Here is a 110761-nt window from a genome sequence, read left to right on the forward strand (position 1 = left end):
CCTCAACGCCCGAGCCGGTGGCCAGGTGCGGGAGGTGTTTGTAAAGGAGGGTGAGTTGGTGGCGCGCGGCCAGGTGCTGATGCAGCTATACCTGCCTGTGCTGGAGCGCCAGCTCGACCAGCAGCGCGGCAACCTGCGCCAGCTGCAACGGGATAACGCCCAGCTCGATGGGCGAGATTCCTTGCGCTTACTCACTGAGAAGCGGGCTTTGGATACAGCCCTAGCCAAGTATTCCAACGATCGCCGCCGCTACGGCGAACTGCAATCGACCTACTCCAATAAATTGCGGAACTTGGATTGGCTGGCCAAGCGGGAGGTGGTGGCGCCCCTTTCCTCTGAGGTGGTGACGTCGGAGCAGGGGCTCACCACAACCAGCGTCAATCTCGACGACGTGAAAATCAACGAAAAGAATGTGGTGACGAACTACCAGCAGGTGAAGCTCACGATCGAAACCCAGGCCCTGCAGCGCCGCTATCAAATCGATGATCTCAAGCGACAGATCCAGGTAACCAAGGCCAAAATCAACTACGACGGCAAGGTACATGCCGACCGGAACGGCACAGTATTGGATCTGCAGGTGATCTCCGGCCAAACCGTGGGCACCGGTCAGCGGTTGGGCACGATTGGCCGCACTGAGCAAGCCAATGCAAAAACCCGCCCGCTTCGGGTGGTGGCCTACTTCGCGCCCGCCGATGCCCGCCGTCTGCCCGATGGGTTGCCCGTGGAGGTGGTGCCACAGTGGAATCAGCGCGGTCGCTTCGGCGGCATTGTGGGCAAGGTGACGCAGGTGCTCACCCTGCCCGCCACCCAAGACGACATCTCCACCACCACCGGCAACGCGCAGTTGGCCCAAGAACTCACCAAGAACGGCCCTGTGATGCGCAGTGAAATCGAGCTGGAGCGAGATCCCTCCAGCGTGGATGGTTACCGATGGACCCTCTCGGGGGGGAGTGGAGTGTTTCCGATCCGCGATGGTCTCACCGTGTCAACCCATGCCTATGTGGAGTGGCGCTCGCCGATCAGCTACGTGATTCCTGGCCTGCGTTCCATCACCGGTGGCTTCCGCACTCCCTGGATCGACCTGCGCTGGAACCGCCCTTCCCTGCGTCAACCCAACACCTTGCCATGAGTCGCCCTGAGAAGTTTTGGTCCCTGTCGCGGATCCGTAACCCTTTGCTGCGGCAGGAGTTTCCCTGGCTGGTGAGCGAGGTGGTGTTGCTGTTAATCCTGTTTAATGCCAACCCGCCGGAGTTGTGGTTTTGGCTGGTGGTGATGGTGGTGGTGCTGCTCTATCGGGTTGAGCGTTGGTGGTCTTCGCGGCCCAACGCCTAAGCACTCAGCCCAGGATGGCGCTCCACTGGCGTTCTGTGCTTGCGATGGTTTCGTCCATGCGGTTGAGCACCATCCATCGTGAGGCCACCCGCTGGAGTTGCTTGGGGTTGAGGAGCCGATAGGCAGCCAGGGATTCGGGCGACTGCAGGGCCTCCAGGGGAAGTGTTGATCGAGGGGAGCTCGGCGGCGGCTGCAGCTGCAATGAATCACTCAATTGCTCCTGCCAGGCCAGCAGTCGCTGGGCCACCCCCTGCACAAAGGAAATTCCAATGGAGTAGTCGCCCTGCAGACCCCAACCCTGCCAGTCGACATTGGGCAGGCGCCGCAGTTCATCGAGATCGAGGATCAGGGCTTCGCTGGCCTGGTCCAGCAATGTCCACATCTTTGCAACTGGATGCTGGCTAGCCAGGCTGCCCAGCTCCAGCAGGGCGCCCTGGCGTTGGTTGCGGAGGCTCAACAGCTCGATGCGCAGGCTGCGGACCTGTTGCCCCAGCTCAAGCCGGCGTTGCACCTGGGGTTGGGGCTGCACAGCCTGCTGCAGGCTTTGTCCCAGATCCACCAGCAGCTGCAGCAGTCCCTCCCGCTGCTGGATCCGGGCCCGTGTGGGCCAGAACAGGCGCAGGCTCAGCAGGGCCATCAGGATGCCGAACGCAGTCCAGAGCAAGCGCAGCGGGATCCAGCTGTCGAGCTGCTGGTCGTGGGTGAGCCAGCCCATCACCACCACGAAGCAGCACACCGTGTAGCCCACGGTGAGCCGAAACGAGCCGGCGATCAACCGGGCCAGCAGCAGCGCCAAAGGCAGCGCCACCACCAGCGGCAGATCCCCCCAGGCCCGGTAGCCGAAAAACACCACAACGGCTCCAACGGTGGTGCCAACCAGGCGCTGTCGGCCGAGTTCGAGGGTGTTGCCGTAGTTGCCCACGGTGACGCTCAGCACCGCCAGGGAGGCGTAAAGCGCAAAGGGCAGGCCGGTGAGGCTGGCGAAGCCGTTCACCACTGTCACGGTGGCGGCGAGGCGCACCGTGTCCCGCAGGGCTGGGCTGGTCATCGGCTCGATTCCAATCGCTGCAGCAGCAGGGCTCGGCTGTGCAGCAGCTGTTGCAGGTCTTGGCACTGTTGGCCGATGGCCAGCAGCAGGGGCTGGGGGGCGCCCAGGCGCCCGGCTTCCTCCAGCCAGAGCTCTGCCGGCCTCAAAGGAACCAGCACCGCATGGGCTTGCATGCGGGCAGCCAGATCGGCGAGCGAGCTGCGGAGCAGCGGCTGGGGATTTTCTGTTGGCAGTGGGGTGGCCAGCTGCCGCAGCAGCGGCTCCAGCAGCAGCCACTGGCGTAGCACTTGGCGCCAGAGGCTACCGGCCTGGGCCCAGCGGTTTAGCAGCTGTTTGCTGTGGGCGGGCATGGGAAGGCCCTGGTTTTGGTTGCGCAGCTGTTGCAATAGCTGAATGCTGGGGAGCAGATCCTGGGAACGCAGGGCTGCAGGGGGCGCACCGCCGTTGCCTAACCACTGCTGAATCGCCGTGATCTGCGCACCGAGCTGGCTGGCAATCTTGGCTTCCAGGGCGGGCAGCTGTTGCAGGGGCTGCCGAGGCCACAGCGCCCAAGTGGCGATCTGCGCCATCAGGATCCCCACCACCGCCGCAAGTGCCATGTTGAAGATCAGTGCCCAGTTGAACTGGTTGCCGCGGTGCATCAGTTCCAGGGCCCAGCAGCCCGTGTAACCCATGCTGAGGCCCTTGAGCAGCCCCAGGCTTCGCACCAGTACACCGGTGGTTAGCAGGGCAAGGCCCAGCACCACCCAGCTGGTGGAGATCTCATGCAACACCATGGCGGTGAGAATGCCTATCAAGGTACCGCCAACGATTTGGCCGATACTGCGAGCTGGGGTGAGGTCGTTCTCATTCACAAACATCACGGCCATCACCAGCGCCAGCCACAGCACATTGCTGCGGCCGGTCCAGAGCATGATTCCGATCGAGAGGCTGCTGGCCAGCCAGATCCGCAAACTGTTGCGCCAAAGAGGGCTCAGGGCGGGCAGGGCAAAGGCCATGGTGATGTTTCTCGGCTCAGGGTTGGCCCGGGGCGCTGCTGCTGAGCTGCGGCTGGGTGAGTTGCAATTGCGGCTGGATTGGCGCGTTGGAATCCCTGGGCATCGGCAGAAGCTCCTTCAACAGCTTGGCGTAGGTGATGTTCACGTTCACCGTGGCGTTGAGCCGTTGCACCAGGCTGTTGATTAAACGCTCCTGGGTATTAGAGAGATTGAGCTCGCTATCGAGGCCTGTGAGATAGCGCAGGCGCGCGTCGCGAAAGGCCTCAAGGGCTGCGGCCACGCCGCGGCGGGCTGAGCTGAGCTTGGCCAGGCTGGCTTCGTGGTTAAAGAAGGCCTGCTCGATCCGCAGGCGGATGTCGTTGCGCGTGGCGGCGTACTGCTGCGCAGCGGCCGCCTCCCGTTTGGCCAGGGCCCGCGCCTGGCCTGCGGTGTTGCCGGCATCAAACAGCAGCCAGGTGAAAGTGAGTCCCGCAGACCAGTCCCCACCGCTGGTGCTGGAGAGAGGCAGGGCGGTGGAGCCGCAGCAGCCCCCCCCAGCAAGGGCGAAGTTGCCCAGGCTGGTTTGGGAGCTGTTGCCACCGGCGCTGGCAAAAAGGGAAAGTTTCGGCAGCAAGCCTGCAGCGGTGGCCTGGCTTTGTTGGCTGAGGGCCGTGCGGGTGGCCAAGATCGCCTCCAGTTCGGGATTGCCCCGATAGGCCGCCAGCAGGCTGCTTTCCAGATCGAGCGGCCAGCGGGGCTGCACCACGATCGGGTCGCTGGGGCTGGGGATCACGCTGGCGGGCAGGTTGAGCAGCACCGCCAGCTGGCGGCGTGCCACCGCCCGGTCGGCCAGCGATTGGATCAGGGTTTCTTCATCGGAGGCCAGGATGGCGCGCCGCCGCAACACATTGAGCCTGGGCACTAGGCCGGCCTGTTTGAGGTCGAGGGTGTCCTGCAGGATCAATAGATCGTTGCGCAGGTTGGCGTCGTAAACGCGCACTAGTTGGTCGTTTTGCTGCAGCTGGTAGTAGGCCTCACTCACCTGCAGCTGCAGGCTGCGCAGCTGGTTGGCGTAGGTGTTGCGCTGCTGCTCCAGGCTGGCGCGCGCCGCGCGAACCGTTGGGGTGCGGGCGAAGTTGAGCAGGGCGTAGTTGAGCTGCAAGCCGCCTTCAATGCCCCATTCCCCGGAGGTGGCCGCCACGGAACCGCCGTTGGGCACATAGAAGGGGCCGGCGGTGGGGCTTCCGGTTTGGGCAGTGCTGGTGGATGGGGAGGTGGGGGTGAGCAGGCCGTTGCTATCAAACAGCTCGCCAAAGCCGAGGTTGTTGTTGGGTTTGTTGGAGGTGGTGCTGCTGCGGCTGCCCTCGTATCCACCATTGGCAAAGGCGCTGATCGTTGGCCAGTAGCTGCCCATGGCGGCCTGGAGGCTGGCCAAGGCGGCGGCCACCTGTTCCCGCTGGGCTTGCAGGCTTGGGCTGTTGGCAAAGGCGATCGCCAGGGCCTGCTCCAGGCTGAGGCTGGCGACGCCTTCGGCCTGGAGTTGCTGGGCAGTGGGCAGATCTAGGGGCGGAGCGGCCACGGCGTTGGCCGGTTGGATCGGGCCGTTGGCCGCTTGGTTGGCCTTAATTAGGTTGGCTGGCAACTGCGGCGTGGCGAGCACGTTGCCCACCGGGGGCTCGGGCTCAGTGGGGAGCAGCTGATCGAGCGCCCGCAGTTGCGCATCAAGCTTTTGCCAGCTGCGCTCTAGGAGCTGGGTGGTTTGGGATTGCAGCGGTTGGGCGGATAGCGGAGCCGGCAACACCTGAACCGGCAATAGCCCCGCCCACAACAGTGCCAGGGCGCGCTTACTGATTGCCACGGTGATGTTGATCAACGCCTTGGTAGCCGCAGCTTGATTGCTGCAGCCACTGAACTGGGCTGGGGGTGTTCGGCTGTAGAGGCGGCAGCAGGAAAATTAATTGGCGTTTTATTAGGCAAGGGCGATCCAATTGTTTTGGAAGCGTTCAATCGCTTGCAAAAGTTGATTGCAAACCATTGCCCTGCGCCCGCCACTACTTGCCAGCAGTGTATCCATCACCTTTGGGTTTTCGTATATCTGCTGTTCCGCTGTTTCAAGGGCAGAGCTCCATTGATGTGAATCTTGCTTAGTTAGGGGGTTTGGCCAGATATTTGCGTAACAGATCAATTGGTTTGCAATAAAACTGAGCACATCTAGTTCCACTTCAAGCAGATTTTGTAATTCAGGCCCATCCATTGGCAGCATCGGCAAGCGCAGCAGGGTGCGGTAGTAGCCAATCAGCTCAGTGAAAAATTGCTCTTCTAAATCCCAAAGGCGTAATAGCCTTTCGCCATTGCGATCGGCGCCAAGTTCCACTAATGCTGCAGGCCGTTGATTTTGCAACGCCATCAATTTACTTAAAAGCCCATCACGGCGCTGCCGTTTGATCTCTGCCTGCATATCTACGCCAATCTTTAAATGCTGAACTCTTTCCTGCAACGCCTCAGCAAAACCATTGAATAGGGCCTGGGAAAGCTTTTTATGTTCCGCTAAAGCGCGGCTTGGCCAAAAGGCATTGATTGCTATTAAAGACAACAAAACGCCGATCAAAGTAACTAGTAAGCGGATTGGAAGCCAACTATTAATTGAATTGGCATGCACGGTCCAGCCCATCACCACCACCAGCCCTGCCACCTTGTAGCCGGAGCGCAAACCCAATGAGCCACCAAATATTCTGGTGCAGGCAAGGCTTATGCCGATGCCAATCGGCATCGGCATCGAAGTTGCGATTGTGTTGTGGCCAATAAATAAAATTAAACTCCCCAAAATGGTGCCTTGAATTCTCTGTACTCCCAAGGTCCAGCTGTTGCCGAGGGTACCTGATAACACTGCTGCCACAGCCATTGGGGCATACATGGGATCAGGCAAGCCCAAGGTAATTGTTAGCCCGGCTGATAAACCTGCCGTGAGGGCAAGGCGCACTTCGCTCTGATTAAAAAGGCGATAATTAGGAACCATTAGGCTGATATTTCAGCGTTGCTCGCTAGTTGCAAGCTTTTGATGCTGCTAATTAGGCGGTGTAATTCATCTTCAACGGCAAGCAGCAGCAATGGGGGAATATTTGTTTGGCTTGCAACCTTGAGCAGCTGGCGGCGGTTTGTTGAATTTAGCTCAGTAACGTCAAGTTTTGTATTCAATGATTGGTGAAGTGTGTTTAGCCACGGGCCCTGTTCAAGGCCATCAAATGTTGCAGGAAGCCAGCTAATTAAGCGCAATAGCTGCATGCTGTGGTGATTAACCCGCTCCCAGAGAATGCACCTTTGGCGCCAATGCTTTCGCGTGGCTGCTCCATGGGGTCTACTGCGCAATTCATCGTTTACCAGTTGGCTGAGCTGGCCTATTAGCCTGGAGCCTTCTAGGGGCACTTGAGCTTCTGGGGCGGCTGCTGTTCCAAATAATAATTGTTGAATATTAAGCAGCCTTTTGCTAAGAAGCTGCCTTAATTTTAAATCAAGGCTATAAATTTCAGCTAGGCGATTAATTGGCCAGAGTAAATTACTAACTGCTATGGCCACCAGCACACCGATTAGGGTGTCGATGGTGCGATTGAGTATGTATAACCAATCTAGGGAGCTGTATTCAGCAACAAGGAATAACATTGAAAGCAAAACAACTCCAGTGGCAAGGCCCGCCTGCCAGCGGCACCAGCGCAAAATCGGCACCAGGATCAACAAGGAAACAGTTAGTGCTACCCAACCTTGGAGCACTGTGTGCACAACAAAACCCACTACGCCTGCGGCCACCGTGCCCAACATCCGACCGCGGGAGGCGGCAATCACCCTGGTTTCAGTTTCATCCATGCACATCACCACCGCCAAAAGCGGGTACCAAATGAAGCTCACTTGATCGGTGGCAAGAGCAATGCTGCCAGCGATGGCAGCAGCTACAAAATATTTAATTGCGTTTTTGAGAGCTTGCTGGTTCAGCTCAGCCGTCACCCCGCAACCCCCTACCGCGTAATTCCAAGTCCTCCTCCGGTTCCTGAAGGGTTTGGGTGTGATGGGTAGGTGCCGCTTCCACCTGGGCTTCCTTGCGTTTTGGCATGGCTTTCAATTTACGTTTTAAGGCCTCATCCATAGCAGCAACTGGTGTTTCATCATTGGAATTCTGGTGGGTATTAGGCATCAAAAATAGGGAGATACAAAAGCTTGATAATTCAATTATTAGGCCTTGGCTAGGCTTTGGTGCGTGTTGTTGTTCAAGCCATGGCCATTCCAGCCTCCCCCGCTTTAAGAATCGCCACGGCTGTTTTACTGCTGGTGGCTGGGGCCGCCTCAATTGTGTTCCCTTTCCTTTCAGCAGCGGCAGTTACCTTGGCCTTTGGGGCTGTGGCGGTGGCAGCTGGGGTTAGTCAACTACTGCGTTTGGGGGCAGCAGCTGATCTAAAAGCGCGCATTTTTCGTTTGGTGGCTTCACTGCTCTACGTGGTTGGCGGCCTATTTGTGTTGCTTTTCCCGGTTGATAGCACCTTCAGCATTACGCTTTTTCTAGGTGCTTTGCTAGTGGTGGAGGGGGTTATGGAATTAGCTGCCGCCGCCGCTGCAGCGGGGCCCGCCCGCAGTTTGGTGTTGCTAGATGGAATTATCACCTGCCTACTTGGTGGCATGGTGTTGGTGGAATGGCCCTCAGACACCCTTTGGGTGGTGGGCACACTTTTCGGTGTGGCGTTGTTGTTTTCCGCTTTCCGCCTATTTGTTAGTTCGGCGGAGGGGAGCCCACAAACCAATAGCTGATGTTGTTGCGGTAGCCAGCGGTGCCTGGCAGCCTTGATGGTATTAAAGGTTTGCCAGCAACAGCAGTGGCCAAACTTGCAAGTTCAATTGGATTTAGATCAGTTTTTAAATCCCCACCCAGCACTGAAATCAGCTGCGGTAATTGGGTGATCACCTGGGGTGATGCCAACTTTTTCAATAGGGCGCTAACCACTAATCTCTGCCGATCCATGCGGCCAAGATCGCCTTGTTCATCGTGGCGAAAGCGCAAAAATCCCTCCAGATCATTGCCCCTCAGGGTTTGCAGGCCAGGTTCAAGGGCAATAGCAAGGTTTTGGCGTGAGTCGTTGTAATACATCGTTTTAGGTACATTTATCTCCACCCCCCCAACGGCATCACCAAGCTTTCTGATTGCCTTTAAGTTGATTAAAATGTGGTGTTGTAAGGGGCGACCCAGAAGGTTTGAAACCTCTGTTTCCGCCTCTTGGATTCCACCTAAAGCAAATAATGCATTTGCTTTTATCTCACCATGAACGGCGGAATCGATAAAAGTATCGCGGGGAATTTGCATCAAATGCACCCCTTCCCGGGTGGGATGCAATGTGGCCATCACATCAGTTAACACCCCCGATTCATCTGTGCCAAGGATCAACACATCTTGGGGGGGCTGCAGCAGCAATTGTTGAATTGCAGCGCCAGGATCTAAACCCCTAAGCGCATTAAGGCTCGGCTCCAGCAGGAAGGCGCCAAAACCCAAGCCCCCTGCCATGGCAATGGCCAAGCTGAAAAAACCAAGTGATTTTTTTTGCGGCTGGGCAGCACCCCACTTAGGCACTTCTTAATCCTCTTTACCTTAATTTAAGCAAATTCAGCCCAACTTTTCCAGCCGGGCATAGGCCCTTGCCGCTGGCAATGCGGGTTCTAGTTGCATTGAGCTGAATGGTGGCAATGGTTTGCGCCTTAACCATGCCCCCCAGCGAAATTCATGGAAAGGGATCAGGGGTGCAGCTTCGATAATTCCTTCTTGCTTAAGCTTCCACACCAAGCTGCGGTAGGGATCATCCTCCAGCTCGGTGAGGTTTTTGGGCAGGGTGCTGGGGTGCTGAGGGCCCTGGCCTCTGCCGTTGTAGAGATACAGCCAACCTTTTTGCTGCAGTATTTGCAGCACCAGATCTGCCTCCACTTCTTGGAGCTCTAACACCACATAACCAAAGGCCGTAGCACTTGGATCAATCTCCAGCAGGCCGCGCAGCCGGTGATGGCGATCAAGCATCCAAAAGCCAGCTCCTGGGCTGTGCACCAAGGGAACGGGTTTGCCTTTTAGATATTTACGCCTTTCTTTAAGTGAATCAGTTGCAAAATCCTTGCGCCGATGTTGCACCTCCGCTAGGCCAACACACATTTGGGTTGGTTTTAAATCAGCAATTGCTATTTCTAGAAGTTTGCCTTCTTTTGGCGGTGGCGGCAGGGCATCAAAGGTTGGAAGCTGCAAGGTCATGGAGTTAGGGCAGGGATGGTGCTGTATTCCAAAGTGCAGCGGTAGCGCAGATCATCTCGCACTTGAAATGTTTCGCAGTTGCTGCTCGTGATAGTGGCTCCTGCGGGGATTTGAGCGCGGGCCCTTTCCTGGGCATTGCCTTGATCCCAGATTGATTCAGCGGTTACTGAATTAGCAAAGCAGGGATTACTAGTTGCCGCGAGGCAAACGCCTAGGGCAATAAAAAACCTGCGTGGCAAACGGATGGCCATGAACTTTCGTTGCGGCAGTTGGAAGCAAATCAGCACTACGGCGAATCAGCAAAAAATGCTGGCATTGTCAGCAAACTCAAACAAACCACTGGAGGTGGCGATGGCTTCGCGGGCTCCCCTGCCTTGGGTTCTCACCTGGGATGAAAATGGCGAACTGGAGATTCACGATCAGATGGATTTATTGCTGAGTGAACCGGTGTTGGAAAAAGCCTGCGACGTTCCCATTAACCATTTAAGCCTTAGCCCTTGGGCAAAATCCGAAAACGTCGGCTGGCTTCCAATTTGCAGCTTTCCCGAGCTGGATTCAAAGCTTCCCCATCTTGAAGCCGTTGAATCAAACAGCGGCAGGTAAAAACAGCCATGCCTTCAGGGGGCTGTTGGCCAGCCTGGGCAAAAGCGCTCTGGAAGCCAGCCATGCATAGGTTTTGGATGGCTGTTTCGGCCCGTAGGGCTTGGGGTAACCCAAGCCACAGGCTGATGCCTAAAACCAGCCTAAAAGCTGACATTACTGTGATGCTTTATACCAATTGATATAAAGCCATCCAAGCGCTTTTGTGTGCCTTTAGGGGGCAGGTGTTAATCAGCCCACTGCTAGGCGAGTTATCTGTAGTTCCTTTTGCATCACTTTCACCTGGCTAAGGGTACGCATTAACTCAGGCGGCATGCCTTTGGGTAGATCGATTGTGCTGTGGTCGTCGAAAATGTTGATGCGGCCAATCTTTTTGCCATCTAAGCCGGTTTCATTGGCAATGGCGCCAACAATATGGCCGGGTTTGATCCGATCACGCCAGCCCACCTCCACCCGGAAGCGTTCCATGTGGGATTCAGGGCTATCGCTGCCCCGGCCCCCTGGCCCCCGGCGTTCAGCCCGTTCGGGCCGTTCATTGCGACCCATACGCGTAACTGAATTTTGAACTTGGGGCACCACCAACAAGGGTTGATCGCCTTGGGAGAGCCTTAGGGCGGCAAGGGCTAGTTGCTCTGGGGTGGCTTCGGTTTCACGGCTGAGCCTTTGAATGATTTCAGCCATCAGTGCCACCTCCTGCTGGCGCTCGCTCGCTACGGGTTCAGTGAGCAGGCAGGTGAGTTTTTCCTGCAGTTGGTCTAGGCGCTGTTGATTGATTTCCGCATCGGAGGGCACCTCCATCGGTTCAATCGCACAACCAACGGCCCGCTCTAGCCCGTAGAGCAAACGGCGCTCCCTGGGGGAGAGAAACAGGATCGCGTCCCCTTCCCTGCCGGCGCGGCCGGTGCGACCAATGCGATGCACATAGGCTTCGCTGTCGAAGGGAACGTCGTAATTAACAACTAAACCAATGCGCTCCACATCAAGGCCCCGGGCTGCCACATCGGTGGCCACCAACACATCTACCTTGCCATCTTTTAAGCGTTCAATTGTGCGTTCCCGCAGGGATTGGGGAATATCGCCATTGAGTACAGCGCAGGCGGTGCCACTGGCTTCAAGGGCTTCAGCCACCACAACTGTTACCGCTTTTGTGCGGGCAAAAATAATTACACCACCGCGGCCGTGGGCCTCAAGCACCCTTTGCAGAGCAGGTAGTTTTTGATGATGGGGAACACTGATAAAACGTTGGCGAATGCGGCCGGCATCAGCTTGGCGGGTGCGAATGGTGATCTCAGCCGGTTGCTTTTGATGTTGTTGGCAAATCCGCCTGATTTCATTTGGCATGGTGGCAGAAAACAACACCACTTGCCGCTTAGTTGGTAATTGCTCCAGCACCCATTGCACATCGTCGATAAAACCCATGCGCAGCATTTCATCTGCTTCATCAAGCACCAGTGTTTCTAATTTGGAAACATCAAGGGTGCCCTGGCGCATGTGATCCATCACCCGGCCTGGGGTGCCAACTATTACCTGAACACCCCTACGCAACTTCTGGATTTGATCGCGAAAATCAGTGCCTCCGTAAAGAGCAAGCACATGAACCCCAGGGGTACATGAGGCATAGCGTTGAAAGGCTTCGCTTACTTGAATTGCAAGTTCACGGGTTGGCGCTAACACCAACACCTGAGGATGGCGCGCTTCGATATCTAGCCTGGCTAGCAGCGGTAGGGCAAAAGCAGCGGTTTTACCTGTGCCTGTTTGAGCTTGGCCCAGCAAATCCCTGCCGAGCATTAATTCGGGAATGGCAGCCGCCTGGATTGGTGATGGCTCCTGATAACCGCAGCGCTCTAGGGCCTCTAGAAGGTTTGCAGGCAAACCAAAACTGGCAAAACCAGAACTGGCAATAGCTGAATTTGATTCAGATGATTCGGAAGCTGGATCCTCAGGATTCAGTTCGCTAGGCAGGGGAAATTGAGGCGTAGTAGTCACGGTTGGATAGGGCGATTGTCGCCGTAGGTTGGCCTGAAATTCCTTGATTCAGGCCGGCAGAACCCACGTTTTGATCTGCCTTGCCCTATTCAGATGGACTTTCAACAACTGAAATATATCACCCGATGCTCCATGGCTGAGGCCCTACTTATCGGCCATAGTCATCGGCTAAACGTTCAATATCGGCTTCACTAAGAAGGTCCCCCCTTTGGATTTCAACAATCAACATCCCTTCAAACCCAGCTTCAGCTCGATGAATAGATCCACAGGGCACATCAAATGTGCTGCCAATTGGGGCTTCTAAATCTTGATCGTTAATGGTTACCGAGCCACCGCCAAGGGCCACATACCAATGCTCCTGGCGATGCTGATGACGTTGCAATGAAATGCGCTGATGTGGGGCAATCCACAATCTTTTTATTAGATAGCCCTCCCCCTCCGCCAAGGTTTCAAACCAGCCCCATGGGCGTTTAGTTATTGCCATTGCTTCAGCCATCGTCGTCGCCGATTGCCTGGCAAAAACGAGTGGCGATAGCTATTTGCTGGGCTGTGAGGCCAGGGGGATAGGGAAGTTGTTCATTCAGGGCGCCAGGGCCCAGCAGCCATTCATCAATGCCAAGCTGGGTGCGCATGCAATCGCGATACATCGCTGGTGGGGTTGGGGTTAGGGGAACGCCGATAAAAGGTGGTATTTCCAATGCATTAATTAGGGAATGCTCCAACACTGCTTCTAAAAGTGCAAATTCAGCAGTTTTGTTATGGAACTGAAAAAAGTAGATCGGCCCGATCTTGGGCGCGGGTTAGGGCTGTGTAGAGCAACCTGGGATCCAGCCCCTCGGCTTCATTGATCACAACTATCACCTGCTTAGCTTGGCTGCCTTGGCTTTTATGCACTGTGATCGCAAGGGCCGGTTCCACGCCAACAAGCAATTCCAAGGGGATGCGCTGGGCGCCATCACCGCTGGCGATAACCGCCACTTTTCGGCCCCTTTCATCGCTGCGAATTAAGCCCAAATCACCATTTGATAGGCCTTTTTCATTGTTATTGCGGTTGATTAAAACTGGGGTTCCCACGGGCCAAGCCAAGGGATTATTTCGATCTAAGCCAAGCCAGCGTTCATTTAATTGATCCACCCCATGGCGGCCCTTTCGCCGCGGCGCCAATAACATTAATTCCAGAAGCGTGTTGAGGGCTTCTTGATCTGAATAGTGCTTATTTTCAGCTGCTATTAATAGTTGCTTGCGGTGCAGATTTAAGCGTTCAGTTAATTCTATGGGCCAACCCAGATTTAAATTGTAGAAACCTAAATTGCCTGTTTCTGGCAGCTGCTGCAATTGTGTGGCCAAATCGATGGGCCCCTTGCGCAGCTGCTGAACAAATTCCCCAAGGGCAGTGGTTTGATTGAAGCGATGGGAGCCTTTTAATTCGATTAAGCATTGCGGTGCCTCTGCCGCCAGCTTTGCTTTCAAGGGAGCGAGCACACCGGCCCCGGATATCGGTGGCAGCTGGCCAGGATCCCCCAATAAAAACAGCTTCACCCCAGGGGGTAATGCCGCCAATAGGGCCTCCAGCAGCATTATTTCCACCATTGAAAATTCATCAACAACAACGCTGCTTAACTCCAGCAACCGTTGTGGTCCCCGGCGAAATCGGCCATCACCACTGGCCTCAAGCCAGCGGTGAATGGTGCCGCATTGCATCCCCTCGGGCATTGGCGCCATCGCCTCCCTCAAGCGGGCGGCTGCCTTGCCAGTGGGGGCCATTAGGGCCGTTGGCTGATTTATCTCCCCCAGTAGTTTTCGCACCAGGCTGGTTTTACCGCTGCCGGCCCCACCTGTTACCAAAAGTCCGTTGTGGGATTTGAGCAGATCAACAAGTTGCGCAAGCACCTTTTGTTGCTGTTTGAACCCCTTAGCCGTCCAGAGCTTTAACGGTTCATCTGGTTTTTTATCCAGCACCAGTGGCAGAGCTGCTAGGGCGCTGATCAGTTCATCTGGTAACTGGCTTTCAGCCAATTCAAGCGGTTCTTTACCTTGGCCAAGATTGCTAAAAAACAATTCCAGCAATGGCTTTAAGGCCTCTGCCTGGCTTTGCACGCTGGCTGGCGCAAGGGCCAATAGGCGGGTGGCACTCATGGATTAGTAAGCCAGGCGCTTTCACCATTGCGGGTGAACAACATCAAGGCGTGAACGGGGCAGGGTTCGGATTTGGTTAAACCAAGCCGCAGCCGCAGCCATTGCTCTATGGCGTGGCGATAGAGCTGGGCCTGCAGCCAATAATCCTTATCTGCCATCAGTTTTGCCACAGGTTGGCTGAGCCGATTTGTTTTCCAATCCAGCACCACCCATTGCAGATCTCCATTGGCAGCTGGTGCCCGGAACACCAAATCGATCACCCCATTTAAAAAACCGGCCCTGGCTTGGGGTAGGCGTTGTTTAAGCCGTTCTTTTGCATAGGAGCAAACCAATGGATTGGGGTGTTTTGCGAGTTGACTTAGGGCCTCACCCAATACATCTAGGGGCGGGCCGTTTTCAAAGCCACTCAGGGGTAAATCAAAGGGCAATTCCCGCAAACTGTTTTGGCGTTCAATTTGATTAAGGCGCAACTGGCCCAGGGGTCCCCCGAGGGACCTCTGCATGAGTTCTTGCAGGGCTGGCCTTAGCTCCGCGGCCAAGTGTGGTTCAAAGCCAGAACGGGCAACGGCATCAACAAGAATTTTTTGGACCTCTGGTGCAGCTAAATCAGCGCTGAAATCAAGCTGCTCCAGCACCCCATGCACAAGGGTGCCAAAGGCAGCACCAGCTGGAAGGCTGCTCCATAGGGGGCTTTCTGAGCTGCCGGCCCCATCACCTGCTGGGCTGTTATCTGGATCAAAGCCCTCTTCTTCCCTGCTGTAATCAGAGGCAACTTGGTTTTGTTCCACCAAGCGGCTGTAGCTCCACCTGCCCCAGGGGGCAAGGTTTGGCCGTGGCAGCGATGCTTTGACCTGGCTGGCAGGAGCCGGGGACAGCAGGCTTGGGATTGCAATGGTTGGCTGGCTTCCTTGGCTGGGCTGCGGCTCCACCAGTTCAAATTGGATGCCTAATTCAAGGCAGCGGCGTTGCACCTGTTGTTGCAATTGGGGGTTTTCCTTGATGGCTGTTGCTATGGCCTCCCATGGCTGCTGGGCCCTGGGCCTGCGCAGTTCGCGATGGAGTAACCATGCGGGCAAGCTGGTGGCGCTATCGCGCACCCGACCCCAATCAAGGCTCAGTTGATGGCAGGCGCGGGTAATACCCACATAGCCGAGGCGTAACCCCTCCTGCCAGGCCTCCAGTTCTGCCGTTTCGCGCCTTTCCAGCCTTGGGGAACTTCCATCACAACGGTTTAATTCCAAGATGCGTTTTTGGCTGGCTTGATCCCAGCCCCTAAATGGTTCCTCCGCCTTTGGCCCCCCGGAACCACGCCAAAGGGTGGGACACCAAACCAAAGGAAATTCCAAACCTTTGCTGGCATGAAGGGTGCTGATGCAAACCATCTCCCCAGCAGCCACCAACCGTTGCTGGCTGCTGTTGGAGCCTTCCGCACTGCAGCGTTTTTGCGCTAGCCAGAGGCCAAGGCGGGCGGGGGAGGGGCGTCCTTGGGTTTGCCAGTTTTCTTGCAGCAGTTCGCCAAGCTGAAGCAAATCGCTCACCCGTTGGGCACCACCAAGGCAAGCATTGAGGCGGGCTATGCCAGGGCCGGTGGCAATTAGCAGCTCCAGGGCCGGTAGGGGGCCAAGTTGCTGGTAGCGCTGCTCAGCTCTGCTGATTTTTTGCAGCCATGAACCATGTTCAAAGTCGTCCCAGGTTGAAACTTCCCCGGCGTTAAATCCCCCTAAAGGTGATAAGGCAAGGGCGAGGGCGGGCGGTTTGCGGCCATCTGCCGCAAGGGCGCTTAGGGCAAGGGCAACACTGCCAGCTTCCGCCGTAGCCCAGATATTGCCACCCCTGCCGATGCGAGCTGGTATGCCACGGCTGAGCAATTCCCGTTGAATTGCCAGCGCTTCTGTATTACGGCTCACCAAAACGGCCAGATCGCCTGGATTGATTGGCCGCCAGCTATTGCCCGACAGTTTTTCTAAACCTTGAGCAAGGCAATTTTGCAAGTCGCTGGCCACACTGGCTGCCAGGGTGCGGCTCAGGTTGGTTGTGGCTGTGGGCTTATCGCCGCTGGTGATCCAGCGCAACCGCACTGGAGGCACAGGGGCTTTGCTGTTGCCATATCGCAACCGAAAGGAGGGAGTGTTTGGGGGTGCCTGAACTGGGTGGTAAGGAATTTCGGCACTTCCAAATGCTTCGCCTTCGCTAAATAATCGGTTGAGCACATCAAGTAGTTGGGGATCACTGCGGCGATTGGTGTTGAGGCCCGCCCGCCTGCGGTTATTGCCACTGGTGGCAAGGCGATAGGTGCGGATGTCGCCACCACGAAAGCGGTAGATGGCTTGTTTGGGATCACCGATCAGGGTGATTGGTAAATTTCCTGCAAATAAAGAATCAAACAAACGCCATTGAATTGGATCCGTATCTTGAAATTCATCGATTAAGCAGCATTTATATTTACGCTGGGCCCAGGTTTTAAGAGCGATTAATTGATCTGGCTCTAGTTTTGCAGGATCAACCCGCTCGAGTAGATCGGAGAAACTGAGGACGTTTTGAGCCAACCTTTGGCCGCTGGCCTGCTCTTTTATTTGCAGGCAGAATTGCTGAAGTAGTTGTTCAATTGGTTGATAACAGAGTTGATCGGCCAGGTGATGGAGCCCCGCTGTTGGTGCCTGGCTGGGGTCGGCCAGCACCAAACGCAGGCGATTGGTGGCGAAGGCTTGGCATAGATGGCGATAGGTTTTTGCATTGTGAGGCGAGGGATTTAAAAAAAACTGCTGCCTTGCTATTTCCAGCCGACTTGGCAATTCAGTTAGCCTGGTTTTAGGAATTATTTTTACGGGAGTTTCGTTGCCTTTGCCTTTACATAGGGCAACCAACGCGGCTGCAGTTTCATCGCCTTGGCTTGCTAGGGCATTGTGAAAGCGCTGCTCTAGATCTGCCCACAGTTGCTCGGGATCAGTTGCATATTTGGGATTGGCTATTTGCATATCGCGGTCGTCGTCTATCAATTGGGCTAGCTTTAAAAGTTGATCTGCCCTTAGATCAGCGTGGCTATGCACCCATGCCTGCCAGGGGCTTGAACTTGGCGATAGCTTGCAGCGGCGCCAATGGGTAACAAGATTAAATAGCAATTCCTGGTTGTTTTCTTGTAATCCCACCATCGGATCAATGGCCAGCAAGGGCCCGTTGGCGCGAATAAGGGTTTTGATGAAGCCATGGATGGTGTGGATTGGGGCTAAATCCACTTGATCTAATGCTTTTAATAGCCTTAGCAGTGGTTCATAGGGATCGGAACTTGAATGCCAGCTAGCGATTAAAGGGGCAAGGGTTTCATCTAGGGCGGGGCTATTTTCCGCCTGTTGGCCGATGGCCATCGCCAATGCGGTGGCGGCCAAGTTCAAGCGATCACGAATCCGCCTGCGAATTTCTGCCGCCGCCGCCCTGGTGAAAGTAACCACCAGGATTGATTCAACAGGCAACCCTTGTTCTGCAATTAAGCGCAATACCCGGTGGCTGAGGGCATAGGTTTTACCCGTGCCGGCGCTGGCCTCAATCACCTCGGTGCCAGAGGGTAGAGCTCCATTTAAATCAAGGTTAGTCATGATATTTTGGAAGCTGCTAATGCTTCATCAAGCGGTATCAAAATCTGCTCAGCTAGGCTCAAACAATCAGCCTGATCCCACCAACTAAATAAATTTGGTGCCTCACCACCATTTAATTGAATGATTGAATCTGGCCATTGATAATTATCTAATTGATTCCAATTCGCTTCTGGATTTAGCCGGTAGTTAAGCAGCAACCAACTGGCTTCTGGTTCAAATGGCAAGGGCCGATTTAGGCCTTCTTGATGTAATTTAAGCAGTAGAGCTAGGTGTGTGTTGGCTGTTGCAGAATCGATGGGATCAAGGCATAGGCTGATTAGTTCTTCCTGTTCACCGCTTGCTTTTGGGCCAATTAAATAGGTGGGGCGTGGTTCAGTTTGATTGGCATCCAAATGGGCAATCCAAGCTTGCAGCTTGCGTTTTGCGTTTAAAACACCGCTGCTGATAATGCGTTGTGAGTTTGGCTGGCTTTGCTGCAGTTGCTGATCAATTTGCAGTAGGGCAAGGCTGCGCTGGCGAAGGTTGGCGCTAACCACCTGGGCGGCCGGGCCTGAGGGCAGTTTGCCCCGGCGCTCTAGGGCCCCCTGTTGCTGTTGCCAGGCAGCTGGGCTTAGCCCATCAACCCCTAGGGGCAGCATTTGTTCGCCTATTTGCCAGCGATGCAAACCATCTAGTTCTGTTTCCTCTGGATCCCAGGCTTGCTCTGGTTTGCGTTGCAGTTGGATGCCATGGGCCCGCAGGAATGCCCGGGCCGGATCGCGAAAAAATAGTTGTAGTTCGCTTAGATCGCTGCTGGCTGTTTCAGTGGCTGGCCAATCCAAATTGGCAGGCCATAGGGCTTCAAGCCCATTGATGGGGGCTACTGGCAGGGGCCGCAGCGGTGGGGCGCGGCGCACCAATAGATCTTTGATCGCTGTGCCATCACTGCAGCGGTATTGAGTTGTTAAGCAGCTGATTAAATCGGCCAGGGGACCCGCTGGGTTTTGTTCTTCCCCCGTGCGTGGATCAGTGCCCGTGTAGGTGGCAATCCAGTGGTGGCGGCAGGCCTGCAAGGTTTCGAGCAGGATTGCTCGATCCTCCTGGCGGCGGCTGCGATCGCCCCGCCAGGGGTTGCGCGCCATCAGGTTGTAGTTAGCGAAATTGTCTTGGCGGGGCAGCCGTTCTTCATCCATGCCCAGCAGCACCACCACCCGATGGGGAATGGAGCGCATCGGCTCAAGGGCGCTGAGGGTAACGGCACCACTTACATGGCCATAACGGCCTTGCTCTTGGGCTTCTGCCTCCTCCAGCAGTAAAACCACTGCCTCCCGCTCAAGCAGGGGCGCATTTGCGGGGGCAGTGCGCAATGGTTTGAGCAATTCATAAAGTTCAGGTGCCTGCCAGCCATTGAGGCCAGCGCTGTTGCTGAGCCCTTGCACGGCCTCGGCTAGGGCTTCTGCCCAGGCCCCTGGAGTAAGGGGTTTTTCGAGGCGCTGTAGGAAATCAAATAGGGTTTCGCAGGCCTTGATTAGTGCCTGCACTAAAGCGGCTGTTAAAAGCGGATCGCCGTGGGCAGCTATGCCTTGCCATTCGCCGAGGGCTGCAGCTTCAGCGGGAAATGGATCCTCTATTAGTAGGCCCAGCAGCAGGCGATCTAGGCCCCATTGCCAACTGTTTTCGCCGCCAGCGGGATAACCCCACTGCTGGCGATGGCTGCCATCTTTTCCCCAGGTGATTCCAACCGCTTGGATTAGGTGCAGCCATTGGTGATGTTCTAAATCGATAAGTTGCATTGCTTGCGCCACCGGTGGCAGCAGCAATAAATCCAGCACCGCTTCCCTTTCGTAGCGGCTGCCGGCAAGAGCTAGCAGTTGGAATAGGAGATTGATTTGGGGATTGCGTTGCCTGAGGGTGCGATCGGTAACGCGAATTGGCAGGTGGCGGGGGTTGCTGCTGCCGCCTGGTTGCTCAAAGGTGGCGAGCACTAAGGGGGCAAAACAGGCCACATCCGTTGTTAGCAGCAACACCTGGCGCGGTTGCAGGCTGGGGTCGCGGGCCATTAAGGCAAGCACTGCTTCGTGGGCTTCCTCCACCTGACGGCGATCGCCGTGGCAGTGGATTACCTGGAGGTTTAGCTGCTCTGCTTTTAGCTCTAGGGGATTGCCTTTTAAGCCGGTTGCTAGATCGTGTTTGAGTTGATCTAAGAGCGTTGCCCCCTCCTTAAGGGGTGGGCTTGGCAAGGAATGCCGTTGGAACTTTTCCTCAAGGTTGGTGGAAATAAGTTCCAGTTGCCAATCAAAATCCCGCAGGGTGCGCCCGAGGTTTGCCAGCAGGGGATGCCCTTTGTAAAGAAGCATTGTTTCCAGCTGTTCCACCGCACTGGTTTCGTTGTTGATCGGAGGGGGCATGGCACCCCAAGGGGCGTTGCAGGGGCTCAGCAGGTAGAGCACCACATCCCGCCGGCCGCTGGCGGCAATGGTTGCGAGCAATTGCCAAAAAGCGGGGGCCAGGCTGGAGAGGCCAAACACATGCAGCGGACCCTCTTGCTGCCATTGCTTAAACAGCTCTTCTGCCTTGGCTAAGCGTTGCGGCGCATGCAGTAGGCGTTCACTGGGGTGATCAAAGCCGAGGGCCTTGGCTTTGTTTTGCAAGTTGCGCAGCAGTTGCGCTTGCCAGAGTTCGCTTGCCTCGAGCGGTTTGGCATCGAAATCAAGGTTTTCCGCTGCTAGCCAGCGGCGAATTGCCGCTGGGCGATAGAGGCCGTATTGATCAAGGGTGTCGCTTAATTGCAACAGGAATTGCAATTGCTGCCGGTTTAGCTGTGAATTGTTTGGCCAGTGCTGGCTACCTGGGATCTGGGGGAGCATTTGGGCCAGGTGCCAGCGCAGCTGTTCTGGTTCCCACGGATCAGGGTTATCACTGGGCTGCGCTGCTAGTTGCCGCACCAGATTGCGCAGGTATCGGCCACCAAAATCAAAATCGATGCCAGCGCAAATTCCCAGCTGTTCACTTAAGGCAAGGGCCAGCCAACGCCCCATGGCATTGGTGCTAACCAACACCTTTTGCACGGCAAAGGGATCCTCGGGGGTATTTGCCAGCAGCTGTTCAGCCAGGGCAGCAGCCAGGGTTTCAATGCTGTTGCTTTGGATTAAACGGAACAAAACCGGGTGGCAAGGAAGCGATCTTCAGCTTTTTTCAAGGTATTTTCGCTTAAGAAAGCACCCATCCAAGTTGAATTCCTGACACAATTTTGCATTAACGAATCAATTTTCAACGCCGTGACCACCGATCTCCAATGGAGGGAGAACGGAGAGCTTCATCCCGATGAGCTTGAACGCCTCCAACAGCTGCTTTCAAACCAAATCCAGGGCCAAAGCCTGGAATTTCAAGCCCTTGATGGGGAGCTCAACCCTCACTTGCAAGGGGATCGGGAATTGCTTTGCTCGGCGCTTCAAACTCGCCCTTGAGCACGAATTCCAAGCGTAGTTTCATGAAATCAATGAAACTGCGATCGGTTGATATCACTGCAGCTGCTGGCCTTGGTACGGCAGCTGTTGTTTTTGTAAGTTCAGCTGCATTTAAAAAACTGGGCCTGCGCACCAGCCAGAAATCAATCTCTTTGGAATTTTCGGCGTAGTTGCGGCGCCGTTCTGTAAGCACCTCCGCCAGGGGTTCCTCTTCTGTAAGGAAATTTTCACTGGCTGCTACGTAGTAATAGGTGGCCATTAGCAAAAAGTGTTGTTCGGCCCTGGATTCTGCTCCAGGGGGCGGGGGTTAAGCACAAGCGCCTTCATTTGACGCACCGCCTGCTCGAGGCCCACGGCAAGGGCCCTTGCGATAATTGTGTGGCCGATATTTAGCTCCTCAATCCCTGGGATTGCAGCCACAGGCTCAACATTTTGGTAGGTGAGCCCGTGGCCCGCATTCACCCGTAAACCCATTTCACGGCAGTGCTGGGTGGCTTCAATCAATTTGGCTAATTCTTGGGCTTGTTTTGTGCCCCATGGGGCATCGGCGTAGGAACCGGTGTGCAGTTCCACCCAAAGGGCACCGCTGGCATGGCAGGCCTGCAATTGCTTGGCATCTGCATCCACAAACAAACTCACGGGGATGCCAGCCCCCTGGAGCCCACTAATGCATTGCTGCAGTTGGCTGCCCATGGCAACCACATCCAAGCCCCCCTCAGTTGTTACCTCCTCGCGCCGCTCCGGCACAAGGGTCACCATGGCTGGCTTGAGCCTTAGGGCGATCGCCTGCATTTCGGCGGTAGCGGCCATCTCCAAATTGAGGCGACTGCGCAGGGTGGCCCGCAACAGCTCCACGTCGGTGTCTTGAATGTGTCTGCGGTCTTCCCTTAGGTGCACGGTGATGCCATCGGCGCCACCAAGTTCCGCAAGCAAAGCAAGGGTTACGGGGTTTGGTTCCACCGTGCGGCGGGCTTGGCGCACGGTGGCGATGTGATCGATATTTACGCCGAGGCTGGCCATCGCAAATGCTGTCCAGGGATTGATCTTAGGAACCGCTTGGCTGGATATGGTTTGGCGATGGCCGATCCAATCCGCAGTGAAGTGGCCCCTTGGCTTGCGCCAGTGGCGATGTGGGCTACCCAAGACCTCGCTTTACGTTGTTATTTCAAATCCACCAAAGTGCTCGGCATTGAGCACTTACCCCGCAGGGGACCGGTGCTGCTTGCCCCCACCCATCGCTCCCGCTGGGATGCCTTGATGTTGCCGATGGCTGCAGGCCGCCGCATTCACGGCAGGGATTGTCGCTTCATGGTTACAACAACAGAGATGGAGGGTTTGCAGGGTTGGTTTTTAGAACGCTTGGGTTGTTTTGCCATCGACCAAAGCAAACCAGGCACCAGCAGCTTGAGGTTTGCCTTGGATCTATTAGGCCAGGGGGAACAGGTGGTGGTGTTCCCGGAGGGCACAATTCGCCGCGATCAAAGGGAATTGAACCTGGAGCCGGGGTTGCCACGCCTAGCCAGCTTGGCCCAGCTCAAAGGTTTACGGGTACCTGTGGTGCCAGTGGGTTTGGCCTATAGCCACCCCATTCCGCGCTGGTGGGATCGAGCTGCCCTTTGTTTTGGGGCGCCCCTGTTGCTTAATGGAACGGGTAAAACGGCTGCTGCGGAGTTGGAAGAGCGGCTTGCCAAGCAAATGCGTTCAGCTGAGGAAGCGGCCCGTGCCTGGGTGGGTAATTCCTAAATCAGCAAATACAGTTGTTTGATATCAAATCACCATAGGGTTTATGCGCCGATTGTTGCTGCTCTCAAGCCTTGCCATCGGCTTGGTGATTCCTTTTACACCAGTTGTTTGCTTTGCCCAAGCAAATGCGTCTCAAACAAACGACGGTTTCAACCTCAGCTCCGTTGATGCCCTGCTTGCTAAGGGCGATCGGGAAGCAGCGAGCGGCAACTTAACTGAAGCGGTGAAGTCTTACGACAAGGCCCGTAATGCTTCCCGGTCTTTGTTGTCTTTTTATCGGGATTTGGGCGGCGCCTTCCGCGGCCTTGATGCCCGCATACCAAGGGATATGGACCAAAAGGGTCGTGAATCGATTGAAAAGTTAGCCCAGGCCAACTTGCGTTTAGCGGCTGTTTATAGGCGTCAAAACCAATCGGAAGTGGCCGTACCCCTGCTGGTGGAAGTGGTGAAATTGATGACCCCCAGCACTGCTGATGGGCGTAAGGCCTATCAGCAACTGGTTGAGGTGGGTTTTGTTTCTACCCCCTACGCTGCACCTGCAGCAGCTGCTACCAACTGATCTAAATGGTTCAACCAAATGCTGTGGCAGCCGCTATCAGCCAGGTGCTGCCCGGTGCCCAAGTGGAAGTGGAAGACCTCACCGGTGGCGGCGACCACCTCCAGGTGAAGGTGTTATGGGAGGGCTTTAGGGATCTATCGCGGGTGAAACAACACCAGCTGGTTTATGGCGCCTTGCGCAGTGAACTGGCCAGCGAGGCGATCCATGCCCTTGCCTTAACAACTGCCTGCCCCTCCTAGGGTTCAACAAGATCGCTTATTTCTGCAATTCCCATGGATGCTTCACTCAAAAGCCGAATTGAAAGCTTGATTACAGCAAGCCCTGTGCTGCTGTTTATGAAGGGCAATAAATTGATGCCCCAATGCGGTTTCTCCAATAATGCCGTTCAAATTTTTAATGCCCTAGGGGTGCCATTTGATACGTTTGACGTATTAAGCGACCAGGAAATCCGCCAAGGGATCAAGGAATATTCGGAGTGGCCCACTATTCCCCAAATTTATGTAAAGGGTGAATTCCTAGGTGGATCAGACATCCTGATCGAGCTTTACAACTCCGGGGAGTTGAAAGAAAAGCTGGCGATCGCCCTTGCTTCCTAACGCCGTTCGGTTTCATACAAGCGGCTGGGGTCGCCATCGGGGCCCACAAAACTGGATGGATCGTGAATCCAACGATCCACCAGTTCTTCAAATCGCCTTTGGCTCAAGGGATCTAGCTGTTGTGTGCGCCTGAGGGCATGGCAATAACCATCGGCATAAAGCCGCAGTTCAGAGGGGCCGCTGTATCGCAACGCCATCTCTTGCATGGCATCACAGAGGCTTTGGAAATGACGAATGGCGTCGGGGTGTTGCAGCGCGGTCATGGGGGGACAGCTGGTAAGGCATCGCCTTTAGCCAGCAAAGCGGATCATCCCAGTTACGGTAGAGGGCCCAGCTAACTCATTGGTGGAACCCCCAGGCCAGTACCGCATCCTTGTGGTGGATCCACACCCCACCTTGCGGATGGTGCTTGCCCAGCGATTGCGCCAAGACGGCCACATGGCCGCTGCTGTGGGTAGTGCCACTGAGGCCCTTGAGGTTTGCATCCAAGAGCAACCTGAGCTGCTTGTGAGCGCTGAGCTGCTCGAAGAAACCACCGCTTTAAAACTGGCAGCCCAGCTGCGTTGTCCCGTGATGGTGCTCACGGCCCGCACGGGGGCAGAAGCGGTGGTGTCTTTGCTTGATGGCGGTGCGGAAGATGTGTTGCGTAAACCATTTGGCCTGGAGGAACTGGCCGCCCGCTGCCGCAAATTATTGGGCCGCAGCAGTGGCCTGCAGGAAAAAGTAAGTGTTGGCCCCCTAGCTGTGCATCTGTTGTTGCGGCAGGTAACCCTGCGGGATCAACCGGTGGAATTAAGCCCGCGGGAATTTGCCTTGCTCTGCGCTTTGATGATGCCCCCCGGCCATGTGCGTAGCCGCCAGGAGCTGCTCACCATGGCCTGGCCTCCCTTTAGCGGTGGCCCCCGCTCCGTAGACACACAAGTGCTCACCTTGCGGCGCAAGTTGGAGCAGGCTGGTTTAGGAGAAGGCGGTGGTATTGAAACCGTGAGGCAACAGGGCTACCGCTTTAGCTTGGATAATTTGCCCGATAAGGATTCAACCGTTGATGCCACCCCCCAAGACCAGCTGCCAACTCAAACCTTGGAACCAGGCACTGAGCAACTCAGCGGCAAGCAACAAAGCACTTAAAACAGCTAACAATTGATAGGTCCAGGGCGGTGTTAGCCGCTGCACGGAGCTGGTGTTTATACCAGTGGCCTGCTGCAAATTAGCCAGCAGTTCCGGAAAATTTGCCACCCGTTGTGGTAATAAAAAAGAAGCATCTTTTGTGCGTAGGTAATACACACGGCCCGCCTGGCTTGTGGCAACAGGTAGCAGGGCCTTGATATCAGCTAGTGGTAGCTGCCAGCCGCGGCGCATAAACCAACGGCACCAGCTGGGATAACTAACTTTTAAACTGTTGGAATCCAGCTGTACCTCTTCACTAACGAGGGCTAATACCAGCAAAAAGCCAAGCAGGGTACCTGCCAATAGCCAATATTTGATTGCGATTGGAGCAAGCACGGGTAGGGGTAACACCAGTGCTAAATACAAAATCAGCAATGTGTACTTAATCAGTGGAGCCATCGGATAGGTGCTCATTTATTTATGCAGGTAGGGCCCATGGATTGATGCCTAAATCAGCGCCGATGCGATGGGCACAGGCAAATCCACTAAAGGCCACGGCATTAAGCCCTTGGCCTGGAAAACAGGAATCTCCAACGCAATAGAGGCCATTGATGCCGGTGCGATTAAAGGGCATCGGTAACAAGCCGGGTAATCGCATGGCTGGAATTGGCCCGTAGCTGCCCTGGTGGCGGCCAAGGAAACGGCGATGGCTGCGGGGAGTGCCCACCTCTCGGTGGCTTATCCCATTTGTGAGGCCGGGCAGTAGTGCCTCTAGGCGTTTGATTAATTGATTGGCATCCGCTGCTTTTTTTGCTTTGTAAAGGGAGGGCGATAGGCCTTGCCAATGCTCCATGGAGCTGGGCGTAAAGCAGTGCAGGATATGTTTACCAGCCGGCGCCAAGTGGGGATCCAAAAGGGTTGGCATAGACACAAAAACAACACCCTGTTCCGCCTCAAGCTGTTGCCAATCTTCGAGTAATAAGTGGTGGCAATGGAAACCAGGCGGCACCACTGCAGCATCAATGCCTAAATGAAGCGAAAGGAAAGATGGCGATGGCTTATAGCGTTTTCGCCAAGTATTTTCTGCTTTTGGGCTGTGGGCTGAATCAATTAAATCACCAAAAGTATCCCAGCGGGTGGCATTACTTACCACTTTGCGGCTGCGGATTTGCTCCCCATTCGCTAGTTGCACGCCAACTGCTATGCCATCTTCTAGCAACACCTTCGTTACCCTGGTTTTGTAGCGAATTTGGCCGCCATGGCGTTCTAAGCCGCTAACTAATTTTTCTGCAATCACCCCAACACCACCTTTGGGATAGTTGATGCCACCGGCATGGCGATCAGAAAACACCATGCCTGCATTTATCATCGGCGTTCGATCTGCGGGCATCACACTCCAGCAGAAACATTCCATATCAATAAATTTGAGCAGCTCTGGATCATTGATATGTTTCCGCGCCACATCACCCACATTTATGGGCAGCCAGCGGGCAAGGCCAAGGCAGGCTAGTGGTGCCTTAAAAAACACCTTAGCTAGATAGGCGGGATCTTCAAGTGATAACAATGGCATTGCATCAAGGCAGTTAAATACCTGCCAGCAAGCATTATAAAATGCGCGTATTCCATTTTCTTCTTTAGGAAATTTAGCTATCAAAGTTGATATAAAGTTTTCATAGTTGCGATCAACTGCAACTGATAAGTTGTTTGGCAGATGATATTCAAGCTGGGCTGGATCGGCGATGGTTTCGCAATGTTCACCCACATCAGCAAGGGCGCGGGTGAGCAGGTTGGTGTGGCCTTTTTCACCAAAACCAAAAATCATCGAGGCACCCACGTCAAAGGTGTAGCCAGCCCGTTTGAAGCTGCCACCCGATCCACCGGGTATCAAATAACGCTCCAGCACAAGCACCTTGGCGCCTTTTGCCGCCAGTTGGCTAGCGGTTACGAGGCCGCCGATGCCGGCACCAACCACGATTACATCCCAATGGGGGCTGCTGCTGTTCACCTTGGCTGCGGAGCTATTAAAAGCGACCCTAGGGGGTTGGTGGCGCTTGTTAGATCAGCAAGAGCTCGATCGCGATAGGCGCCATAGCGTTCCCGTTTATCGCGAATGCGAGTATTTAATTCTGGCAAGAGGCCGAAATTAGGGGGCATCGGTTGAAATTTAGCTGTGGGTGCTTCTGCGATGAAATGGGTTAGTGCACCGATCATGCTGGTGGCTGGCAGTGAAATAGCTTCCATTCCTAGGGCTAGCCGTGCGGCATTTGTGCCTGCTAACCAACCGCCTGCCACCGCTGCTGCATAACCTTCAGTGCCAGTGATTTGGCCTGCCGCCAATAAATTTGGCCGTTGGCGAAATTGCAGGCTGGCTTCTAATAATTGGGGTGATTCAAGGAAGGTGTTGCGATGCATCACGCCAAATCGCACAAATTCGGCGTTCTCAAGCCCTGGGATTAAGCGCAATACCCGTTTCTGTTCCGGCCATTTGAGGTTGGTTTGGAAGCCAACTAAATTCCAGAGGCGGCCATCTTTATCTTCCTGACGCAGCTGCACCACCGCATAGGCCCGTTTTGCCCGGCGCACATCTTTATCGTTCACATCACCCCAACGGGGATCCCAAAGGCCGATTGGTTTTAGGGGGCCATAGCGCATGGTGTCTTCCCCGCGGCGCGCTAATTCCTCGATCGGTAGGCAGCCCTCAAAGTAGTTGGCACTTTCTTTCTCAAAATCCTTAAGTTCCGCCTGCTCTGCCTCAAGTAACGCCTGGCGGAAATGCAGGAATTGCTCTTTATCCATGGGGCAATTGATGTAATCAGCATCGCCTTTGTCGTAGCGGGAGGCGCGAAATGCCTTGTTTAGATCAATGCTTTCCCCTGCCACAATCGGGCTAGCGGCATCAAAGAAATGGCACTCATCCCTTCCGGTGAAGCTGCGTAGCGATTCAGCTAAGGGTTCACTTGTTAGCGGCCCGGTGGCGAGCACGGTGATTTGTTCGGGGCCCGGCAGGCTGGTTTGCTCTCGGCGTTCAATGGTTACCAGTGGATGTTGCTCTAGGGCGCTGGTGAGGGCGGCGCTATAGCGGCCGCGATCAACGGCTAGGGCACCACCAGCTGGCACCGCATGCTGATCAGCGGTGCTGATAACGAGAGAACCAAGTTGCCTTAATTCATGTTGCAACAGCCCTGCGGCCCGATCACTAGCTAGGGCGCCAAAGCTATTGCTGCAAACAAGTTCTGCAAATTCACTGCTGTGGTGGGCTGGTGAGCGCCGCAGCGGACGCATCTCCACCAAGGTAACCGGCACACCCGCGCGAGCCACCTGCCATGCAGCCTCAGTGCCAGCCAGGCCAGCACCGATCACAAGCACGTTTAGATGATCAACGTTCAAAAAATCAACGCTCAAATAATCAACCGCGGGATCGCTTCAGCAGTAGTTGCAGCTGACCAACGGCAGCGCGGCCGATATTGAAGCCAGCCCAGCCCACTGCCAAAAGGATCGGTGAGGCAACTAAAACAAGCCGAAGATCCATGGTGCAGGCGGGTACTTACAGCTACCGATCTTAATTGTTCGCGGCGTGTTTTTCTGCTAATTGGCGGTAATTGAGGGCATGGGCGCGTTGGGCGCTGATTTCACTGGGGCTTTGTTGCCTTTTCACCTGGGCTGGGGTGCCCATCACCACCGCTGCAGCCGGTACATCTTTCGTTACCACGGCTCCAGCCGCCACAAGGGCACCAGCGCCAACCGTTACGCCATTCAGCACAATTGCACCGATGCCGATCAAGCAGCCGTCTTCCAAGGTGGCGCCATGAACAACAGCGCGATGGCCAATGGTTACTTCCCTACCGATGCGCACCGCTGCATCTGGATCACCATGCACCACTGCCCCATCTTGGATATTGCTGTTGCTACCCACCTCGATCGAGCAGAGATCAGCCCGTAAAACGGCAGTAGGCCAAATGCTCACCCCGTCCCTTAGCCGCACATCGCCGATCAGCACTGCATCGGGTGATACCCAAGCAGCAGCACTGAGGTTTGGCTCAGGCCAAAAAAGTGAAACCATGGCTAGGGGGGGTTGTTGCGTGATACTTTCAACTCTGCCTAAACGGGCATTTGGGTCGCTAGCTCAGCGGTAGAGCATTCGGCTTTTAACCGATTGGTCCTGAGTTCGAATCTCAGGCGACCCATAATTTTTTCTTTGCTACAAGAGCAGGCGGGTTTAGAAGGCTGACTTGATGGTTGGTTGCTCTTGGAGGTTGCCGCTCACGTATTTGTGCAACACGCGGCTGATCAGGGTTTGATAGGGGACACCCTCCTGCAGGGCCCGCGTGCGGATTGCCTGGAGATCGCCGCTGGAGAGGCGGATGTTGATGCGCTGATCCTTTTGGCCCGTTGCCCGGGCCGCCTCACGCAGCGTTTGGATTACCCCAGGGGTTTAGCTGTTGCTCTTCAGGCTGTTGGCGCTCCATCACGAATTGGTCCTGAATTCGAATGAAAATTAGCTATAAATACTAAATAAAGCCCTTCCCAGTGATCCACTTCAACAAAGACGACGTTGAACGCCTGAGCCGTGGCAAATCCAGCCGTTCTAAAATTGGTAGTAGATCTACTCCACATCGGCTCACGCAAAAAGAACGAATACTGTTTGAAGCAGCACAACGGCAGGGATTTCTAAAAGTTCCTGCTTCTGGAATTCGCCCAAATGTATTAAATATCTATCGGCTTTGGTGTGAAGCTGAAGGTAGAGAATTTATTGTAAAAAATACTAATTAAGCTTAAATATGGCAGCTGAGCAGCCAACCGGTGCCGGGGCCTTCCACTTCCCAGCGGGGTAGCCAGTTTTTCCAGCTGTATTGCTGGCTGGCACCATTTTGATTTGCCGTGTAACCACCATTCAGTAGATCAGCTTCCCCATTGGGGTCGTGGTGGATTGAATGGCTATCGCTAAATCCAATCAAAACCGACCAATGGCCGCCGCCACTTGGTGCCTCCACAGGCCCTTGATGAAGCCAGCCCACCGCCACTGGCCTGCCGCCATTGATTTCAGCTTCAAGGGCGCTGCGATCACCATTTGTGGTGAGGTATGCAGTTAAGCCAAGGGAATGGAGGGTTGTTAATTGAACCTGGGCTGATGTTGTGTCGCCAAATTTTGCCCGAATCGCATTGTATTCATCATCATTTGCTACTTTTCCCCAATAACGGGCAAGCATGGCGCAACTACTGGAAAAACATTCGCGGTAGCCAGTGCCACTGGCATTGTCGTTTTGGTTTTCCCATGCCACAGCCAATGGGTTGCCAAAACTGGCAACAGCAGCGGCTGAAAAACATTGCCGCCAGGCTGCAGTTTCTGTGAGAATTTCTGGATCAGCAGCAATTATCGCCAGGCGCAATTGCTCGATGCCATCGAGTTGCTGCGGTTGCGCCTTCCAGAAGTCCCAGAATTGCCGCCAACGCTCCGCCGTAAAAGTGGTAGCTGGATTGCTGATGATAGGATTTTATAGAGCAAGTTTAATTTAGGGAGGGCAAGTGCTTTTGTCTAATAATCTGGATAAACTACCACTTGAGAAAATACCAGATTTTTGTCGGCGCTGGCAAGTGAACGAATTTTGTTTATTTGGTTCCGTTCTCAGCGATAATTTTGGTAGCAAAAGTGATGTTGATGTAATGGTGCAGTTTGATCCAGCGGCCTGCCCCACCTTTCTTCGGATTGAGGTTAGTCGTAATTATTTGCGTCGCAATCAAATACTTTCCTCTGCTAAAGTTGTATATGCAGCGTGATCTATACCTATGGCTATAGACTTGGAAGAAGCGCAGCAATTGCAAGAAAACTGGCTGGCTCGCTTAGCTTTTGGGCCTGATCGGGCCAGGGCCCGTTTGGTTCATCTGTGGAGTGGTATTTTTCCGGTTAGTTGGCGACAATTACGCAGCGCAAATCAATTACAGCAACACTTGCAAACAATTGAAGAACACTTGAATGCAGATTTTGGTTCATTATTAACTGCAATGCTCCTGGATCCAGCCCTGCAGATTTCCTTAAATGGCCTGGCGAATAAGCGCGGTAGGCCAAATGAAAATTTAGCCCGTGAATTATTAGAATTATTCAGCCTTGGTGAAGGTAATTATAAGGAATTTGATGTGCAAGAAACTGCCCGTGCCCTCACCGGTTACTACCTAACACCTGAGGCTAAATTAGGGCTTGATCCCCTTCGCCATGACAGCAGCCAAAAAAGTATTCTTGGTAAAACTGCTAATTTTAATGCCATCAGTTTAGCTGCCTGGTTAGCGCAACAACCTTCCACTGCCCTGCATATTAGTAGCCGCCTATGGCGTGGATTAGTTGGATCATTGCCGGCAAAGAAAAGATTATTATCTGTGGCAAAACAATGGCAAGATCAAAAACTTTCTTTAGCTTGGCTGCACAACACATTAATAAATTCTCCAGAGGCAATTGCTGCCCGCGGAAAAAAAGTAAGTGATCCAATTTTGATGATCAGCCGCAGCTTGGCTCTACTTGGCAGTAGAAACCAAGAGGCCTTACAAATCAGCCGATTGCAATTAGCGCGCATGGGTCAACCGCCATTGGATCCACCATCGGTGAAGGGATGGCCCATTAATGAACAATGGCTGAATTTACGTTGGCTGCAGGCCCGTCGCCAAGGTTTAACCACACTAGTTGCCAATGAAGAAGTTTGGAATTCAAGGAACCTGCCGCCTATGTTATTGAGCTCCTTAACGCCAATCCCACCTTTGGGTTTAACGCTGCCATCTGCTGCTAACCGCACCAACATTGCTAAGTTATTTAAAGATCCGGTGTGGCAACTTTCAGCATGAAAAAATGAAACGTAGATCACTATTCGGTTTATTTGCTACTGCAACTTTTGCACCGGCAGCCTTCACCGCAGCTGCTCTGGCAGTACCGAAATCCGGGCGTGTGTTGGTGCTATTGGAACTGCGGGGCGGCAATGATGGCCTTAATACAGTTGCGCCATACCGTGATCCCATTTATCGCCAAGCCAGGCCACGGCTTGCCTTAGAGCAACCACTACCCCTTAGTGATGGCCTTGGTTTACATCCATCCATGGCGGCAATTGAACCGTTGTGGCGCGAGGGCAGGCTCAGCTTTGCCCTTGGTTTGGGTTGGCCCATGCCAAATCGCAGTCATTTCAAAGCAATGGATCAATGGGCCACGGGTAAAGCATCAGCAGAGGGGCCCGGTTGGCTTGCCGCCGCCATGGACCAACGTCTTATGGCAGGGCCCTTAGTGGCATTAGGGCCAGCTGGTTCCAGCAGCACCGAAGGTGGAAAAGCGATGGCATTGCAGGTGGCAGCTGAAGCTTTAAAAAAGCAAAATTCCGCCCAATTAAATCCCCAATTAGCGGCAGCAAATCCTGTTCTAAGGCGCATGTTGGAATTGGAATTAGCAGGCGCCCGTGAATTGGAACGGTTGCGTGAGGGGTTACAACCATCCATAGCCGGCCTTTCAATACCAAAAACAGCCCTCGGCCAGCAGGTTGATATTGCTTTGCGTTTAATTGCTTCACCCAATTGCCCGCCCGTAATAACCCTTGCCCAAGGCGGTTACGACACCCACGCAAATCAAGCATCTGCCCATGCTAATCAATTAAAGCAATTAGCTGATGCCCTACAGGTTTTTGATCGGGGCCTTAAACAATTAACCAAAAGGCCCCAGGTAACCCTGCTTGCGGTTAGTGAATTTGGAAGGCGTTTACGTGAAAATTCATCAAATGGCACCGACCATGGCAGTGCATCCATCGGCTTGATCTATGGCGATTTTGTGGGCAGGAACTTGCCCCATCCTTTTATTGGTAAATATCCGAGCCTTGATCAGCTCGACCAACGCGGTGATTTAATCGCTAACCTAAGCCCTGATCAACTTTACAGGCAAGTTCTGAATAGTTTATGGGTTTAAATAAAACAGCCTGGAATGCTTCCGATTGCCCCGATCAAAGCGGCCGCGTTGCCTTAATTACAGGCGCAAATAGTGGCTTGGGTTTAGAAACAGCAAGGGTGCTTGCGGGCCGCGGAGCAACGGTTTTGATGGCCTGCCGCAGCCGTGAACGGGCCGAGCAGGCGCGCCAACAACTGCTGCCCATAGTTGATGGTGGTGCCATTGATTTAGTGGAACTAGATCTAGCTGATTTGGCATCGGTTCAAAGGGCCGTTAGGCAGGTGGAGGATTGCTATGGCCGTTTAGATCTATTAATCAATAATGCAGGTGTGATGGGTTTACCACGCACGCTTACCCGTGATGGTTTTGAATGTCAATTTGGCATCAATCATTTAGGTCATTTTGCTTTAACAAATGCCCTTTTGCCCTTAATGCAGGGCCGCCCTGATGCAAGGATTGTTAGCGTTAGCTCGGGAGCTCAATATTTTGGCCGCATCAACTTCAATGATCTCCAAGCTGAAAAAAACTATGATCGTTGGAAAGCCTACGGCCAAAGTAAGCTTGCAAATGTGATGTTTGCCGTTGAATTGCAACATAGGTTGAGTTTATCAAATTCCAATGTGCAATCTTTCGTTGCCCACCCAGGTGTGGCCCGCACCAATCTGCAACCAACTTCAGTGGCAGCTAGTGGTTCAAGGCTAGAACCCCTGGCCTATCAATTAATGGCACCCTTATTTCAATCTGCTGCCATGGGTGCTTTGCCACAGCTTTTTGCCGCCACTGCAAAAGAGGCAGTTCCCACTTCTCAATACGGCCCTAATCAATGGGGTGGCATGCGCGGTTGGCCAACGGCGGTGCCAATGGCACCCGCAGCAAAAGATTTAGAACAACGCAAAAAATTATGGGAAATCAGCGAAAAACTATGCGAGTTTAACAATTAAATATATTCAAATATTTTATTATTTAACCCGCCAATTGTTAATCTTTTTAATTAATTTTTGATGCCAGGGTGTTATGTCTGTTAAGGGTGTGGGCTCGATATTAATTGTTTGCTCCAGTTCTGATCGCAGCCTGCGCAATGTTGGTATTAATAGCAGTGCTAAAATTAAACTAAACAATAATATATAGGGTAATATAGTGATCAGCCATACCGTTGCGATGGCGGCACCAGCAATTTTAAGGCCATTTGCTAGCCAATTTGTTTTTGTTTTGCCGGGTAGTAATGGTGGCATAGCTGATCAGAGTTAATTAATCTACAAAACGCTTATAGAGCCAGCGCACGAAATTTCCCACCACTGGCACCGGTTCAAAGGTTGGGCCGATAAAATCAAAATAGTCGCGATGATCACAAATCTTAGCTTCTTGATTAAATATTAAGCGTGTTGTGCCTGGATAAATAAACTCAATTCCTTTGATCTTTAATCCCATCACCCATTCCACAAATGCCCGATCGCCATCAATTGCAATGGCACCCGGCAGCAAATAAATATCATCACAACGCTTGATTAAACCCTCCTGGGCCGCTATATAAGCCTTGATTCCATGCCGTTCCTGGGTGGGGTCGCTGAAATGCACATCTTCCGCATAGGCTTCAAGCCATTGGGCTTCACTGGGGAATGGAGCTCCATAGGGCTTGGTAAATAATGCTTTAAGAGCAGCAGCATCCATGGCATCAAGTACCCATCAACACCAATCTTATTGCTTTTGGCAGCAAAAAGAGAGCAAATCTAGAAATTAACGGCCAATAACAGCGATACCCGCCAACCTATGGCTGTATTCATTTTTTCCATGGCATCCCCTGGCATTTCGCTTGTAACAGACATCCTCGTGCCCTTTTTGTTCAAGCTCCTAGGGGCTATTGCCCTTTGGATGGTGGGGGGCTGGCTGATTGGTTTTGCTCTGCGTTTGCTGCGTCGCATGCTCAACCGCGGCAGCCTTGATCCCACCTTGATTGGTTATCTACTAAACATCCTTGGCGCCCTTTTGCGGGTGGTGTTAGTGGTTGCCATCCTCGGTTTCTTTGGCATCCAAACAGCCAGTTTTGCTGCTCTCTTGGCCGGTGCTGGTGTAGCGATTGGCGCCGCCTGGAGTGGCATGTTGGGTAATTTTGCCGCTGGCGTTTTTCTGCAAATCTTTAGGCCAATAAATAAGGGTGATTATGTGGAAGCAGGCGGTGTGGAAGGCACCGTAGATGAAGTGGGTATGTTTGTTACTGCGATCACCTCACCCGATAACGTGCGTAATTATGTTGGTAATGCCAAACTATTTGGAGATAATATCAAAAACTACTCTGCTAATTCCTACCGCCGTGTTGAATTAGTTGCCCAGTTAGATAACAGCGCTGATGTGGCCCAAGCGATCGCTTTGCTGCAGGCTGGTCTTTTGCAGGTGCCCAATCAGGTGGATGGTAAACCCGGTGATGTGGCCGTTTTGGAATTCAGTGAGCGCGGCCCACGCCTCGCCGTTCGCCCCTATACCCACACCGCAAACTATTGGCAGGTTTATTTTGATACCAACCGCATGATTGTGGATGTTCTTGGTAAAGCTGGTTTCCCCGTGCCCCGCATCCCCGTTGCAATGCAAGGCAGCTCTACAAATTAAGTTGCACATCCACTAGTTTCCATTGCAATAGCTGTTTTCGTTGCATTAGTAGCGATATTTTTGTTGCGCCGGCAGCTGTTGCATTTGGATTTGGCAGCTCAAGCAATGCCTGATTTGGATTTTTGTAGCTGAGCCTAAAGCCGCTTAATTGTTTGCCTAGCCCCACAACCTGTTCAATCTTATTTTGATTTTCCGATTGTTTTTGTATATCTTTTAATGCTCCAATCAGCCCAGCTGCTGATACGGTTTCATTTACCTTGCTATCAACCACTGGATTTATTGCCAGCATGCCAACTGACGCGATCATTTCACTAAATAAATTGCGGCCCCCCAGGGATTCAGTGAGTTGATTTTCGGCTTTTATTTTCACCTGTTTATTAATACTGCTGCGCAATTCAGTAAAATCAACTAGTTGCTCCATCCTGCTTATATCACCCTGCTGCGCTGCATTAATCAGCATCCCCAGGCTCACCAGCGGGCTTAGGTAAACACCACCGGCCACACCAATCAAGGCGCAAGCGGCTATTAAATCCCGTTGTTTCATCCGTGCCGCCTATGCCAGGGTGATCAGCATGACTGTTCCACCCGCCTTAGTAGCTACGGCCCGCTGCCTTTGGCAATGGGAATGGCAGCGTTTGATGGCTGGCCTTGCCCCCGCCGATCGGGATGGAAATTTCCAAAGGCGCCCCTCGGAATTTGCAGGAGCTGGCCTCGAATCCCTGCAGGGGGCAGGCAGGCTTCAGTTAATTATTGGCCGCAGTTGCCCCTGGGCCCACCGCGCCTGGTTGGTGTGGCGTTTACGCCAATTGGAGCCATCCGTTCAGCTCTTAATTGTGGAGCCCGATCCCAAGGCAGGCCGCTGGGTATTTCCAGAACCCCTTCTTGGCTGTAATTCCCTCGCTGAGCTATATCAACTTTGCGGCGCAAAAAGTAATGCCAGAGCTACGGTTCCGCTTCTATTGAACCCTGGTGATGGTTCGCAAAAAGCTTCAATAATTAATAATGAAAGTGCTGAATTAATTGAAATTTTAAATTTTTTACCCTCCCCTTCTAACGGCGCTCCAAACCTGCTGCCTAGCCAAAGCTTAGTTGCTATCAATCATTGGCTTAATTTAATGCAGAATGATATTAATGATGGCGTATATCGCTGTGGCTTTGCCCGTAATCAAGCCGCCTATAACCGGGCGGAGGCGGCCCTATTTGCCGGCCTTGCCCAGCTGGAGGAAGCCCTTCTAAGGCAAGGCCCCTGGCTATGTGGCAGCGAGCTCACCATGGCCGATGTGCGCCTATTCCCCACCTTGATTCGCTGGGAGCAGGTTTATGCACCCCTATTTCGTTGCAGCCGGGCACCACTGTTTAGTTTTCCTGCCCTATGGGCTTGGCGGGCCCGTTTCTGCTCCCTGCCAGGTGTTGTTGATACCTGCTACCCAGCCGCCTGGCGCCGTGATTATTTCGGTGCCCTATTTCCGCTCAATCCATCGCTGATTGTTCCGGCTGGCCCCTCCTCCAGCGAGGAGCTATTTGCCTTAATCCAAGCCACAATGAAGCCATGACATCTGCTCCCGCCACATACCAAGGTGTTTACGGCCCATACACCGTTACGGCCCAGCACCGCCAGGAGGTGTTGTTTTATCGCCTCTCCCTATTGCTGCTTGCCCTTGCCCAAGCCGGCCTGCTAATTCAGTGGCGCCAATGGGGCCCAGGTTTTTGTTGGCCCTGGTTGTTGTTGATGGGCCTTGGCCTCGGTGGTGCCCTGCGTTGGGTGCACATCTATGTGCGGCCGCTCCATCGCAGCCTGCAATTGTTTTGGTTGCTTGGCTGCCTTGGCGCTGCTGTGTTGGCCTGGCGGGTGGGACCCGCCGCAATCTTGCCCACCCTGGTGGCACAACCGCTTTGGATTTGGGCCGTTGGTCCCTTTTTTGCTGCTTTAGCTGGTTTGGGTTTCAAGGAATTCTTCTGTTTTCAACGGCCAGAAGCGATTGGCCTCACCCTCCTGTTGCCCCTGTTGTTGCTTGGTTGGCTCGCTGGTGTGCTTAGCGCCCCCATCGCAGCAGCACTATTGGGGCTGGAAAGCCTTTTGCTACTGCTGCTCGCCTTGCGGAAATTCCCCATGGCCCCTGAGGCCGATCTGGGCGATCTCAGCGTTTTTGCCCATCTGGATGCCCATCGGGCTTGATACAAGAAAACCCCCGGCTCTGCCAGGGGTTTTCTCGGAGCGCCAGGGCTAGGCGCTCTTGGCCGACGGAGGGGCTACGTCGCCGGATCCATCTCTTTTGTAACCACAACAGCCCAATTGCTGCAATTGTGTGGCCAAGTGCACACAAAAATCCATGTTTAGTTGGGAGCAACTGGAGGCCCTTGCCCCACCTGAGCCCAACCGCTCAGAAGGCCCCGCCAATAGCCAGGCGCGCCTGCGCCCTTTTGGCAGGCCCCTTGCCGAAATTCGCGTGGTGCTTTATCGCGATCACCACGCCTGGTGCCCCTATTGCCAAAAGGTGTGGCTCTGGCTTGAGGAACAGCAGGTGCCCTATCAAATTAAAAAGGTTTCGATGTTTTGCTATGGCGAAAAGGAAGCCTGGTTTCGCCAACTAGTGCCATCTGGCATGTTGCCGGCTTTAAGCATTGATGGCCAAATGATTGCCGAAAGTGATGTGATCTTGCTTGCCTTAGAGCGCAGCTTTGGGGTGCTTGGTGGTGTTAATGGCCGCTCTATTCAAGATCCGGAAGTTTTAGCTTTGCGCGCATTAGAACGTGATTTATTTCGCGCTTGGTGCACCTGGCTTTGTTACCCAGGCCAGGAAACAGAAGGTGAACGCCTGTTTGAAATTCAGCTGCAGCGCCTGGAAGCAGCCCTTGAAAAGGAGCAAGGCCCCTTCTTGTTTACACATTTTTCCAGTGCCGATCTAGCTTTTGTGCCCTATCTGGAGCGCATGAACAGCAGCCTGCTCTATTACAAGGGCTATGAATTGCGTAAGCGCTGGCCTGCCATCGACCGTTGGTTTACTGGCTTAGAGCAACGCAGCACCTACTGCGGCACCCGCAGCGACCACCACACCCACGCCCACGACCTGCCGCCCCAGATGGGTGGTTGCTATGGCAATGGCAGTGCTGCTGCCAACTACTGGGCTGCCCGCATCGATGCTGGCCCCTGGCACAACCTCAGCGATGCAGGTTCGCCATCGCCAGGCTCTAACCCTGCCACTGAGGCCCTAAGACGGGTGATTAAACATCGCCGCACCCTTTTGGAGCACACCCCCGGCCTCAGCGATGCCGCCCTGCGGGCTGCCCTCACCCGTTTAGTAACCGATGACCCCTGTGCGCCACCCCCCAACAGTGATTTGGGTTTGCGCAACCTGCGCGATCGCATTTGTGTGCCCCGCGATATGGGCATCCATGCCGCCCGGCTGTTGCGCGCTGCCCTAGAGCAAACCGCCGCCCTTGCCGGTTCGCGCCTTCCAGCTGCCCTGCCGCGTCGCCATCGCCGCGATCAAAACCCAGCTCCGTTCTTAGTCCATAGTTGAGTTGTGAAAGAACTACCCTCTCCGGCCCCTGGTTTTGCCCACCTCGGCCTGGGCCGGCCCCTGCTGGAAGCCCTCCACCGCTGTGGCTACAGCAGCCCCACCGCAATCCAAGAACAGGCAATCCCCGCTGTATTAAGCGGCGGCGACCTGATGGCTGCCGCCCAAACCGGCACCGGTAAAACAGCCGGTTTCATCCTGCCAATGCTTGAAATATTGCGCCATGGCACCAGGGCCGGAGCAGGCCATGTGCGCGCCCTTGTGTTAACGCCAACCCGTGAATTGGCCGCCCAGGTGGCTGAAAGTGCAAACACCTATGGCCACGGCTTGCCCCTGCGCAGTGCGGTGGTGTTTGGCGGTGTTGGCATCAATCCGCAAATCGAGCGTTTACGCCGGGGCGTTGATCTGTTGGTGGCAACCCCAGGTCGGTTGATTGATCTGCACGGCCAGGGGGTGGTGGAATTTCGTGGGCTGGAGCTGTTGGTGCTCGATGAAGCGGATCGCATGCTCGATATGGGCTTCATCAACGACATCCGAAAAATCCTGCGTTGGTTGCCATCAAAACGTCAAAATCTGATGTTTTCTGCCACATTTTCCGGCCCGATTCGCAAATTAGCCGAAGGCTTTTTGCATCAACCCCGCCAGATTCAAGTAAGCCCTGAAAACCGCACGGCCGATACCGTTGATCAATGCATTCATCCCGTTGATCAAGGCCGTAAAGGTGCCTTGTTAAGCCATTTGATCATCAGCAACAACTGGCAACAGGTGTTGGTTTTTTCGCGCACAAAACACGGCGCTAACAAGTTGGCTGAAAGGTTGATCAAAGAAGGTATCCAGGCCGCTGCCATCCATGGCAATAAAAGCCAAGGGGCCCGCACCCGTGCCCTGGGTGGTTTTAAAGATGGCGAGCTGCGGGTACTGGTGGCAACTGATATTGCCGCCCGCGGCCTCGATATCGCCCAGTTGCCCCATGTGGTGAACATGGATCTACCAAACGTGCCGGAAGACTATGTGCATCGCATTGGTCGCACCGGCAGGGCAGGCCAAACCGGCCATGCCCTTTCTTTGGTGAGCGCCGAGGAAAGGGATTTGCTCAAAGCAATCGAAAGGCTCATCGGAGCATCGCTGCCACGCCAGGTGGTACCTGGGTTTGAACCGGAAAAACCAATTTCTGCGGGCCCTGTGGAAAAGCCACCGGCCAGATCTTCTCGCAAACCGGCCCCCGGATCTGGTCAAAGGCGCAGGCTTGCACGGTAAACTCGCCCGGAATCCACAGAGTTCCCATGGCGCTTGTTCCGCTACGCCTGCTGCTAGATCACGCTGCTGAAAACGGCTACGGCATCCCAGCGTTCAATGTGAACAACCTCGAGCAGGTGCAGTCGATCATGGAGGCTGCCCATGAAACCGATAGCCCCGTAATTCTGCAAGCTTCCCGCGGTGCTCGCCAGTATGCCGGCGAAAATTTCCTGCGTCACCTGATCCTGGCGGCGGTGGAAACCTACCCAGACATCCCAGTGGTGATGCACCAAGACCACGGCAACAGCCCCGCCACCTGTTTCGGTGCTGCTGCCAATGGTTTCACCTCCGTGATGATGGACGGCTCCCTTGAAGCCGATGCCAAAACCCCTGCCAGCTACGAATACAACGTGGCGGTTACCAAGGAAGTGGTGAGTGTTGCCCACGCCATCGGCGTGAGCGTTGAAGGTGAATTGGGTTGCCTTGGTTCCCTTGAAACCGGCCAAGGTGAAGCTGAAGATGGCCATGGCTTTGAAGGCACCCTCGACCATTCACAACTGCTCACCGACCCCGCTGAAGCCGCTGATTTTGTTGCTAAAACCAAGGTTGATGCTTTGGCAATTGCCATCGGCACCAGCCATGGCGCCTACAAATTCACCCGCAAACCCACCGGTGAAGTTTTAGCGATTTCAAGAATTGCTGAAATCCATAAGGCCCTCCCAAATACCCACCTGGTGATGCATGGTTCTTCTTCCGTGCCCCAAGAGTGGCTCGACATGATCAATAAATTCGGTGGTGCAATCCCCGAAACCTACGGGGTACCCGTTGAAGAAATCCAAGAGGGTATTCGCAACGGTGTGCGCAAGGTGAATATCGACACCGATAATCGCTTGGCTTTCACCGCAGCTGTGCGGGAAGCAGCTGCTAAAGATCCCAGCAATTTTGATCCCCGCCATTTCAATAAACCAGCCCGCGCGTACATGAAGCAGGTGTGCCTCGATCGCTACCAGCAGTTCTGGGCCGCCGGTAATGCCAGCAAGATCAAACAGCAAGATATCAACTACTACGCCGGCCTCTACGCCAAAGGTTCCCTTTACTGATTTACTTAGCAACCAATAAAGCAAGCGCTTTTTCTAGGTTGCTCTCCATCACAAAACGGCGGCCATCGCTCACCACAACTCTCACGAGGGTGGGCAGGCCGCCATTTCGTGCCTTCAGATATATCGGTTCAACATAAAGAAGGCCTTTGCCGATCGGCACCACCAGGAGGTTGCCTTGTATCACCTCCGAACCTTGGCGATTCCAAAGGCCAAATTGACGGCTGATAACAGGATCCTGTTCGATTAGCGCTGATATCTGTTGGGTGCCCAGCAGCAACCTTTGCTGCGGAAAGCGCACCAGCCTTAATTTGCCATAGGCATTGCCATCATTGCGAGCAGCGAGCCAACCCACCAAATTAGGGCGCTTTAGGGGAGAAAAAGGTAAAAGCAACACAAACTCAGGCCTTTTTTCCCCGGGTAGTTGCAAAGTTACGTGATATGGCCTCACTTCAACACTGCGATTTCCATATATCTCTAAGGGGATATCCCAAACATCATCACCATTATAAAAAGTGCGCACATCTGTTACATGAAAACGCAGTAGCATCTCCGCCTGAATTGCAAATTGGCTTTGGGGAACTTGAATGTGTTTTAGTAGCTCCTTTGGCATCTCAGCTAAGGGGGCAAATAATTCAGGGAATATCCTCTGCCAGGTGCGTAGTATTGGATCTTGGGGATCACTTACATAAAAGCGCACATCACCTGTATATGCATCTACTATTGCTTTTACCGGGTTGCGTAAATAACGCAAACCTTGGGAATTAGCTTCGCTGTAGGGATAGCTGCGGCTTGTGGTGAATCCATCCACAAACCAGAATTGATGCACGCCTCGTTTGAAGCCACTGCCGGGGGGCAGGCTTGCCGTCACTAAATAGGGTGCGTTTTCAAAGCGCAGAAATGGGGCGATTGCTTTTAGGCGAGCTTGGATTTGGCGCCTCAGCAGCAATTTGCTATTCGCCTCAAGGGCGCCCGTAAACAGCAGCCTTGGTTCCCTTAGGTAGTTGGCAGCAAATATTTTCTGCCAGCTATGGCTTAAAGGAACGCCAAGCGTTCCTTTGTAGTGGGAATAAATATTTAGATCTCCCTCTGGGTAGTCGAATTCTTTTACCCGCGATGGTGCGATTGCATAGGGGGTGGCATTGAAGCCGAAATAAATTCTCGGTTCCCCCACCGGTAATTGGCGGCGCACTTCAGCGCTGGTTACATCCAATTCAGCAAAACCTTGCACCTGGCCGCTGCGGCCTAGATCTTTAACAAAAAATATCGGCAGGCCGTCGGGGCCAAAGGCATTCACCGGTGAAACGGTGAAGCCATAGCCGTGGGTAAACACCATGTGCAGGTTTTGCCAGGTGCGAGATGCCCCAGGTAATGCATTGGCATCCAGTTCCCTTGGTGCAATCAGCACCTGTTGGGCGCCCCGGTTTTGATCGCTGCTGAGGCTGTAGCGATCTACGGCTGCAGAGGGAAAGCTGTAATAAAGGCGCAGCTGTTGCAATTGCCGGTTTGTGGCAAGCAGGGGCTGGTTATCCCATAGCCGCAGGTTTTCAATCGTGCCCGGGCCTTGTTTTAAATCGGCTGCATCTAGCCCTTGGCGTGGCTCCAAGGTTTCCTGTTGCACTTGATCTAAATCAAAGGCAGCGCGGGTGGCTTTGATCGTGCGCTCCAAATAGGTGCGCTCCAGCTGTAGTTCCCGCGGCTGCACCATGAACCGCTGCACCACTGGTGCAATTAGCAATTCCGCCAGGGGGATCAAGAGGCCGGTGCAGGCCAATGGCAGCAGCAGCCCCCGCCGCAACCAGCCGCTGGGCAGGGGGGTCATCAGGCCGCCGGCCGTGAGTAGAAGCAATCCGGCTAAAAGCAACCGCAGCGGTAAACGCACATACACATCAACGAAGCCAGCCCCCGCTGCCACCCCATGGCCATCCACCATTAGTTCAAATGGGCTTAGGGCCGTAATCAGGGCAGCAACTAGGGCGAGTGCCGCCAGTTGAGGTTGCAATACCCGTTGTTGCGGTTTGCTCAGGCCACTGAAATACCACTCGCTAAAACTGTTTCCCTGGCTAACGCTCAGCCACAGGCAGGCGGCCAACCCCACCAGTAATTGGCCCATAACAACGCTCAACACCAGCTGCAGCGCTGGTAGTTGCAACACCGTGAAGCTCAGATCAAGCCCGGTAATGGGGTCCCCCTGGCCAAATGGTGCCGCCAATAGGGCCGGCAGCCAAAGGCTCCAACCCCGCGCCAGGGCGGTGGCCGATGCCACCAGAGCTGCCGAGAGGGCAATCCGCAGCGTTGTTAAGGGCCAGCGCAAAAGCGGTAGCAATAAAGCCAGTGCCAGCGCCAGCAGCAAGCCCACAGGTACACCCGCCAGCATCGGTAGGCCGCTGAGCGCTTCGTTGTTGAAGGGGGCATTTATCAAGCCCCGGGCCTGCACCAATAAATAGGTAAGGCCCAGCAACAGCGAGCCCAAAAGCAAGGCCAACACAAAACTGAGCCCCCAGCCCCTTAGGGGTGGCAGGTTGCCCCTTTGGATTTGGTTTTGGCTGCGCAGGCTCCAGCAGCGCTGCAATTGCTGTAGTTGCAGTGGGATGCCAAGGCCCAGCACCGCAATAAAGGCAACCCCCTGCACCGCCCAGCGGCGCAGCAGCAGTTGCTCGAGCTGAAATTGTTCAAACCAAGCAAATTCCACCCATAGCCTTGGCAGCAGCAAGATCAGCAGCAGTGCCGCTGCCAAAAAGCTCGCCAAGGCCGCTGATTGTGATCGCGAAAAAGCTGGGGCACCCATTACCAAACCCTATCCAATCAATATCGTTGCTAATACCCAACCACCACGGTTGGGATTTAATCGTTCACCCTAATGGCGCTGCTAACTTGGTGCAATACGACTTTCAGCCGTGACGTCTACCCTCGCCTCGGTTACTTTCAAAGGCTTGCGCTGCAAGGAATGCGGCCATGAATACGGAGCTGGCGCTCGCCACGTTTGCGAAGACGTGTGCTTTGGCCCCCTCGAGGTTGTTTACAACTACGACGCCATTCGGGCTCGCACCACCCGCGCCTCGATCGAAGCTGGCCCCGTATCGATTTGGCGCTACCGCGATTTCTTGCCCATCGAGGGGGATCCCATCGATGTGGGCACCGGTTTTACACCCCTGCTTAAGGCAAATCGCCTGGCAAGGCGCCTCGGTATCAAGAATCTCTATATCAAAAATGATGGCGTAAATATGCCCACCCTTTCTTTTAAAGATCGGGTGGTTAGCGTTGCCCTAACAAGGGCTCGGGAGCTTGGTTTTTCTACGGTTAGCTGTGCTTCCACAGGTAATTTAGCTAATTCCACCGCAGCGATCGCCGCCCATGCCGGCATGGATTGCTGTGTATTTATTCCCGCTGATCTCGAGGCGGGCAAGATCCTCGGCACCTTGATTTATAACCCCACCTTGATGGCGGTTAAAGGTAATTACGACCAGGTGAATAGGCTTTGCTGTGAAGTGGCAAATACCTATGGTTGGGGCTTTGTTAATATCAATTTGCGCCCTTATTACTCAGAGGGTTCAAAAACCCTTGGCTATGAAGTTATTGAACAACTTGGCTGGCAATTGCCCGACCACATCGTTGCCCCCTTGGCTTCCGGTTCCCTGTTTACTAAAATCAGCAAGGGTTTTGATGAATTCATCAAAGTTGGTTTAGTTGATGAAAAGAAGGTGCGTTTTAGTGGCGCCCAAGCTGAGGGTTGCTCACCCATAGCCCAAGCATTTGCAGAGGGTAGGGATTTCATTACGCCTGTAAAACCAAACACCATTGCAAAATCAATCGCCATTGGTAATCCAGCCGATGGTCCCTATGCCATCGATCTGGCAAACCGCACCGGTGGCTCCATTGCCGCCGTAACAGACGACGAAATCATCGCTGGCATCCAGCTCTTGGCTGAAACCGAAGGTGTTTTCACTGAAACCGCAGGTGGCACAACAATTGCAGTGCTTAAGAAACTGGTGGAACAGGGCAAAATCGATCCATCTGAAACCACCGTTGCTTACATCACAGGCAATGGCTTAAAAACCACCGAAGCCGTTAGTGCTGTGGTGGGTGAGCCCCACACCATCGAACCCCAGCTGGCCAGCTTTAATGCCGCCTGGGAAAGGGCCCAGTCGCTCCAGCGCGCCACCTGGGAAAGCGTTGGCGTTTAATTATTAGCTACTTCTATTATTCAACTTTGCATTTAATTCCATGGCAGTTCAAGTTTTAATTCCCACCCCCCTGCAGAAATTCACCGCTGATCAAGCAACCGTTGAATTGGAAGCCAGCTCCGTGCAGGAATTGATTGAAGCCCTAGATACTGCTTTTCCAGGTTTGGGTAATCGCCTTTGTGACGAGCAGGGAAAGTTACGCCGCTTTCTTAATTTTTATGTGAACAGTGAGGATATTCGTTTCCTTGATAATCAAACCACTGCCCTCAGCGCTGGGGATGAGGTGAGCATTGTGCCAGCGGTTGCTGGGGGCTGAAATCCTTTTCGTGTGCTTGCACAATTTTATTAAAGCTGATTTCGTCCAAGGTTTCTTGCTCAATTAGCGCCTCAACCAAGGCATCCATTAAAGGCCGCCTCGGTGTTAATAAATCAATTGCTTGCTTGAGTGCATCCCTGGCAATTTGTTGTACAACGGCATCTATTTGGGTGGCCGTGTTATTTGAATAGCTGTGCTCTGGCCGCGTCCAATCGCGGCCGAGGAATACCTCACCCCCCTCCTGCTCAAGGGCCATGGGGCCCAGCATTGAAAAGCCATAACGGGTAACCATTTCCCTGGCAATTTGGCTAACCATTTGCAAATCACCGCTAGCCCCTTGGGTTACCTCCGCATCACCAAACACCACGATTTCAGCTGCCCTTCCCCCCATGGCCACCACCAACCTCGCCCGTAGGTAGGCCTTGCTAATCAAGCCGCTGTCAAGAATTTCCTCATCGGGGGTGGTGCGGGCAAAGCCGCCAATTCCACCTGCCCTTGGCAGCAGCGTTACTTTGTCGAGGTTGTCTGCAGCGGGCAGCAGGGTTGTGAGTAAGGCATGGCCCACTTCGTGATAGGCGATTAGGCGTTTCTTGGCGCTGTCTTGCAGGGGTTTAGCCCCTAGGCCCATCGTTACCCGCTCAAGGGCATCATTCATCGCCTGTTCATCAATAAACAGCCTTTCCCTTCTCGCCGTGAGAATCGCCGCTTCATTGATCAAATTGGCCAGATCTGCCCCGGAAAACCCCGGCGTGCGCCTTGCCCAAAGCGGTAGCGAAACGTCGTCCCCCAAGGGCCTGGTGCGGGCATGAACCCCCAAAATTGCCTCGCGACCGCGGCGATCCGGCAGTTCCACCATTATTTGGCGATCAAAACGCCCCGGCCTAAGGAGGGCTGAATCGAGCACATCTGAGCGGTTGGTGGCCGCCAGCAGGATCACACCTGAATTGTCTTCAAAGCCATCCATTTCAGTGAGCAATTGATTGAGGGTTTGCTCCCTTTCATCGTTGCCGCCACCGATGCCTGCCCCCCGTTGGCGACCAACGGCATCGATTTCATCGATGAAAATGATGCAGGGTGCTTTTGCTTTTGCCTGCCGAAATAGATCCCTCACGCGGCTGGCACCAACGCCCACAAACATCTCCACAAATTCAGAGGCGGAAATGGAGAAGAAGGGCACATCAGCTTCCCCGGCGATTGCCCTAGCCAACAGGGTTTTACCGGTGCCAGGGGGGCCCACCAACAACACCCCCCGAGGAATGCGGGCACCAACGGCAGTGAAGCGTTCGGGTTCTTTTAAAAAAGTAACCACCTCCTGTAATTCAGCTTTTGCTTCATCAATGCCAGCTACATCCTCAAAACGAACATTGATGCTCCCCTCCGGTTGAAGGCGGGCCTGGCTGCGGCCAAAGCCCAGGGCTTTTTGGGCTACGGATGCTGAACGCTTTAACAGCAGCACCAACAGGCTGATCAGCAAAATGCCTAAAAATAAATTCACCAGCAGCCCAGAGGAGCTGGCATCGTTTGTATTGCTTACGCTCAAGGGCACCCTGGCTGCTTCGGCGCTGCGCAGGATTTGTTGATCGTTGCTGAAAACCGCCACCCGGCTTTCAGAACCATCTTTGAACTGCACTAACACCTGATCGGTGCGGGGTAGCAGTTTTAATTCCTTCACCTGGCCAGCGCGGATCGCTTTGAGCAGGCCGCTATAGCTTGGGGTTTCGCTCAAATCCGTTTGGGAACCAGGTCCAATTATCTCCATAAAGCTTAGCGATTGACGGATGGTTACCCGGCATTAGATGATTGTTGTTTGGTATTGAGCGAGCCCGGATGGCTGTTCCTAAGAAGAAAACCTCAAAGGGCAAGCGCAATCAGCGCCATGCCACCTGGAAGGCTAAGGCGCGCGTGGCGGCTCAAAAAGCCATGTCTTTGGGTAAGGCCGTTTTGAGCGGCAGGGCCCAAGGATTTGTGTACCCAATGCCTGAAGAAGCAGAAACTGAAGAGTGATCTAGGCAGTATCAATTTTATAAAGTTTGAAAGATATAACTTGCGGCACGAAATAACAGCGTAAAATAACTGTATTAATAGCTTTATTGATAACTGCCAAGTTAACTGCCAAGTTTGAAAGCTTCTAATACCACAGCGTAAACGGCGCCAACACGCAAATTATCAGACATAAGCCAAAATATCGAGTTTTTTGATGTGTTAAACCGAGTGCGCAGGCGCACCTGAAGCTCCACCAGCAGCAACAGGCCTAGGGCGCCAAAACTTTGCAACTTTGTGAAATTTAGGTAAACGCTGGTTAAATTAGCCGCCAAATAATAACCGGCTAATAGGGACAATAGGCCCAGGCTTTTTTTATACCAACTGCTGCTTATCCAGCCCAATAACTGTTCTGTTAATGCCTCTTGAACCTTATTGAAACGGGTGGATTGGGGCATTTGTTTAATCCACAAACTGCTGCAGTTTGGCGAGGTTGATCGCTCCTGCATCCAGATCATCCACTATCGCTGCAGCTCCTTCAAGCCCAGGTTTTGCTTTGGCCGTGATTAATACCTTGAGGCCTGCTCCCCGGGCGGCAGCTAATCCCTGGGCTGAATCCTCGATCGCCATAGCTGCCGCCGCTGGCAGCCCTAGTTTTTTTAAGGCCAGCACATAGGCCTCAGGGTGTGGTTTTTTTGTTTGCACATCCTCAGCGCAAATCCAGTGTTGCCAGCAATTATTCAGTTGTGGGTGATGCTGCAGTAAGGCTTCCACCGAATTGCGGCCGCTGCTTGTAACAAGCACTTGGCATAAACCTGCGGCCCTCGCCTCCAGCAGCAGCCTTTCAACCCCAGGCCTTAATGGGAATAACTGCTCCTTGAGGATGCGGCGGTAGTGCTTTTGTTTGCTTGCCTGCAGGCGGATTAACAACTCCTCTAATTCACTTTCTGCAAGGGGGTCTGATTGATTTTTTGATTTATTTTGATTTGATTTGAGGTGCTGCTGCTTAGCCCAGGCCCGCATCCGCTCGATTCCCCCTGTTACCGCTAACAAATCGCTGTAGGTGGAATTATTCCAGTGCCAAGCCAGTTGGGCCTCTGCAAAGGCGGCATTAAAGGCAAGCCGATGGCCGTTTTGTTCGGTATCCGCCAAAGTTCCATCAACATCCCAAAGCAAGGCTTGCAGGCGGGGCATCATGCGCTGGTGCTGATTCGATCTTAGGAACCCCCTGGTGCATCCACCCTCCGCCCTTGATCGTGTTTGGCAGTTGCCTCTGCCCCTTGATGGAGCTGATTTTGATTCCTGTTGTGATCTGCCAGTGGAGCTGCTGGCGGTGTTGCAACGCCGCGGCCTAACTGAAATAAACCAGGTGGAAGACCTGCTCAAGCCAGCAACAGCACCACCGGCCCTTAAACATTTTCCCCACCTGGCGATTGCCCTTGAGCGTTTAGAAATCTCCTGCCGGCGGGGGGAATTGCTGGCGATTTGCGGCGATTACGACGCCGATGGCATGACGAGCACTGCCCTGCTAGTTGGGGTGCTGCAACGGCTGGGCGCCAAACCGATCGCTGCTATCCCAAGCCGCCAGGAGGATGGCTACGGCCTTAATGCCGCCATGGTGGAAAGGTTGGCCGCAAATGGTTGCCGCCTGTTGGTAACCGTGGATAACGGCATCAGCGCCCGGGAGGCCCTCGATAGGGCCCAAGCCCTGGGGGTGGAGGTAATAGTTACCGATCACCACAGCATCCCGGCCGAAATGCCGCCCCTGCTGGCCCTTCTGCATCCAGCAACCACTCCAGATGGGTCCCCCTATCGGGGCTTGGCGGGGGTGGGCCTTGCCTATGTGTTAGCCCGCGCCCTTGCCCAGAAGTTGAAGCGGGCTGATGCCCTGCAGGCGGCCCTTGATCTGTTTTGCATTGGCACCATTGCCGACATGGCGCCATTAGTTGGCGTGAATCGGCTTTGGTTGATGGAGGGCCTCAGCAACTTGCATCGCTCCCAGTTGCCAGGTTTACGCGCCCTTGCCCAGCTGGCTGGATTGGAAGATCGCAGCATCGATAGCCAGGCCGTTGGTTTTTTGTTGGCCCCCAGGCTGAATGCGGTTGGGCGCTTGGCTGATCCGGCCCTAGCCGTGGAATTACTCACCACCAGTGATCAAAATCGAGCCCTTGAATTAGCTGATCAATGTGAAGCGCTCAATCGCCAACGGCGAGACCTTTGCGATGGCATCGAAGCAGAGGCCCAAGCCCTTGTGGAAGCCGATGGCCCCCAGCGACCGCCATTTCTGTTGTTAGCGCAAAACCATTGGCACCACGGTGTGATTGGCATTGTGGCCGCGCGGCTTGTGGAGCGCTGGGGCTTGCCGGTGGCAATCCTTGCCGGTGAAGGCAATGGCAAGATGCGCGCTTCGGTGCGGGCACCCCAAGGGTTTGCCGTTGATCAAGCCCTGCATGCCTGCGGCCATCTGCTCGAGCGTTATGGCGGCCATCCCGCCGCCGGTGGTTTCACCGTAAGGGCCGATCAAGTGGCAGCCCTGCATGAACAACTCTCAGCCCTGGCGGCCCAGTGGCTGCAAGGCAGATCTAGTGCCCTAGTGGTGGCCCCTGAAGCACTCCTGCCCCTAGGGCGCATCGATGCTGATTTCTTGCATCAAATGCAGCGGCTTGAACCATTTGGAGTGGGTAATCCCACCCCCTTGTTTTGGGCCCGCCATTGCCAAGTGAAGCGCAGCAAATTGCTGCGGGGTGGCCACCTTTCCCTAGAACTCGCTGCAGGTAGCGGCAGCATCACCGCGATCGCTTGGCGATGGAATGGCCCTGAACCCAGCACCCGCTTGCTTGATCTAGCCTTTCGCCTGCGACAAAGCTATTGGCAGGGCCAGCTCCGCTTGCAACTTGAATTGGAGGCCCTGCGCCCCAGTGAAACCGAAGCGATTGTTTTAATGCGTGGCAAGCGTGAATACCAGTGCGAAAAAGAGGGCAGCAACCTTTTAATCCGCAACCCTGAAGGGGAGGAATTGCGGGTGGCCTGGTTGGATCAGGATCGAGCCGCCAATGGTCAATCTCTGCACCCCCATACCCTTGCCCTGGTGCAACAGGCAGCCCAAGCCCTTGGTTTAGTGGCCTAATGAACACCCCATTGATGCCTACTACGCCACGCCACTGGTGGCCTTTGCTGTTTCCTTTGCTAGCGCTTGGCTTTTTGCTTGGCCTTGCTTGCCTGCCCCTGAATTGGATCGATCAATGGGTAGATGGCTTGCTTGGGGAAGCTTTTAAAGCTGGTTTTAGCTCGATTAGTTGGCTGCCTTTGCTAGCGATGCCTTTGCTTTGCGTATTGCAAAGAGGTGTGTGGCGCCATGGCATGGGTTCAGGCATCCCCCAGGTGGTGCTTTGCATTGAGCAACCCCAGCGGGCCGCGGAATTTTTAAAATTGGCGCCGTTGCTGATGCGTTGCGGCCTTTGGAGCATTGCCAGCATTTGTTTATTACCCCTCGGCAGGGAAGGCCCCGTTGTTTTTATTGGCGCTGCCCTGGTGTGGCAATTGCGGCGCTATTTGGCCAAACCGCTCGCCTCGCTTAGCGCCCCGGTGCTTTATGCCGCCGCTGGCGGAGCCGGCCTAGCCGCTGGTTTCAATAGCGCCTTAGTGGGTGTGGTGTTTGCGGCTGAGGATCTACTGCAGCGCTGGAATGTGCCCTTGATTTGGGCAGCCCTTGCCATGGTGTTACCGGCCTCATTGGTGGCGGCTTTGGCTGGCGAGCCGATGTTTGCCTACGGCATCATTCCCGCTAGCCCAGATCAATGGCAGCAAATTGGCCTTGGCCTGCCTTTGGGTTTAATCGGGGGTTTGTTAGGGGCCCTATTCAGCGCCTTGGTGCTTTGGGCCACCAGGCAACTTCAGCCCCTTGCCCTTGGTAAACCCCTAGGGGTGGGTTTGCTGTTGGGGGGGCTGTTGGTTCTTCTTGGCGCCGTTAGTGGTGGCAGGGCCTATGGAGATGGATCTGCCGTTTTAGTGGATTTGATTGGAAGGGGCGGCAGCCTTGAACCGCTGCAGGCAGTTAGTGCCTTGATCAGCCGACTGCTGGGGCCCGTGTTAGCCCTTGGTGTGGGGATTCCTGGGGGGTTAATTGATCCAGCCTTGGCCATTGGTGGCCTTGCTGGCAGCATCTTGATGCCATTTTTAGGCCAGCCGGAACCGTTGCTTGGCATTGCGATTGGCATGGGCGCCGGCTTGGCTGGTGCCACCCAATTGCCGTTGTTTTCCACCCTTTTTGCCCTGCGGCTTTGCGGTGATCAACAATTGCTGCCAGGTTTGTTGCTCGCCTGTGTGGTGGCGGCGATGTTGAGCCGCAGCCTGCAACCCCAGCCTGTGTACCACGGCCTCACGGCCTTATTTGCCGCCCGCTTAGAGGGCGCCGCGGCGGTAGAAGAGGATGAAAATCACAGCGGGACCAGCCAAGGTGATCAGCGCTAGGGCACCGAAATTAGCGATCAAGTGGAAATCGATGCCCATGGAAGCTTGCCCAGCTATTAATTCGCATACTTTACGGGCCTTAGTTGCCCTTATTTGGCCATTGGGGTTAATGCCGTGACCGCCTGTTACAGCTGGAGCTGCGTTAGTAATTGCGGCGCCTGTTGCCGCTTAGATCCAGCCCAGCGCCCAGAGGCCCTAGAAGCCCTTAGCACTGAACAAAAACAGACCTACTTAGAAATGGTGGGTAGTGATGGTTGGTGCATTCATTTCGACACCGGCAGTAGGCGCTGCCGCATCTATGCAAGCCGGCCTGATTTCTGCCGGGTGGATCAATTAGCCGAACTTTTTGATGTGGAGCCCGCAGAACAAAGCGATTTTGCAATTGCCTGTTGCCGTGATCAGATCCGGGTCGAATACGGTGGCCGCAGCCAGGAGCGCAAGCGCTTTGAACGGGCAATCAGAACCAACCACTAACGCCCCCACCGCCGGTGCCATTTTTATGGGCACCTTTGCAACGGTATTTCTGGCGGAGCTTGGCGATAAAACCCAATTGGCCACCCTGCTGCTATCTGCCCAATCGGGCAGACCTTTATTGGTGTTTATTGGTTCGGCGCTTGCATTAGTGGCCTCAAGTTTGGTGGGGGTATTGCTGGGGCGTTGGCTGGCTGGCTGGATATCACCGCAACGCTTGGAACTGTTGGCTGGTTCGTTGATGCTGCTATTGGGCAGCCTGCTGGGCCTGCAAGCAATAGGGCCTTGGCTAACTGAGCTTTTCTTATAAATGACTATTTCACCTGATCTTCTCCTGCTGGCTTCCACCTTCAGCACAGTTTTTCTTGCTGAGTTAGGTGATAAAACCCAACTTGCCACCGTTGCCATTAGTGGCACCAGCAATCGCCCCTTATATGTTTTCCTCGGCAGTGCCTCGGCCTTGGTTTTGGCAAGCTTTTTAGGGGCCCTGCTGGGGGGTGGCTTGGCGGAAGTTGTGCCAGCGCAACTGTTGCAACTGGCAGCTGCCATCGGCTTTTTAGTAATTGGCGGCCGCTTGGTGATCAACGCTTTAGCCACCAAACAGGAGCAGAGCTGAGCCACTTTCCAGCGGCTCCCTAAGCTTGTTGTTCAGCATTAATCGCAGCATCGCCCCCGCATGAAGTTTTCCGTTGCCAATCTGCTGGATCAATTGCAGGCGGAATCAGCTGTTTCGGTGCAGGAATTAGAAAAAAAACTGGCCCTTAAAACCGTAAAAGAAAAGCACTATTTAGAGCTAGCACTGCAGGCGTTGGAACGGATTGGTTTACTAAACCAGGCTGAAGAGGGGATCAGCCGCACTAATAACGAGGCTTTAATTGAAGCTCGCTTGAGATGTTCCAGCAAAGGGTTTTGCTTCGCCCTGCGGGAAGATGGCGGCGACGACGTTTATATCCGCGACCACCAGCTGAACCATGCCTGGAATGGTGATCGTGTGCTTGTGAAAGTAACGCGGGAGGGAGGGCGCCGCCGTTCACCGGAAGGGGGGGTGCAATGCATTCTCGAGCGCTCCAACACCACGGTGCTGGCCCAGGTGGAACGCCAGGAGGAGCAATTGCTTGCAGTACCCCTTGATGATCGCCTGCATGCCTCGATTCAATTGCAGGAAATCGATGCCGATCACATCGAGCGGGCTGGGGAAGCCCTGGTGGAAGTGGCAATGGATCGTTTCCCCATTGGTCAATTCCCCGCCCAAGGCCATGTGCGCCGCTCCCTTTCAACAAAAGGTGAGGGCAATGCCGACCTAGAGCTGCTACTTGCCCGCCATCGCCTTGATGGCGCTGGCTTTAGCGGCCGGATCAATTTAAAAACGCCAGCGGCTGCTGGCAGGGAAGATCTCAGCGAGTTGCCCAGCATTTTGTTGCGGGGCAGGGCAGCTGATAATTCAGCGGCTTCAGTGGCGGTGTCGCTGGAAGGCGGCAACCGTTTATGGCTGCATATCCCTGATATTGGCGAGCGTTTATCCCTCGATGGTCCCCTTGATCGCTGGTTGCGTGATCAAGCTGAAGCCATAGGTGTTGGCAACAGTTGGATACCACTGCTGCCTGCCCCCTTGCAGGAGGCGGCCGCATTAAGCATTGCCCAAAACAACAGCGCCCTATCGGTGGCCCTTGAGCTAAGCCCAGAGGGGGAGCTGCTCCACTACCGCTTTTGTCGCTCCACGGTGCGGATTGATGCTGAATTGGATGCCAACAGCCTTGAGGCCTTGCTAAATCGCAAGCCAAAGGCCCGCACCACTCCTGTTGCGCTTAAGGCCCTAAAGGAGTATCTGCCGCTTTTGGAGCAGTTGCAGGCCCTGGTGCAATTACTACGCCAGCAGCGTTTAGGGGCGGGCAGCTTGGATCTGGACCTAGCGGTGCCCGCCCTTGAAGCCATGGCCCATCAGGGCCAGGAATTGCCTGATCAAAGGCGAAGTGGTTGGTTTGCCACCGCTGCCCCAAACAACCCCATGGGCTGGCTGCGGGAGTTGGTGCGCCCTGCCGAACAAGCCCTTGGCCGCCATCTGGCTGCCCTGGAGCTGCCAGCCCTGTTCCTTGGCCAGGCAGCGCCGGATCCAGCTGATTTAAATGATTTGGTGAAACTTGCTGTGGGGCTTGATGTGCCCTTGGAATTAGGGGCTGATGGCAATGCCCCTGCTGCTGCTGCCTTGGCCGAGGCATTTCTTGGCAGCAAACGGGCCAGGGTGCTGCAACAGCAATTGCGTGAGGCCACTAAACCCGTGCAATTAAGTGCATTGCCGGAGGCAAATGCCTTGGCGGCTGAACCATTGGCCTATGCCCCTTGGTGTTTCCCTTCGCTGCACTACAGCGCGATTTGGAACCAATTGCTGCTCGTAACCCTGCTCACCGAGGCAAAGGATCGCCCCAGTGTTCGCCATAAAAGCCGCCTGGATCTAAGCGCTGATAGTTGCCATGGCCAGATCGAATGGGCCCTGCTAACCGCCAGCCAGTTGGCTCCTTTCCAAGAAACGATCGCCAATGGTTTGGTGAATCGTTTGAATGGCCGCAGCCGTTTTGCCGATGAGGTGGAGGCTGATGGCTTGGCTTTATTTAGGGCAAGGCAGGCGGAATCATTGCTGGGTCAAACCTTGCCTGGTGTGATCAGTGGCATTCAGAGCTACGGCTTCTTTGTTGAACTACCTCCAACCCAGGTGGAGGGATTGGTGCATGTGAGTTCCTTAAAAGACGATTGGTATGAGTACCGCTCCCGTCAACATCGTTTAGTTGGCCGTAAAAACCGCCGCACCTACAAGCTGGGTGATCCCGTGGAGGTGGAGGTGCTGAAGGTGGATGTGTTGCGCCATCAAATCGATCTAGCTGTTTTACAGCCGGAAATTGAGCCGGATGCCCAGCTTTCCGATGATGATGGAGAGGATGAGGAATCCTGAGGTTGCCTTTCCAGAAGCGCCGCTGCTGCTTGCTGTGTGCGGTGCTTCAGCGCAAGTGCTTGCCCTAAGGGCTTTGCAATTGTTGCTTGAGGGCGATAACTGCGTTGATTTGGTTTTAAGCAGGGGTGCCTTTGAGGTTTGGCGGGCCGAGATGGGCCTGGTGTTGCCCGTGGCACCGAAGGAACAGGAGCAGGTGTTGCGCCAGCATTGCGGCACAAACAAGGGTGAACTGCGCTGTTATCGCTGGAACGACCAAGCGGCACCGATGGCCAGTGGCAGCTACCGCAGCCGCGGCATGTTGATCCTGCCTGCCACCATGGGCACCGTTGGCAGGGTGGCAGCTGGTATAGCCACCGACTTAATTGAACGCTGCGCTGATGTGCATCTCAAGGAGGCGCGACCGCTGGTGATCTGCCCCCGGGAAATGCCATGGAATCTGATCCATTTGCGCAATCTCACCAGCCTGGCGGAAGCGGGCGCCCGCATTGCACCACCGATTCCAGCTTGGTATCACCAGCCCGAAAGCCTTAGCGACATGGTGGATTTTCTCGTGCTGCGCACCCTTGATCTCTTTGGGTACAGCTTGGGCGAATTGCGCCGCTGGCAGGGACCAATCCAACAGCCATGAAAGAACTGCTGGTGCTGCCGTTGCTAATGCCCCTGGGGCTAGCCCTGGTGGTGGGATTACTAAATCTCACAACGCCCAGCCGTTTGAAGTTTTTGCTTTGGTCTTCCCCGCCCCTATCGCTTGGCAGCTGGGTGATGCTCGGTGCCGGTGGTGGTGCTGCTTTAAGTGCAGCGCTGAGTGCCACTGCGGGTTTGCCTGCTAAACGCAAGCCCAAGCCAAAAGCTGAAACTTGGCAAGCACCAGCGCCTAAGGCAGCCCCTAGCCAGCAGTGGCCTGAGCGGGATCCCCAGGAGCCAGCACCAACGGTTTCTGTGCCGTTTCGGGTTGTTAATTCAAAGGCTGAACAGCAGCCCGATTGGGATCAAGCCAACGATGCCGACTGGTAAAGCTGAGCGCTGCCCTAACTTGGAAAAACCCATCAGGCCCCACAGGTGACTGATTCAGCGGCCAAAAAAGCAGCACCTGCTCCCAAACCTGCTCCCAAACCTGAGGATCAGGCCTTCGAAAGCTTTATCCCGGAGCTATTCCTGCCCGCTTTGGCTAAGGAGATTCAGGCCTATGGCGGGCCCGCCATTGAATTGCGCCTTGAGCAGGCCCCCATGCCTGTGGTGGGTGAAATGTGTTGGCAGGTTGCGGGTGAATTGCCTGGCGGAAGGAGGTTTTGGCTTTGTTTTTTGAGCAACAACATTCAAGCCGCTAAAACCATTGCCCTTGCCGAAGCTGGCGCTGATCCCAGTTTGCTGGAGTCTTTCTTGATCGATGAAAAGAAAACAACCCTGGCCCTGCTGGTGAGCCGCACGGTGCAAAGGCTAAACGGACAGAAATGGCTCGGGCCCAACTGAGCTCTCTCCCCTCCTACTATTAAAAACAAGAAGGTTTTAATCGGATGGTTCCACCTAGCGCTGCCCTAGCTGAATCTCCCCAGCCCGCTGCAAAAGAGCCAGCTAGGGAAACAATCCTCACGCCCAGGTTCTACACCACGGATTTTGAGGCGATGGCCGCCATGGATCTGCAGCCCAATGGGGCAGAGCTAGAGGCGATCTGCGAGGAGTTTCGCAAGGATTACAACCGCCATCATTTTGTTCGCGATCAGTCTTTTGAAGGGGCAGCGGAAAAGCTTGATCCAAATACCCGCAAGGTGTTTGTTGAATTCTTGGAGCAGAGCTGCACCTCAGAATTTTCTGGCTTTTTGCTCTACAAAGAATTGAGCCGAAGGATTAAAAATCGCAATCCTTTGCTGGCTGAATGCTTTGCCCACATGGCAAGGGATGAAGCCCGCCATGCAGGCTTTTTAAATAAGGCGATGGGGGATTTTGGTTTACAGCTGGATCTAGGTTTTTTAACAGCAAGTAAGGCCTACACATATTTCCAACCTAAATTTATTTTTTATGCCACTTATTTATCTGAGAAAATCGGTTACTGGCGCTACATAGCAATCTATCGCCACCTTGAGCAAAATCCAGATAGTAAGATATTTCCAATCTTTAATTTCTTTGAAAATTGGTGCCAGGATGAAAATCGCCACGGTGATTTCTTTGATGCCCTGATGAAAGCCCAACCTGCCACGGTGCGGGGTTTTCAGGCAAAACTTTGGTGTCGTTTCTTTCTGCTGGCTGTTTTTGCCACCATGTATGTGCGGGATGTGGCCCGTAAAGATTTCTATGAAGCCCTTGGTTTAGATGCAAGGGAATACGACAAATATGTAATTGCTAAAACCAATGAAACATCAGCTCGGGTATTCCCTGTGGTGCTCAATGTGGAGCACCCGCGTTTCTACGAACGTTTAGAGCGCATCGTTCAACACAACCACGCCTTAGATGCAGCAGATCAGGCCAATGCCCTGCTGCCTTTGAAATTTGCCCGCAAGCTGCCCCATTGGCTTGGCAATGTATGGGAGATGGGCCGTCTTTTCTTTGCGGCACCGATCCCCAGCAATCGTTTTCAACCCGCCATTCGTTGAGCACCTGTGAGTTTTCTTGATTCCCAATGGCAGGGGCGCCTTGAGCTCCTGCTGGCCGCTGGCCGCAGTGCTGGCGCTGAGCTGGTTGAAATTTTTCTTGAGCGCTTTGATCGCCTCAGCGTTTTGGCTGAGCAGGAAAGGGTTACCAGTGTGAGCCCATCATTGGGTTGTGGCGCTGGCATCCGCGTATTCCACGGCGAAGCCAATGGTTTCAGGGATGGTTTTGTTAGCACCACCGACCTAAGCGAAGCCGGTTTATTCCAAGCCCTCGATCAAGCCCTTGGCATGCTCGGTTTAGAGCGTGGCGGCCAAAGCGGCCCTAGTTTTGCCGGCCTTGCCCCCCTAAGGGATTACGGCTCTGGCAAGCAGGATTGGTTGGTCCAATGCCCTGGGGTGCAGGTGAGCGCCGATCGTTTGCTTGAAGGCACCGCCATGCTCAACAAGCACGGCCGTTGTTTGCAGGCACGCCGGGGTAGCTATTCCCGCGATTGGCAAGAGGTGTTGGTGGCTGCCAGCGATGGCACCTTCAGCCGCGACCTCCGTTTGCATCAAACCTTGGGCCTAAGTGTGCTGGCGGCCGATGGGGACCATCGCTCCAGTGTTGCCCGTCGATTTGGCAGCTCCGATAACCCAAGCGATTTAATCGAATGGGATGCCGATGCCGCCGCCCGCGACATCAGCACCAGCAGTGCCACCATGCTTTATGCCGATTACATCGAAGCCGGTTCCTACCCGGTGGTGCTGGCAAATCGTTTTGGTGGTGTGATCTTCCATGAGGCCTGCGGCCATTTGTTGGAAACCACCCAAGTGGAGAGGGGCACCACCCCATTTGCCAACAAGATCGGTGAAGCAATTGCCCACAGCTCTGTTACTGCTGTTGATGAAGGCCTTTCACCCCAATCCTTTGGCAGCCTTGCCATGGATGATGAGGGCCTTGAACCCCAGCGCACCACCTTGATTGAAAATGGCATCCTCAAGGCCTTTCTCTCAGATCGGGCTGGTGAAATGCGCACCGGCCATGCCCGCACCGGCAGTGGCCGCCGCCAAGGTCATTCCTTTGCTGCTGCCAGCCGCATGCGCAACACATTTATTGCCGCTGGTGCCCACACCCCTGCTGAATTGATTGGTTCCATTGATAAGGGTCTTTATTGCAAGGTGATGGGCGGCGGCAGTGTGGGCCCCACCGGTCAATTCAACTTCTCGGTGGAGGAGGGGTATTTGATCGAAAATGGCCAGCTTGGTAAACCAGTTAAGGGGGCAACTTTGATCGGTGATGCTGAAACAGTGATGCCACGCATCTCAATGTGCGGCAATGATCTCGATCTGGCCGCTGGCTTTTGTGGTTCCGTTAGCGGCAGTGTTTATGTAACTGTGGGCCAACCCCATATCAAGGTTGATTCCATCACTGTTGGGGGGCGTTGAGATGCTTAATCCCCAACAATTACATGACCAATTAACTGCCCTTGCTAAGCAAGAAGGTATTCAGCAGTGGGATATGGGTGCTGCCAGCGGCACCGATGTATCGGTTCAGGTAGATCGAGGCGAGCCAAAACAACTCAAGGGTGCCCAACGCAGTGCCGTAACAGTTAGGGCCTGGACCAGTGATGGAAGGGTGGGGATCACAAGCAGCACTGATTTATCCGAGGAAGGTCTTGCCCAAGCCCTTAAGGGTGCAAAGGAAGCCAGTGCCTTTGGTGATTTGGAGGAGCCCCCTGGGCTTTCCTGCCGTTCCCTTGAGCCATTAACGCCCCTGGAGCGGCCTGTTTTGCCCCTTAGGCCGATCCAAAGCCTGTTGCAAACATTGCTGCAGGCTGAAAAGGAGTTGTTGGATTTCCATCCTGCGATTAACACCGTTCCCTACAACGGCCTTTCCGAGCGCAATGGCGAAAGTGTTTATCTAAATAGTCTTGGTGCCCAACGCCATCAAATCAGCAGCTCCTCCGCCTGCTACCTATACGCCAGAGCAGAGCAGGATGGCCGTAAACCCCGCAGCGCCGGTGCTGTGCGTTTGGCCTATGGATCTGAAGGCCTTGATGTGCAGGCATGTATTAAAGAAGCAGCTGAATTAACCATTAGCCATCTCGATTATTCCGCCATTGATACAGGCCATTACACCTGCATATTTAGCCCAGAGGCATTCCTTGATTTGATCGGTGCATTTAGCAATATTTTTAATGCAAGGGCCGTACTTGATGGCTTGAGTTTGTCTAACCGTGATTCCCTTGGTAAACCATTGGCGGTGCCATTCCTAAACCTTTGGGATGATCCGCTCCACAGCGCAAATCTTGGTGCTTCCAACTTCGATGGCGAGGGCACACCAACGGCACCATTAACTCTCATTGAAGCTGGTAATTTGGCCCATTTCCTGCACAGTGAAGGCACCGCCAGGCAGTTTGGTGTGGCCCCCACCGGCCATGCGGGCATGGGGGCCAAGGTGTCTGTTGGCCCAGATTGGTTTGTGGTTGCCCCCACCCCTGGTGCTGGCGTTGGTGATAGCCATCTAAATCGCCATAAAGCCGATGGGGTGGTGTGGATCGATTCCCTATCTGCTCTCCATGCGGGCGTGAAGGCAAGCCAGGGTTCCTTTTCACTGCCCTTTGATGGTTGGCTTGTTAAAAATGGCGAGCGCCATTCGATTGAAGCAGCAACAGTGGCCGGTGATATTCGCACCGTTTTGAATTCAATCCTTGCCCTAGAGGGGGAACCATTGGTTACACCGGGTGGAATCTGCCCCCATGTGTGGGTTGAAGGTTTATCGATAACTGGTGAAGCCTGATTTTTTAAGCAACTTGATGTTGCCTTTATTGCCGTGAAGGTGTTGTTTTGGGGCACCCCCGCCTATGCCATACCAACCCTTGAGGCCCTATTTGATGGCGGCCATCAAATAGTTGGTGTGGTTACCCAACCCGATCGCCGCCGCGGCAGGGGTGGGGCATTGCAGGCATCAGCGGTAAAAACGCGGGCTTTGCAACTGCAAACAACTGAGCCAATTCCAATCTTTAGCCCGGAACGGATTCGCAAGGAACCCCACACCCAGGCTGCCCTTGCTGCCCTTGGGGCAGACATAAACATCGTGGTGGCCTTTGGCCAGTTGTTGCCTCCGGAGGTGTTGGCTGCGCCCAGCTATGGCTCTTGGAATGGCCATGGTTCCTTGCTGCCCCGTTGGCGCGGGGCTGCGCCGATTCAATGGAGCTTGATGGCAGGCGACGGCGAAACCGGCGTGGGGATCATGGCCATGGAGGAGGGTTTAGATACGGGGCCAGTGCTTCTAGAGCGATCCCTTGACATTGGTTTATTGGAAAATGCCAGCCAACTGGGGGAGCGCCTCAGCCGCCTCACAGCTGAGTTAATGGTTGAAGCATTGCCGTTGATTAGCAGTGCCAATTTCAGCCTTAAGCCCCAAGCCGCTGAGGGCATAAGCCATGCCCGCCTGATTACCAAGGCTGATTATCAAATTGATTGGCAGCAACCGGCCCTGCAATTACATCGCCAGGTGATGGCTTTTTATCCTGGTGTGCATTGCGATTGGCGCGGCAAACGCATGAAATTGCTCGCTACTGAACCACTGGTGCAGCGCTTAGCTGGGCAGTTGAGCCCAGAGGCGGCTGAATTAACAAAACAGCAGTGGCCAAAAGAAACCCCTGGAACAGCGCTAAAGGCCATAAACGGCCTTGGCATGGTGATTGCCACAGGCGGTTGCCCCCTTTTGGTGCGCACTGCTCAATTGGAGGGTAAAACCCCAGCCAGTGGTTCAAATCTATTGCAGCAACTCAGCTGATCAGGCCCAGATCAACCGGCTCCAAGCCAAACAGCGGGCAATACTCACAACGCCTAGGCCAATGCAGATGGGGCAGTGCAATGGACCCATGAACTACCTCTCCAACCGCTTCAGCATAGTTTGCGGCGGTTGGTGAATCCCCATAGGAATAAAAGACCTACCAGGCTTAGTAGTAACCATTGCGGCAATTCGATAAAAGGCCAAAACACCCGCACTAATAATTGAATGCCAACCAAGCCAACGGCGATATAGCCTGCTGCTTCCAGCCTCGGGTAATTGTTTAATAGTTCAATAAATAAGTTAGAACTTAACCTAAGTGCCACCACACCAATTATGCCACCGGTTATAACAAGCCACAACTTATCGCTAACTGCAACGGCCGCGGCTACACTATCAAGGGAAAAGGCAAGGTCGGTGAGGGCAATGCTGATCGCGGTGCCAGCTAGTTTGCGATCAAAGCCAAATAAATTATCAGCGGATATTATGTTGGTGGAGTTGTTTAATGATTCATCTATTGATTTATTCTCAAGTGATTTAGAATCTAATAATTCAGGTTCTGGTAATTCTACTTGCGATGAATTATTGATAAAATGATCAGCGCAAAGCCAGAGTAGATATGCTGCACCTGCGGCCATTAATGGTTTAAACCCTAGAACCCAGCGGGATACAAGGATCAAGCTAATTCGAAAAAACAAGGCAAAAACCAAGCCCAGATTGAGCGCTTGTTTTTGTTGGTTTTGGCTTTTTAAGCCCTTGGCGATTGCAGCCAGGGCAATGGCGTTGTCGGCTGATAGCACCACCTCCAATCCCACCAACACCGGCAGCAGCAGCAGCACCTCATGCCATTGGTCTGCTGCGGTAATTAGGGGCGTTAGGGAATCAAGGCTTGAAGCTTCCATCGCTGCAGCTTAGAAAGCATGGGTGCCGCTCCAAGCAGAAAAGGGGATCAGAAATATGCGTGCTGATTTAGCCACCCAGGTGGATTTGCTCCATGCCGATGGCCAGAGGGTGGTGGTGCGAGTGAGTTGCAGCAGTGGCGGGGTGCTGATTTCTGCCCTTGGTGAGGCCCCAGGGGCAGAGCAGGCGGAGGACCGCGCCTTAGCTCGTTTGCAGCAACGGCTTGCTAATCCCACTGCCCCAGCGCCTGTTCAGAAAATCAGCTCACAACCTTCTTTGGCGCCAGTGGCAGTTGAACCAGCCCCCGAACCTGCTTCAGAACCAACGCCAGAACCAACGCCAGAACCTGAGGATTGGAGTGAGGAGCTCACCGCCGTTGAAATGGAATTGCAACGGCTCAATTGGGATCGCAGCAAGGAGGGTCAATACCTGCAACGGGCCTTTGGCCACAGCAGTCGCAGTCGTTTAGTGCGTTATGGCGATTTAGTGGCCTACCTAAAAGCATTGCGAATTCTGGAGCCACCCTTGGAGCCCACCGCAGCAGCCCTGCCCCTGCTGCGCCCAGCACTGCTTAAAACCAGTGATGAATTGCTGGGCCAATTGGCATGGGGGGCAGAGGAGGGGCGTGCTTTTTTGGTTGAACATTTCAGCCAAACCAGCAGGCAGCAACTCAGTGATGCCCAGTTGCAGGAGTTCAACCAATCCCTGCAGCAACTGCTGCTGAATGCCCCATCCCCCCAAACGGCTTGATCAGTTGCGAAGATCTGCAGCTGTGCAGTGCAATTTTCAATGCCTCTAACCGCCCTGGTGCGCCAGCTGGAGCAGGTGCCGCTAACGGCAGAGGTGTTGGAGCGCATCCGCAGGCCAGATCGCTTGCGGTTGCAGGGTGCCAGCCGAGCGGCTAGGGCCCTAACCACTTCAGCCCTGGCCTGCTGTGAAGGCGCCCCTTTACTGGTGGTGGTGCCCACCCTTGAGGAGGCGGGCCGTTGGGCGGCCCTATTGGAGTTAATGGGTTGGCCCACCACCCAGCTGTATCCCACCAGTGAGGGTTCCCCCTACGAGGGTTTTGATCCCACCAGTGAAATCACCTGGGGGCAACTGCAGGTTTTAAGTGAATTGCTAGCCATTGATGGCGCCGGCAGGCGCAGTTGGCGCGGGGCAATTGTTGCAAGTGAAAGGGCTCTACAACCCCACCTGCCACCGCCTGCGGTGTTAGCCGAACAATGCCTGAGCTTGCGTAAAGGTGATTGCGTAAACCTGGAGCAATTGGGCGAAACCCTGGCGCGGCTTGGCTATGAACGGGTAGCAACGATTGAACAGGAAGGCACCTGGAGTCGCCGCGGCGACATTGTTGATCTATTTCCGGTGAGTGCTGAATTGCCGGTGCGGCTTGAATTTTTTGGGGATGATCTAGATAAGTTGCGGGAATTTGATCCCGGCACCCAACGCTCCCTCGATGGGGTGGAGCTGGTGCGGCTCACCCCCACCAGCTATGGCCCCCTGGTGGCGCAAGCCCTGCGGGAGCAATTGCCAGATGGCCTTGAGCAGTTGCTCCAGCCAGAGGCAATGGAGCAGTTATTGGCAGGGGGTACCCCTGAGGGTATGCGGCGCCTAATGGGTTTGGCCTGGAATGAACCCAGTTCATTGCTTGATTACCTGCCTGAACACACCCTGGTGGCCGTAGATGAACGGCGTCAACTATTAGCCCATGGCCAGCAGTGGTTCAACCATGTTGAACAACATTATCAAGATGAATCAGCGGAGCTGGCTGCATCACTACTGCCTAATTGTTTACACAAACCAATTGCTGCTGCCCTTGCTCAACTGGAGGCATTTGCTGGTTTTGACCTCGCTGAATTAGCAGAAACAGACAACCATCCAAATAGTTTTGAACTAGCGAGCAGATCGGTTACCGCCTATCCAAATCAGTTCGGTAAATTAGCTGGATTGATTAAGGGTTTTCAACAAGATAAGGCGCGGGTTTGGTTGCTATCGGCTCAACCGTCGCGGGCTGTTGCCTTATTAGAGGAGCATAATTGCATCAGTAGGTTTATTCCAAACCCCCATGATTTTCCAGCTATTGAGCGTTTAATCGAGCAGAATACGCCGATTGCCTTAAAAACTAAAGCCAATGTTGAGTTGGAGGGCTTACAGCTTCCCGCCTGGCGCTTGGTATTAATAACTGATCGGGAATTTTTTGGCCAACATAATCTCACAGCCAGTGGTTATGTGCGGCGTCGGCGTAGGGCAGCCAGCCGAACTGTTGATCCAAATCGGATGCAACCCGGCGATTTTGTGGTGCATCGCAACCATGGCATTGGCAGATTTTTAAAATTAGAAAAACTTGCCATTGCTGGGGATGCTCGCGATTACCTAGTAGTGCAATATGCCGACGGTTTATTACGGGTAGCAGCTGATCAATTAGGAAGCCTTGGCCGTTTCAGAGCAAGCACAGATGCACCGCCAGAACTAAATCGCATGGGCGGTATCGCCTGGGCTAGGGCAAAGGAGCGGGCCCGTAAGGCCGTGCGCAAGGTGGCCCTTGATTTAGTGAAGTTATACGCCGAACGGCTTGAATCTCCAGGTTTTGCCTTCCCTGTTGATGGCCCATGGCAGCTGGAATTAGAGGATTCATTTCCCTATGAGCCAACCCCTGATCAAGTAAAAGCAATTGCTGATGTGAAGCGCGATATGGAAATAGCAAAGCCGATGGATCGCTTGGTGTGTGGTGATGTGGGATTTGGTAAAACAGAAGTGGCTATCCGCGCAATTTTTAAGGCGGTAACCGCCGGTAAACAATGCGCCCTATTGGCGCCCACCACCGTGCTAGCCCAACAGCACTGGCGCACCCTTAGTGAACGTTATGCCCCCTACCCATTAAAAGTTGCATTGTTAAATCGCTTTCGCACAACAACTGAGCGTAAGGAGATCCTCGCTGGCCTGCAGGAAGGCGCTATCGATATAGTTGTTGGCACCCATCAATTATTAGCAAAAGGCACACAATTTAAGCAATTGGGTTTACTTGTGGTAGATGAAGAACAACGTTTCGGTGTTACCCAGAAAGAGAAGATTAAGGTTTTACGTAAGGATGTGGATGTTTTAACCCTGTCGGCAACCCCCATACCCCGCACCCTTTATATGAGTTTATCGGGGGTGCGGGAGATGAGCTTGATAACTACGCCGCCTCCCCTGCGCAGGCCGATTAAAACCCACCTCGCCTCCTTGGATGAAGAGGCGGTTCGCAGTGCAATTCGCCAAGAACTGGATCGCGGCGGCCAGGTTTTTTATGTGGTACCCAGGGTGGAAGGTATCGAAGAAGTTGCAGGGCAGTTGAGGCAAATGTTGCCCGGTTTGCGTTTACTGGTGGCCCATGGCCAGATGCAGGAGGGCGAATTAGAAAGCGCCATGGTTGCATTTAATGCAGGCGAAGCGGATTTAATGCTTTGCACCACAATTATTGAAAGCGGGCTTGATATTCCACGGGTGAACACAATCCTGGTGGAAGATGCCCAGAAATTTGGTTTAGCCCAGCTCTATCAACTGCGGGGCAGGGTGGGTAGAAGCGGTATCCAGGCCCATGCCTGGTTGTTTTATCCAGGCGATGCTTCCCTCACAGAAGCGGCCCGTCAACGGCTGCGGGCAATTCAGGAATTTGCCCAACTTGGCAGTGGTTATCAATTAGCCATGCGAGACATGGAAATCCGTGGTGTGGGCAATTTGCTTGGGGTGGAGCAAAGCGGCCAGATGGAAACGATCGGCTTCGATCTCTATATGGAAATGCTGCAGGAGGAAATGGCTGAGATTCGCGGCCAAGACATCCCAGCGGTAGATGAAACCCAGATTGATTTAACAATTACCGCGTTTATCCCTGCTGATTGGATTACGGAGGCAGATGAAAAACTAGCGGCCTACCGGGCAGCCGCTGATTGCATCAGCCGTGAAGCATTGCTGCAGTTAGCCAGTGATTGGATTGATCGCTACGGCGCCCTGCCGGCAGCGGTGCAATCACTACTTCAGGTGATGGAGTTGAAACTACTGGCCAAACGCTGTGGTTTTGCGCGCATCAAGCCGGAAAAACCAAATATTGCCCTCGAAACCCCCATGGAGGAACCTGCATTCCGGCGTTTGCGCCAGGGTTTACCAACCCATTTGCATGGCCGGCTTGTGTATCAAGCCGGCAGTGGCTCCACCGCCAAGGTGTTAGCCCGTGGTTTAGGGGTGCTGCCTGCCGATAAGCAATTGGAGGAGCTCAAAAACTGGCTGGAGCTGATGGCCGCCCAAATCCCTGGTAACTAATCGCCTCAGTTTCGCAAAAGTTCGTTACAATACGGCCAACGGAAAAAAGTAATGGCTGCGATTGTTGACCTCAGTGATGGCCTTGGCGCAGTGTTAGACCTTGGTGGCACTGCCTCCGGCCTTGGTTTTTTGGTTTCTTTGCTCGCCTGCGCCGGCCTGGGCGTGTTCGCCCTACTTCAACAGGATGGCAGCAACGACGACGACGACTCAAACCCAGGTGGCGGGATCATGCAACCTGTGGGAGGGGCGGCTTAAAAAGTAGTTCTTAACGAACTATTCTTCTCCAGCCCCTAGGGCTGCGGGAAGATTAGAGCTAGCTGGGTTATAGATTTTTGCTTTGATAACACCAGTGGAGGCAGCATTTAGCTGCTTGCTTAAAGTGGTTTCAGCAACTTTGTATTGCGGATCGCTCCTGGTTCCCAGCTGTTCAAATTTAAGGTTTCTTGCATCCTCTTCGCTGAGTTTGGCTGTGATATCTGGCTGAATGCCATATTTATGGATATCTCTGCCGCTAGGTGTGAGGTATTTTGCAATAGTTACCGTCATCCCGGAGCCATCGGATAGGCCCCTAACCGATTGCACCAAACCCTTACCAAAGGTTTTTTGACCAACTAAAACAGCTCGATTGTTATCCTGCAAAGCACCGGAAAGTATTTCACTGGCGCTGGCAGATCCTTCATTAACTAGAACAACAACCGGTGCTTTTGTGAGTGCTTTGCCGCCGGCGCGCTTTATATCCTGTACACCGTCGCGGGTTTTAGTGGATACGATCACCCCATCATCTAACCACTGGCGGGCGATTTCAACGCTCGCCATCAAGAGGCCGCCTGGGTTGCTGCGTAAATCCAACACATAGCCCTGGGCGCCCTTCTCCTCCAGTTCTTTTATGGCTTGGCGCATATCTTTTGTGGCATTGGCATTAAACTGCTTCAGGCGTATATAACCCACCTTGATGCCATCCGGGGTGGTATTTAATCTGCTATCAACAGCATGGATTTCGATGCGGTCGCGAATTAGATCAACGCTGATAAGTTGACTTTTATTGCGGCGTAGTTGAATTGAAACTTTGCTTCCCGCTGGCCCGCGGATTAATTTCACCGCATCTTCGGTGCTCATCCCTTTAGTGCTCTTGCCATTTATTTGTGTGATCACATCTTTTGGCTTTACATCAGCCCTTGATGCTGGTGAACCATCGATGGGTGATACAACAATTAATTCTTTTGTGTCTTTGTCAAGGCTCAATTGAATGCCCACCCCGGATAGTTCACCGGAGGTGTCTATTTGCATCTCCTTGAATTCACGCGGATCTAGGAATCTTGTGTAGGGATCATCCAAGGTGGCAAGCATGCCGCGAATCGCTTCATAGGCATCTTTTGTATTGCCATAGCTTTTATTGAGCACATCCTTGCGCAGGGTTTTCCAGCGATCCTCGGTGTATTTACCAGTGGTATCGAGATAATCCCTAAATACGATCTGCCAAGCTTCATCCATCACCTCCTTGGGGCTATCGGAAATGATCGCAGCGGTGCTGCTGCCGATGATTAAATCGCTGCCAAGTACAACAACACCAGCTAAAGCGCCTGCACCAGCTAGGGCTAACAAAGCAATGCGGCGCGCTCCCCTTTGGCTCATCGAGTTTTTCTAAGTCCCCTAAACGTAACGCTTATTCAGGCTTGGGGCTCTACCCAGCGGCCATCGGCTTTGATCAAGGCGATCAGTGCCTCCACACCCTCAGCCTCGGGCACGCGGCCTATCTCCTCGCGGCCCCGATAAAGGGAGATTGTTCCTGGTGTTTTACCCACGTAGCCGTAGTCGGCATCGGCCATCTCCCCAGGGCCATTAACAATGCAACCCATCACAGCAATATCCAAACCTGTGAGGTGATCGGTGGCGGCTCGCACCTTATGGAGCACCTCCTCCAAATTGAAAAGGGTGCGGCCGCAGCTGGGGCAGGCCACATATTCCACCATCGTTTTGCGCAGGCCAAGGGCTTGCAAAATGCCATAGCAAACTGGGATTTCCTTTTCCGGTGCCTCTGTTAAAGACACGCGAATCGTGTCCCCCAAACCATCGGCTAGCAGGGTGGCGATGCCAGCGGTGCTCTTGATCCGGCCGTAGTCGCCATCCCCCGCCTCCGTTACCCCCAGGTGCAGTGGGTAGTGGAAGCCCTCTTCATCCATGCGATGGGCCATGAGCCGATAGGCCGCCAACATCACTGGAGCCCGGGAGGCTTTCATCGAAATAATGATGTTATGGAAATCAAGGCGATCGCAGATCCGGATAAATTCCAAGGCGCTTTCCACCATGCCCATGGGCGTATCGCCGTAGTTGAACAGCATCCGTTCCGCTAGTGAGCCGTGGTTAACACCAATGCGCAGGGCTTTGTCTTGCTGCTTGAGCAAACTCACCAGCGGTTCAAATGTTTCGCTAATCCGTTCGGCAATGGCTGCACTTTCAGCAGGGCTGAATTCAGTGCGATTGGGATCCGGCTTATCAAATACAAATAAGCCTGGGTTGATCCGCACCTTATCCACGTGGTTGGCCACCTCCAAGGCGATCTTCATGCCGTTGTGGTGCACATCAGCCACAAGTGGAACGGGGGGGCCGCTTTTTTCCACTAGGCGCCGGATTTCTGCCACCGCTTTGGCATGGGCTAGGGAGGGCACCGTTAAACGCACTATTTCGCAACCGGCTTCCTGCAGGCGACGAATGCCGGCGCTGGCCCCCTCCACATCAAGGGTGTCTTCATTGATCATCGATTGCACCACCACGGGGTGGTCGCTGCCGATCCACACATCACCCACCCGCACGCTGCGGGTTTTACGGCGGTGGATAACCGTGTCAAAACGGGCCGGGAGGCCGGTCATGGTGTGTTGGCAGGGGTGCGAGCCAAACCATGGCACATTTCATCACCTTTGCGCAGCTGCGCGCACGCTTCGCTTAGGTCTTGGCGGGTTAATTGCCTTGGTGAATCAGCTGCCAACGAGGCAAACCGCAGCAGATAGGAGGGGTGAAAAATTGCCCTATAGAAGCGTTCTTGCTTTTGATGCCAATGGCCCCGTTGCAGGCCAAGCTTGCCTTTAATGCCCAGCACTGCACTAACAGCCGTAGCACCAGCCAACAGGATCAGGCCAGGATTAATCAGCTCTATCTGCCCCTCTAGCCAGGGCAGGCACTGGCTGATTTCAGTGCTGCTTGGTTTGCGGTTACCGGGCGGACGGCACTTGATCACATTGCAGATGTAGAGATCGTTGTTGCTACAAAGGCCCGCCTCTTCAAGCATTTGCTCGAGCAGTTGGCCGGCACGGCCCCGAAATGGTTCGCCGCATAGATCCTCTTTTTGGCCTGGTGCTTCACCGATCAACATCAGCCTTGCTTTGGGATTACCCCGGCCCACAACAACTTGGTGGCGCTCTTTTGCAAGCGGGCAGGCTTGGCAATTGCTGCATTGCTGCGCTAATTCCGCCAGCAGGGCTTCCGTTTGTTTCAGGCTCATGGCTGGTTTTGGCTTACTTCGGCCGGCTCCAGAAGCAATAGTTTGTTGCCCTCCGGATCAGCAAGCCAGGCTTCACGGCCAAAGCTTTCCTGGCGGCTTGGCTCCAGCAATTGCCCCCCCAGCGTTAGGGCCAGAGCAATGGCTTGCTCGAGTTTCGTAACAGGAAGGCAAAGGGCGAGGCGACCCACCTGGGCCGGCTGGGGCCGCTGCCTGGAGGGGCAATAAAACAGCAATTCGCCGGCACCAGCAAAGGCCACCAGCCAAATGGCACCTTTTTTAATTGCATTTTCATTGGCTAAAGCTGCATAAAAATGGGCCAAATCTGCTGGATTGTTGCTGGCGAGCACCCAAAAAGGACTGGCGTTCATGCACACTGGAACCGCTGGATTTTTTGCTGATGCTCTCGGTTCGGGCACAGGCCCTTAAGCCCTCCCTAACCCTGGCGATTGCCGCTAAGGCAAAGCAATTGCAAGCTGCAGGCAAGGATATCTGCAGCCTTAGTGCAGGCGAACCCAATTTTGATACCCCGGCCTTCATTCGCGAGGCGGCCACTCGGGCCCTTGAAAGTGGTGCCACCCGCTACGGGCCTGCGGCGGGGGAGCCGCAGCTGCGGGCAGCTATTGCAGCCAAGTTGGCCAGGGCCAATGGCATGGTTGTAACCCCTGAACAGGTATTGGTTACCAATGGCGGGAAACAGGCCCTCTACAACCTGTTTCAGGTGTTGCTTAACCCCGGCGATGAAGTGCTTTTGCCTGCGCCCTATTGGCTTAGCTATCCGGAGATGGCCCAACTGGCTGGGGCCAGCGTTCGAGTAGTTCCCAGTGCCGCAAAGGATGGCTTTCGGCTTGATCTGCAGGCTTTAGAGGCATTGATTACGGAGCGAAGCAGGTTATTGATTCTCAATACTCCTTCCAATCCCACTGGCTTGGTGTTGCAGCAACATGAATTGGAGGCGGTGGCTGAATTGCTAAGGCGCCATCCCCACTTAGCTGTTGTTTGTGATGAGATCTATGAATTCCTATTGGCACCTGGCCAGCAGCACCACAGCCTGGCGGCCTTAGCGCCTGATCTAGCCGAGCGGTTATTTGTGGTGAATGGTTTTGCCAAAGGTTGGGCCATGACCGGCTGGCGCCTTGGCTACCTAGCTGGCCCCCTGCCTGCGCTTAAAGCTGCCATTGCCCTGCAGAGTCAGTCCACCAGCAATGTGTGCACCTTTGCTCAATTTGGTGCCCTTGCCGCCCTTGAGGCCTCCCTGGATTGCGTTGAGGAGATGGCAAAAAGTTTTTCAGCCCGCCGCGCCCTGCTCACCAAGGGATTGCAGCAATTGCCCGGTTTGGTGTTGGTGCCCCCCACCGGTGCTTTTTATGCATTTCCTGATGTGAGTGCCCATGGGCTTAATTCGCTGGATTTTTGTAATCAATTGCTGGATCAAGAGGGTTTGGCCCTGGTGCCTGGTGCTCCCTTTGGCGACGACAGATGTGTGAGGCTTTCCTGCGCTGTTAATAGTGCAACAATTGAAGATGGCCTGAATCGCCTGGGCCGCTTTTTAAGCAACTTGAATAAACCTTGAAACTACTTTTGTTCTTTTGGCTAGCGGCTGCAGCTGTAGGCCCGCTTACGCCAGCTATGCCATTGCAGGCTCAACAAAGCGCGCCTGCCATAGCTGCAAAAAAAATATTGCGAATTAGCGCTATACCAGATCAAAACCCAGAGAAACTGAATCGCCTCTATGGCTTGCTTGCTGAAGAGTTGGAGCAAAAGCTGGGCGTGGCTGTTAAATATGTGCCGCTGATTGATTACATGGCAGCGGTAACAGGTTTTCGCAATGGCGACTTGGATTTAGTGTGGTTTGGCGGCCTTACGGGCGTGCAGGCGCGCCTGCAAACCCCCGGTGCCCAGGTGTTGGCCCAGCGGGATGTGGATGCAGCATTTCATTCAATTTTCATTGGCAATGTAAATAGCGTTGCTGCAATCAAACCAATTCGTACTTTTAATGATCTGCAGCAGTTGAAGGGCAAAAGGTTTACTTTTGGCTCCGAAAGCTCCACCTCTGGCCGCTTGATGCCCCAATATTTTTTAGCTAAAGGTGGCGTGAAAATAACTGATTTTGCCGGGGGTGCCCCTGGTTTTAGCGGCAGCCACGACGCCACGATCGCCCTGGTGCAAAGCGGCGCCTACGAAGTGGGCGCAGTTAATGAACAGGTTTGGCAAACAAACCTAAGGAAGGGGAATATTGATCGCACAAAGGTTGTTGCACTCTGGCGTACGCCCCCCTATCCCGATTATCATTGGATTGCCCAGGGCAACTTAAACAAACGCTTTGGCCCTGGTTTTAGTTCTAAGTTGCAAAAAGCTTTGATTCAACTGCGCCCTTCTAATCCGCGGCAGCAACAAATTCTTGAATTATTTGGCGCCCGTCAATTTGTTGAAGCGCCTGCTTCTCAATATGGCCAAATTGAGGCGATTGGTAGAAATTTAGGCAAGATACGTTGATGTTGGAATTACGGGGGATTTGTGTGCCCGGTAGGCAGCGACCCCGTTTAAATAATTTAAGTTTTAGTTTAGCTAGTGGCGAACGGGTAGCGCTGCTTGGTGCCAGTGGTGCCGGTAAAAGCACCCTGCTGGCTGTGGCCAATGGCTTGATTAAACCCACTGCAGGGGTTGTGTATTGGCATGGAGAACCCGCTGCAAATGGCGGCAGGCGTCTGCGTCAGCAGGCTCGCATCGGCACCCTCTGGCAAGACCTGCGCCTGGTGGAGCAACTAACGGTTCAGCAAAGCCTTAATTGCGGTCGCTTGGCGGCTTGGCCCTGGCATTTGGTTTTACTAAATCTGCTCATTCCCCTTGAAACCTCAGCCTGCTCCAAGGTGTTGGCACAAGTTGAATTAACAGCTGATTTATTACCGGTGCCAATCATTCAACTCTCGGGTGGGCAACGGCAACGGATTGCCCTGGGGCGGTTGTTGCGGCAGGGGGCTGACTTGTTGTTGGCAGATGAACCATTAGCCCAGCTAGATCCACCGCTGGCGGCAAAATTATTGAACCTATTGCTCGAGCTGGGCTCTGCCCCGCGCGCTTTGTTGATGAGCCTGCATCGCCCCGATTTGTTGCAGGGTTTTGATCGGGTTTTGGGTTTGCGCTGCGGTGAATTGGTTTTTGATACTCACCCGGCTCGAATTAGCGCTTCACAGCTTCAGTATCTATATGAAAGTGATCAACATAAAAGCGATCAAACCTGATGCGTTTTCAGGCTGCTCCCGCCCTAGGCCTGCTGCTGCCAGCGCTGGTTTTTCTGCCGCTTGTTGCCCTCTTGCCAGGAGCAGTGCATGGCGGCGGTTGGACATTGATTGCTGCTTTTGGCATGGCGGCCCTACAGCCAAGTTTTACGCCAGCCCTTGTTGCTAATGCCCTCCATGGAATTGCGATCACCTTGGCGATTGCCCTTTGGTCGTGGTTATTGAGCATGGCGATTGGCTTAATCGCCGCTGTTTTTTCTTCTCCCACTGTTACCACCGCCCTTTGGGGTTGCCGTTGGCCCGCCCATTGGTTGCGTCGTCTGCTGGCAATCCCCCGGTCGTTGCATGAGTTGCTTTGGGGTTTGATCCTGTTGCAGTTGATCGGTTTGCATCCGGCCGTGGCGGTTTTGGCTATTGCAATTCCCTATGGCGCCCTGGTGGCAAGGGTGCTTAGTGATCAGCTGGAATCCTTAGATCAAAAACCATTTCAAGCATTGCAAGCAGCTGGGGTGGCTGCCCCTGCTGCTTTGTTTTCAGCCCTAGGGCCCAGCTTGCTGCCGGGCTTGCTCAGCTACGGCGGATATCGCTTTGAATGCGCCCTGCGTTCGGCCACCTTGCTGGGCGTATTTGGTTTGGGGGGTATTGGGGCTGATCTGCGGCTTTCGTTGCAGTCTTTGCAATTCAATGAAGCCTGGACAAGCCTTTGGGCCCTGGCCCTGGTGATGTTTTCAATGGAGCAATTAATTGCCCTATGGCGAGGTAGATGTGTGCAGGGCAGGCATCTATTAATCCTGCTTGGTTGTTTGCTGATACTGCTATTTCCAGCTGCCAATTTGCTTGATTTGCAATGGCAGGTATTACTAAATCCCTGGCGTTTGCTGCCAGCTGATCAGTTATTTCAGCTGCAGGGTTGGTGGCAACCTTGGCCCCAATTAATTGGCAGCACTGTTTTATTAACCATCACCGCTGCCTTGGCTGCCTTTGCGGCAACGCCATTGCTGCTTTTGTTGATTTGCCCTTGGCCGTGGCTCCAGCTGCTGCTGCGGGCCTTTGGTTTATTTGCAAGGTTAATGCCACCGCCATTAACGGCTTTGTTGCTCTTATTTGTTCTTAAGCCAGGGCTATTACCCGCTGCTATTGCCTTGGCTTTTCATAATGCTGGCATCCTGGGCCGCTTATTTCTAGAAGGCCTGGAATCCCAAGACCCACGCCCTGAACAGGCCCTATGGGCGGCGGGTGTGCCCAGGCGCCGGGCCCTGTTGATGGCCCGTTTTAATGGCCTAGCAACCAGCTACATGGCCTATGGCGCCTATCGGGCCGATGTGATCCTGCGGGAAACGGTGGTGGTTGGCCTGGTGGGAGTTGGCGGCTTAGGGGCTGTTCTTTTGGAGGCGCTCAGTTCTTTTGCTTGGGCTGAGCTGCTGCCGGTGTTGGTTGTTTATGCCCTGCTCACATTGCTTGGGGAGGAATTGGCAGATCGTTACCGCCGCTCCCTTTTGTTTAACCACACCCAATTGGGGGGGGGGAGTACCCCCCAATTGGAGCTTTTGCCAAGGGGTGTGCCAGGGCCAGCTTGAAAGGGTTCCACTGCACCTGCAGCCATGGTTCCCCGCTCAAATCCCTATTCCCCTGCCACCCTTGAGGCCATGCATCGCAACTACGCCAGTAGCCGTTGCACCAGGCTGAGAAATCGTTTAGTAGAAGCCCATTTAAACCTGGTGCGCCAGCAGGCCCAGCGCCAGGCGCAACGCTGCAACCTTGGTTTCGACGACCTATTTCAAATTGGTTGTTTGGGTTTACTGGCGGCAGTAGAGGGATTTGATCCAAGTAAGGGCAATGCCTTCAGCACCTACGCGGTGCCTTTAATTTCGGGGCAGATGCGCCACTACCTAAGAGACCGGCATCAACCGATTCGCTGTTCCTGGCGGTTGCGCCAGTTGATGGCAAAACAGGAGCAGCTGCAACAGCAGCGCCAGCACCAAGGCTTGTTACCCCTAACCGATGCTGCCTTAGCCCTACGGCTTGGTTGCACCCAGCAACGGCTGCAGCAGGCCCGGGAGCTGCACCACGCCTTGCAATGCACCAGTTTGGATGCCCAAAGTCAAAATGCTGATTCCCAGCAACAGCCAAGCCAGGAATTAGTTGATAGCAGGCCCGGGCCAGAGCAAAATTTGCTTTGGCAGGAATTAAATGAACGGGTGGCTGCTTTAGCACCCGCTGATCAACACATAGTGCGGGCCTGTTTGATGGAGGGACGCTCCCAGCGGGAATTAGCGCGGGAGCTGCAGCTGAGCCCCTGCAAACTTTCCCGGCGTTTACATCGCCTCCAGCAAATGCTGAGGGAACAGCTCAGTGCAACAGCACCATGGCAAGCCCAGCTGCAATAACAGTTAGAAGCCCATTTACAGCTTCATTGCTAAGCCAGCGAACTCGGGGCTGTAGTTCAGCCCCGATCAAACTTTCAATTAGGCATGCAAAAAATGCCACCGCTGTTATCAGCGGAATTTGGCCTGCTGGTATCAGCTTTAGGGCCCAACCCACAGCAGAAAAAAGCAGTGAGCCCGCCAGGCTTGCCAGGGTTCCCTCCAAGCTCACTGCCCCATCGGTGCCAGGCGGCACTGGCTTCCACTGGCTCAGGCTCACGGTGCTGCGGCCCCAACGTTTACCGATTTCACTGCCAAAGGTGTCGCCGAGTTTGGCGGCAAAACTGGCTATAAATCCACTTAGCAGTAATTGCTTTGGAGCCCCTGGCAGCAGGGTGGCTAGGGCCAGCAGTGCGCCAGTGGCAGCGGAACCCCATACATTTTCTGGCCCCCTTCTTCCCCCACGCGCTTCGGCAATGCCGAGGGACTCTTTTTTGGCAAATCCGAGTTTGGTAACAGCTGATCCCAAGGCCAAATACAACACCACGGCCCACCAACCGCGCCAGCCGATGCTTGCCGCAAGCAGGGTGCCTAGGCACCAGGCATGGAACCAACCCGCCTTAGTTAATAGGGGTAGGCGCTGCACCAAGAGGATCAACAAACCATTGATCAGGGCACTAGCTAGGGCGCCGGCGAGCCAGCCCCCAACAGCTTGGCTGATCAGTTCAGTTGTACTATTGTAATTCAAGTTGGTTTGCTCTGGTGAATTCCGTTAGCCCCTTGTTCCTTGCTGTGCGAGTTGGGGATGTGGTGGCGGTGGCGCCGCCGCGGCAGCAGGTTTTTTTGGCCCAGGTGATCTGCTGTGAGGGGGGTGCCCGCACGGCGGAGCCATCCCTTTTGCAGGTGCTGCGGGAAGACGACTTGGCCGTAATTACGGTAAATGCCGATTGGGTTATAGATCGCCTCGCCAGCCGGCTAGTTTAAGGAAAGATTGTGCTTAAATTAAGAAAGCAGTAAGTAATGGGTTGCGCTGGGAGGGGTGAGTAATTCTGAGCCATTCATTTATCTGAAATATTCCGAGGGTTCACCCACGGGCTGGTGGTACGAACGGGTTGTGCCAAAGCTCCTAAGGCGGCCCTTGGGGCGCCGTAATTTTCGCCGCTTTCTGGGGGCCAATCTCAACCAGGCCCATTGGCGTTATCGGGAGGTGGATGAGGAGGTACAAAGGCTATTGGGGTTAAGCACCGGCACCTTGCAGTTGCGCAAGCGGGAGGTGCGATTGGTGGCCAAAGATTGCGCCCGGGAATTCCAGCAGCAATATCCACCGGCAAGTGAATGGCAGCTTCCTGGAGAAGAGGATCTGGCTGAACTTTTGGTGAATGCTTTTCGCGCAAGGGGCCTGGTGCTTGATGCTGATTGCTTTCCTTTGGCTAGGGAAACCTTTTGCGCGCAATTACGCCAACCCTTGGATCACCACAAGCAACCGGGTGGCCCCACCACGGTGGCCGGTTGGGTGGCCCAACGCAGCCAGCGGAGCAATTCAGCCGTTGGCAGTGAATTGTTATGGCATCGGGAATTAAAACGCTTGCTCAGCTTTAGCGAAGTGAGCCTGCCGGCAGCTGTTAGTGAAGGTGCGGCCTGGCGCTGGCGTAATCACCTTTTTGCTAATGCCAGCACCAGCACTGCCCAAAAGCGCTTAACGGTGATTCGCGCTTTTTATGCCCAGGCCTATCGCCAGGGGATGGTGGCGATGAATCCCTTCGCTGGCCTTGAGCCCTTACCGCTTAGCCCAAGGCCTGAACCGAATTTGGCCCCAGCTTTTTTGCAACAGCTCGATGGCAGGTTTAAGGCTGATCCGATTTATCTAATGGTGCGGATACTCGGTTTGCGCAGCCTTGAAGTGGCCGGCTTAAGGCCGATCGATTGGGGGTTGCAACAGGGGCAGCCGGTGCTTTGGATTCGCAGTTGGGGATTGCAGAACGAAGGACGACCCTGTAGGGCTGGTCAAGAGCGCTGCTTGCCACTGCCTAATTGCCTGCATGGCCTCTGGAAGCAATGCAGCGGTTCGGCTGAAACTCCCCTCTGGGCGGAGGAAGGCGCCGATGGCATTAACCGCTTTGCCAAGCGGTGGGCCGCCGCTTTTCGCCGCCAGGGGGGCTGTAGTGCCAGTGCCTTGCGCCGCTACCGCCAAAGCCAATGGCAAATCAAGGGGGCTGATGGCCATGTTTTGAATCGCCTGTTGGGCACGCTTGCAGCTAGCCGCCAACCCGGATGGGATCAAGTGGAGGGCTTGGAGCCATGGCTGCAACTTGCGGCGGAAGAATTTGTTGTTGCACAGCCATAAGTAATTGCCAACAAAAGGCGCCTGCCCCTGATAATTAAATTCGGTTGGGCTTATCCCATGGTGTTAAACAAGCTTTTTGGCGGGCAGCGCAAGCCTTTCCTTGAAATATCGAAAGCGCCTGCCACGCCTGTGAATGTGGCGCCGGTGCAGCCTGTGGTTGAGGTGGAAGCCGAGCCTGCAATGGTGGCGGCCATTCAACTGAAGCAACCCCCAGAAACCCAAAAGCAAAAGCAACAGGAGCAAAAGCAAGCTGCGCAAAAGGAGAGCAAAGTACTCACCACGGCCCAGTTGCTGGCGGCTGAACGGGCCGAGGAGCAAGCAAAAGAAGTGGTTATTAGCAACGTAACTTTTGCAGCTGAACTTTTAAATCCCGCTAGTTCATTGCCGCGGGCAAGGCGCCTTCCTGGGGCGGCCTTAGCTGATTTCAAAGCGATGGCCGGGGAGATTCGCCGTTGACTTGTAGCCGTTGAGTTGCAGTCGTTGATGTTGCATCAGCGCTAAAGCGCATATCGCTGCAGTGGAGCAGCGCAACACTGTGCTGCTCAGGGTTATGGCCTTCCAGCCGGCATTAACGGCAATTTGTAGTTCCGCTGGGCTCCATCCCCCTTCAGGTCCGCAGGCCAGCTGCCACTGCTGGGCGGCAACTGCGGCATGGCTTTGTAGCTCCTCTTGAAGTGAACAAACCCCTGCTTCTCTTGTAACACCAATCCACCTGCAAACACCTGCTGCAGCTGGGGATGCAAGGCCATCAACGGCCAGCTTGGGCTGCTCGAGCAATGGCAACCAACACCTTTCACTTTGTTCTGTTGCTTCTTTTAAAATGGTTTTCCAGCGATCTATGCGCTGCTCACCGGGCTCCAGCAGGGAGTATTCAGCCTGCAAAGGCTGCAATTGATCCACCCCTAATTCAGTTGCCATGCGCAGCATTAAATCAAGGTCGCGCCTAAATAAACCAAATAACAAATTTATTTTTGGCGTAGCCGCTTGGATTGCAGGCAAGTTTTCTAGCAGATTTGCAGATCCAGCATTACCTAAGCTGGCAAGATAGGTGCCACCACAGCCATCACAAATAGTGAAGCCACCACCTGGCTTAAGCCTTAAAACCCTTTGCAGATAGTGTAATTCCCCTGGATTTAAAGCAATGGAGTTGCTGGCAGTTGTTAATCGCTCTGGGGAGATAAGTAGACGTCTTTGCTCAGCCATACAACTAACACTTAGTTTTCAAAAAAGCGATCTTCGCTTTCTTCAACGGGCCATTCATCATTGAGGCCACCCACCTGTAATTCCTCGATTTGCAGTAGGTCGCGGTCGAGGCAACGCAGGGCATTTATCAACACATCTAAACCAACGCCATCGCTGGTGCCGAGATCAAGCCACACCCGCGCCCATTCGTTTTGATATTCAAATTCACCCATGTTGTGCATAACAGCCAGCAGGGAGGTTTCAGCTTCGTCGTTGTCGTAGGTCATCCAACTCACATCAGCCCCCTCCTCATGCACCTGCAGATTTTCGGCATTGAAGCCGCCAAGGCGGCCAAGGAAATACCAACAGTTGAAGGTTTCCTCTAGGTATTGGCGTTCCCCCTGGCCTGGCACGTTTGGAAAACGCAGCCAAAACCAACAATTGAAGGGATCGAAATCGCGGAAAGTTACCTGCATGCAGCCAAGCTAGGCACCAGTGAATGGATAGACCAGGCATTGCTGGAACTTGAAGCGATCACTTATCACCCAGCCAGCAGTGAAAAGGCGATCCTCGCTGGCTTGAATTTGCAGTTGCAGCTGGGTGAACCTGCCCTGGTGGCGGGCCGCAGTGGCAGTGGCAAGAGCAGCCTGTTGGATTTAATTGCTGGCCTTGCCAGCCCCGATGCCGGTGAGATCCGCTGGGAGGGTAGAGCTACCACTGCGCGGCAAAGGCGCTGGTTATGTGGGTTGGTTTTTCAATTTCCAGAACGTCATTTCCTTGGCCTCAGCGTTGCCCAGGAGTTGCGCATCGGCCATCGCCGGCTGCCATCCGAAAAGATTGAGACGGTGTTAGCTCAAGTTGGTTTAGCTGGGATTTCTTTGCAGCAAGCACCAGAACAACTAAGCGGCGGCCAGCAGCGCCGCTTGGCCCTGGCGGTTCAATTGCTAAGGGATCCACCGATCCTGCTTTTGGATGAACCCACGGCAGGTTTGGATTGGTCGGTGCGGCACAACCTGTTGGAATTACTTGTTCCTTTGAGCCGTGAACGCTTGTTGCTGGTGGTTACCCATGAACCGGAGGCATTTGAAGGTTTAAGCCAACACCAATGGCACCTGGAGCATGGGCGCTGTTTACGATTAACTGATTCGAGCCCCATCCATGCCTGACCAGTTGGTGCGTGCCACGGCAGCCGGAGGTGGCATCCGCCTGGTGGCCATCAATACAACGGTTACAGCCCGTTATGCCAGGCGTCGCCATAACCTTTCCTACCTAACAAGCGCCCTCTTGGGCAGGGCGATGACCGCTGGCCTGTTGTTAGCCAGTTCGATGAAAGTTGCCCATGGCAGGGTGAACCTACGCATCCAGGGCGATGGACCCTTGAAGGGGGTGATGGTTGATGCCGGCAGGGATGGCACGGTGCGGGGCCAGGTGGGTACACCTGAGTTGGAGTTGGATCCAATTGGTGAACCAGCTCAATTTGATTTTGGTAGGGCTGTTGGTAAGGGTTATCTGCATGTGGTGCGTGATAAGGGCCAAGGCCCCCCATATAGCAGCACAGTAGAACTTGTTAGCGGTTGTATTGGTGAGGATATTGCTTCCTATTTGCTTCATTCTGAGCAAACACCATCTGCGGTTTTTGTGGGTGAAACTATCGACAACAGCGGCATTCGCAGTGCTGGTGGTGTTTTGGTGCAGATATTACCTAAGGCGGCTGAGGAACCAGCCCTGGTGGCTCTTTTAGAGGAGCGCTGCAGTGAAATAAGCCAATTCAGTAAGCGCTTGCATGCCTGCGCCGGCAACTTACATGAATTACTAGAAGATATTTTTCCTAAACTTGATCCTGTTTTAGTGGGTGGCGGCGAGGCAATTCAACCCATAAGTTTCCATTGCCCATGCACACGTAAACGCAGCCTTGAGGCGCTTAAGTTGCTTGGTGCTGAAGAGCTGGAAGATATGATAAAAGTAGATAACGGCGCTGAATTAACTTGTCATTTTTGCAACGAAATATATAATTTTGATCGCAAGGAATTGGAGGATTTAATTAAATGTTTATAGATTATTGGTGGTTTGCAGTTAGCAACGTGGCTACTTTGCGAACAGATGAAAAGTGTGCGGTTTGGTTCGATGTGATCAACTAAATTTGCTGCACTAGATAAGGCGCTGCTGCAGCCTCCAAAGGGCATTTGCTACCTCGGTGAGCATCAGCTCAACTGAGCAAGTGGCTTGCTTAGATCTATCAGAAAAGCCACTGCAAAGTTCTAGCAAATGTTGTGCCCATGGGTAATGCGCTAACAACATTAAATAGAGAGAGCTCAGCTGTGCAGCCGGGGTTGCTTAGAAAACAGGAGTTAAATTTATAAAATGCTCACTTCGCTAATAATTAATCAAATAAAATAGCGGTTATTGCAAGCATGATTAAGGCTGGAATTGTTGCTACTTGGCTGCTGCCTATGGCTATGTAGCTGCTGGCAAGTGTTCCTAATAAGAGACCAACGGCAAGGGCGCCCACCCCTAAACCTACGGCGGCGAGCAGCCGCGAACGTCTGCGTTGCAGCGCTCCGATCGTTAGCAGGCTGGCTATGGCTAGCAATAGCTCCGGGGTGCCCAACTGATTTGCAGTAAGTAAAAGCAAAAGCAACAGCACGCCATGGCCCGCCAGTGGCAGCCACAGCTGCTTGCCTTCTGCCAGCTTGATGCTCGGTTTTTGCCACTTGAATTGGGGGCGTGGCAGGCTTTGAAGCGCAGGGATGCGTGCCACCAATGAGGGGCTTGCTGGCGCCGTATTGCCTATGGCTGCTTCCCTTTTTGATGCCGTAGCAGCAGCCCCAGTTAGTTGCCCCAATTGGCGTTCCTTCAGCCTCTGCATCAATACAGCGTCGTAGGCACTTTCAACCCGGGCTCGGCCCTGGGCATCATCGCTTGTTAGAAGGTTGAGGCACTGCTCTTTTGCCTGCTGCACCTGCTCAAAGCTGGCATCAGCGCTGATACCAAGCCTGGCGTATGGATTGCTGCTTTCTGGGTCGGGGGGAAGGGTTCCCTGGGCCATGGGGTGAACCTGCAGTAATTGCAGCCTATTAGGGAATGGTAGAGCGCTTAAAAAACCGGTTGGCTTGGTTGATAACCGTGGGCCTCAAGTTGATGCTTTTGGTTTGGCATCGCATCGGCGCTTAACCAGCGCCGGCGCTTTAGCAATGGCATTTGAGGGGGCAGATGGGAACCTTCAATCCACTCGTATTGGCCATTGCCCTGGTTGGGGCTGCTTTGCAAGCGAACGTAGTCGCAACCGCCATCTTTTCTGGGTCTCACCCACCACTGGGTCACCATCGCTGGTTCCGGTACATCCTTTAATCATGGCGAGGCCCAGCAGCAGCTGTGGCTTCACAGGCTGATTGGTTCAAGGCCACTCACCACCGGTGCCACCGCCGCTAGTTCAAGGGCTGGATGGTCTTCTTGTAATTGATTCAAATTCCAATCATTTTTAAATAACAACACAGGTCGATCCCAGCAATCGCGCACGGTTTTGCAATTAAAAATCCTGCCAACACTTTCGAGCACCGGCCAGCCACCGCTCACCCAACGGGCCACTGAAAAGCCCAATGGTTCCAAATTAGTTGGCACACCATATTCATTCTCCAATCGATGCTGAACCACCTCCAGTTGCAATTGACCAACGGCGGCGAGGATCGGATCGCGTTTGCTTTGATCGGTGTCGTAGAGGATTTGCACTGCCCCCTCCTCCCTCAATTCATTTACACCCTTACGAAAACTTTTAAATGCCGATGGGTTTGGATTACGCAACCAGGCAAATAGCTCTGGGCTAAAACATGGAATGCCTTCATATTCCACCTTTGCTCCCATATATAAAGTGTCGCCAATGGCAAACATACCTGGATTATTTAGGCCGATCACATCACCGGGATAGGCCTCATCTACCACCTCGCGATCCTGGCCAAAAAGTTTTTGGGGTCGCGAGAGCCGAATAGATCTACCGCTGCGTGCATGTTGAACGGTCATGTCTTTTTCAAATTTGCCTGAGCAAACCCTCACAAAAGCAACCCTGTCTCGATGACGAGCATCCATATTGGCTTGTAATTTAAATACAAAGCCACTGAAATCAGTGCGCAATGGATCAACGGGCCCCTCCCTGCTTTGCCTAGCTACTGGCTTTTGCGCTAATTCTAAAAACGTATCGAGGAATGGATGCACACCAAAGTTTGTCATCGCGCTACCGAAAAACACCGGGGTTAGGGCGCCGGCATGAACCAACTCCAAATCCAATTCAGCGCCGGCTGCTTCCAACAGCTCTAATTCCTCAATCGCCTGGGCTAATAATTCAGGCTCCACTAAATTTACGAGGGCTGGATCATCAAGTTGTAGGCGACTTTCCCCTGCCTGTTTACCCCTTTCCCCCCGTTCAAATAAAATCACCTCCCTACTGCGTCTATCGATTACGCCACGAAAACGTTCGCCGCTGCCGATGGGCCAATTAACGGCCCATGGTGATAAACCAAGCTCCTTTTCAATTTCATCTAACAGTTCAAGCGGTTCGCGACCCGGTCGATCCATCTTATTGATAAAAGTGAAGATTGGGATCTGCCTAAGCCGGCAAACTTCAAATAGTTTGCGGGTTTGAGGTTCTAAGCCTTTGGCTGCATCTTCAAGCATCACGGCATTATCTGCCGCCGCTAATGTTCGATAGGTGTCTTCTGAAAAATCCTGGTGGCCTGGGGTATCGAGGAGATTGATTGTGTTGCCGTCATAATCAAATTGCAACACTGTTGATGTAATTGATATACCCCGCTGTTTCTCTATTTCCATCCAATCTGAAGTAACCCGCCGCTGCTCACCCCTAGCTTTTACAGCACCGGCCTGTTGGATTGCACCGCCATAGAGCAATAGCTTTTCGGTAAGGGTGGTTTTACCAGCATCGGGGTGGGAAATGATTGCGAAGTTGCGCCGCCTTGCTACAGCGTCGCGAAAGGCCAGCTCCTCGGGGCTGAGCGCTATCGATCCAGGGCTGCTTGTCATCGCTTCAGCCTGGCAGGTCGAAGGGCCCTAAACCCTTCTATGTAGCCTTAAACCGCTGTGGATTTTGCCCATGACTCGCCCGGATCCCAGTTTTTCAAGCCAAACCGTATTCAATAACCCCGATGGATTTGCCATGGCATTCAGCGATGCCTGGCAGGCACTTCATAAAGAAAACCTCAGCCGTGAGCAATGCCTTGAGCAGGTGATGCAGCAGTTGGCGGATCACCCATTCCTGCTGCAGGCCCCAGCTCAAGCAAAGGAACTGGCTGCTTTTCGCATGCGCCTTTTGGGCTACTAACCGCCAGAGGCCTTAGGCCAGATCAGCTACCGGCATTCGCCCCCTACCGCTACCAGTGGCGTATTAGCTTCTCTCGTAATACCAGATCTAGTACCGGTGACCTCCACCATCCAAAGGCTTGAAGAGTTGAATCCCAACGGGCTTTCTGCCAACTCCAATCAAGACCCTTATTTCCCCGTAACGGCGCCTGCTGCAAACCCGGTTTTTTATCGCACCTATAGCCGTAAAACCCCCTTTGGTAGAGAAAGCTGGCAGCAGGTGGCAGAACGCAATTTGGAGGGTTTGCGCCAGTTGGGGCAGCTCGATGGCCAGGAAGTTGACCTAATTCGGCGCATGCAGCAGAAGCAAAAATCCTTGCCCTCTGGCCGTTGGCTCTGGATAGGTGGCACCGCTTGGATTGAAAAGCCTGAAAATTTTTCTGGTGCCTACAACTGCACATCAACCAATTTGGTGGATTGGCAGGCCTTTGGTTTGATGATGGACCTGGCCATGATGGGTTGCGGCACAGGCGCCATCATTGAGCCGCGCTTGATTGAGAAACTGCCCGCGGTGCGCAATAGCATCACGATCAAAAGTGTTGGTGATATCGGCCTCACCGCCCCAGCAGAGCGCCAAGATCACACCAGCCACAGCATTAATGGCCAGGAAGTTCAAATCAAAGTTGGTGATACCCGTCGCGGTTGGGTTGATAGCTATCAGCTGCTCCTAGAACTTTGCAGCAATCAAAATTTCAACCCAACGCTTCCGATCGAAGTGTGCGTTGATCTCGCCGATGTGCGGCCAGTGGGTGAAACCCTCAAGGGATTTGGCGGCATGGCAAATCCGGTGAAACTAAAAGATCTATACATGCGGGTTGCCCAAATCCTTAATCGGGCCATCGGCCGCAAACTCACCTCGGTTGAATGTTGCCTTCTTATTGATGAGGCTGCCGTAACGATCGTTGCTGGCAATATCCGCCGCAGTGCCGGCATGCGTCAATTTGCAGCCGATGATCAGGCTGCCGCAAGTGCCAAAGACAACCTGTGGCAACAAGACGAGCAAGGTAACTGGCGCATTGATCCCGAGCGGGATTCCCTGCGCATGGCAAACCACACCAGGGTGTTCCACAACCGCCCCAGCCGTGAGGTGGTTTTTGATGCTGTGTTGAAGCAATTCAATTCAGGTGAAGGGGCCATTCAATTTGCCCCAGAGGCGATTGCCCGCTCGAACGCTGATCTCTTAACAACAGCTGAGCTGCGCACTGAATTTCAAGACATCTATTGCGATCAAGGCAGGGAGGAGGCCGGCCGCTGGTTGCAGCTCAATCACCCGGCAATCGGTGCAGCTGAATTGGAACATCGCCTAAATCGCTATGGCTTAAATCCCTGTGGTGAAATCCTGGGCGCTGATTTTCACTGCAACTTGGCCGAGGTGCACTTAAATCAAATCGATCCTGCCGATCTGCAAGGTCAAGCAGATGCATTCAAAGCTGCAGGTTTAGCGGTAGCGGCCCTGCTCAACCATCGCTTTGAAGTGGAGCGCTATCGCCAAAGCAGGGCATGGGATCCGATTGTTGGAGTTAGTTTTACGGGCTTATTCGACTTCTTTGTGCATGCATTTGGCACCCCTTGGTTGCAATGGTGGGAGGCTGGTCGCCCCGCCAGTTCCGAGGGCCTTGTTTACAAGCAAAAGGAGGCTGAATACCTAAGCCGCTGGAAAGAAATTGTTAATCAAGCCGTGTGGGATTACTGCGATCGCCATCAATTGCGTCGCCCCAACCGTTGCACCACCGTGCAACCAGCTGGCACTAAGAGTTTGCTAACAGGTGCCTCCCCTGGCTGGCATCCCCCAAAGGCCCAACGTTTCATCCGCCGCATCACCTTCCGCAAAAACGACCCCGTAGCCCTGGCCTGCCTCGACTACGGCTACACGATCGTGCCTTCCCAAAGCGATAAGGATGAACAGGGGCGTTTGCTCGATGATCCCTTTGATCCCCGCTGCACCGAATGGCTGGTGGAAATTCCCACCCAAGTGAGCTGGGCGAATCTGCCTGGGGCAGACCAGGTGGAGATCAACAATTTTTCAGCCATGGCCCAGTTTGATTTCTATATGCAGGTGCAACAGCACTACACGGCCCACAACACCTCTGCAACGATCGAATTCCGTGAAAACGAAATCGAGCCCCTTGCAGAAGCAATCCATCAGGCGATTCAAAGGGGGGAGGGCTATATCTCTGCGGCCCTTCTGGCCCGTTTTGATGCCAATGCCACCTTCCCGCGCTTGCCGTTTGAGCCGATTGATGAGGCCACCTACCTGGAGCTGAACGCTGAAGTGCTGGTGCGCCGCCGCAATGCAGATTTCTTTGATGCCTTGCAGCGTTACGACAGCGGCGAATTGGTGGAGGCAGGGCCTGCGGGTTGTGACTCCGACAAGTGCCTGCTTCCGCTCGCCAAGAAGGGTTAAGCCCCTAGGCGCCCCGTTCCATCAGCGTGAGGGTGTCTATGGCATTTTCCAGTTGCCTTAGCAATTCCCTGCAGCAGCCCCTCTGGTGCTCAGGGCAGGCTGAATCCGGCAGGGTTTGGATCATTTCCGCCAGTTGCCTGGTGCGAATAGCAAGGAAATCGGTGCAAAGAACAGCCATGGCAGCGCGTATACCCATTTCCACCATGGAGCCCACTCTCGCGAGTCTTATCTAAGACTTTTGTTGCTGCTCCGGGTTGAATGGCGTGCCAAACTCGTTTTTGTGAGTGATGGCCTGCTTGGTTCGGGTTATTGCCCCTGGAGGGGTGGTCGAGTGGTTGATGGCTCTGGTCTTGAAAACCAGCGAAGTGAAAGCTTCCGCGGGTTCGAATCCCGCCCCCTCCGTTTATTGCTGCATCTACTGCCACCGCCTGTACCCGTTTGGCTTAGGGGCTGCTCAGATGGGGCCATTTCGGCTTTGGCAATGGCCCTTTAGATTTGCTCCGTCACAGGGCCGCACTTATACCCATTGAAAATAAAGCTGTTTCGGTTCGCTCATAGAGCCCAGCTTTTGTTTAGCTGAAGCAAGCCTTGCGGCTTAATGGGAGAGCGTATGGTTTCATCTATGCAGGCTTCCCAATCCCCAACCTCAGGCGAACCCCAAGCCGCAAATCCCCTTCCTGAAGAGCAAATCCAACAGGAGAGCGACGAGCTTGAACTGCACGATCCCGATTGGTTTGATGATGAGGCCTTTGGTGGTTCCTCCTCTGGTTTTGCTGAAGCTCCCCAGGGTTGGTGAATAGTGGCAATGCCAGCTGTGCCCACTTGGTTTATTTGGGCTTTGCTTTCGGCAATATTCACAGGGGCAACAGCTTTGCTTGCCAAGGTTGGCTTAGAGGATGTTGATCCAGACCTAGCCACCTTGGTGCGAACCCTTGTGGTTGCCGTATTTCTACCCCTGCTGATCCTGATTACTGGCAAGTGGAGCAATCCCTTGCTGCTTTCCCAACGCACTTGGTTATTTATTGCCCTCTCGGGGGTAACCACAGGCCTTTCATGGATTTGTTTTTTTAGGGCCCTTAAACAGGGTGAGGTTTCCCTGGTGGTGCCGGTGGATAGGCTCAGTTTGCTGGTGGTTGCAGTGCTTGGTTTTGCATTTTTAGGTGAGCGCCCATCGATATTTGGCTGGTTGGGTTTGTTATTGATCGGTGCTGGTGGAGTGCTGTTTTGTTTTGCTGAATAAATTCAGAGCCCCGCTTTAGTTCATTGAGCGATTGCGGCGAAGCTAAAAAATTCCATGCGCTGGGCTGGTAACCCGCCCCGGGGCATATCAACCACACCAATTGGTGTGAGTTTGCCTAGGCGTTGCTCAATCTCAGCTTCCTTATTGCCTTGAGCCGGTTCGGTTAAGCGAAATAAAATGCCACCTTTGCCCCTAAATCCATCCTTGGGGCGCCAAAAGGCAAAACCCCTGGCGTCGTTGTTGATGGTGGTGTAGGTGGCCTGGCTATCGGAGCCAAGGGCAAGGGCAAGCAAGCCAGGTTCGTAGTACCGCTGACCCACCAACAGCTTTGCTTCTTTTAGTTTTTGCCATAGTGCCGGCTGGGCCCGCAGGGCAGATCGCAACCGCGCCGGCGGGAACAATTCCTTAGAGGTGTCGTTTTCTGGAGCCAGCAAGGAGCTAGCAAAGCCATAGCGCACGTGGCTGGCGGCAATCAGCATTAATGCAGGCGGCAGTAGAGCCGTGAACCAGATCCAGGGCTTCAGCCAGCCCACACCTTTGCGCTGGGCCTGGGCCAGCCTCTCGGCAGCCAGGGGCAGCAGTAACCACCAGGTGGGTACAAGCCAACTCACCAACACCTGCATCCGACCTGCCAGCAGCAGAAACAGCAGCAGCTGGGGCAGGGCTAGCCAGCGCAGTAGCCCACGAAAATCGCTGTAGCGATCATGCCGCTGGGGCAATAGGCCAACAAATAGCAGCGCTGCAATCGTGGGGAAAAGGGCCAGCACCTGGGTGAGGAGAAACAGGGGTGGGCCGGCAAAATTGAAACCACCACTGGCCTGGGTGCGAGCGCTATGGAAAAGGAAAGATATCCAACCATTTTGAATATTCCATATCCACAGGGGGCTTGAAACCAATAACCAGCCAGCCATAGCTAGCCCACCTTCCCAACTAAACAGGCGGCTGCGGCTGCTCCTATTGCTAAGGGCCCAGAGCAGAAGGCATAGCAACAGCGGTAAGGCTTGGTATTTGCTCAAGGTGAGCAAGCCCAGTAACAAACCCAGCCAGCCCCAATTAAGCCCAACGGCAAGGGCCCACACCACGGCGCTAAGGCTTAGTAGTAAGGGGGCATCGGGTAACAGCATCACCCCGCCCACCACCAGCAGTAGGGGCGAGAGGGCGGTTAAGGCTGCTGTCCATGGGCCGCTGCCGGCTGCCAGGCGTTTTTGGGCGGCGAGGGCAAGCAAGCCACTGGCCAAGGTGTAGCTAATCAAGCTCGGGATCCGCAGGCCAAAGCTGTCCCCCGGCAGCTGCCAACCAAGCCAGGCCCATAACCCCACCATGATCGGGTGGTCGTAGTAGCTAGCGGCTAGGTGATGGCCGTAGAAAAGGTAATAGGCCTCGTCGTAACCAGGCGGCAGCAGCAGAGCGATCGCAATTCTTAGCGCCAGGCCCGCAAGCAAATATCTACCGATCAGTTTCATGCCGGTAGCTCTCCGCTTGTTGATAAACAGTTCAGTAATAAACAAACGCTAAAGCCACCATTGGCTGGATCCCTTAATTCCAGCCTGCCGCCATGCAACTGGGCAACCCTGCTGGCGATTGCTAAACCCAGGCCGCAGTGGCCGCTGCCGCCCCTAGCCGCATCTAAGCGTTGAAAGGGCATTAGGGCTTGATCCCGTTGGTTTTTGGGAATGCCCTTGCCCTGATCGGTAACGCTGATAACCACCAGCGATTTCTCTTTTGTTAGCTCAACAATTAACGGTGCTTTGCCATAGGAAAGCCCATTGTCGATCAGATTCATGAGGGCTCTGCCAAGGGCCACTGGTTGCACAAGGGCTTGCATGGGAATTAAGCGCAGTTCAATGGGTTGATCGCTGTAGTGAGCGCTTAGTTCGCCAATTAATTCCTGCAGTGGCAACAAAATTTTTTGTTCCCCTTGGCCGCCGCCGGCAAAAAGCAGAAACTGACCGGTAATTCTCTCGAGGGCATCAAGGTCGGCTTGGGCTTGGCCACTGGCACCTTCCACCGCTAGGCGCAGGCGTAAACGGGTGATCGGGCTTTTTAAGTCGTGGGCGATTCCAGCCAGCATGGTGGAACGCTCCAGTTCAGTTTGTTCAAGGCGAGCCACCATTGAATTAAAGCGGCGGCTGAGCCTTTGCACCTCCCCAGCACCCTCTTGGCTTAATGGTGCTGGCCGCTCTTCTAAGCCCACCCTGGCAAGGGCCCGCTCAAGCCTTTGCAGGGGTCTTTGCACTTCCAGAAGTAGAAACAGTGCACCGGCTACAACGGTGCCGCTGAGCAATGAAAGCGAAGCCAGCAGCGGGTCGGGGGGCCACCAATGGGTGTTGGGTAGGGGCGCATAGAGCCACACCCGTTCTAGGGGGCTAAGTAACTCGATCCATACCCCTGCTGCTTTGCTGTTACTGAGGCGCACCTCAGGGCAATGGCGCAGTCTTTTGCACAATTCCAGCCTTAATTCGCGGTCGCGATTGCCTTGTTTAACTGCTTTTATTGGCAGGTTGGTGGCAAGCCGCAGGCCGCTTTGCTGGGCGATTACCGCCGGTGGAAAACGTTCAAGGCCAACTTCGCTGAGCCTGATCACACCGGCAAGGTTCCTGCCCATTTGCTGCATCTGGGCCCGCTCAAGCCGTTGCCCCAGCAGCAGCTGCAATAAAACCAGGCTGGCCCCCCAGCTGAGCAACAGAAATAGAGAAAACCTGAGCAGCAAGGCCCCGGAGGGCGATTTCATTGGTTATTTGCTGCGGGGGGTGCCATCTGGAACAAAAACGTAGCCATATCCCCACACAGTTTGGATGTAACGCGGTTTGGTGGGGTCGGCCTCAATCAATTTACGAACCCGTGACACCTGCACATCCATGCTGCGGCTATCGGTATCACTGCTGGGGCCGCGGGCAAGTTCAATCAATCTTTCCCGCGAAAGGGGCCGATGGGGATTTTGCACAAAGGCGGCCAGCAGGCCGAATTCACCGCTAGTGATCACAATTGCTTCCCCGCAGCGCTCCAAGCTGCGGGCGGCAAGATCAAGGCAATTTTCACCAAATTGAATGATTTCTCCATCGATGAGCGGAGTGCCGGCTGGAATGCTGCCGCGGCGGCGTAAAACGGCCTCAATCCTTGCGGTGAGCTCCCTTGGCATAAATGGCTTTGCTAGGTAATCGTCGGCCCCTTGCTCAAGGCCAATAATTCGATCTACCGCCTCGCCCCTGGCTGTGAGCATCACCACAGGTAGGTCGTCGCCGTTATCCCTAAGGCGCCTCAATAGGGTTAGGCCATCATCGCCTGGCAGCATTAAATCCAAAACCACCAGATGGGGCCGTTGAAATTCCAACCTGGCTAAAAATTGTTTGCCGTCGTTGAGGGTGCGAACTTCGTATCCCTGCTCGCTGAGATATGTGTTCAGCAACTGCCTAAGTTCAGGATCATCGTCTACCACCCAAATGGTGTGCGCCTTGCCCATGGATCTGGTAGATGCTTTACGGATTGGATTTAGCACAACTAGCACCTAGAATTAATTGCATGGTTCGTTTATTACTGCTGCTATTAATATTTTGGGGCAGCTTTGCTAGCCCTGGCAGCTGCCAAAATCCAAACCAGAATCCATACCAAAATCCAAACAAAAACGAAGTTAACGATTATCGCCGCCGGCTATGGGAGTTATTTCATCGGCTAGATCACGATGGCGATGGCAAGTTGCAGCCGGATGATCTGCGTAAATATCCCCGCCTACGCAGCCTCGATCAAAACGGCGATGGACAGGTTCTAATTAAGGATCTCCCATCCCTTAACGATGGCCCATTGGGGGAGCGAATCCAGAATGCTTTTAGGTTCGCAGATCGCGATGGTGATAACCAGTTGGATGCTGAAGAAGCAAAAAGCTTGCCCGGGATTTACTCTAGATTTAAAATGTTTGATAAAAACTTAAATGGTAAAATCAGCATCCAGGAATTGCTCTGGTTGCATCATTCCCTGGGGCCAGGCCGCTGAAAACCCCAGCTTTTAACTGGGTTTTCGATGCCAAAAGAGTTTGAAGAAACCCTGTTTGCTATTTTTGGTGAAATAATCTTATTCAGCTTTTTGGCTGGATATGAAATTGGCATTTCAGGATTTATAAGCCGAGCTATTCTTACGAGTCCGCCTAATAATAAAATTAAACTAGCAACCACCAATCCGATTAAAACTAATGCCCCCAGGGTTTGAATAATCCCAAGGCCCAGATGCACCAGGCCAACGCTGATGTTGCCAAGGGCTGTGCTGAAAAACAACAGGGTGTCGAGGCGGCTTGGCAATTGGGAAAGGCCAAATATCAGCCCCAAGCCAGCTGCCATCCAAGCCAAGGCCATCACAAGTGCCTGCCAACGACCTGGCATTGCAGGGCGCCTTCGCCGGCGGGGCCTCAGGGCGGATTGTTTTTTTAAAGCTGGCATCTGCTTACGCTATCGAGCCCAGAGGTTGGGTCAAGTAACCCGCCTGGATCATCCAGCGCACAAATTCATCGATAACAAGGGCGTTGGGGCACTGCACAAGGCTGAGGCCATCCACGGTGCAATCGCCCTGGCCCGTGTGGTGCAGGCTGATTAAAAAACCATCACCACTGAGGCCGCACACTTCTGGGTCGCTGCGCACAACCACATCAAGTTCACTGCCCAAGCGCGTTATCAGCCTCCTTAATTCACTCCAGCTCGGCGACTGGCTCATGGCTTGATGTTTTGGTTGGTTTGCTGAGGCAAGCCAGGGCTAGTTGGCCTTGGCAGAGGCAGCAGCAGGCTAAATAAACCACATAGGGCAACGGCAGCTACGGCGGCTGTGGGGGATGCCCAGCGCTGCAGCGAGGGCGCCTTTGGAAGCCGTTTTTTCTTGGCTATGGCAATTGGTTGCTCTAAGCGCAAACCCTGCCTCGGATCTAGCAGCATTTGATCGAGGCATTGGGTGAGATCTGCCAGTTCTGCATCATCTAGCTGCAAATCCAAGGGCGGCGTGTTGGGTTGGCTGCTGCGCAGTTGCAACTGATGCCCCCTTCCCCTTGGACCTAAAACCACTGCCTCAGTTTTGCTTGTTTGTTTCTGGGCGGCACCACTAAGCATCAGGTTCACGTAGGGAAGCACTGTTTCCACCAATGCTTCTAGGTGTTCACGTTTGCCTTGGAGTGAGGCCCGTTGGCCAAGGTTTAATTCCCATGAGGTGAGAATTGCCAAAAGCAGCTCTGGATTGTTTTGGCCCTGGGGTGCAGCGCTCACATCGGGAAGACCCTTTAATTCCAAACGGCAACTGGATTGCTCGTAGCGCAGGGCCATACCTCCAAAGGAATTCATTTATTGCCATCCATCAAGCTGGTTTCTAACCGTTGCATGCCAGCCCCGCCTGCGCAGAAAGCAAGGGTTTGCACCACTTCCCGGCGCCGTTGCGCTCCGCTTTTTTCATCTAGCAATTGGCGCACAGCCCCTCTTTTTAAATTCATTCTTTCACCGATTAGATCGTTGTAACGCTCAGCAAAAAGTGCCCATCGCTGTTGGCTGAGTTCATCGGGTTCACCACTTGATAGCAGTTGCCTCAACATCGGATAAAGCCGTTGGGAAAGGCTGCATACCAATTGAATTAACCCCTGTTGTTCTGCGGCAGTCCATTCCCCCCTGCGGCTGGCCCGCCTTAAGGGGTTGCGGCAACGGCTTTTCCAAAGGGCAACCCTATCGGGGAAGGCCTGTTGCAGTTCCAGTTGCTCACAGCTCCAGAGCATTGCCTCGCTGCCGTGCAGGTCTAGGGCTTCAATGGCTAGTAGCAATAGATCAAGGCGCTCCATGCCCCGGCGGGGTAGGGAACGTTGCTGGGATCGGGCGAAGGAGATGGCCAATGGTTGGGGGCGATGGCTGCGATGATGGCAGTAGAGCAGGTATACCGTCACCCCCTGCCAGCAACCATGGATCTATCCCTCGACCAGCAGCTGCGAGCTTTGGTGCGGGATGTTCCAGATTTTCCGAAGCCTGGCATTTTATTTAGGGATCTAAGCCCCTTGATGCGCGATCCCCGCGCCTGGCGCCTTGTGGTGGAAGGTTTGGCTGCCAAGGTTGAAAGCCATCGCCCCGAATTGATTGTGGGCATCGAAGCCCGGGGCTTTTTAGTGGGTAATGCCCTCGCCTTTGCCATGGATCGCGGTTTTGTGCCAGTGCGTAAACCAGGCAAATTGCCAGGGCCAGTGGAAGCGATTGATTACAGCCTTGAATACGGCAGCGACCGCTTGGAAATCCAAGAGGATGCCCTAGCTGGTGCGCCGCGGGTTTTGATAATTGATGATTTATTGGCCACAGGCGGAACCGCTGCCGCCTGTGCCTCCCTGGTGGAGAAGGCTGGTGGGGTGGTTTGCGGCTATGGCTTTGTGGCAGAGCTCACTGAATTAAGTGGCCGCAATCGATTACAAAAAAACCTGCCGATTGAAGCCCTAATTAGTTACTGATCTAGTTACCGGTCAAGTTACTAATTATTGACGCTCTTGCCAGTCGTATACCTGATCTAACTGGCCAAGGCTCAGCAGACCAAAGCGCCAGAGCGTTACTGGAAGGGGAGCCTGTTCTTGCACCGATTGACGTACTCCTAGGGCAAGGGCGTCGTCGCTCAAGCCAATGTCCCTGCGGAGGTAATCCACAAGGGCAGAGGGGGGAACCGGTTGTGGCGAGGTGGTGATCACCATTGCCGAGTATTACCTGGGGAAAGAAAAAATTTAGCTAGGCCAGCAGTGTGCCCCCGAAAGCAGCAGATGGCTATTAAGAAAGCCTTAAATAAAGTGATATTCCTAATTTGTCCAGGCTCCGCTTGCCAGCTTCAAGCTCAATTTTCTGAGCAGGCCACTGGCTTTTAACAGTTCAAGAACCCTGCTTCTAAACCAGCGCAGCAGTGGTTGTTGATTTGAAAACAACCGCACCAATGCATCGGTGGCAACCATGGTGCTGAGCAGATCAAACCAACGCCGTTGCTGATACCTAGCCAGCAGCAGAGCTAGGCCTGTGCCCCTCTGGCGCTGGCGTTTGGCCTCCTGGAGCAAAGTGCTCACATCCCGCCAGCAGAGATTTAAGCCTTGCCCGCCAACGGGATGGCAGCGATGGGCGCTTTCACCGCAAAGCAACACCTTCCCCTGCACCAGTTTTGGCGCCAAACGCCACTCCACGGCAAAGGCGCCTGGCTTGTCGAGGATGGCAATGGGCCTGATCTGGCTTGGCAGTACCTGGCTTAGTTTTTCAAGTAGGGCAGGTTCTGCTAACGCAGCCCTTTGCCTGCATTGCTGCAGTGGTGCACTCCAAACCACTTGCGCATGGCCATCGCCCAGGGGCAACACCGCCAGGGGCCCCTCCGGCCTAAACAATTCCCAGGCGGTTTCGTTGTGGCTATTGCCCTGCTGCAGTTCCACTTGAACCGTTAGGCAGCCCTGCCGGTAGGGCCAGCCATAAAAACCAATGCCAAGGGCTTTACGGCCGCTGGAGTTAGGCCCTTCCGCCAGCACCGTGAGCTGAATATCTGAATTGATGCCGCTGCTTGCTTCGCCAAGGCGCATTTGAATCGCTTGATGCTGCTGGCATTTGGCCAGCAAAAAATCCATTAGTGCAGGGTGGTTGATAATCCAACCCAACTCTTGGTTGTTTTGCCAGAAGCGCACTGTTTTTGCTGTGCTTTTGTCGCTGAGCAGCAGGGTTTTAAATGCCTGGCATCTGGGGCTCAATTCCCCCCACAGATCCAGTTGGTCAAGCAATTTCTTACTGGAATTGGTGAGGGCATAGGCGCGGCTGCGGCTGCACAGTTCGGCGCTGGTGGAGGAATCGTGCAAAATCACCTGCCAGCCGGCCTTAACCAGGGCCAGGGCTGCAAGACAGCCCGTGGGGCCAGCGCCACTCACCCAGGCCCTATCGCTATTGATGGCAGCAACTTTGGCCATAAAAAATCCCGCGGAAGAAATTCTGCCGCGGGATTTGAAACTATGGATGATCGATTGATTCGGTTATCAACCCAAACCCAGCAAGCCGTGGGTGAAGGCTTGGCCGCCAAGGGCATATTCGGTGATCAGGAGAGCAACAAAACCGAGCATTGCCATGCGGCCATTCAGTTTTTCTGCCCTTTCGTGGAAACCCCAGCCATTTTCTGGGCTTACCACTTGCATGCGGGGCTCGGCTGCAAATGCATTGAGGCGACCTCCGTCTTCAGTGGTAACGGTTGCACCGCGAATCGTGGCTTTAGCTGCGTTGCTGGCGGGTGCGGTAGCGGCCATGGCTTGAAGGAAACTTGAATAACAATAGCAGAATGTTTCGGAACGTAACGAAAATCCGATCAAAATGTTTAGGCGGCCTTATTGCTGTAACCGAGCTGATGCAGCAGCGGCCCTGCCATCGCTGTTGTTATCAGTGCCATGAGCACCATCAGGGTGAAGAGGGTGGGGCTGATAACCCCAATGCTCAGGCCCACGTTCAGGATTACAAGTTCGGTTAAGCCCCTGGTGTTCATCAGCCAGCCAAGGGCTACCGCTTCTTTTTGGGGCAGGCCCCCTTGGCGGGCAAGCGCCCAGGTGCCAAGGAATTTTCCAGCAATTGCCACCAGCAACACCGCCGCCAATGCCCAGAAAAGCTGGGGGCCATTGATGCTGCCCACTTGGGTACGCAAACCGCTGATCGCAAAAAATACCGGCAGCAAAAGGGTTAAAACAATTTCCTCAATGTGCAGCTGCAGCCGCCTTATCAGTGGGCCGTAGCGCGGTATGGCTAGGCCAAACAAAAAAGCGCCAAATATGTAGTGCACTCCCGTTTGTTCAGTTACCACCGCAGAAAGAATTGCTCCGGCAAACACCAATGCCATTAGTAGGGGGCCTAAACGTTTGGCTTTTCTGTAGTGGGCCTCAAGCCGTGCCATCAATGGCCTTAAAACAAAAAGGAGCGTTACGGCCCAAAGGCTGGTGTAAACAAGGGCTGGCAGAGCCCCCAAAGGGGAGCCAGAACGGCTGAAGGAAACAACGGCCGCCAGCAAAACCCAACCCAACAGATCGTCTACCGCTGCGCAGGTGATCACCAGCTGGCCCAGGGGTTTTGTGAGTAATTGACGATCACGCAGGATTCTTGCCAACACTGGAAAGGCCGTAATCGCCATCGCTGTACCCATAAAAAGTATGCCCGCTAATTGATTTTCACCAGGTAGAAGTTCAGGTAGCCAAATTTCAAAACCCCTAGCTAAAGCGGCACCTAATAGCAAGGGGAGCAATATTCCTGCAATCGATACACGGCTAGCTAGGGGTATTTTTCCGCGCAAATGGGCTGGATTTAATTCAAGGCCGATCAAAAACATGAACAAAATCAAACCCAGCTGAGAAATAAGATCCAGCTGATGCATCACTTCAGCATTGAATAATAGGTTTTGGCTTTGGGGCCAAAGCCAGCCCAGCAGGGAGGGGCCCAAGGCAATGCCCCCAATGATTTCTCCGATTACTGGGGGTTGGCCAAACCTGCCAACAAAGCCACCTATTAACTTGGTAAATACAATAATTAGTGCTAAATCAATTAGCACCTTGGAGAGGGTGCTAATCAATTACTGCTTTCAGATTGATTGGTTACCCCTTCGATGCGATCTTCAATCTCCTGATAAAGCTCTTGAAGCTGCTCAATATTCTGCTCTGATGTTTCCCAATAGCCACGGCCATTAACTTCAAGCAATGTGCTAACAATGCGCCTATAGCTGTGGGGATTTAGATCCATTAAGCGTTTGCGCATTTCAGCGTCATTAATAAAAGTTTCATTTGCTTCTTCATAAACAAAATTGTCAACCGCTCCACTGGTTGCACTCCAGCCCAGGGTGAAGTTAAGCCGTTTTGCCACCTCCCTAACCCCTTCATAGCCAGAATCCAGCATGCCTTCATACCATTTTGGGTTTAGCAGCTTCGTACGTGAATCAAGCCTGATTGTTTCTCCTAGGGAGCGCACTTGGGCATTTGCCGTGGTGGTATCTGCGATGTAACTCGCCGGTGCTTTACCGTCCTCCCTCAAGCCGGCGATTAATTTGGTGGGATCTGAATCAAAATAGTGACTCACATCCGTAAGCGATATTTCAGCAGAATCTAGATTTTGAAAAGTAACATCTGCTGTTTTCATCACCGATTCAAAAACATCTCTGTTTTGATTCATCTCACCGGGGTTATCGGCATTGAATGCAAATGTTTTGCGGTTTAAATACATTTCCTGAAGTTCTTCCTCCTGTTCCCAGGTGCTGTTCTCCACAGCGAGATTAACGTTTGAGCTATAGCTACCGCTCGCATTGGAAAATACCCTTGTGGCCGCATCCCTAAGGCTGGTTCCTTGGGCTTCCGCCTGCTCTAGGGCATGGCGTCGCACAAAATTAAGCTCAAGTGGTTCATCAGCCTCGGCAGCTAATTTAACGCCTTGATCAATTAAAGCCATTTGGTTGATAAACAAATCTCTAAATACACCGGAGCAATTAACAACCACATCTATGCGAGGGCGACCCAGCTCCTCAAGGCTAATCAATTCGAGTTTATTCACTCTACCGAGGGAATCAGCCACTGGCTTAACTCCAATAAACCAAAGGATTTGAGCTAATGATTCACCGTAGGTTTTGATGTTATCCGTACCCCAAAGCACACAGGCAATGGTTTCGGGCCAGCTGCCCTGCTCGGATTTTTGCCGCTCAATCAAGCGATCAACCACCACCTTCGCAGCTGCGATTGCCGCTCTTGTGGGAATCGATTGCGGATCGAGGGCATGGATATTTTTGCCACTGGGCAACACCCCTGGATTGCGAATTGGATCACCGCCGGGCCCCGGCAGCACATATTCGCCATCGAGGGCGCGCAGTAAGCTTTCAAGCTCCATATCTGCGCAGATTTGCTCTAGGCAAAAACGCAAATAGGCAAAAAGCTTGTTAAGGGCAACGCTATCAACATTGGGGAAGCCGGCCCGTTTGCAGGCTTTTTGCCAGGGGGTTGATAGTTTTACGCCAACTTTTTCTAATAGTTGCTGCAGCCAAGCAAAATTTTGGCGCAGGCTCACCCTGCCATCGCGGCCGGTAACAGCTTTCACCATCGAAGCCACCGCCAGCCTGCAGGTGGCGGTGATCTTTTGATTTAGTTCCACATCAGCTAACACACCGGCATCATTGCCTTTGTAGATGCTGCTAATGCTGCGGTTAATACTTTCTGCCAGCAAACCTGGTAACCCGCGCAGGTCATCTTCGTTTCGCTCTAGGGCGGCAATGCTCACGAGGGTGGCGATCGCTTCCGCCGCCGTTGGCGGTTTACCAATGGTGTGCAAACCGCAGGGAAGTAGCCGGCTTTCAATTTCCATTAGCTGCCGATAAACAGCACCCACCACAGCATCTCTTTGGCTGAGATCTAAGGATTGTGAATCGGCTTCCGGCAGGGTTACATCCTTATCTAAATTACATAAACGAGCGGTTTCAATAATGGCATTAACAATTTGCACCCCCCTGCTGCTCTCGCGCAGCTGTTGATATGAACCCACCAGTTCACCGAGTTCCTTAAGCCCCTTATATAAACCGGCATTTTCCGCTGGAGGTGTGAGATAACTAATTGTTGAGGCGTAACCCCTGCGTTTTGCGATAGTTGCTTCGGAGGGATTATTGGCGGCGTAATAATATAGATTGGGTAATTCACCTATTAATGAATCAGGGTAGCAATTATCACTCATGCCCATTTGTTTGCCTGGCATGAATTCAAGCGAACCGTGGGTGCCAAAATGCAAAACTGCATCGGCGCCCCAAACTTTTTCTAAATAGGTGTAATAGGCAGCAAAGCCATGGTGGGGACTGGCGCTTCTGGAATAAAGCAATCGCATTGGATCACCTTCGTAGCCAAATGTTGGTTGCACACCAACAAATACATTGCCAAAATGTTTGCCATAAATTAATAGATTTTGACCGTCGGAATTCAGTTCACCTGGCGGTTTACCCCAATTTTCCTCAAGCCGTTCCGAGTAGGGGGTGAGCTCTTCATATTCAGCCACACTCATGCGATGGGCGATCGCTAGTTCAGGGGACCCTTCCATCGCCTCTGGATCTTTGAGTATCAATTCCATCAGCCCCTTTGCTGAACGGGGCACATCACCCACTTGATATCCCCTTGCCCGCATTTCTTCTAAAACCCGATGGATCGAGCCAAACACATCCAAATAGGCTGCGGTGCCAACATTTCCCTTGTCAGGGGGGAAACTAAAAACCGTAATTGCTAATTTTTTCTCAGCCTTTGGTTTTAAACGCAAGTTTGCCCAACGTATGGCCCGGCCTGCGATCGCATCCACCCGATCCTGCAGGGTATGGGCCTTACCTGTTGCATCATCACGGCCGCTAAGCACAATCGGCTCGATGGCGCCATCTAATTCGGGTATGGCAATTTGCAGTGCCACCTGAACCGGGTGGAGACCTAAATCACTTTCTTCCCATTCCTGGGTGGTTTGAAACACCAGTGGCAGGGCCACCATGTAAGGGCGATTAAGTTTTTTAAGGGTTTCGATAGCCTTGGGGTGATCCTGGCGGGCTGGCCCGCCAACCAGGGCAAATCCAGTTAGCGACACGGCCGCATCAACTAGGGCTTGATTTGGATTTAAGGGGTCAAAGAAGTAACTATTTACAGGCTTAGAGAAATCCAAACCGCCGCAAAATACGGGAATAACCCTGGCGCCACGGAATTCAAGTTCCTGAATAAGTGCAACATAATGGGCATCGTCGCCGGTAACGATATGGCTGCGCTGCAACACCAAACCGATCAGGGGTCCCGAGCCAAGATTGCTGCGGCTGTTGCTCCAATTAAGGTATTCTTTGAGATCTTCAAACATCCCAGTTGCAAGCGGATGCCAGATACCTAAATCGGGAAATACAACCGGATCAATAACTTCAATGTCTTCCCTGTTTGTATCAGCCTTTGGGTAAACATATTTATCAGCCAGCATTAATAACAAATTTCTTAGATTGTCGGGGGTGCCGCCAAGCCAATATTGAAAACTAAGCATGAAGCTGCGGGCATCCTGGGCTTTCTCTACTGGTAAATATTTTAATACTGTGGGTAATGTATTTAGTAATTTTAGCATTGCATCTTGAAAGCTTGCGCCACCCGCCTCTTTGCGTTTGCGCATGAATTGGGCAATTGCACTTTTACTTTGGCCTAATTGGGCCATCGAAAAACTACCCAGTTTGTTTAAGCGCATCACCTCCGGCATGGAGGGAAAAACAACCGTTGCTTTGAGGCGATCGCGATGGGGTGAAACCGCATCTACCACCTTCTGGGCCAAATCTTCAATAAATATCAATGATGCAATAAAAACATCAGCTGCCGCCACATCAGAGCAAAACTGCTGATAGTTTTCTGGATCTCTTAGTTCTTCAATTAGATATCCGCACAAATTAACTGAAAATGAACCTGGTTGCGAATTAAGTGCATTAACCGCTTGGGTTAAAGAGTTTTGATATTGGGGCTCTAACACCAGATACACAACCCGCATCACCAGCCGTGAGGCATCCGGCTCGGGACTCACCCGGCGACTGGCGGAACGGATTTGGGTAAACATGCGGCTCTGGTTTAGATCAGTAAAGATTACGGAGCAGCAGTTGCTGCTGTGGTGTTCATCATTAATCCATGAGCGATTTTATTCCAGTGGTTGTTGCCGGCGCCCTAGGCCGGATGGGGGCTGAGCTGATCAGAACCCTTGCCCAAACCAGTGACTGCAAGCTCGTTGCCGCCATCGACACCACCCCAGGCCGGGAGGGGGAAGATGTGGGCATCGCCCTTGGTTTGGAACCGCTTGAGGTGCTCCTAAGCGCTGATTTTGAGGGCAGTTTGTGCTTAGCCAGCCAGCAGCATCCCGGTTCGGTGCTCGTGGATTTCACCCATCCCAAGGTGGTGTATCAACACACCAGGGCTGCCATTGCCTATGGGTTGGCACCGGTTATTGGCACCACAGGCCTTTCCCCAGAGCAAATAAGTGATTTGGCGGATTTTGCCGCTAAAGCCTCCATGGGCGCAGCTGTGATTCCTAATTTCTCCGTTGGGATGGTGCTTTTGCAGCAAGCTGCCGCCGCCGCCGCCCGTTTCTACAACCATGCTGAATTGGTGGAGCTCCACCACAACCGCAAGGCAGATGCCCCCAGTGGCACCTGTATAAAAACGGCCGAATTGATGGAGGAGCTTGGTAAGGCTTTCAACCCCCAGGAGTTGGAGGAACACGAAAGTTTGGCCGGCAGCCGTGGTGGGCTAAGGGAGAGTGGCCTAAGGCTCCATTCGATCCGTTTGCCGGGCCTAGTGGCCCATCAGGAGGTTCAATTTGGTGCCCCAGGCGAGCGCTATGTGCTGCGCCACGACACCTTCGACCGTGCTGCATACATGCCTGGCGTTTTGCTTGCTGTGCGTAAGGTGCGTCAATTGCCAGGGCTTGTGTATGGCCTTGAGCGCTTGCTTTGAATAATTAACGCCGAAAACTGGGCAAATGCTTCTCCCCCTTAAACCAGGCGAACTGCAGCGTTTAATCCCTGCCGTTGCCAGTGGGCCCCAATTTAGTTTTTGCTCCGGTGGCCCCCAGCTGGTGTTGCAGCGGGTATTGGTTTCAACCCTCGGGGGGGTAATTCCGCTGTTGATCTCCCAGGGGGGCTTTGGCTCCCGCTGGAGCAGCCTCTGGCTCGTGATTGGTTTAACGATGCTGCTTTATTTCCTGTGGGGACCGATCCTCCAAGCCGGCAGTCGCAATTCCCAGCTGCGCAAATATCCAGCAGCGGCTTTATTTGAAGGTGAAATTGCCGATCTCTACACAAAGGAAAAACTGGAGGGTCGCCAAGAAACCACCGACACCAAGGGCCGCTTGGAGTTGGTGGAGAACCGCCGCACCTGGCTTTGCCTAGAGCTTGCTGATGAGGAGGGCTACCTAGGTCAACTGCGCTTTCCCTTGGATAAGGCCCATAAAGCCCTGCGAAAGGGCATGACAATCCGTTGCCTTGTGCTTTCTGAACGCTCGGATTTTTCCCGCATTGCCAGGCTTTCCGATGGTTGGGTGCCCCAGGCCAAGCTTTGGGTTGGCGACTATCCCTATCTGCTGAGGCCTGCTTTCGAGGAAATCTGCCTCAGGCGATTTCGTTAGGCCATAGGGCATCCGCCATCTGGCAAATTTGCCGCATCGAAGCCACATCGTGCACCCGCACCATTGCGGCACCCCCGGCTATGGCCTTGCAAACTGCTGCAGCGGTGCCCCAACTGCGGGCCTTGGCTCGATTTTCCTTGAGGATCTCGCCAATAAAACGCTTGCGGCTGGGCCCCACCAAGAGGGGATAGCCATGGGCAGCCAATTGGGGTAAGCCCTCCAAGAGGGCAAGATTTTGACTGGTTGTTTTTGCGAAACCCAAGCCCGGATCCCACCACAGTTGTTCGCGTTTAATACCTGCATCCAGGGCTGCGGCACTGCGTTGCAGTAGTTCTGCAATTACATCTGAAACCACATCGTTGTAATTGCAAAAATTTGCCATTGTTTGGCTACTGCCACGCCTGTGCATCAACACATAGGGGCAGCCCGCTTTTGCCACAAGGGGCAGCATTGCCCCGTCGGCTGTGCCCGCAGACACATCATTTATCCAATTGACGCCAAGCTCGAGCGCCTTAGCCGCCACGGGTGCATGGAAAGTATCTAGGGAAAGTAATAAATCAGCAGGTAGCTCCCCCTCTTGGCGCGCTTGGCAAATTAATAACAAAGCAGGTAATAACCTTTTCAATTCTTGCTCTGGCGCCAAGAGCTCAGCCCCAGGCCTCGTGCTTTGAGCTCCAACATCAATTATATGCGCCCCTTGTTTCGCCAGGCGTTGGGCTGTTTTTAAAGCGCGATTTGGCTGGCAGTGTTCACCACCATCACTAAATGAATCGGGGGTAATATTTAATACCCCCATTACTTTTGTTGAGCGGATCAAACCTGAGCGGGTACTTGGTAATTAACAATTCTGGCAAACCCTTCAGCCTCCAGGGAAGCACCCCCCACCAAAACCCCATCGATATCAGACATCGCCATTAATTCATCAATATTGCCCGCTTTTACCGAGCCTCCGTATTGAACCGTGAGGTTGTGGTGGCCCACCCAAGTACGAATGAGGCCGCACACCCGATTTGCCTCCTCCGAAGCGCAGGTTTTTCCTGTGCCGATGGCCCAAATCGGCTCATAGGCAACCACCAATTGAGCTGGGTTAATGCCATCAAGGCCCTGTTCCACCTGGCGACGAATCACCCGTTCTGTATCACCACTGCTGCGTTGTTCATCACTTTCACCAACGCAAAGAATCGGTATGAGCCCAGCGGCTTGGGCCGCCCGGGCGCGGTGGTTGATCTGTTCATCGCTTTCGCTGAAATATTTGCGCGGTTCGCTGTGGCCAACGATTGTGTAGCTCACGCCATGTTCCAGCAACATGTTCGCTGAGATCTCACCTGTAAAGGCTCCATTGCCTTCCCAATGAACATTTTGGCTCGCCAATTGCACGGCGCTGCCGGCAACTGCCCTGTGCATGGTTTCTAAGGCCGTAAAAGCTGGAGCTAAAACGATGCTGCGATCGCTTGGGGCATTGGCCACCAAGGGCAAAAATTGATCTGCGAAGGCGCGGGCCTCGCTGCAGGTCATATGCATTTTCCAATTGCCGGCAATCACCACCGGACGCGATCCTTTGCTCACGCCACCCCTCTTTTAAGCAGCTCAACTTAAGTGTTGGCCTCACCCGCCACTGTGAGCATTTCCCCCCCTAGTTCCACCTGATCTCCAGCTTGTAGTTTGCGGCCCCTGCGGCTTTCAATTTGGCCGTTAACCCGCACTTTGCCCCCCTGGATCAGCAGCTTTGCTTCACCCCCTGTGCCCACCAAGCCGTGGAACTTAAGGAATTGATCGAGTTGCATCAATCCAGGCGGTGCAGGGCTGCGGCTTAATCTGCGCCCATGGTTGCATCCTCCCCAGCTGGTTTCCGCCGGCTGCTGCCCTTGCTCAAACCCCATCGGGGTCGCCTGGCGGCAGGTGGGCTCTGCATGGTTGTGTTTGTTGCCTGTTGGCCACTGCTGGCAGCCCAAGCGGGCCAACTGATTCCAGCGATTGGTAGCGGAGATTTCAGCAGGGTTTTACGGGTAATCAGCATTGCCCTTGGCTTGTTTCTGTTGCAAAAATTGGCCCAATTTGGCCAAGACACCCTGCTGGCCGCCCCCGCTTTGCAGGTGAGCCAGGCCCTACGGCGTCAATTATTTGCCCGTTTGCAGCGCCTGGAATTTGGCGTTTTAGAAAAACTCTCCTCTGGAGATCTCACCTATCGGCTCACGGAGGACGCCGATAGGGTTGGTGAGGTTATTTACAAAACTATTCAAGACACCACCCCAAGCCTGCTGCAGCTGGTGGTGGTTTTTGGCTACATGGTTTATCTGGATTGGAAGTTGTCTTTGGCAACTTTGCTTCTAGCTCCCTTGGTGGCCCTGCTCGTGAGTGCCTTTGGTGCCAGGGTAATGGGGGCAGCAGAACGCAGTCAGCAACAGGTAAGTGAATTGGCTGGTTTGCTGGGGGAGGCGATCAACGGCTTACCGCTGGTGAGGGCGTTTGCCGCTGAGGAATGGTTGCAGGAGCGTTTTGAAACTGAAATTGATCTGCACCGCAGGGCCCGTTATCGCACCTTGAGGCTTTTGGCTCTGCAGCATCCGGTGGTGGGTTTCATTGAAGCGGCCGGCATCCTTGCCGTGCTGCTAATCGGTGCTGCCCGCATCAGTGCAGGTGGGCTCAGTGGTGCGGGCTTTAGCAGCTATGTGGCAGCTCTTTTGATGTTGATCGACCCGATCTCCCACCTAACAACGAATTTCAACGAATTTCAACAGGGGCAAGCCTCCCTGCGCCGGTTAAGGGCGATTGAGGCGGAACCGATCGAACCGCCAGATTCAGCAACAGCGGTGCCCTTGCCGCAATTGCAGGGCCGATTGGTGCTTGATCAGGTGAGCTTTGGCTACACCCCAAACCAGCCGGTGCTGCACAACCTCAACCTCAGCATTGAACCGGGCCAGGTGGTGGCCCTTGTGGGTCCATCAGGCGCAGGAAAAACCACCCTGTTCTCCCTGCTTTTGCGCTTCAACGTGGTGCAACAGGGCAAGGTATTGCTCGATGGCATTGATCTATGTAACTTGCGGGCGGCTGAATTACGACGTGCGGTGGCCTTAGTGCCGCAGCACAGCAGCCTTTTTTCCGGCACCATTGCCGATGCCATCCGCTTTGGACGCCCCGCCAGCGACGGGGAATTGCAGCGTGCTGCCCAGCTGGCCAATGCTGCTGAATTCATTGAAGCCCTCCCGGGGGGATATCAAGCCAGGGTGGAGGAGAGGGGCAGTAATTTTTCCGGCGGCCAACTGCAACGCCTAGCGATTGCCCGTGCGGTGCTCGGCAACCCTGCCGTTTTGCTTTTGGATGAGGCCACCAGCGCCCTGGATGCGGAGGCGGAGGAGGCGGTGCAACAGGGCTTAGCCCAGGCCATGGCAGGTCGCACTGTGCTGGTAATCGCCCATCGCCTTTCTACGGTGCAGGAGGCGGATTGCATTCTATTTTTAGAAAATGGCCGCATCATTGAGCAGGGCAGCCACGATCAATTAATGCAGGCTGGCGGCCGCTACCGAGAACTTTGCAATCGTCAGTTAATTCGTTCCTTTCTCCCCTGATTAAAAATCTGCCATGACATCAGGCTGCCCCCGCTGGGAATATCGGGTGATTCATATCAATGTTGACAATGGCCCCCCGCCGGTGCCCCCTACCCCCGAGGCGGCTAGTGAAAGGTTGGGGGGTGCCCTCAGCCCCGATTTCATCGCTAGGGAATTCCCTGATTTCTATGCCAAAAATCAATCCCTGCCAAAACATCCAGCTGCCCAGCTACAGCATTTTCTCAATCTGCTGGGCCAAGAGGGATGGGATCTAACTGAAACGGCCCAGGTGGGACCCCTATTGATGTTCTTTTTTAAACGGCCCCAAACCCCGCTACATTGAGCCGGCACAAAACAATTGCAATGACCAACTCTGGTGATCAGGAAAATCCGGTTTTAACGTTTGAAAATAAGCGCTACGACTTAAACAATCTGCCAGACGACGTTAAAGAACTGGTGCGGGGCATGCAGGTGGCCGATGCCCAGCTTCGTCTCCATGAAGACACCCTGAAGGTTCTTGCTGTGGGTCGCCAGTCGATGGCGCTGCAATTGAATGAGCGCCTAAAAACCATCGACCCCATGGCTGATTGAGTAGGGGCTCAGCTAAGCGCCTCAAGGTTCTCAAATAAAAAGCGTTGCTGGCTGGCTGGTGTGTCCCCATGGGCATCACTGGCCACCAAGCGCTCCCCTAAAACCCAAGGGCCCCCATCACCTAGGGGCACAAAGCTATCTGTGAAATAGCTTTTCCCACCCTTGGGCTCCCCTGTGCTGGGATCGCTATAGCTACTGCTGTAGCTCTTGCTGAGGTAGCCACTGCCGGTGCTTGTGGTGCTCTCAGTGAAGATTGTTACAACCGTGCCGTGGATGTGGCGGTGCACCATCGTTACAACGTTGTTTTTGATTCGATAGCGATCACCGCTATTTTTGCCACCAACGATCACTTCAGTGCCTACGGCATTTGTGTCGCCAGCGGTGAAGGTGTTGGCGCCGTGGGTTTGCTCGAAGCTGCGGCGCACCCTGTGGATGGCCACTTCCCATAGCTGGGAGGCGATCGCCTTATGGATTTCCTCGTTAGCGATGCCATCCACGCTGGCCTTTAGATCAGCGCCAACTTGAAAGCTGCCCTGCTCGCGACGGCCTTCCTGTTCCCAGATGCAGGTGCCCTTGTAACCACTGAAGCCCGGTTCCCAGGTGTAGCGGTTGGCATAGGCCGCTTGGAAAGCTGCTGTGCAATCGCTGCCAGAAATGATTAATTCGTTGCTGTTTGCCATGGTTAGCGATGCAAATCCTGCAGCGCATTGATTGGTAGTTCATTCTGACCCTGCAGGGCAGCTACTGCGGACACCGCTGCCCGAGCCCCGGCCAGGGTGGTAACTGTTGGCACCTGGTAATCAAGGGCTGCCCTGCGCAGGTAGCGATCGTCGTGGGTGGCTTGGCGGCCGATGGGAGTGTTGATGATTAATTGAATTTCACCGGATCGGATCGCGTCTTCCACGTTGGGGCGGCCTTCGTGCACCTTCAGCACTGTTGTTACCTCTAAACCTTCAGCCCGCAGGTGTTTTGCGGTGCCAGCTGTGGCCACTAGTGCAAATCCTTGGGCGGCTAAATCGATGGCGATCGCGCCAAGGGCTTGTTTATCGCGGTCGTGGGTGGAGAGAAAAACTGTTCCTGCAATGGGCAACACCTCCCCCGCCGCCAATTCCGCCTTGGCGTAGGCCATGCCAAAACTAGGGGCAGTACCCATCACTTCCCCGGTGGAGCGCATCTCCGGGCCGAGTAGGGAATCTGCCCCTGGGAAACGCCGAAAAGGTAAAACAGCTTCCTTAACCGCCTGGAGCGGTGGCTGTGGTTCCGAATTGAGCCCAAGTTGATCAAGGTTGCTACCCGCCATGATCAAACTGGCAATTTTGGCTAGGGGCACACCGGTTGCCTTGGCAACAAAAGGTACGGTTCTCGATGCCCGTGGATTGGCTTCAATGATGTAAACCTTGTTATCTTTAACGGCAAATTGCAGGTTTATTAATCCACGAACCTCCAAATGTTGGGCTAATTCAGCACTCCATTTGCGAATTAATGCCAGGGCATCTGCGCTCAAGCTCACAGCCGGTAAACAACAGGCTGAATCACCAGAATGAATTCCGGCAGGTTCAATATGTTCCATTAAACCACCGATTACAACGCTGCCGTTGTTATCACAAAGGGCATCAACATCCACCTCGGTGGCATTTTCAAGATATTCATCTATGAGCACCGGTTGGCTTGGATCTACCTTCACTGCTTCGCGCATGTAGCGATCTAATTCGCTGCTATCAAACACCACTTCCATTGCACGGCCGCCCAACACATAGCTGGGACGCACAACCACTGGATAGCCGATCTGCTCGGCAATGACGATTGCTTCTTTTTCACTTCGGGCGATGCCATTGCGCGGTTGCAGTATCTCAAGTTTGCGTAAAACAGCTTCAAATTGTTCCCTATCTTCAGCTAGATCAATATTGCGAGGTGAAGTGCCCCAAATTTTTGTGCCGGTGAGTTTGCCCCGTTCGCTTTCCAGCCAGGCCAGCAATGGCAGGGCAAGCTTGAGGGGGGTTTGACCGCCAAATTGCACAATTACGCCCGCCGGTTTCTCAGCTTCGATCACATTCAAAACATCTTCAAGGGTGAGTGGTTCGAAGTAGAGGCGATCGCTGCTGTCGTAGTCGGTGGAAACGGTTTCAGGGTTGCTATTTTGCATAATTGTTATCAACCCCTCCCCTTGAAGTGCAAAGGAGGCATGGCAGCAGCAATAATCAAATTCGATG

The 110761-nt window shown here is 53.9% G+C and carries 120 protein-coding genes, 2 tRNA genes and 1 pseudogene (2 of these 123 only partly in view); 62 read left to right on the forward strand and 61 right to left on the reverse strand.

Features of this window, described 5'->3' with window-relative positions; all coding sequences use genetic code 11:
• Both KBY68_RS00290 and KBY68_RS00295 read left to right on the forward strand, forming a co-directional pair.
• On the forward strand, positions 1 to 1129 hold the 3' portion of the coding sequence (locus KBY68_RS00290) for an NHLP bacteriocin system secretion protein (protein WP_255095464.1). Its footprint begins 164 nt before the window's first position; the window shows 1129 of its 1293 coding nt (coding positions 165-1293); its start codon lies off the left edge, out of view; the stop codon is at positions 1127 to 1129.
• Positions 1126 to 1332, forward strand: a complete 207-nt coding sequence (locus KBY68_RS00295; RefSeq protein ID WP_106499724.1) for a hypothetical protein — start codon at positions 1126 to 1128, stop codon at positions 1330 to 1332. Before KBY68_RS00290 ends, KBY68_RS00295 begins: the two co-directional genes overlap by 4 nt.
• A 4-nt stretch (positions 1333 to 1336) precedes the next feature.
• Here KBY68_RS00295 and KBY68_RS00300 read toward each other — a convergent pair whose 3' ends face one another.
• From KBY68_RS00300 to KBY68_RS00325, 6 genes are all read right to left on the reverse strand, one after another.
• Positions 1337 to 2380 (reverse strand): FUSC family protein, encoded by a 1044-nt coding sequence (locus KBY68_RS00300; RefSeq protein ID WP_255095465.1) that lies wholly within the window; start codon positions 2378 to 2380, stop codon positions 1337 to 1339.
• Complete coding sequence (locus tag KBY68_RS00305) at positions 2377 to 3378, reverse strand: FUSC family protein (RefSeq protein ID WP_255095466.1); 1002 nt, start codon at positions 3376 to 3378, stop codon at positions 2377 to 2379. Before KBY68_RS00305 ends, KBY68_RS00300 begins: the two co-directional genes overlap by 4 nt.
• A gap of 16 nt (positions 3379 to 3394) precedes the next feature.
• A complete protein-coding gene (locus KBY68_RS00310) occupies positions 3395 to 5215 on the reverse strand; it encodes a TolC family protein (RefSeq protein ID WP_255095467.1) in 1821 nt (606 codons plus the stop codon).
• Positions 5216 to 5326: 111 nt separating this feature from the next.
• A complete protein-coding gene (locus KBY68_RS00315; RefSeq protein ID WP_255095468.1) occupies positions 5327 to 6373 on the reverse strand; it encodes an FUSC family protein in 1047 nt (348 codons plus the stop codon).
• On the reverse strand, positions 6373 to 7353 hold the full coding sequence (locus KBY68_RS00320) for an FUSC family protein (protein WP_255095469.1): 981 nt from the start codon (positions 7351 to 7353) through the stop codon (positions 6373 to 6375). Before KBY68_RS00320 ends, KBY68_RS00315 begins: the two co-directional genes overlap by 1 nt.
• Positions 7343 to 7540, reverse strand: a complete 198-nt coding sequence (locus KBY68_RS00325; protein WP_255095470.1) for a hypothetical protein — start codon at positions 7538 to 7540, stop codon at positions 7343 to 7345. The genes KBY68_RS00320 and KBY68_RS00325 overlap by 11 nt, the downstream gene beginning before the upstream one ends.
• A 59-nt stretch (positions 7541 to 7599) precedes the next feature.
• On the opposite strand from KBY68_RS00325, the gene KBY68_RS00330 reads away from it, so the two are divergent.
• A complete protein-coding gene (locus tag KBY68_RS00330) occupies positions 7600 to 8148 on the forward strand; it encodes an HdeD family acid-resistance protein (RefSeq protein WP_315855633.1) in 549 nt (182 codons plus the stop codon).
• Here the strand turns inward: KBY68_RS00330 and KBY68_RS00335 are convergent.
• From KBY68_RS00335 to KBY68_RS00345, 3 genes are read right to left on the reverse strand one after another with little or no spacing between them, the layout of a single operon-like run.
• Positions 8111 to 8962: an LCP family protein gene (locus KBY68_RS00335; RefSeq protein WP_255095471.1), complete on the reverse strand. Its 852-nt coding sequence runs from the start codon at positions 8960 to 8962 to the stop codon at positions 8111 to 8113. The genes KBY68_RS00330 and KBY68_RS00335 overlap by 38 nt on opposite strands.
• A 33-nt stretch (positions 8963 to 8995) precedes the next feature.
• Complete coding sequence (locus KBY68_RS00340; protein WP_255095472.1) at positions 8996 to 9625, reverse strand: ParB-like protein; 630 nt, start codon at positions 9623 to 9625, stop codon at positions 8996 to 8998.
• Complete coding sequence (locus KBY68_RS00345) at positions 9622 to 9876, reverse strand: hypothetical protein (protein WP_255095473.1); 255 nt, start codon at positions 9874 to 9876, stop codon at positions 9622 to 9624. Before KBY68_RS00345 ends, KBY68_RS00340 begins: the two co-directional genes overlap by 4 nt.
• 55 nt (positions 9877 to 9931) lie before the next feature.
• Between KBY68_RS00345 and KBY68_RS00350 the strand changes: the two genes are divergently transcribed.
• Positions 9932 to 10228, forward strand: a complete 297-nt coding sequence (locus KBY68_RS00350) for a hypothetical protein (RefSeq protein ID WP_206603820.1) — start codon at positions 9932 to 9934, stop codon at positions 10226 to 10228.
• Between the two features lie 228 nt (positions 10229 to 10456).
• Here the strand turns inward: KBY68_RS00350 and KBY68_RS00355 are convergent, their stop codons facing one another.
• The 8 genes from KBY68_RS00355 to KBY68_RS00390 form a co-directional block, all read right to left on the reverse strand.
• Positions 10457 to 12211, reverse strand: a complete 1755-nt coding sequence (locus tag KBY68_RS00355) for a DEAD/DEAH box helicase (RefSeq protein WP_390634966.1) — start codon at positions 12209 to 12211, stop codon at positions 10457 to 10459.
• Between the two features lie 148 nt (positions 12212 to 12359).
• The gene (locus tag KBY68_RS00360; protein WP_255095474.1) at positions 12360 to 12695 is read right to left on the reverse strand and encodes a phosphomannose isomerase type II C-terminal cupin domain; all 336 of its coding nucleotides are present in this window, start codon (positions 12693 to 12695) and stop codon (positions 12360 to 12362) included.
• 4 nt (positions 12696 to 12699) lie between these two features.
• Positions 12700 to 12936 carry a hypothetical protein gene (locus tag KBY68_RS00365; RefSeq protein WP_106499854.1) on the reverse strand — a complete coding sequence of 79 codons (237 nt, stop codon included), beginning with the start codon at positions 12934 to 12936 and terminating at the stop codon, positions 12700 to 12702.
• A 31-nt stretch (positions 12937 to 12967) separates the two neighbouring features.
• A complete protein-coding gene (locus KBY68_RS00370; protein ID WP_255095475.1) occupies positions 12968 to 14347 on the reverse strand; it encodes an ATP-dependent DNA helicase in 1380 nt (459 codons plus the stop codon).
• Positions 14344 to 17937 carry a UvrD-helicase domain-containing protein gene (locus KBY68_RS00375; protein WP_255095476.1) on the reverse strand — a complete coding sequence of 1198 codons (3594 nt, stop codon included), beginning with the start codon at positions 17935 to 17937 and terminating at the stop codon, positions 14344 to 14346. The genes KBY68_RS00370 and KBY68_RS00375 overlap by 4 nt, the downstream gene beginning before the upstream one ends.
• Positions 17934 to 21077 (reverse strand): exodeoxyribonuclease V subunit gamma, encoded by a 3144-nt coding sequence (locus KBY68_RS00380; protein WP_255095477.1) that lies wholly within the window; start codon positions 21075 to 21077, stop codon positions 17934 to 17936. The genes KBY68_RS00375 and KBY68_RS00380 overlap by 4 nt, the downstream gene beginning before the upstream one ends.
• A gap of 244 nt (positions 21078 to 21321) precedes the next feature.
• Entirely contained in the window at positions 21322 to 21642 is a 321-nt protein-coding gene (locus KBY68_RS00385; protein ID WP_106499850.1) for an MgPME-cyclase complex family protein, read from the reverse strand.
• Complete coding sequence (locus tag KBY68_RS00390) at positions 21642 to 22403, reverse strand: pyridoxine 5'-phosphate synthase (protein WP_255095478.1); 762 nt, start codon at positions 22401 to 22403, stop codon at positions 21642 to 21644. The genes KBY68_RS00385 and KBY68_RS00390 overlap by 1 nt, the downstream gene beginning before the upstream one ends.
• Positions 22404 to 22460: 57 nt before the next feature.
• Here KBY68_RS00390 and KBY68_RS00395 point away from each other — a divergent pair, with 57 nt between their 5' ends.
• The 4 genes from KBY68_RS00395 to grxD are packed head-to-tail and all read left to right on the forward strand — an operon-like array spanning position 22461 to position 24281.
• On the forward strand, positions 22461 to 23126 hold the full coding sequence (locus KBY68_RS00395) for a lysophospholipid acyltransferase family protein (protein WP_241537109.1): 666 nt from the start codon (positions 22461 to 22463) through the stop codon (positions 23124 to 23126).
• A 43-nt stretch (positions 23127 to 23169) separates the two neighbouring features.
• Positions 23170 to 23685, forward strand: a complete 516-nt coding sequence (locus tag KBY68_RS00400; RefSeq protein ID WP_255095479.1) for a tetratricopeptide repeat protein — start codon at positions 23170 to 23172, stop codon at positions 23683 to 23685.
• A 5-nt stretch (positions 23686 to 23690) separates the two neighbouring features.
• Positions 23691 to 23924 carry a BolA/IbaG family iron-sulfur metabolism protein gene (locus KBY68_RS00405; RefSeq protein WP_106499847.1) on the forward strand — a complete coding sequence of 78 codons (234 nt, stop codon included), beginning with the start codon at positions 23691 to 23693 and terminating at the stop codon, positions 23922 to 23924.
• Positions 23925 to 23957: 33 nt separating this feature from the next.
• Positions 23958 to 24281 (forward strand): Grx4 family monothiol glutaredoxin, encoded by a 324-nt coding sequence (gene grxD, locus KBY68_RS00410; RefSeq protein ID WP_106499846.1) that lies wholly within the window; start codon positions 23958 to 23960, stop codon positions 24279 to 24281.
• Here grxD and KBY68_RS00415 read toward each other — a convergent pair.
• Positions 24278 to 24544: a DUF6761 family protein gene (locus tag KBY68_RS00415; protein ID WP_106499845.1), complete on the reverse strand. Its 267-nt coding sequence runs from the start codon at positions 24542 to 24544 to the stop codon at positions 24278 to 24280. The two genes, grxD and KBY68_RS00415, sit on opposite strands and share 4 nt — an antisense overlap.
• A 79-nt stretch (positions 24545 to 24623) precedes the next feature.
• On the opposite strand from KBY68_RS00415, the gene KBY68_RS00420 reads away from it, so the two are divergent.
• Positions 24624 to 25409 carry a response regulator transcription factor gene (locus KBY68_RS00420; RefSeq protein ID WP_255095480.1) on the forward strand — a complete coding sequence of 262 codons (786 nt, stop codon included), beginning with the start codon at positions 24624 to 24626 and terminating at the stop codon, positions 25407 to 25409.
• Here KBY68_RS00420 and KBY68_RS00425 read toward each other — a convergent pair.
• From KBY68_RS00425 to KBY68_RS00445, 5 genes are read right to left on the reverse strand one after another with little or no spacing between them, the layout of a single operon-like run.
• On the reverse strand, positions 25317 to 25847 hold the full coding sequence (locus KBY68_RS00425) for a hypothetical protein (RefSeq protein WP_255095481.1): 531 nt from the start codon (positions 25845 to 25847) through the stop codon (positions 25317 to 25319). The two genes, KBY68_RS00420 and KBY68_RS00425, sit on opposite strands and share 93 nt — an antisense overlap.
• A 19-nt stretch (positions 25848 to 25866) precedes the next feature.
• Entirely contained in the window at positions 25867 to 27393 is a 1527-nt protein-coding gene (gene crtH / locus KBY68_RS00430) for a carotenoid isomerase (RefSeq protein WP_255095482.1), read from the reverse strand.
• The gene (trmFO, locus tag KBY68_RS00435) at positions 27390 to 28775 is read right to left on the reverse strand and encodes an FADH(2)-oxidizing methylenetetrahydrofolate--tRNA-(uracil(54)-C(5))-methyltransferase TrmFO (protein WP_255095483.1); all 1386 of its coding nucleotides are present in this window, start codon (positions 28773 to 28775) and stop codon (positions 27390 to 27392) included. Before trmFO ends, crtH begins: the two co-directional genes overlap by 4 nt.
• Positions 28776 to 28794: 19 nt before the next feature.
• The gene (locus KBY68_RS00440; RefSeq protein ID WP_255095484.1) at positions 28795 to 28917 is read right to left on the reverse strand and encodes a photosystem II protein Y; all 123 of its coding nucleotides are present in this window, start codon (positions 28915 to 28917) and stop codon (positions 28795 to 28797) included.
• Positions 28918 to 28947: 30 nt separating this feature from the next.
• Entirely contained in the window at positions 28948 to 29448 is a 501-nt protein-coding gene (locus KBY68_RS00445) for a gamma carbonic anhydrase family protein (protein WP_255095485.1), read from the reverse strand.
• A 52-nt stretch (positions 29449 to 29500) separates the two neighbouring features.
• Between KBY68_RS00445 and KBY68_RS00450 the strand changes: the two genes are divergently transcribed.
• A tRNA-Lys gene (locus KBY68_RS00450) sits at positions 29501 to 29572 on the forward strand.
• A gap of 32 nt (positions 29573 to 29604) precedes the next feature.
• Here KBY68_RS00450 and KBY68_RS12345 read toward each other — a convergent pair.
• Positions 29605 to 29808 (reverse strand): CopG family antitoxin, encoded by a 204-nt coding sequence (locus KBY68_RS12345; RefSeq protein WP_390634970.1) that lies wholly within the window; start codon positions 29806 to 29808, stop codon positions 29605 to 29607.
• Between the two features lie 107 nt (positions 29809 to 29915).
• On the opposite strand from KBY68_RS12345, the gene KBY68_RS00460 reads away from it, so the two are divergent.
• A complete protein-coding gene (locus tag KBY68_RS00460) occupies positions 29916 to 30158 on the forward strand; it encodes a hypothetical protein (RefSeq protein ID WP_255095487.1) in 243 nt (80 codons plus the stop codon).
• Positions 30159 to 30160: 2 nt separating this feature from the next.
• On the opposite strand, the gene KBY68_RS00465 is transcribed toward KBY68_RS00460, so the two are convergent.
• Positions 30161 to 30775, reverse strand: a complete 615-nt coding sequence (locus KBY68_RS00465) for a C39 family peptidase (RefSeq protein WP_255095488.1) — start codon at positions 30773 to 30775, stop codon at positions 30161 to 30163.
• A 142-nt stretch (positions 30776 to 30917) separates the two neighbouring features.
• On the opposite strand from KBY68_RS00465, the gene KBY68_RS00470 reads away from it, so the two are divergent.
• The 4 genes from KBY68_RS00470 to KBY68_RS00485 are packed head-to-tail and all read left to right on the forward strand — an operon-like array spanning position 30918 to position 34235.
• Entirely contained in the window at positions 30918 to 31163 is a 246-nt protein-coding gene (locus KBY68_RS00470) for a nucleotidyltransferase family protein (RefSeq protein WP_255095489.1), read from the forward strand.
• Between the two features lie 9 nt (positions 31164 to 31172).
• A complete protein-coding gene (locus KBY68_RS00475; protein ID WP_255095490.1) occupies positions 31173 to 32216 on the forward strand; it encodes a DUF1800 family protein in 1044 nt (347 codons plus the stop codon).
• Between the two features lie 4 nt (positions 32217 to 32220).
• The gene (locus KBY68_RS00480) at positions 32221 to 33315 is read left to right on the forward strand and encodes a DUF1501 domain-containing protein (protein WP_255095491.1); all 1095 of its coding nucleotides are present in this window, start codon (positions 32221 to 32223) and stop codon (positions 33313 to 33315) included.
• On the forward strand, positions 33306 to 34235 hold the full coding sequence (locus KBY68_RS00485; RefSeq protein ID WP_255095492.1) for an oxidoreductase: 930 nt from the start codon (positions 33306 to 33308) through the stop codon (positions 34233 to 34235). Before KBY68_RS00480 ends, KBY68_RS00485 begins: the two co-directional genes overlap by 10 nt.
• A gap of 307 nt (positions 34236 to 34542) precedes the next feature.
• On the opposite strand, the gene KBY68_RS00490 is transcribed toward KBY68_RS00485, so the two are convergent.
• Entirely contained in the window at positions 34543 to 34962 is a 420-nt protein-coding gene (locus KBY68_RS00490) for a nuclear transport factor 2 family protein (protein WP_255095493.1), read from the reverse strand.
• Positions 34963 to 35082: 120 nt separating this feature from the next.
• On the opposite strand from KBY68_RS00490, the gene KBY68_RS00495 reads away from it, so the two are divergent.
• Complete coding sequence (locus tag KBY68_RS00495) at positions 35083 to 35895, forward strand: mechanosensitive ion channel family protein (RefSeq protein WP_255095494.1); 813 nt, start codon at positions 35083 to 35085, stop codon at positions 35893 to 35895.
• Here KBY68_RS00495 and KBY68_RS00500 read toward each other — a convergent pair.
• A complete protein-coding gene (locus KBY68_RS00500; protein WP_255095495.1) occupies positions 35885 to 36439 on the reverse strand; it encodes a DUF2939 domain-containing protein in 555 nt (184 codons plus the stop codon). The two genes, KBY68_RS00495 and KBY68_RS00500, sit on opposite strands and share 11 nt — an antisense overlap.
• Positions 36440 to 36467: 28 nt before the next feature.
• Between KBY68_RS00500 and KBY68_RS00505 the strand changes: the two genes are divergently transcribed.
• The 5 genes from KBY68_RS00505 to fba all read left to right on the forward strand — a co-directional run bounded on the left by KBY68_RS00505 (position 36468) and on the right by fba (position 41749).
• The gene (locus KBY68_RS00505) at positions 36468 to 37448 is read left to right on the forward strand and encodes a glutathione S-transferase C-terminal domain-containing protein (protein WP_255095496.1); all 981 of its coding nucleotides are present in this window, start codon (positions 36468 to 36470) and stop codon (positions 37446 to 37448) included.
• On the forward strand, positions 37445 to 38071 hold the full coding sequence (locus KBY68_RS00510; protein ID WP_255095497.1) for a DUF2301 domain-containing membrane protein: 627 nt from the start codon (positions 37445 to 37447) through the stop codon (positions 38069 to 38071). The genes KBY68_RS00505 and KBY68_RS00510 overlap by 4 nt, the downstream gene beginning before the upstream one ends.
• A gap of 154 nt (positions 38072 to 38225) precedes the next feature.
• A complete protein-coding gene (locus KBY68_RS00515; protein WP_255095498.1) occupies positions 38226 to 39416 on the forward strand; it encodes a glutathione S-transferase family protein in 1191 nt (396 codons plus the stop codon).
• Positions 39417 to 39419: 3 nt separating this feature from the next.
• Complete coding sequence (locus KBY68_RS00520) at positions 39420 to 40670, forward strand: DEAD/DEAH box helicase (protein WP_255095499.1); 1251 nt, start codon at positions 39420 to 39422, stop codon at positions 40668 to 40670.
• A 26-nt stretch (positions 40671 to 40696) separates the two neighbouring features.
• The gene (gene fba / locus KBY68_RS00525; protein WP_106500316.1) at positions 40697 to 41749 is read left to right on the forward strand and encodes a class II fructose-bisphosphate aldolase; all 1053 of its coding nucleotides are present in this window, start codon (positions 40697 to 40699) and stop codon (positions 41747 to 41749) included.
• Position 41750: 1 nt separating this feature from the next.
• Here the strand turns inward: fba and KBY68_RS00530 are convergent, their stop codons facing one another.
• On the reverse strand, positions 41751 to 44495 hold the full coding sequence (locus KBY68_RS00530; protein WP_255095500.1) for a UPF0182 family protein: 2745 nt from the start codon (positions 44493 to 44495) through the stop codon (positions 41751 to 41753).
• Between the two features lie 148 nt (positions 44496 to 44643).
• Between KBY68_RS00530 and thrC the strand changes: the two genes are divergently transcribed.
• A complete protein-coding gene (thrC, locus tag KBY68_RS00535; RefSeq protein ID WP_255095501.1) occupies positions 44644 to 45930 on the forward strand; it encodes a threonine synthase in 1287 nt (428 codons plus the stop codon).
• 40 nt (positions 45931 to 45970) lie between these two features.
• Positions 45971 to 46246, forward strand: coding sequence for a MoaD/ThiS family protein (locus KBY68_RS00540; protein ID WP_106500313.1), 276 nt, complete (start codon positions 45971 to 45973; stop codon positions 46244 to 46246).
• Here the strand turns inward: KBY68_RS00540 and ftsH are convergent.
• Complete coding sequence (gene ftsH, locus KBY68_RS00545) at positions 46197 to 48005, reverse strand: ATP-dependent zinc metalloprotease FtsH (protein ID WP_106500312.1); 1809 nt, start codon at positions 48003 to 48005, stop codon at positions 46197 to 46199. The two genes, KBY68_RS00540 and ftsH, sit on opposite strands and share 50 nt — an antisense overlap.
• 68 nt (positions 48006 to 48073) lie before the next feature.
• On the opposite strand from ftsH, the gene rpmF reads away from it, so the two are divergent.
• Positions 48074 to 48250, forward strand: coding sequence for a 50S ribosomal protein L32 (gene rpmF, locus KBY68_RS00550; protein ID WP_106500317.1), 177 nt, complete (start codon positions 48074 to 48076; stop codon positions 48248 to 48250).
• 101 nt (positions 48251 to 48351) lie between these two features.
• Here rpmF and KBY68_RS00555 read toward each other — a convergent pair whose 3' ends face one another.
• Together KBY68_RS00555 and KBY68_RS00560 are read right to left on the reverse strand one after the other, a co-directional pair.
• The gene (locus tag KBY68_RS00555) at positions 48352 to 48684 is read right to left on the reverse strand and encodes a DUF565 domain-containing protein (RefSeq protein ID WP_161955862.1); all 333 of its coding nucleotides are present in this window, start codon (positions 48682 to 48684) and stop codon (positions 48352 to 48354) included.
• 4 nt (positions 48685 to 48688) lie between these two features.
• On the reverse strand, positions 48689 to 49423 hold the full coding sequence (locus KBY68_RS00560; RefSeq protein ID WP_255095502.1) for an HAD-IA family hydrolase: 735 nt from the start codon (positions 49421 to 49423) through the stop codon (positions 48689 to 48691).
• Positions 49424 to 49457: 34 nt separating this feature from the next.
• On the opposite strand from KBY68_RS00560, the gene recJ reads away from it, so the two are divergent.
• Together recJ and KBY68_RS00570 are read left to right on the forward strand one after the other, a co-directional pair.
• Positions 49458 to 51353: a single-stranded-DNA-specific exonuclease RecJ gene (gene recJ / locus KBY68_RS00565; RefSeq protein WP_255095503.1), complete on the forward strand. Its 1896-nt coding sequence runs from the start codon at positions 49458 to 49460 to the stop codon at positions 51351 to 51353.
• Between the two features lie 188 nt (positions 51354 to 51541).
• Positions 51542 to 52696 carry a chloride channel protein gene (locus KBY68_RS00570; protein ID WP_261352689.1) on the forward strand — a complete coding sequence of 385 codons (1155 nt, stop codon included), beginning with the start codon at positions 51542 to 51544 and terminating at the stop codon, positions 52694 to 52696.
• On the opposite strand, the pseudogene KBY68_RS12350 reads toward KBY68_RS00570, so the two are convergent.
• Positions 52676 to 52735 (reverse strand): annotated as a pseudogene (locus KBY68_RS12350) (photosystem II reaction center protein Ycf12/Psb30); the annotation flags it as partial. The gene KBY68_RS00570 and the pseudogene KBY68_RS12350 sit on opposite strands and share 21 nt — an antisense overlap.
• Positions 52736 to 52810: 75 nt before the next feature.
• On the opposite strand from KBY68_RS12350, the gene KBY68_RS00575 reads away from it, so the two are divergent.
• Genes KBY68_RS00575 through fmt form a run of 11 tightly spaced genes read left to right on the forward strand, consistent with a single transcriptional unit; the run spans position 52811 to position 62477 of the window.
• Positions 52811 to 53170 (forward strand): YkgJ family cysteine cluster protein, encoded by a 360-nt coding sequence (locus tag KBY68_RS00575; protein WP_255095505.1) that lies wholly within the window; start codon positions 52811 to 52813, stop codon positions 53168 to 53170.
• 25 nt (positions 53171 to 53195) lie between these two features.
• Positions 53196 to 53477 (forward strand): TMEM165/GDT1 family protein, encoded by a 282-nt coding sequence (locus KBY68_RS00580; RefSeq protein WP_206603831.1) that lies wholly within the window; start codon positions 53196 to 53198, stop codon positions 53475 to 53477.
• A complete protein-coding gene (locus KBY68_RS00585; protein WP_106500306.1) occupies positions 53478 to 53783 on the forward strand; it encodes a TMEM165/GDT1 family protein in 306 nt (101 codons plus the stop codon).
• 60 nt (positions 53784 to 53843) lie between these two features.
• Positions 53844 to 56111: an RNB domain-containing ribonuclease gene (locus tag KBY68_RS00590; RefSeq protein WP_255095506.1), complete on the forward strand. Its 2268-nt coding sequence runs from the start codon at positions 53844 to 53846 to the stop codon at positions 56109 to 56111.
• Positions 56098 to 56739 carry a flavin prenyltransferase UbiX gene (locus KBY68_RS00595; protein ID WP_255095507.1) on the forward strand — a complete coding sequence of 214 codons (642 nt, stop codon included), beginning with the start codon at positions 56098 to 56100 and terminating at the stop codon, positions 56737 to 56739. The genes KBY68_RS00590 and KBY68_RS00595 overlap by 14 nt, the downstream gene beginning before the upstream one ends.
• Positions 56736 to 57125, forward strand: coding sequence for a hypothetical protein (locus tag KBY68_RS00600; RefSeq protein WP_255095508.1), 390 nt, complete (start codon positions 56736 to 56738; stop codon positions 57123 to 57125). The genes KBY68_RS00595 and KBY68_RS00600 overlap by 4 nt, the downstream gene beginning before the upstream one ends.
• Before the next feature lie 45 nt (positions 57126 to 57170).
• The gene (locus KBY68_RS00605) at positions 57171 to 57581 is read left to right on the forward strand and encodes a DUF2996 domain-containing protein (protein WP_255095509.1); all 411 of its coding nucleotides are present in this window, start codon (positions 57171 to 57173) and stop codon (positions 57579 to 57581) included.
• A 44-nt stretch (positions 57582 to 57625) separates the two neighbouring features.
• Positions 57626 to 58699, forward strand: coding sequence for a magnesium-protoporphyrin IX monomethyl ester (oxidative) cyclase (acsF, locus tag KBY68_RS00610; protein WP_255095510.1), 1074 nt, complete (start codon positions 57626 to 57628; stop codon positions 58697 to 58699).
• Between the two features lie 6 nt (positions 58700 to 58705).
• Positions 58706 to 60121 carry a TldD/PmbA family protein gene (locus KBY68_RS00615; protein WP_255095511.1) on the forward strand — a complete coding sequence of 472 codons (1416 nt, stop codon included), beginning with the start codon at positions 58706 to 58708 and terminating at the stop codon, positions 60119 to 60121.
• Between the two features lies 1 nt (position 60122).
• Positions 60123 to 61475, forward strand: a complete 1353-nt coding sequence (locus KBY68_RS00620) for a TldD/PmbA family protein (protein ID WP_255095512.1) — start codon at positions 60123 to 60125, stop codon at positions 61473 to 61475.
• A gap of 33 nt (positions 61476 to 61508) precedes the next feature.
• Positions 61509 to 62477: a methionyl-tRNA formyltransferase gene (gene fmt / locus KBY68_RS00625; RefSeq protein ID WP_255095513.1), complete on the forward strand. Its 969-nt coding sequence runs from the start codon at positions 61509 to 61511 to the stop codon at positions 62475 to 62477.
• A gap of 110 nt (positions 62478 to 62587) precedes the next feature.
• Here fmt and KBY68_RS00630 read toward each other — a convergent pair whose 3' ends face one another.
• Positions 62588 to 63376 carry a MeeY/MeeF family manganese export membrane protein gene (locus KBY68_RS00630; RefSeq protein ID WP_255095514.1) on the reverse strand — a complete coding sequence of 263 codons (789 nt, stop codon included), beginning with the start codon at positions 63374 to 63376 and terminating at the stop codon, positions 62588 to 62590.
• A 55-nt stretch (positions 63377 to 63431) separates the two neighbouring features.
• Between KBY68_RS00630 and KBY68_RS00635 the strand changes: the two genes are divergently transcribed.
• The 3 genes from KBY68_RS00635 to KBY68_RS00645 are packed head-to-tail and all read left to right on the forward strand — an operon-like array spanning position 63432 to position 67925.
• On the forward strand, positions 63432 to 64124 hold the full coding sequence (locus tag KBY68_RS00635) for a hypothetical protein (RefSeq protein ID WP_255095515.1): 693 nt from the start codon (positions 63432 to 63434) through the stop codon (positions 64122 to 64124).
• 39 nt (positions 64125 to 64163) lie between these two features.
• A complete protein-coding gene (mfd, locus tag KBY68_RS00640; RefSeq protein ID WP_255095516.1) occupies positions 64164 to 67670 on the forward strand; it encodes a transcription-repair coupling factor in 3507 nt (1168 codons plus the stop codon).
• A 51-nt stretch (positions 67671 to 67721) separates the two neighbouring features.
• Positions 67722 to 67925 (forward strand): hypothetical protein, encoded by a 204-nt coding sequence (locus KBY68_RS00645; protein WP_106499386.1) that lies wholly within the window; start codon positions 67722 to 67724, stop codon positions 67923 to 67925.
• 18 nt (positions 67926 to 67943) lie between these two features.
• Here KBY68_RS00645 and KBY68_RS00650 read toward each other — a convergent pair whose 3' ends face one another.
• From KBY68_RS00650 to KBY68_RS00665, 4 genes are read right to left on the reverse strand one after another with little or no spacing between them, the layout of a single operon-like run.
• On the reverse strand, positions 67944 to 69302 hold the full coding sequence (locus tag KBY68_RS00650) for a S41 family peptidase (protein WP_255095517.1): 1359 nt from the start codon (positions 69300 to 69302) through the stop codon (positions 67944 to 67946).
• 35 nt (positions 69303 to 69337) lie between these two features.
• Positions 69338 to 70537, reverse strand: a complete 1200-nt coding sequence (ispG, locus tag KBY68_RS00655) for a (E)-4-hydroxy-3-methylbut-2-enyl-diphosphate synthase (protein WP_255095518.1) — start codon at positions 70535 to 70537, stop codon at positions 69338 to 69340.
• Positions 70534 to 71166, reverse strand: coding sequence for a uracil-DNA glycosylase (locus tag KBY68_RS00660; RefSeq protein ID WP_255095519.1), 633 nt, complete (start codon positions 71164 to 71166; stop codon positions 70534 to 70536). The genes ispG and KBY68_RS00660 overlap by 4 nt, the downstream gene beginning before the upstream one ends.
• Positions 71163 to 71534, reverse strand: coding sequence for a VOC family protein (locus KBY68_RS00665; protein ID WP_106499390.1), 372 nt, complete (start codon positions 71532 to 71534; stop codon positions 71163 to 71165). Before KBY68_RS00665 ends, KBY68_RS00660 begins: the two co-directional genes overlap by 4 nt.
• 29 nt (positions 71535 to 71563) lie before the next feature.
• Between KBY68_RS00665 and KBY68_RS00670 the strand changes: the two genes are divergently transcribed.
• Genes KBY68_RS00670 through KBY68_RS00690 form a run of 5 tightly spaced genes read left to right on the forward strand, consistent with a single transcriptional unit; the run spans position 71564 to position 76789 of the window.
• Positions 71564 to 72736: a pyridoxal phosphate-dependent aminotransferase gene (locus KBY68_RS00670; RefSeq protein WP_255095520.1), complete on the forward strand. Its 1173-nt coding sequence runs from the start codon at positions 71564 to 71566 to the stop codon at positions 72734 to 72736.
• Between the two features lie 56 nt (positions 72737 to 72792).
• On the forward strand, positions 72793 to 73659 hold the full coding sequence (locus KBY68_RS00675; RefSeq protein WP_390634971.1) for a putative selenate ABC transporter substrate-binding protein: 867 nt from the start codon (positions 72793 to 72795) through the stop codon (positions 73657 to 73659).
• Entirely contained in the window at positions 73659 to 74405 is a 747-nt protein-coding gene (locus KBY68_RS00680; RefSeq protein WP_255095522.1) for an ATP-binding cassette domain-containing protein, read from the forward strand. The genes KBY68_RS00675 and KBY68_RS00680 overlap by 1 nt, the downstream gene beginning before the upstream one ends.
• Positions 74405 to 75979, forward strand: a complete 1575-nt coding sequence (locus KBY68_RS00685) for an ABC transporter permease subunit (protein ID WP_255095523.1) — start codon at positions 74405 to 74407, stop codon at positions 75977 to 75979. The genes KBY68_RS00680 and KBY68_RS00685 overlap by 1 nt, the downstream gene beginning before the upstream one ends.
• Positions 75980 to 76003: 24 nt before the next feature.
• Entirely contained in the window at positions 76004 to 76789 is a 786-nt protein-coding gene (locus tag KBY68_RS00690; protein ID WP_255095524.1) for a sigma-70 family RNA polymerase sigma factor, read from the forward strand.
• On the opposite strand, the gene KBY68_RS00695 is transcribed toward KBY68_RS00690, so the two are convergent.
• Positions 76752 to 77489 carry a DUF92 domain-containing protein gene (locus KBY68_RS00695; RefSeq protein WP_255095659.1) on the reverse strand — a complete coding sequence of 246 codons (738 nt, stop codon included), beginning with the start codon at positions 77487 to 77489 and terminating at the stop codon, positions 76752 to 76754. The genes KBY68_RS00690 and KBY68_RS00695 overlap by 38 nt on opposite strands.
• 38 nt (positions 77490 to 77527) lie before the next feature.
• Between KBY68_RS00695 and KBY68_RS00700 the strand changes: the two genes are divergently transcribed.
• From KBY68_RS00700 to KBY68_RS00710, 3 genes are read left to right on the forward strand one after another with little or no spacing between them, the layout of a single operon-like run.
• Entirely contained in the window at positions 77528 to 77749 is a 222-nt protein-coding gene (locus tag KBY68_RS00700) for a DUF3104 domain-containing protein (protein ID WP_255095525.1), read from the forward strand.
• Positions 77750 to 77804: 55 nt separating this feature from the next.
• Positions 77805 to 79109: a site-specific integrase gene (locus KBY68_RS00705; protein ID WP_106499396.1), complete on the forward strand. Its 1305-nt coding sequence runs from the start codon at positions 77805 to 77807 to the stop codon at positions 79107 to 79109.
• Between the two features lie 57 nt (positions 79110 to 79166).
• The gene (locus tag KBY68_RS00710; protein WP_255095526.1) at positions 79167 to 79565 is read left to right on the forward strand and encodes a hypothetical protein; all 399 of its coding nucleotides are present in this window, start codon (positions 79167 to 79169) and stop codon (positions 79563 to 79565) included.
• Here the strand turns inward: KBY68_RS00710 and KBY68_RS00715 are convergent.
• Positions 79524 to 80312, reverse strand: a complete 789-nt coding sequence (locus tag KBY68_RS00715; RefSeq protein ID WP_255095527.1) for an RsmE family RNA methyltransferase — start codon at positions 80310 to 80312, stop codon at positions 79524 to 79526. The genes KBY68_RS00710 and KBY68_RS00715 overlap by 42 nt on opposite strands.
• Before the next feature lie 11 nt (positions 80313 to 80323).
• Positions 80324 to 80767 (reverse strand): DUF3531 family protein, encoded by a 444-nt coding sequence (locus KBY68_RS00720; protein ID WP_106499399.1) that lies wholly within the window; start codon positions 80765 to 80767, stop codon positions 80324 to 80326.
• A gap of 39 nt (positions 80768 to 80806) precedes the next feature.
• Between KBY68_RS00720 and KBY68_RS00725 the strand changes: the two genes are divergently transcribed.
• On the forward strand, positions 80807 to 81457 hold the full coding sequence (locus KBY68_RS00725) for an ABC transporter ATP-binding protein (RefSeq protein WP_255095528.1): 651 nt from the start codon (positions 80807 to 80809) through the stop codon (positions 81455 to 81457).
• Positions 81450 to 82346: an Hsp33 family molecular chaperone HslO gene (gene hslO, locus KBY68_RS00730; RefSeq protein WP_255095529.1), complete on the forward strand. Its 897-nt coding sequence runs from the start codon at positions 81450 to 81452 to the stop codon at positions 82344 to 82346. The genes KBY68_RS00725 and hslO overlap by 8 nt, the downstream gene beginning before the upstream one ends.
• A 325-nt stretch (positions 82347 to 82671) precedes the next feature.
• Here hslO and KBY68_RS00735 read toward each other — a convergent pair whose 3' ends face one another.
• From KBY68_RS00735 to KBY68_RS00745, 3 genes are all read right to left on the reverse strand, one after another.
• Positions 82672 to 83337 (reverse strand): CPP1-like family protein, encoded by a 666-nt coding sequence (locus KBY68_RS00735; protein ID WP_255095530.1) that lies wholly within the window; start codon positions 83335 to 83337, stop codon positions 82672 to 82674.
• Positions 83338 to 83384: 47 nt separating this feature from the next.
• A complete protein-coding gene (locus KBY68_RS00740) occupies positions 83385 to 83597 on the reverse strand; it encodes a hypothetical protein (RefSeq protein WP_255095531.1) in 213 nt (70 codons plus the stop codon).
• 72 nt (positions 83598 to 83669) lie between these two features.
• A complete protein-coding gene (locus KBY68_RS00745) occupies positions 83670 to 85319 on the reverse strand; it encodes a peptide chain release factor 3 (RefSeq protein WP_255095532.1) in 1650 nt (549 codons plus the stop codon).
• A 70-nt stretch (positions 85320 to 85389) separates the two neighbouring features.
• On the opposite strand from KBY68_RS00745, the gene KBY68_RS00750 reads away from it, so the two are divergent.
• Together KBY68_RS00750 and nrdJ are read left to right on the forward strand one after the other, a co-directional pair.
• Positions 85390 to 85617, forward strand: coding sequence for a hypothetical protein (locus tag KBY68_RS00750; RefSeq protein WP_255095533.1), 228 nt, complete (start codon positions 85390 to 85392; stop codon positions 85615 to 85617).
• A gap of 126 nt (positions 85618 to 85743) precedes the next feature.
• On the forward strand, positions 85744 to 88059 hold the full coding sequence (gene nrdJ / locus KBY68_RS00755) for a ribonucleoside-triphosphate reductase, adenosylcobalamin-dependent (protein WP_255095660.1): 2316 nt from the start codon (positions 85744 to 85746) through the stop codon (positions 88057 to 88059).
• A 4-nt stretch (positions 88060 to 88063) separates the two neighbouring features.
• Here the strand turns inward: nrdJ and KBY68_RS00760 are convergent, their stop codons facing one another.
• Positions 88064 to 88255, reverse strand: a complete 192-nt coding sequence (locus tag KBY68_RS00760; RefSeq protein ID WP_255095534.1) for a hypothetical protein — start codon at positions 88253 to 88255, stop codon at positions 88064 to 88066.
• Positions 88256 to 88376: 121 nt separating this feature from the next.
• Between KBY68_RS00760 and KBY68_RS00765 the strand changes: the two genes are divergently transcribed.
• The 3 genes from KBY68_RS00765 (at position 88377) to KBY68_RS00775 (ending at position 89299) form a co-directional block, all read left to right on the forward strand.
• A tRNA-Ser gene (locus KBY68_RS00765) sits at positions 88377 to 88461 on the forward strand.
• Between the two features lie 196 nt (positions 88462 to 88657).
• A complete protein-coding gene (locus KBY68_RS00770; RefSeq protein ID WP_255095535.1) occupies positions 88658 to 88855 on the forward strand; it encodes a hypothetical protein in 198 nt (65 codons plus the stop codon).
• A 9-nt stretch (positions 88856 to 88864) separates the two neighbouring features.
• Entirely contained in the window at positions 88865 to 89299 is a 435-nt protein-coding gene (locus KBY68_RS00775) for an EamA family transporter (protein WP_106499407.1), read from the forward strand.
• 20 nt (positions 89300 to 89319) lie between these two features.
• Here the strand turns inward: KBY68_RS00775 and KBY68_RS00780 are convergent, their stop codons facing one another.
• The 3 genes from KBY68_RS00780 to KBY68_RS00790 are packed head-to-tail and all read right to left on the reverse strand — an operon-like array spanning position 89320 to position 92759.
• The gene (locus KBY68_RS00780) at positions 89320 to 90762 is read right to left on the reverse strand and encodes a glycosyltransferase family 39 protein (protein WP_255095536.1); all 1443 of its coding nucleotides are present in this window, start codon (positions 90760 to 90762) and stop codon (positions 89320 to 89322) included.
• Positions 90759 to 92030 carry an ATP-binding protein gene (locus KBY68_RS00785; protein ID WP_255095537.1) on the reverse strand — a complete coding sequence of 424 codons (1272 nt, stop codon included), beginning with the start codon at positions 92028 to 92030 and terminating at the stop codon, positions 90759 to 90761. The genes KBY68_RS00780 and KBY68_RS00785 overlap by 4 nt, the downstream gene beginning before the upstream one ends.
• A gap of 3 nt (positions 92031 to 92033) precedes the next feature.
• A complete protein-coding gene (locus tag KBY68_RS00790) occupies positions 92034 to 92759 on the reverse strand; it encodes a response regulator (RefSeq protein ID WP_255095538.1) in 726 nt (241 codons plus the stop codon).
• A 59-nt stretch (positions 92760 to 92818) separates the two neighbouring features.
• On the opposite strand from KBY68_RS00790, the gene KBY68_RS00795 reads away from it, so the two are divergent.
• Positions 92819 to 93286, forward strand: coding sequence for an EF-hand domain-containing protein (locus KBY68_RS00795; RefSeq protein WP_255095539.1), 468 nt, complete (start codon positions 92819 to 92821; stop codon positions 93284 to 93286).
• On the opposite strand, the gene KBY68_RS00800 is transcribed toward KBY68_RS00795, so the two are convergent.
• From KBY68_RS00800 to KBY68_RS00815, 4 genes are read right to left on the reverse strand one after another with little or no spacing between them, the layout of a single operon-like run.
• Positions 93262 to 93726: a hypothetical protein gene (locus KBY68_RS00800; protein ID WP_255095540.1), complete on the reverse strand. Its 465-nt coding sequence runs from the start codon at positions 93724 to 93726 to the stop codon at positions 93262 to 93264. The genes KBY68_RS00795 and KBY68_RS00800 overlap by 25 nt on opposite strands.
• 4 nt (positions 93727 to 93730) lie before the next feature.
• Positions 93731 to 93997 carry a hypothetical protein gene (locus tag KBY68_RS00805; RefSeq protein WP_106499413.1) on the reverse strand — a complete coding sequence of 89 codons (267 nt, stop codon included), beginning with the start codon at positions 93995 to 93997 and terminating at the stop codon, positions 93731 to 93733.
• Positions 93994 to 94593 (reverse strand): DUF4335 domain-containing protein, encoded by a 600-nt coding sequence (locus KBY68_RS00810; protein ID WP_255095541.1) that lies wholly within the window; start codon positions 94591 to 94593, stop codon positions 93994 to 93996. The genes KBY68_RS00805 and KBY68_RS00810 overlap by 4 nt, the downstream gene beginning before the upstream one ends.
• Before the next feature lie 14 nt (positions 94594 to 94607).
• Positions 94608 to 95198, reverse strand: coding sequence for a DUF3038 domain-containing protein (locus KBY68_RS00815; protein WP_315855634.1), 591 nt, complete (start codon positions 95196 to 95198; stop codon positions 94608 to 94610).
• Between the two features lie 15 nt (positions 95199 to 95213).
• On the opposite strand from KBY68_RS00815, the gene KBY68_RS00820 reads away from it, so the two are divergent.
• Positions 95214 to 95747: an adenine phosphoribosyltransferase gene (locus tag KBY68_RS00820; protein ID WP_106499448.1), complete on the forward strand. Its 534-nt coding sequence runs from the start codon at positions 95214 to 95216 to the stop codon at positions 95745 to 95747.
• Positions 95748 to 95771: 24 nt separating this feature from the next.
• On the opposite strand, the gene KBY68_RS00825 is transcribed toward KBY68_RS00820, so the two are convergent.
• The 5 genes from KBY68_RS00825 to KBY68_RS00845 form a co-directional block, all read right to left on the reverse strand.
• A complete protein-coding gene (locus tag KBY68_RS00825) occupies positions 95772 to 95981 on the reverse strand; it encodes a DUF2949 domain-containing protein (protein WP_106499416.1) in 210 nt (69 codons plus the stop codon).
• A gap of 102 nt (positions 95982 to 96083) precedes the next feature.
• Entirely contained in the window at positions 96084 to 97217 is a 1134-nt protein-coding gene (locus tag KBY68_RS00830; protein ID WP_255095542.1) for an FAD-dependent monooxygenase, read from the reverse strand.
• A 66-nt stretch (positions 97218 to 97283) separates the two neighbouring features.
• On the reverse strand, positions 97284 to 97547 hold the full coding sequence (locus KBY68_RS00835) for a CAB/ELIP/HLIP family chlorophyll-binding protein (RefSeq protein ID WP_106499418.1): 264 nt from the start codon (positions 97545 to 97547) through the stop codon (positions 97284 to 97286).
• 68 nt (positions 97548 to 97615) lie between these two features.
• Entirely contained in the window at positions 97616 to 98851 is a 1236-nt protein-coding gene (locus tag KBY68_RS00840; RefSeq protein ID WP_255095543.1) for a cation:proton antiporter domain-containing protein, read from the reverse strand.
• Positions 98848 to 102855, reverse strand: a complete 4008-nt coding sequence (locus KBY68_RS00845) for a magnesium chelatase subunit H (RefSeq protein ID WP_255095544.1) — start codon at positions 102853 to 102855, stop codon at positions 98848 to 98850. The genes KBY68_RS00840 and KBY68_RS00845 overlap by 4 nt, the downstream gene beginning before the upstream one ends.
• A gap of 68 nt (positions 102856 to 102923) precedes the next feature.
• Here KBY68_RS00845 and dapB point away from each other — a divergent pair, with 68 nt between their 5' ends.
• Both dapB and KBY68_RS00855 read left to right on the forward strand, forming a co-directional pair.
• Complete coding sequence (dapB, locus tag KBY68_RS00850; RefSeq protein ID WP_255095545.1) at positions 102924 to 103745, forward strand: 4-hydroxy-tetrahydrodipicolinate reductase; 822 nt, start codon at positions 102924 to 102926, stop codon at positions 103743 to 103745.
• 25 nt (positions 103746 to 103770) lie between these two features.
• Positions 103771 to 104415, forward strand: a complete 645-nt coding sequence (locus tag KBY68_RS00855) for a DUF8619 family protein (RefSeq protein ID WP_255095546.1) — start codon at positions 103771 to 103773, stop codon at positions 104413 to 104415.
• On the opposite strand, the gene folP is transcribed toward KBY68_RS00855, so the two are convergent.
• From folP to KBY68_RS00870, 3 genes are read right to left on the reverse strand one after another with little or no spacing between them, the layout of a single operon-like run.
• Positions 104399 to 105232 (reverse strand): dihydropteroate synthase, encoded by an 834-nt coding sequence (gene folP / locus KBY68_RS00860; protein WP_255095547.1) that lies wholly within the window; start codon positions 105230 to 105232, stop codon positions 104399 to 104401. The genes KBY68_RS00855 and folP overlap by 17 nt on opposite strands.
• Complete coding sequence (gene tpiA, locus KBY68_RS00865; protein WP_255095548.1) at positions 105229 to 105981, reverse strand: triose-phosphate isomerase; 753 nt, start codon at positions 105979 to 105981, stop codon at positions 105229 to 105231. The genes folP and tpiA overlap by 4 nt, the downstream gene beginning before the upstream one ends.
• A 26-nt stretch (positions 105982 to 106007) precedes the next feature.
• Positions 106008 to 106199, reverse strand: a complete 192-nt coding sequence (locus KBY68_RS00870; protein WP_255095549.1) for an RNA-binding S4 domain-containing protein — start codon at positions 106197 to 106199, stop codon at positions 106008 to 106010.
• A gap of 39 nt (positions 106200 to 106238) precedes the next feature.
• Between KBY68_RS00870 and KBY68_RS00875 the strand changes: the two genes are divergently transcribed.
• From KBY68_RS00875 to KBY68_RS00885, 3 genes are read left to right on the forward strand one after another with little or no spacing between them, the layout of a single operon-like run.
• Positions 106239 to 107981 carry an ABC transporter ATP-binding protein gene (locus tag KBY68_RS00875; protein ID WP_255095550.1) on the forward strand — a complete coding sequence of 581 codons (1743 nt, stop codon included), beginning with the start codon at positions 106239 to 106241 and terminating at the stop codon, positions 107979 to 107981.
• 13 nt (positions 107982 to 107994) lie between these two features.
• Positions 107995 to 108303: a hypothetical protein gene (locus tag KBY68_RS00880; protein WP_255095551.1), complete on the forward strand. Its 309-nt coding sequence runs from the start codon at positions 107995 to 107997 to the stop codon at positions 108301 to 108303.
• A 20-nt stretch (positions 108304 to 108323) separates the two neighbouring features.
• A complete protein-coding gene (locus KBY68_RS00885) occupies positions 108324 to 108551 on the forward strand; it encodes a DUF6447 family protein (RefSeq protein ID WP_106499428.1) in 228 nt (75 codons plus the stop codon).
• Between the two features lie 8 nt (positions 108552 to 108559).
• Here the strand turns inward: KBY68_RS00885 and KBY68_RS00890 are convergent, their stop codons facing one another.
• Positions 108560 to 109231: a DUF3386 domain-containing protein gene (locus tag KBY68_RS00890; RefSeq protein WP_255095552.1), complete on the reverse strand. Its 672-nt coding sequence runs from the start codon at positions 109229 to 109231 to the stop codon at positions 108560 to 108562.
• 2 nt (positions 109232 to 109233) lie between these two features.
• A protein-coding gene (gene carB, locus KBY68_RS00895; RefSeq protein ID WP_255095662.1) for a carbamoyl-phosphate synthase large subunit crosses the window boundary here: on the reverse strand, positions 109234 to 110761 show its final stretch. Its footprint extends 1769 nt past the window's final position; the window shows 1528 of its 3297 coding nt (coding positions 1770-3297); the start codon falls outside the window, past its right edge; its stop codon occupies positions 109234 to 109236.

Origin of the sequence: Synechococcus lacustris Maggiore-St4-Slac, assembly GCF_024345595.1 — a bacterium.
GTDB lineage: Bacteria > Cyanobacteriota > Cyanobacteriia > PCC-6307 > Cyanobiaceae > Synechococcus_D > Synechococcus_D lacustris.

Bases quoted from the DNA above. Each gene is read 5' to 3' on its own strand.
- KBY68_RS00295 (WP_106499724.1), top strand. From the start codon at position 1,126: ATGAGTCGCCCTGAGAAGTTTTGGTCCCTGTCGCGGATCCGTAACCCT.
- KBY68_RS00300 (WP_255095465.1), bottom strand. From the start codon at position 2,380: ATGACCAGCCCAGCCCTGCGGGACACGGTGCGCCTCGCCGCCACCGTG.
- KBY68_RS00305 (WP_255095466.1), bottom strand. From the start codon at position 3,378: ATGGCCTTTGCCCTGCCCGCCCTGAGCCCTCTTTGGCGCAACAGTTTG.
- KBY68_RS00315 (WP_255095468.1), bottom strand. From the start codon at position 6,373: ATGGTTCCTAATTATCGCCTTTTTAATCAGAGCGAAGTGCGCCTTGCC.
- KBY68_RS00325 (WP_255095470.1), bottom strand. From the start codon at position 7,540: ATGCCTAATACCCACCAGAATTCCAATGATGAAACACCAGTTGCTGCT.
- KBY68_RS00340 (WP_255095472.1), bottom strand. From the start codon at position 9,625: ATGACCTTGCAGCTTCCAACCTTTGATGCCCTGCCGCCACCGCCAAAA.
- KBY68_RS00345 (WP_255095473.1), bottom strand. From the start codon at position 9,876: ATGGCCATCCGTTTGCCACGCAGGTTTTTTATTGCCCTAGGCGTTTGC.
- KBY68_RS00350 (WP_206603820.1), top strand. From the start codon at position 9,932: ATGCTGGCATTGTCAGCAAACTCAAACAAACCACTGGAGGTGGCGATG.
- KBY68_RS00360 (WP_255095474.1), bottom strand. From the start codon at position 12,695: ATGGCAATAACTAAACGCCCATGGGGCTGGTTTGAAACCTTGGCGGAG.
- KBY68_RS00370 (WP_255095475.1), bottom strand. From the start codon at position 14,347: ATGAGTGCCACCCGCCTATTGGCCCTTGCGCCAGCCAGCGTGCAAAGC.
- KBY68_RS00375 (WP_255095476.1), bottom strand. From the start codon at position 17,937: ATGACTAACCTTGATTTAAATGGAGCTCTACCCTCTGGCACCGAGGTG.
- KBY68_RS00385 (WP_106499850.1), bottom strand. From the start codon at position 21,642: ATGGCCACCTATTACTACGTAGCAGCCAGTGAAAATTTCCTTACAGAA.
- KBY68_RS00390 (WP_255095478.1), bottom strand. From the start codon at position 22,403: ATGGCCAGCCTCGGCGTAAATATCGATCACATCGCCACCGTGCGCCAA.
- KBY68_RS00395 (WP_241537109.1), top strand. From the start codon at position 22,461: ATGGCCGATCCAATCCGCAGTGAAGTGGCCCCTTGGCTTGCGCCAGTG.
- KBY68_RS00400 (WP_255095479.1), top strand. From the start codon at position 23,170: ATGCGCCGATTGTTGCTGCTCTCAAGCCTTGCCATCGGCTTGGTGATT.
- KBY68_RS00405 (WP_106499847.1), top strand. From the start codon at position 23,691: ATGGTTCAACCAAATGCTGTGGCAGCCGCTATCAGCCAGGTGCTGCCC.
- grxD (WP_106499846.1), top strand. From the start codon at position 23,958: ATGGATGCTTCACTCAAAAGCCGAATTGAAAGCTTGATTACAGCAAGC.
- KBY68_RS00415 (WP_106499845.1), bottom strand. From the start codon at position 24,544: ATGACCGCGCTGCAACACCCCGACGCCATTCGTCATTTCCAAAGCCTC.
- KBY68_RS00425 (WP_255095481.1), bottom strand. From the start codon at position 25,847: ATGGCTCCACTGATTAAGTACACATTGCTGATTTTGTATTTAGCACTG.
- KBY68_RS00440 (WP_255095484.1), bottom strand. From the start codon at position 28,917: ATGGATCTTCGGCTTGTTTTAGTTGCCTCACCGATCCTTTTGGCAGTG.
- KBY68_RS00445 (WP_255095485.1), bottom strand. From the start codon at position 29,448: ATGGTTTCACTTTTTTGGCCTGAGCCAAACCTCAGTGCTGCTGCTTGG.
- KBY68_RS00475 (WP_255095490.1), top strand. From the start codon at position 31,173: ATGGCTATAGACTTGGAAGAAGCGCAGCAATTGCAAGAAAACTGGCTG.
- KBY68_RS00480 (WP_255095491.1), top strand. From the start codon at position 32,221: ATGAAACGTAGATCACTATTCGGTTTATTTGCTACTGCAACTTTTGCA.
- KBY68_RS00485 (WP_255095492.1), top strand. From the start codon at position 33,306: ATGGGTTTAAATAAAACAGCCTGGAATGCTTCCGATTGCCCCGATCAA.
- KBY68_RS00490 (WP_255095493.1), bottom strand. From the start codon at position 34,962: ATGGATGCTGCTGCTCTTAAAGCATTATTTACCAAGCCCTATGGAGCT.
- KBY68_RS00495 (WP_255095494.1), top strand. From the start codon at position 35,083: ATGGCATCCCCTGGCATTTCGCTTGTAACAGACATCCTCGTGCCCTTT.
- KBY68_RS00500 (WP_255095495.1), bottom strand. From the start codon at position 36,439: ATGAAACAACGGGATTTAATAGCCGCTTGCGCCTTGATTGGTGTGGCC.
- KBY68_RS00505 (WP_255095496.1), top strand. From the start codon at position 36,468: ATGACTGTTCCACCCGCCTTAGTAGCTACGGCCCGCTGCCTTTGGCAA.
- KBY68_RS00510 (WP_255095497.1), top strand. From the start codon at position 37,445: ATGACATCTGCTCCCGCCACATACCAAGGTGTTTACGGCCCATACACC.
- KBY68_RS00515 (WP_255095498.1), top strand. From the start codon at position 38,226: ATGTTTAGTTGGGAGCAACTGGAGGCCCTTGCCCCACCTGAGCCCAAC.
- fba (WP_106500316.1), top strand. From the start codon at position 40,697: ATGGCGCTTGTTCCGCTACGCCTGCTGCTAGATCACGCTGCTGAAAAC.
- KBY68_RS00540 (WP_106500313.1), top strand. From the start codon at position 45,971: ATGGCAGTTCAAGTTTTAATTCCCACCCCCCTGCAGAAATTCACCGCT.
- ftsH (WP_106500312.1), bottom strand. From the start codon at position 48,005: ATGGAGATAATTGGACCTGGTTCCCAAACGGATTTGAGCGAAACCCCA.
- rpmF (WP_106500317.1), top strand. From the start codon at position 48,074: ATGGCTGTTCCTAAGAAGAAAACCTCAAAGGGCAAGCGCAATCAGCGC.
- KBY68_RS00555 (WP_161955862.1), bottom strand. From the start codon at position 48,684: ATGCCCCAATCCACCCGTTTCAATAAGGTTCAAGAGGCATTAACAGAA.
- KBY68_RS00560 (WP_255095502.1), bottom strand. From the start codon at position 49,423: ATGATGCCCCGCCTGCAAGCCTTGCTTTGGGATGTTGATGGAACTTTG.
- KBY68_RS00570 (WP_261352689.1), top strand. From the start codon at position 51,542: ATGCCTTTGCTTTGCGTATTGCAAAGAGGTGTGTGGCGCCATGGCATG.
- KBY68_RS00580 (WP_206603831.1), top strand. From the start codon at position 53,196: ATGGGCACCTTTGCAACGGTATTTCTGGCGGAGCTTGGCGATAAAACC.
- KBY68_RS00585 (WP_106500306.1), top strand. From the start codon at position 53,478: ATGACTATTTCACCTGATCTTCTCCTGCTGGCTTCCACCTTCAGCACA.
- KBY68_RS00590 (WP_255095506.1), top strand. From the start codon at position 53,844: ATGAAGTTTTCCGTTGCCAATCTGCTGGATCAATTGCAGGCGGAATCA.
- KBY68_RS00595 (WP_255095507.1), top strand. From the start codon at position 56,098: ATGAGGAATCCTGAGGTTGCCTTTCCAGAAGCGCCGCTGCTGCTTGCT.
- KBY68_RS00600 (WP_255095508.1), top strand. From the start codon at position 56,736: ATGAAAGAACTGCTGGTGCTGCCGTTGCTAATGCCCCTGGGGCTAGCC.
- acsF (WP_255095510.1), top strand. From the start codon at position 57,626: ATGGTTCCACCTAGCGCTGCCCTAGCTGAATCTCCCCAGCCCGCTGCA.
- KBY68_RS00620 (WP_255095512.1), top strand. From the start codon at position 60,123: ATGCTTAATCCCCAACAATTACATGACCAATTAACTGCCCTTGCTAAG.
- KBY68_RS00630 (WP_255095514.1), bottom strand. From the start codon at position 63,376: ATGGAAGCTTCAAGCCTTGATTCCCTAACGCCCCTAATTACCGCAGCA.
- KBY68_RS00635 (WP_255095515.1), top strand. From the start codon at position 63,432: ATGCGTGCTGATTTAGCCACCCAGGTGGATTTGCTCCATGCCGATGGC.
- mfd (WP_255095516.1), top strand. From the start codon at position 64,164: ATGCCTCTAACCGCCCTGGTGCGCCAGCTGGAGCAGGTGCCGCTAACG.
- KBY68_RS00645 (WP_106499386.1), top strand. From the start codon at position 67,722: ATGGCTGCGATTGTTGACCTCAGTGATGGCCTTGGCGCAGTGTTAGAC.
- KBY68_RS00650 (WP_255095517.1), bottom strand. From the start codon at position 69,302: ATGAGCCAAAGGGGAGCGCGCCGCATTGCTTTGTTAGCCCTAGCTGGT.
- ispG (WP_255095518.1), bottom strand. From the start codon at position 70,537: ATGACCGGCCTCCCGGCCCGTTTTGACACGGTTATCCACCGCCGTAAA.
- KBY68_RS00660 (WP_255095519.1), bottom strand. From the start codon at position 71,166: ATGAGCCTGAAACAAACGGAAGCCCTGCTGGCGGAATTAGCGCAGCAA.
- KBY68_RS00665 (WP_106499390.1), bottom strand. From the start codon at position 71,534: ATGAACGCCAGTCCTTTTTGGGTGCTCGCCAGCAACAATCCAGCAGAT.
- KBY68_RS00670 (WP_255095520.1), top strand. From the start codon at position 71,564: ATGCTCTCGGTTCGGGCACAGGCCCTTAAGCCCTCCCTAACCCTGGCG.
- KBY68_RS00675 (WP_390634971.1), top strand. From the start codon at position 72,793: ATGCCATTGCAGGCTCAACAAAGCGCGCCTGCCATAGCTGCAAAAAAA.
- KBY68_RS00680 (WP_255095522.1), top strand. From the start codon at position 73,659: ATGTTGGAATTACGGGGGATTTGTGTGCCCGGTAGGCAGCGACCCCGT.
- KBY68_RS00685 (WP_255095523.1), top strand. From the start codon at position 74,405: ATGCGTTTTCAGGCTGCTCCCGCCCTAGGCCTGCTGCTGCCAGCGCTG.
- KBY68_RS00690 (WP_255095524.1), top strand. From the start codon at position 76,004: ATGGTTCCCCGCTCAAATCCCTATTCCCCTGCCACCCTTGAGGCCATG.
- KBY68_RS00710 (WP_255095526.1), top strand. From the start codon at position 79,167: ATGGTGTTAAACAAGCTTTTTGGCGGGCAGCGCAAGCCTTTCCTTGAA.
- KBY68_RS00715 (WP_255095527.1), bottom strand. From the start codon at position 80,312: ATGGCTGAGCAAAGACGTCTACTTATCTCCCCAGAGCGATTAACAACT.
- KBY68_RS00720 (WP_106499399.1), bottom strand. From the start codon at position 80,767: ATGCAGGTAACTTTCCGCGATTTCGATCCCTTCAATTGTTGGTTTTGG.
- hslO (WP_255095529.1), top strand. From the start codon at position 81,450: ATGCCTGACCAGTTGGTGCGTGCCACGGCAGCCGGAGGTGGCATCCGC.
- KBY68_RS00735 (WP_255095530.1), bottom strand. From the start codon at position 83,337: ATGGCCCAGGGAACCCTTCCCCCCGACCCAGAAAGCAGCAATCCATAC.
- KBY68_RS00745 (WP_255095532.1), bottom strand. From the start codon at position 85,319: ATGACAAGCAGCCCTGGATCGATAGCGCTCAGCCCCGAGGAGCTGGCC.
- KBY68_RS00750 (WP_255095533.1), top strand. From the start codon at position 85,390: ATGACTCGCCCGGATCCCAGTTTTTCAAGCCAAACCGTATTCAATAAC.
- KBY68_RS00760 (WP_255095534.1), bottom strand. From the start codon at position 88,255: ATGGGTATACGCGCTGCCATGGCTGTTCTTTGCACCGATTTCCTTGCT.
- KBY68_RS00770 (WP_255095535.1), top strand. From the start codon at position 88,658: ATGGGAGAGCGTATGGTTTCATCTATGCAGGCTTCCCAATCCCCAACC.
- KBY68_RS00775 (WP_106499407.1), top strand. From the start codon at position 88,865: ATGCCAGCTGTGCCCACTTGGTTTATTTGGGCTTTGCTTTCGGCAATA.
- KBY68_RS00780 (WP_255095536.1), bottom strand. From the start codon at position 90,762: ATGAAACTGATCGGTAGATATTTGCTTGCGGGCCTGGCGCTAAGAATT.
- KBY68_RS00785 (WP_255095537.1), bottom strand. From the start codon at position 92,030: ATGAAATCGCCCTCCGGGGCCTTGCTGCTCAGGTTTTCTCTATTTCTG.
- KBY68_RS00790 (WP_255095538.1), bottom strand. From the start codon at position 92,759: ATGGGCAAGGCGCACACCATTTGGGTGGTAGACGATGATCCTGAACTT.
- KBY68_RS00795 (WP_255095539.1), top strand. From the start codon at position 92,819: ATGGTTCGTTTATTACTGCTGCTATTAATATTTTGGGGCAGCTTTGCT.
- KBY68_RS00800 (WP_255095540.1), bottom strand. From the start codon at position 93,726: ATGCCAGCTTTAAAAAAACAATCCGCCCTGAGGCCCCGCCGGCGAAGG.
- KBY68_RS00805 (WP_106499413.1), bottom strand. From the start codon at position 93,997: ATGAGCCAGTCGCCGAGCTGGAGTGAATTAAGGAGGCTGATAACGCGC.
- KBY68_RS00810 (WP_255095541.1), bottom strand. From the start codon at position 94,593: ATGGCCCTGCGCTACGAGCAATCCAGTTGCCGTTTGGAATTAAAGGGT.
- KBY68_RS00820 (WP_106499448.1), top strand. From the start codon at position 95,214: ATGGATCTATCCCTCGACCAGCAGCTGCGAGCTTTGGTGCGGGATGTT.
- KBY68_RS00825 (WP_106499416.1), bottom strand. From the start codon at position 95,981: ATGGTGATCACCACCTCGCCACAACCGGTTCCCCCCTCTGCCCTTGTG.
- KBY68_RS00830 (WP_255095542.1), bottom strand. From the start codon at position 97,217: ATGGCCAAAGTTGCTGCCATCAATAGCGATAGGGCCTGGGTGAGTGGC.
- KBY68_RS00835 (WP_106499418.1), bottom strand. From the start codon at position 97,547: ATGGCCGCTACCGCACCCGCCAGCAACGCAGCTAAAGCCACGATTCGC.
- KBY68_RS00845 (WP_255095544.1), bottom strand. From the start codon at position 102,855: ATGTTTACCCAAATCCGTTCCGCCAGTCGCCGGGTGAGTCCCGAGCCG.
- dapB (WP_255095545.1), top strand. From the start codon at position 102,924: ATGAGCGATTTTATTCCAGTGGTTGTTGCCGGCGCCCTAGGCCGGATG.
- KBY68_RS00855 (WP_255095546.1), top strand. From the start codon at position 103,771: ATGCTTCTCCCCCTTAAACCAGGCGAACTGCAGCGTTTAATCCCTGCC.
- KBY68_RS00870 (WP_255095549.1), bottom strand. From the start codon at position 106,199: ATGCAACTCGATCAATTCCTTAAGTTCCACGGCTTGGTGGGCACAGGG.
- KBY68_RS00875 (WP_255095550.1), top strand. From the start codon at position 106,239: ATGGTTGCATCCTCCCCAGCTGGTTTCCGCCGGCTGCTGCCCTTGCTC.
- KBY68_RS00880 (WP_255095551.1), top strand. From the start codon at position 107,995: ATGACATCAGGCTGCCCCCGCTGGGAATATCGGGTGATTCATATCAAT.
- KBY68_RS00885 (WP_106499428.1), top strand. From the start codon at position 108,324: ATGACCAACTCTGGTGATCAGGAAAATCCGGTTTTAACGTTTGAAAAT.
- KBY68_RS00890 (WP_255095552.1), bottom strand. From the start codon at position 109,231: ATGGCAAACAGCAACGAATTAATCATTTCTGGCAGCGATTGCACAGCA.